We start from the raw sequence: 115343 nt of genomic DNA on the forward strand, positions 1-115343 counted from the left end.
CGCCGGTTTCCTTCTCATACTCTTCGGCCAGCGCATTGATCTGTTCCGCAATTTCAACCTTGAACTGGAACACTTTGATCGTTACGTCTTTTTTGGGCGCTTCCGATGCAGCCGGAGCCGCGGTCTCTGAGGTGCCGCTGTTGGTGCTCTGAGCGGAGGAATTGTTATTTCCGCCATTGCCGCAGCCTGCAACAATCAGGATGCAAACGATTGCGATCAGAAATGCGAATCGTCTCTTCATTTTAGTGCCTCCCTGTGTTTTGTAAGTGTTTACATTATGATCGTAAATCAATGTAACCGTAACCAACACTTAATATTTTGTCCGAAAAGGTGGATATTGTTGTCGGCATGTCAGCCTTTAACGGAACCTGCGGTTACTCCTTCTACGATATACCTTTGCAGAATGAGGAAGAACAGCAGAATCGGGGTGATGGCCATCACCAGACCTGCCAGGGCAAGATCCCACTTCTTAGTATACTGCCCGAAAAATTTCGTGACGGCAAGCGGCAGCGTCGTCAAATCCTTGTTGCCCCCGATAATCAGAACGGGCAGGAGGTAGTCGTTCCAGATCCACAGCGTGTTCAGGATAACAACCGTGACCATAATAGGCATCAGCAGCGGAAAGACGATCCGGAAAAAGACGCCGTACGGATTGGAGCCGTCCACCCGGGCCGCTTCTTCCAGTTCGAGCGGCACAGTCTTGATAAAGCCGTGGAACAGGAAGACCGACAGCGGCATGCCGAAACCGAGATAGCAGGCGACAATCCCGTACAGTTCTCCGCGGAGCTCAAGCATACTGGTAACCCTTACAAGTTGAAGCATCAGCGATTGAAAAGGAATGATCATGGCCGAAACCAGCAGCAGGAAGACAAACGAGTTGAATTTCGTAGGTTTTCTAACTATCTGGTAGGCGGCCATCGAGCTGAACAGAACGATGAGTAAGACGCTAAGCAGCGAAATTTGCAGAGAATTCCAGAAGGCCTGCGGGAAATCGATCATTTTCCAAACGCTCGTATAGTTGCTCCAGTGAAAAAGCTGGGGAAACGAGGCGGCGTCCAGCAGAATTTCCTTTAACGTTTTTACCGAGTTCGTCAGCACCAGGTAGAAGGGCGCCAGAAACAGGAAAGCAAGCAGGATGGCAAGAACTTCGAGAACAAAGGTTTTGGTCTTGTACTGGCTGACTTTCATTATGCGGATACCTCCTTGCGCTTCGTAATCAGTACCTGGGTGATCGTAATCAGCGATACGGCGGCGAAGAACAGCAGCGCCTTGGCAGTGCCCAGGCCGTAGCGGTTATTGATCAAGGCTTCCGAGTAGATGTTATACGCCAGCGACTGTGTCGAGGTTCCCGGTCCGCCTTTGGTCAGCGACAGGTTGAGGTCGAACATTTTGAACGCGTTGGAGATCGTCAGGAACAGGCAGATTGTGATAGCCGGCATGATCAGCGGCACGTAAACGCTTGTAAAAAGCTGATAGGGACGCGCACCGTCAATTTTGGCGGCTTCGATCAAATCCTTCGGGATGCCGGCGAGCGACGCGATATAAATGATCATCATATATCCCGCGGTCTGCCAGACGAATACGATGACGAGTCCCCAGAAGCCGGTGTTCGGCGTTCCAAGCCACGGAAGCTTGAAGAAGGCAATGTTCGTCAGGTCGCCGATTGTGGCGAAGCCTTTAGTAAAGATGAACTGCCAAATGTAGCCGAGCAGAATGCCGCCGATGACATTGGGCATGAAGAAGACGGTCCGGAGCACATTTTTGGTCTTGAGCGAAGCCATCAGCAGGAAGGCCAGCACCAGCGCCAAAATATTGGCGATCACTACGGAAATGACGGTAAACCGGAGTGTGAAAAATAACGATTTCCAGAAATTATCGTCATGCAGAATGCGGCTCCAGTTGGCCGAGCCTGTCCACACCGCTTTATCCAAATCAAGCCCGTTCCAGTCGGTGGAAGAGTAATAAAAGCCGAGAATGAAGGGGGTTATCACAATGGTCAGAAAGAACAGCAGGCAGGGTCCCAAAAATACGATTTGCTGGCTCCAGCCTTTACGTGCACCGAAAGCTCTTTTCACAGCGGTTCTCCTATTTACGGACTGTTCCCAGCCCTCTTGAATGCCGAGCGCTTTTCTCATGGCGGATCTCCTTTTTACGTAGTATCATTGCCTTACACCTTCATTATAGGTAGGCCGGAGAGCGGTCAACACTCAATTTGATGACATTTAAGGTGGATTATATTGCTGCAGGGCGGAAGACCAAGGAGGAATAGACACTTGTTCAAACACAGTATACGTAATCGGCTGATGGCTCTTGTGCTGCTGGCAGCCGTTATTCCGGCCGGCGTCTCGGTCATGTTCTCGTACCTGTATACGAAGCAGTCGGTTACCGAGCAGGCCGTGGGACAGAACCGCAAGCTGCTGACGCTGGGAGCGGCCAATCTGGACAATTATTTTCAGGGAATCAACCAACGCGCGCTGAGCATATACAGCGGAATAAACATACAGAGTTCATTCTATACCTCCATCCTGTCGGTCAAAGATCCGAACGGGCTTCCCAAAGGAACCATCCAGTCCGATAACCGGAATATCGTATCCTCGCAGCTGTACAATCTTTTTCTGGCGGACCGGAATATTTTTCAGATCCATCTTTATGTAAGGGCTAACAAAGAGTCAAATGCGCTACTGAAAGGGCTGTTCCGCAGGGAAATCAACAGCCGGTACACGCTGCTTTCCAACCCTGATGGTTCGAATCGCCCGTTTGTGGAAGCCACGCATATGGATCATCAATACGGCATGAGATCGGGATTTCCAAACTTCAAATCGGGAAAAACGCCGGTGTTCAGCGCTCATTTTCCGATCTATAGGACGCCAAGCGACGAAATCATCGCCGATCTGTCGATCGACTTCCGGCTGACCGAGCTGGAGGGGATTGCCAAATCCATGTACAATTCGGATATCGAGCGTCTCTATATTATGGATGAGCAGGGAAATGTTCTGTACGCTTCGGGCGGCGACTGGATCGGCAAGCCGATTGAAGCGGGCTGGAGCAAGCTTCCGCCGGGAAAGGAGAGCGGTCATTTTTCATGGAATAATAAGGAGTTTAAGGGTATTATTATGTATAAACATATCGACTCGAACATCTTTAAAGGCAACATCATTAAACTGGTGCCCTATGAGGACCTGTATAGCGACGCAAGGACCATTAGCCGCATCAATACCGGAATCGGTGTGATTTTTCTGATTATCGCGGGTATTGCGGGCGTTTTGATCTCCATCGGCTTTACAAGACCGATCAAGAAGCTGATTTCCTATACGCAGAAGGTACAGATCGGACAGCTGGACGCTTCCGTCGATTCGGTGAGCGAGGATGAGTTCGGGCTGCTGGCCCGCAAAATTACCGATATGACCCGGACGATCAACGATTTGATCCTGCAGGAATACCGGCTGGAAATCGCCAATAAGACCAATCAGTTGAAGGTTCTTCAGGCCCAGGTCAACCCGCATTTTCTGTATAACGCGCTGCAGTCCATCGCCACCTTGTCTCTGCGGTACAACGCTCCCAAAATCTATGATCTCATTTATTCGCTGGGCAGCATGATGCGGTATTCCATGACGACGGACGGGAATCAGGTGACGCTTCAGAACGAGATCGAGCATGTGGAGAATTACGTCATTCTGCAAAGGGAGCGCTTCGGCGAGGAGAACTTGCGGATGGATGTTGATATCGGGGAAAGCGCCCGCGCCGTGATCGTGCCCAAAATGATTCTGCAGCCGCTCGTCGAGAACATATTCAAGCACGGTTTCCGGGACGGCGTCAAGGACGGCATAATTTCAATCGCCGGCAAGCTGGATGAGGAAGGTCGGCTGGTCATCACGGTCCGGGATAACGGCATGGGCATTGCGGGCGAACGCCTGGACGAAGTGAGAAACTGCCTTAAGCGGGTGGAGTCCGGCGGGTTCTGCGGAATCGGACTCCGCAATGTACTCGCAAGACTTCGGCTTCAGATCAGTGAGAGATCACAGCTTCTGCTGCAAGGCGGCGAAGGCGGAGCGGAAGTCGTCTTGATTATCCCTCTTGATGATACAGGCAACAGGAAGGAGAAAGGAACGGAATGAAGGTACTGATTGTAGACGACGAAAAACATGTACGGGAAGCCATCCGCTACTTTGTTCCTTGGGAAAAATACGACGTTCGCGATATATACGAAGCCACGAATGGCCAGGAAGCGATGGAGATCATTCTGGAGCAGCAGCCGGCGGTCGTGTTTACGGATATGCGCATGCCGCTCATGGACGGCGCCGAGCTGCTGGAATGGCTTCACCGCTACTCACCGTATACAAAGACGATTGTAATCAGCGGATACCAGGATTTCAGCTATGTGAAGCCGGCTATCGTATACGGGGGAATCGACTATCTGCTTAAGCCGCTGAACAGCAAGCAACTGATATCCGCAGCCGAGCGCGCCTTTCAGAAATGGAAGGAGGAGAAGCAGGAGCGGGAGCGGACCTTCCGCCAAAATATTCAACTGAACATCCTTCGTCCGCTGTATTGGGACAAGAAGCTGTCGGAGCTGGCGGGCGGCACGGTTTCCTTTCAGGAGCTGGAGGAAGCGCTGATTGAGGAGCTGGGGCTTCCGAGGAACGCGAAGCGCTGCCGGATCGCTGTCATTTCACTCCAGTCTTCGGGCCTGCTGCTGAAAAAGTTTCGCGGCGATATCCAGCTGACTTCTTTCGTTCTGGCCAATGTCTGCAATGAGACGGTCAGCTTGCGGAAGCAGGGCTTTGCCTTCCGCTACTGGCATGAAGGCGCGGATGTGGTCGTTCTGTTCTGGGACGGCGTGGAAGAGGCGGAAGACCGGCTGCTGGAAATTAATGAATCGCTCAAGCAAGCGTACGGCATTTCGCTTGATATCGGGCTGAGCCGGATTCTCCCCTTTCCGGAGGGTGTCAGCGACGCTTTCACGCAGGCAAGACAGAGCCTTGCGGAGCGTAACCTTTTGCTATTAGGTAAACGTATACATGAGTACCGCGAGGATTCCTCGGAAGCTGAACGGACAGGCGGGGCGAAGGCCGCGGCTCTTCTGGAGAAGCTTGGACTTTCACTTTTGTCGGGCGATATCGATAAATTTATCCGGAGCTTTGAAGAGTGGGCGAATTCCATTGCCGGGACGGGCGTGCTGACCGTGAGCGGACTGCGGGATTGGGAGGAGCGGCTGCGGAATGTGCTGACCAAGTGGAGGCAGGAGTGGGCCGAAGGCGAGGAAGCGTCAAGGGCGGAATCGGCCTTCCCGGCCGGAATGGATGAAAGCAGCAATTTCTCTTTTGAACGCTGGAGAGAAGGCCTGAAGGCATATATTTTGAAAATGTTCAGTGAAAGCAAGCTTTCCCGTACCTCGGACAGCCGGATTGTGCGGGAAATCAGGGATTACCTGGACAAGAATTATCAGCAGGAAATTACGCTTCAGCATATCGCGGACCGCTTCTTCCTCAGCCGGGAGAACGTCTCGCGCAAGTTCAAGCAGGTTACAGGCGAGAATCTGTCCGATTATTTGACGAATTTACGGATCGACAAGGCGAAGGAGCTGCTCCAAAATTCGGATATGCGTCTGTCGCGGATTTCCGAGCTGATCGGTTACGAAGACGAGAAGTATTTCAGCCGCGTGTTCAAGAAAGCTACGGGACAGACGCCGCGGGAATACCGGAAACGGGAAGAAGAGTCGTGAAGTTTATTATGAGTCAGGTTTTAGGCCGTTGTAATGCAGAGGGGATATTGGGTAAATCGGTCTTTTTAACTTTTGTTATTGGAGTGATTTTCATTGAAAATAATTGAAGAAAAATACAATCGTTATGGTGAAAAGGATTATGATATCAGCTATATCGATTGGGGATTTGATGAACTCGAAACCCAAATCATGATGGCAGAGAAAATGCAGAAGCTGTTTCCTTCCGGCGCCAGGGCCATCTTGGATATCGCTTGCGGAATATCAAGATATCATCAAGTCTGGCTGAAATCGGGTTATACGGTGACGGGGATAGATCTGTCTGAAACATTCATAGAATACTCCCGAAACTATAACCGGGCTTTTGAGAAGGCCAATTATTTTGTATGCGATTGCAATCATTTGGATTTTGATAATCAGTATGATATTGCGGTTTGGACAGATCCGGTTGAATTAACCGGGTTGTCTGTGAATAGGATTATCAAAGCACTGAAGTCTGGCGGCGTATTCATCTATGAAATGTGGAATGACAACTATTACAAATATCAAACGGATGAACGGCATAATGATCGTCAAACATGGACTTGTAAAGATGGGGTTTATCATCTGGTTCGCCATAGATATAATAAAGCAACTTGTGATTCTGAACATGAAGAAATCATATTTGATGTTCCCAATGACACTATGATTCATAAAACAGGACTTGCTGCCAAGAATGTAAGCAGCCATTGTAGTATTCAAATCCTGGAGGCGGCTGGGTTTAAAAATATACGATTCGTCGATTACGAGGGACAACCTTTTTGTACAGAGAATCAACAAGTAAAGCGATTTTTCATGATCGGTGAAAAATGACCCTGCATAAAGGGAAACGATAATATATTTAACGGCCATGTACCCGCCGCAGCCCTGAGACTGCCGCAGGTACATGGCCGTTCTGTTGTGCCCGCTATTTGGGCTAAGCTATCCGCGCAGTATGTCCTCAATCTTCGCCAGTTCTTCCGCGCTTAGATCAGGCGCAGCCAGAGCGCCGACGGCGTCCTCGATCTGGCTGATCTTGCTTGCGCCGATCAGCGCCGACGTTACCTTGCCGCCGCGCAGCACCCAGGACAAGGCGAGCTGGGACATTTTCTGTCCGCGCACCGCGGCAACTTCGTTCAGGCGGCGGACCTTGCCCAGAACCTCTTCCGTGAGTTCATTCTCGGACAGGAATACGCTCGGTCCGGCCGCGCGGGAATCCGGTGCGATGCCGTTCAGGTAACGGTCGGTCAGGATGCCCTTCTGAAGCGGCGAGAAGGCAATCGTGCCCACGCCCTCTTCTTCAAGCACATCCTGAAGTCCATCCTCGATCCAGCGTGACAGCATGGAGTAATTCGGCTGGTGAATCAGACAAGGGGTGCCGAGCCGCCGCAGAATGCGTATCGCTTCCCGGGCTTCTTCAGCGCGATAATTGGAAATGCCGACGTAGAGCGCCTTGCCTTGGCGGACGATCAGGTCCAGCGCGGCCATCGTTTCTTCAAGCGGCGTATCGGGATCGGGACGGTGATGATAGAAAATATCGACATAATCCAGGCCCATCCGTTTCAGGCTTTGATCGAGACTTGAGACGAGATATTTCTTCGAGCCCCATTCTCCGTACGGTCCCGGCCACATATAAAAACCGGCCTTGCTGGAGATGATCATCTCATCCCGGTAAGGAAGGAAATCCTTTTTCAAAATGGTTCCGAAATTCTCCTCGGCGGAGCCTGGAGGCGGCCCGTAATTATTGGCCAGGTCGAAATGCGTAATTCCCAGATCGAATGCTCTGCGGATCATGGCTCTGCCGTTCTCCAGCACGTTGATCCCGCCGAAGTTGTGCCAAAGGCCGAGCGAAATCGCCGGCAGGCGCAGGCCGCTGCGTCCGCAGCGGTTATAAGTCATGCTCTCGTATCTGTCCGTTTGTGCGGTGTACATATTATCTGTCCTCCTGCAATGAAATGGCGTCCGCCCCTAGCGGGCGGTCGGTTATTGCTGCGCTTTCATTGTAGCGGAAATGAAGAGGCGAACGAATGTCAGCAAGGGAGGAATTTATGTCATAATGTCAGATTTACATGCCTTTCCCGGTAACTCTTGGGAGAGCAGCCCTGGACTTTCTTGAACATCCGCGAGAACAGGAGAGCGTCCTCATAACCGATGGAACGGGCGATTTCTCCGATGGTGCAGTCGGTTCGGGTGAGCAGCTCGCATGCTTTGGCCATGCGGAAACCGAGCAAATATTGGCGCGGGGGCATGCCCACAACCTGTTTAAAGAGCGCGGACACATACTTGCGGTCAAGCTGCAGTATCTCAGACATCATTTCTATTGTAATATTCTCGCAGTAGTGGGACTGCAGGAAATGCAGGCACTTCTCCACATGCTGGTTCTTGCGTCCGTGAAGGGCGGGAGCTGCGGCTGCCGCAGGAACGGTGCGAAGAAGCGCCGCCATAAACTCATACAGAACCGCTGTTAACTCCAGATCGAGAGCGCCGGTAGTTTGGGCCGCCTCCGTTAACCGGTCATAAACCCCGTTCATCACCTCGCCAACCATAGGAAATACGGGGTTTTCCGGCGATAGAGTTGTTCTGGACAGGAGATGCTTCGCTCGCTCTCCCGAAAAAGCAATCCAGGAGTAGTTCCACGGATCGCTCTCGTCCGCGGCGTAGGCGGACACGATCTTGGGATAGGTCAAAAAAGCTTGTCCGGCCGTCAATGCATAGGAATGCCCGCCCGCCAAGACCTTTCCGGCCCCTTTATGGACAAAGTGAATTTTATAGTGGTCTCTGACACCGGGACCGAAGGAATGTCCGGGAGCGCATTGCTCGCGGCCCCAGAACATCAGATGAAGATCCGGGGAGTCCCTGAAGGGCTGTTCCGCGTTGTAATGAAAAATAGCCATGTTCTTCAGACCCCTTTCTAAAGGTTGAAGTATAGCGCCAAGCGCTTTTTCATTATACTTCAAGAGTCGCAGCAGGTCTGTACACGCAAAAATAAAACCGGCTTTCCAAAAGGAGCCGGCGAACGATTTATGAGACCTAATTTTGTATTCGGGTGCGGAAGCTTAGGCTTCCATTTTTAGCATGACCAGCTCGTCTACAGGATTACCCTCGACCAGGTGCTCCTTAACGATACGCTGAACATCGTCAGTGGTCACATTGTAGTACCATACTCCGTCCGGATAGACAATGAGAAACGGGCCGTTGCCGCAAAGGCCAAGACAGCTGGTCTTGTTGATCTTAACCGTCTTGTTGATTCCCTGCTCGACAAGCTCTTCCTTGAAAGCCTGCATAACGTCTTCCACATCCTGATTGTTGCAGTGCTCGCTGCAGCAAAACAGCAAATGCTTCTTTAGAACCTTGAGCCGCATGTTCATGGTTTGTGTTTTCCTCCTTGGTTTGCGTTGCTTTTATTTACATCTTTAGCATGAAGTATAGTCCTTTTGCTCGTGTTTGTAAGGGAAAAGAGAAGAGTGTTCCGAAAGATTTAATAAATCGTAAATTACATAACTTATCGCGTTAGATATAGCGACATAACTATGACTCGCGGTAGATTTTGTGACAATTTTTTATTGGAATCACCGTGTATTTCCTGTTTGAGATTTATATATGAGGATTCACTGTCCGGAACTGCAATTCTCAGTTTATGCCGGATTGATTTGGTTAAGTAAGCAATGAGCACAACAATCTAAATTTTTAAATTAAATTAGGAGGTAATCGATATGAATAAGAGGATTGTGGGCGTCTTTACGAATGAGCACGAGGCTTCTCAGGCGATCGGCGATTTAAAGAGTCATGGTTTTCGGACAGAGGATATCTCCGTTATTGCGAGAAATAAAGACGATATGAATGCAATCAGCGACGAGACGGGGACGAAGGCTCCCGAAGGAATGGCTTCCGGAGCGGCGACGGGCGGTCTGCTCGGCGGAGTAACCGGACTTCTTGCCGGCATCGGAGCGCTGGCGATTCCGGGTATTGGGCCGATCATTGCGGCCGGTCCTATTGCGGCGACATTGGCAGGAGCGGCGGTGGGCGCCGGGACCGGAGGTCTTGTCGGAGGCCTGATCGGCCTCGGCATACCGGAAGACGAAGCGGAAACGTATGACCGTTATGTGGATGAAGGCCGTATTTTGGTCATGGTTGATGCGGACACATCCCAGGAAAGCGACGTGTATGAAACGTTCCGGACGCACCACTCACTCAATAGCCACTATTATGGGGCGAACGATACGCTGCCCGGCGAAACGGTGACTGACGCCTCGTTGAGCGATGATCCGTCAGCCGTTGATCCGACGTACAACAGAGCCGACAGATCGGTCGGAGATTCGGTGGATGCTGTATTCAATGGTTCTGGCCTGGAAGGCAAGCATGATACCGGACTGGATACGATCAATTCGAATCCGGTGAGTGCGACTTCGGCCGATATGGCTTACAATGCGCCGGGAGCGCTTTCCGTTCCTGACAATGTGACCACGCCGGATTATACGCGGGATGCTTCAGGTGAGCTTTCTGCCGATACCGATATGGACGAGGACCGCAAGCTGCGTCTGCGCGAGGAGCAGCTTAATGTCTCCAAGGATAAGGTTCAGACAGGCGAAGTTTCGATTCATAAAGAAGTCGTCGAGGAGCAAAAAACAATCAATGTGCCGGTAACGCATGAAGAAGTCGTGATTCAACGGCATGCCGTGCATGACGGCTCGACAGCCGAACCGATCGGCAAGGATGAAACGATCCGCATCCCGGTCAGCGAAGAGCGCGTGGAAGTGAACAAGAACACGGTTGTCACCGGCGAAGTAGGGATCGGGAAACGTGAAGTTCAAGGAACCGAGCGGGTTCAGGACACGGTCCGCCGGGAGGAAGCCCGGGTGGATAAGACGGGCGATGCGAAGGTCACCGGCGACAAAACCGCCGATGTGAAGAGCCGGATGGAAGAAGACGAATCCATGTATAACAAGCGTTAAATAGACGTATGCGACAAAAAGAGCGGAGATAGATAGGCTTTTACCAGCGAAGAGCGGCCTCTCCAGCCCGAAAGGGCTCAGAGGCCGCTCTTTGCTGCGGCTGGCGACTTCTTGAATCGAGGCCCGCTTATTTAAAAACAGAAAATGAGCGGGCTAAGGCCCTGTATCTCCAGGAGGGATTCGAGCAGGTCGAATCCGCCGTATGCTACAAATACGATTTAAACGTGTAGCCATGGGATTTCCGTCCTTTGGCTGTGGTGCGGGCAGGAGGACTGACGGAGGGAAAGGTGCATGCAAAAAAATCCAACAAGACCCTGCCCCTCATGCCGGCGGGCAGGGTCTTGTTGGATGCGGAAAAGCGATTATAAGGAAGCGACTTTTCTTCCAGGCGAAACTTGCGGTATTTCCTTGCCCGGGAGGAAGTGGATGCTGCGGATATAGCGGATCGTCCGGCTTTGCGCCCGCATGATGACGGAATGCGTCTCGGCGCGTTCTTTGCCGATAAAGCGGACGCCGTTTAGAAATTCGCCGGAGGTTACCCCGGTGGCGGCAAAAATAACGTCGCCCGTGCCGACCATATCGTCCATGTACAGCACGCGCGTCGGATTAGCTATGCCCATCCGCATGCAGCGCTGCAGCTCGAACGGCCCTTGCGGCAGCAGTTGGCCCTGCATTTCGCCGCCGAGGCATTTTAGCGCCGCCGCGGCCAGCACGCCTTCCGGAGCGCCGCCGGAGCCGAGGTACAGGTCCACGTCGCTGTCCGGCAGAGCGGCCGCGATCGCTCCGGCCACATCGCCGTGGCTGAGCAGCTGGATGCGCACTCCCGCTTGGCGGAGGGTGTTAATCAGCTCCTTGTGCCGCTCGCGGTCCAGCACCATGACGGTCATCTCGGACAGCGATTTGCCAAGATGGTGGGAGGCTTTGGTCAGCGTGATTTCAACCGGGTCCTCAAGGCTGAGCTTGCCGGCAAGCTCGGGACCGCAGGCCAGCTTCTGCATGTAGATGTCCGGCGCGTGCAGCAGGCTGCCCTTGTCGGCGATGGCGATAACCGATTGGGCGTTCTGCAGCCCGGCGGCGACAACCTCGGTTCCTTCCAGCGGATCGACAGCCACATCGACGAGCGGGCCGCTTTTGTTGCCGACTTTCTCGCCGATGTACAGCATGGGGGCGTCGTCCATTTCGCCTTCCCCGATCACAACGGTCCCGTCAATGGAGACGGAATCGAACATGGAGCGAATGGCCGTTGTCGCCGCATCATCGGCGGCATCCTTATCTCCCCGGCCGATCCAGCCGGCCGAAGCCAAAGCACCCAGTTCCGTCACCCGTACAATCTCAAGAGCCAATTCGCGTTCCATAGTTAATTCCCTCCAGTCCATTATTTGTATTTCTATAAAAGCGGGCCCGCAAAGTACTCGGAAATCTCATCGAAGCCTTAACTTCACTTTGTGGGGCTATAATTCATTGGGGTCCCCATAAAGTACCAGGAATTCTCTCCAGAGCCTGGACTTCACTTTATGGGGTTATGATCCCTAGGGGTCCCCGCAAAGTATTCGGAATTATCGTCAGAGCCATAACTTCACTTTGTGGGGCATGTATTAGATGTAGCCCATAATAAGTCCGGCCGTTTCTTCAATCGCCTTGTCGGTAATGTCAATTACGGGGCAGCCCAGCCGCTTGAACAGCGCTTCGCCGTATTCGATCTCTTCCTTGATGCGTTCCAGGCTGGCATACTGGGAATCGACCGGCAGTCCCAGCACCTTAAGACGCTCCGACCGGATCTTGAGCATATGCTCCGGCTCCATAGTGAGTCCGATCATCCGCTGAGGCGGAAGCTTGAACAGCTGGCCCGGGGGGCTGATCTCCGGCACGATCGGATAATTGACCACCTTCTTGCCGCGGTGGGCAAGAAAGATGCTGAGCGGCGTCTTCGAGGTGCGCGACATGCCCAGCAGCACGATGTCCGCTTTCAGCATGGCTCCGAGATCGCGTCCGTCGTCGGAGGCGACGGTAAATTCGATCGCTTCGATCCGCCGGAAGTAATTCTCGTCCAGCTGATGCAGCAGGCCCGGTCTCTGCCGGGGCGCATCGTCGAACGTATCGATGAACGCCTGCATCATCGGCCCCATAATGTCCACGATCCGCAGATCCAGCCGGACCGCTTCCTCGCGAATCGTCTCGCGCAGCTCCGGCTGCACCAGCGTATAAGCGACAAAGCCGTTATGTTTGGCGGCTTCCTCCATCACTTTGCGCAGCTCGTCCTCATGTCTTACATTGCCGTACCGTTTGATCGTGACACGCTGATTCTCGAATTGGTGTAAGACGGCCTGAACGACTGCTTCCGCCGTATCCCCTAAAGAATCCGAGCATATCGTAATGAAATGTGAAGGCTCATCCATGCTCTCTCGATTCCTCCCGTTATCCATTGGCTTCGGTATCGAGGAGAAGTTTTACGATGGAAGTTTTGGTCAGCCGCCCTACCACGTCCAGCTTTCCGACGGCTCCTTCTCCTTCGCAGGGGACAACCACCGGCAAACTGTCTACCTCGTGAAAAATCATTTTATGCGCGGCGTCAAGCACCGGGTCGTCAGGCCCAATCGTAATCACCTTGGGCTGGCGCGTCATCACCATGCTGACTGGCATGGATGCGGCGCCGGGATTGCCAAGGGTGACTTTCAAGAAATCTTTGCGCGAGGCGACCCCGGTCAGCTTGCCGTCCCCGTCGCAAATGATGAGTGTGCCGACATCCTGAAGGAACAGCGTCACGACCGCATCGTGAATCGTCGTCGTCTCCCGGATAATAATGGGCACGCTTTGAATATCCTTGACCTTCGTTTCCTGAAGCAGATAGCCGCTGTCAAGGCCCCGGGAAGATTTCCCGCCAGGGAAATATCCGACCTTCGGCTTGGCGTCGATATAGTCGAGCATGACCAGAAGCGAGAGGTCCGCTCGGATGGTCGGGCGGCTGAGCCGCAGGGCTTCGGCAATCATTTCGCCAGTGATTGGAGCGTTCTTTTTTACAATGTCGATAATTTGTAGTTGCCGGGACGTAAGTTCGATTGCAAATCCCTCCACTTTCCTGATGCAAGAAAGCGATCCTCCGTTAGAAAAGGGCCGCCGTATTTGACTCCCCCTTCCCTTAATGCGTCATGCTTAGGAAGATTAATCCCTTTCGTTGCTTATATAATACGCAATATTAATCAATATTGCAACTATTAGTACGTACTATTTCCGATTTTTTTGAAAAATGAGCTATACAACGGTAATTAATCCTCATTGTTAACCTTTTGGTGCATACGGAAACCTTGCCCTATAACAGCACTCCCGGCAAAACGTCTCTTTATAGAAGGACTGGTAATCAACTTGGCGAGCAGCTGCTTTAAGGCTCCCGCGTTGACAAGCATGGTTCCGCCGATAATCGTTATTACACCCAGCAGCGTTATCCATGAAACCGTCTCGCCATAAAAAAGGATTCCCACACCAACCGCGATTGGCGGCGAGACGTAGAGCCAGGTGGACGGGAAGACAGGGTCCGTCTTAGCAATGAGCCAGTAGTACAAGCTGTGGCCGACCATGGAACCGATGACGGTGAGATAGAGAAAGGAACCGGCTGCCGGCCAGGAGAGCAGGAAGCCGGCGCTCGGACGCTCCGTGAATACGGAGAGAAGAAGCATCAGCGCACCGCCGCAAATCATTTGCGCTGCATTCAGCGCGATAGGATGAACATCGGGATGACGGGCGGTTACGGTCCGGGTATACAGCGTGCCCGAGGCGTAGGCGCATTCCCCGATCAGTACAACGGCGCACCCGGCGAACCAGAGCGGGGAAACATCAAGCGACAGACTGGGCAGGACCAGCAGCAGCACGCCCGTAAAGCCGATGAGACAGCCGGCCAGAGACAGGGAAGAGGCCTTTTGCCGAAGAAGGAACGTCTGCAGTAGCAGGATCATCATCGGCCCAGTGGCGGAGAGGACGGCGGCAAGACCCGACGAAACATACTGCTCGGCCCAATACAGCGCGGCGAATGTGCCGAAGGTCAGCGCAAGTCCGGTAAGCGCAGTCTCCTTGCGCAGCAGCAGGGAGAAGGAAGCCTTGCGTTTCCAGCACATCCACAGCAGCAGCACCGCTCCCGCGGCAAAAAACCGCAGTCCGGCGGAGAAAAAGGGAGGGGCTCCGGCGTCAACGCCGATTTTAATCGCCAAAAAGGTGGTGCCGAAGATCAGACATACGAGGCTGTAAGCCAAAATAATCATGTTCATTGCTCCTTTGCTTATGCGCATTTTCTTTTTGTCCATCATATCCGCCTAGGAATAGAACAGATGAAACAGGGCAGAACAGATGAACGTAAAATGAGGTACAATGGATGACAACAACGAATACGGAAAAGAGGCCTCGCAATGAACGAGTTATCCGGCAACGGGCGGCATCCGCTGTTCCGGCAGGTATATGAATATTTGACCGTCCGGATCGACCGCGGCGAGTGGCTGGCGCATGACAAGCTGCCGTCGGTTCGGCTGCTGGCGGAGGAGCTGCGGATTCACCGGCTGACCGTGTTTAAAGCCTACCGGCGGCTGAAAGAGGACGGCAGGGTGTACGTGAAGGATAAATCCGGCTATTTTGTGGCTCCCGCGGCTGCGCCCGGAGGGGCGCCGTCTTCTGAGAGGAGCGCGAAAGCGGTGCCGGGATACGGCTGTCCGAGCCCTATGCCGGCTCTCTCGGACATTCAGCGCATGCCGGTCAAATACCAGTTCTCCCAGGCGCTGATCGATCCCAATCTGCTGCCGAATCTGTATTTGTCCGACTATGTCAAAGAGGTGTTCGACCGGTACCCGAAAGTGATGGGCACGTACTCCGGCGTGGAGGGCGACGATGAGCTGCGCGAATTCTTAAGCGGACATTTCCGCGTAAGCCGGCTGCTTCAGGCCGAAGCCGCAGAACTGCTGATTACTTCGGGCGCCCAGCAGGCGATTAATCTGATTGCAAGCATCATGCTCACGCCGATGGACTGTGTGCTCGTGGAACGGCCGACCTACGGCGTGGCGCTGGATATTTTTCGTCAGAGGGGCGCCCGTCTGCTCTCCGTCGACATTACGCCGGGAGGCTATGATCTGGACGAAATCGGCAGGCTGATGGAGCAATACCGGCCACGGCTGTTCTATATCAATCCCACGCATCATAATCCGACCGGATATACCGTTCCGGTATGGCAGCGCAAACGGCTTGTCGAGCTGGCCGAGCGTTACCGCTGCCTGATCGTCGAGGACGATCCTTTTCGCGATATGTATTTCGCCGCCGAACCGCCGCCGCCGATCTTTTCCTATGACACGGAGGGCTGGGTCGTGTATCTTGGCAGCTTCAGCAAATATGTGGCGCCGGGCCTGCGCATTTGCGCCGTAATCTGCCGGTTTCCCCTTATGGACAAGCTGATCGCGGCGAAGTTCATGGCGGATAACGGGACTCCGCTGCTGAATCAGAAGATCTTTCTGCACTACTTTACCTCGCCTCGGCTTCAAGGGCATTTGGCCAAGCTCCGTATCGCGCTGCAGGTGCATAAGGAAATCGCGGAACGGGAGCTTGCGGGAACCGGATGCAGCTGGACCCCTCCGCAGGGCGGGCTGAACCTGTGGGTGAAGCTGCCGGAGCATATTCCGGCCAAAATGCTGTTCCGCAAAAGCAGGGAGCAGTCGATTGCGTTCGTCCCCGGTGAAATCTGCGATCCTCAGGGAGAATTGAAGTCATGGATACGCCTCAGCTATTCGTTCGCTCCGGAAGATGTCCTGCGCGAAGGGATGAGGAGGCTTGCGGAAATCGCTCGGAGTCTTTAAGCGGTCATACATGTCTGTATACAGCAGGTGTTCAGGAGAATTTTCTCTCGTGGATGCCTGTTTTTGTTTGAGTTGGGTCGAATAAATGTGACATAAATAAATTTAATAGTTAAATAGTACGTCATATATATTGCCAAAAACCGGTATTCATGCTACAACCTTAATTAAGCGTTACTCCTATTCTCAGTCTGGCGGGCAGTTTTGTACCATACTTCATTTACGGAGGGATTGTTCAAATGCTGAAACGCGTGTACCGGTTTGAAGAAGGAAATGCGGAGATGAAGAATCTGCTGGGCGGAAAAGGGGCGAATCTCGCGGAAATGACGGCTCTCGGCCTTCCGATTCCCCCGGGATTTACGGTAACCACGGAAGCTTGTCAGGCTTATTACACTGCCGGAGGAAAGATGCCCGAAGGGCTGATGCAGGAGATTCATCACGCGCTGCGCGGTCTGGAGGAGGCAAAATCCGCGGAATTCGGAGGCTTAAGCCGGCCGCTGCTCGTATCCGTGCGTTCGGGATCGGTAACCTCCATGCCGGGCATGATGGACACGATTCTGAACCTCGGCCTCAATGACGATACGGTCAAAGGGCTTGCGGAGCAGACAGGCAACGAAAGATTCGCCTATGATTGCTACCGGAGATTTATCCAGATGTTCGGAGATGTTGTGCTGGGTATTCACTCGATTTATTTTGAACGGCTGATAGAAAAATCCAGAAAGGAAAATGGGAGATCCTGCGATCAGGAGATCAGCGCCGGCGAGTGGAAGGAACTTATCGCCAAATACAAATGGATTGTGGAAGACCGGACCGGGCAGCCGTTTCCGCAGGATGTGCGCGTTCAATTGAAGCTGGCGGTGGAGGCCGTATTCCGCAGCTGGAACAACATGAGAGCCAAGGTATACCGGAAAGCGTACGGGATTCCGGATGAGCAGGGAACGGCGGTCAATATCCAGGCGATGGTATTCGGCAATCTCGGTTCCGGGAGCGGAACCGGCGTATTGTTTACCCGCAATCCCTCCACCGGGGAAAGAGAATTGTACGGCGAATATTTGGCGGACGCCCAGGGCGAGGACGTTGTAGCCGGAGTGCGCACGCCTAAGCCCGTCAGCGAGCTGTGCAGCGAACTGCCGCTTGTCTATGAACAGCTCTCGGCTGCCGCCGGGCTTCTGGAAATGCATTACCGGGATATGCAGGATATCGAGTTCACCGTCGAGAACGGCATCCTGTACCTGCTGCAGACCCGGAGCGGCAAACGGACGGCCCAGGCCTCCGTCAAGATCGCCGTGGATTTGACGAAGGAGGGTATCCTCTCCAAGGAGGAAGCCGTCAGCCGGATCGAGCCTGGACATCTGGATCAGCTGCTGCACCGCTCCATCGCAATCCCGCCGGAGCTTGCGCCGATTGCCAAAGGTCTGCCGGCCTCCCCGGGAGCGGCTGTCGGCTTGATTGCGCTGGATGCGGATACCGCCGAGCGGTGGGCCAAGGACGGCCGCAAGGTTGTGCTGGTCAGTACGGAGACCTCGCCGGACGATATTCACGGTATTTTGGCGGCGGAAGGCGTGCTGACGAGCCGGGGCGGCATGACCAGCCATGCTGCGGTCGTGGCGAGGGGCATGGGCAAGCCGTGCATTTGCGGCTGCGAGGCGTTGAGCATCGACCATGCAGACCGCAGCGTACGCATAGGAGAGCTTACACTGGCAGAAGGCGAAGAAATTTCGCTGGATGCTTCCGGCGGGGAGGTGTTCCGGGGAGGGCTGTCGCTCAGCGATCCGGAGATAACGCCGGAGCTGCTTACGCTGCTGGACTATGCGGACGAGATCCGCAAGCTTCGCATCTATGCGAACGCAGATACGCCGCATGACGCCCGGAAGGCGCGGGAATTTGGCGCGGAGGGGATCGGGCTGTGCCGGACGGAGCATATGTTTTTCTCGGGCAGCCGCCTTCCCATCGTCCAGTCGATGATTCTCGCAGGCGGCAGAGAGGAACGGATGCTCTATCTGGACCGGCTGCTGCCGATGCAGCAGGCAGATTTTGAAGACATGTTCCTGGCGATGGACGGCCTGCCGGTGACGGTCCGGCTGCTGGACCCGCCGCTGCATGAGTTCTTGCCAAACCCGGATCAGCTGCGGGAGCAATGCCGCAAGCTGGAGGAGACTGGGGAGGACGGAGAAGAAGTCCGGAAGCTGAAGATTATGATCTCCAAAGTGAACGACCTGCGGGAGGTCAATCCGATGCTCGGTCTCCGAGGGGTCAGACTTGGCATTTTGTTTCCGGAAATTTACGAAATGCAAATCGAGGCGATCTTTAAGGCCGCTCAATCGGCGCTCCGCAGGGGAGTGGACGTGCGTCCGGAAATCATGATTCCGCTTGTCGGGCATCCGGATGAGCTTAAACGCATGAGGGCGCTGGTAGACGACATCGCAGGCCAGGTGCTCAGCGAGGAGTTCAGAGGGCTCGTCTACCGGGTGGGGACGATGATTGAAGTGCCCAGAGCCGCGCTGCTGGCGGATGCCATTGCGCAGCATGCCGACTTTTTCTCCTTCGGCACCAATGATTTGACCCAGATGACTTTCGGGTACAGCCGCGACGATGCGGAAGGGAAATTCCTGAATTCCTATCTGGACGGGAATATCCTCAAGGCCAATCCGTTCCAGGTGCTGGACCAGGACGGCGTCGGCCAACTGATACAGTGGGCCGTAACCCGGGGCAAGGCGGTGAAGTCGTTCCTGAAGACGGGCATATGCGGCGAGCATGGCGGCGACCGGGAATCGATTTCGTTCTGCCACCGCACGGGGCTTGAATATGTCAGCTGCTCCCCGTACCGCATTCCGTTCGCGCGCATAGCGGCGGCGCAGGCCGCTCTCCTTGACAGAGCGGAGAGACCGCAGAGTCCGGCCGAGAAGCAGGTCGTTTAAGCGGGGCGCAGGGCCGTCCGGAAGAGGGGATCGAAATGGAAAATCAAAGCAGCCGGATTATGACAGATACCGAAGGGGAAGGGGGGGAACACGGCCGCTGGATCGTCATCTGCTCGGACGCTGTAGGTGAAACGGCCGAAGCCGTTGTAAGCGCGGCCTTGCGCCAGTTCGAGGCCCGAACCGCCCGGATCAAACGCTTCAGCCATATTTCCGGCGGGAGGGAAATCCGCGAGGCGGTGCGGGAAGCCGCCGAGCGGCGGACGTTTGTCGCCTATACCTTTGCGCAGCCGGAGCTGACCGAAATGATGATCGGCGAAGCCGCCGCTCACGGCGTAAGGGCCGTGGATATCATGGGTCCTGTCATTTCGGCGATCTCGGACACCTTCCACAACCCGCCCCTTGCCCGGCCCGGGCTGGAAGGCCGAATGAATGAAGCCTATTTTCGCCGGGTCGAGGCCATGGAGTTTGCGGTCAAATATGACGACGGCCGGGATCCGCGGGGAATCGGCCTGGCCGAAATCGTACTGATCGGCGTCTCCCGCACCTCGAAGACCCCGCTAAGCATTTACTTGGCCCATAAGGGCTACAAGGTAGCGAACTATCCCTTGACACCGGAGGTTCAGGCTCCGCAGGAGCTGTTTCAGATTCCGAGCGGCCGCATTTTCGGGCTGACGATGGACCTGGAGGCCATTCTCAAGATCCGTACCGAACGGCTGAGATCGCTTGGGCTGCACGCGGACGCGGACTACGCGGCAGCCCACCGCGTAGTGGAGGAGTTCACTTACTCCGAGGAATTGATGAGGCGGATCGGCTGCAGGGTGATCGACGTGTCCGATAAATCCATCGAGGAAACCGCGGGTTTGATTATCGACTGCATACAATAGCAACGAATAGCCACGGATAGCAACGGACCAAGGGCCGTTTCCCAGCTGCGGATGATGCGCAGGGGAGACGGCCCTTGGCGTGTCTTGAGGCTGTGCTTTCTGGAAAAGAGGATTCCTGCCGCCCTACACCTACACCCAGCCGAAGGCGTACGCCGCCTGCGCCACCGCGTAGGTGACGGCAATGGCGATGCCCAGCGGGATGACGGCCGACAGGACGGCCCATTTCACGCTTTTTGTTTCCTTATAGATGTTAACAAGCGTCGTGCCGCACGGATAATGCAGCAGCGAGAACAGCATCATATTAAGCGCAGTCAGCCACGTCCAGCCGTGCTGGAGAAAGATATCCTTAATATTTCCGAGACTGTCGACATCGACCATGGCTCCCGATGACATGTAGCCCATCATCAGGATCGGCAGCACAATTTCGTTCGCGGGCAGGCCGAGGATGAACGCCATGATAATATAACCATCCAGTCCGAGCAAATGCGCAAAGGGATCGAAGAAAGACGCCATATGATTTAGAATGCTGTCTCCGCCGACGGCAATATTACCCAGTATCCAGGTGGCGATTCCAGCCGGCGCGGCAATCACGATGGCCCGCGTCAGTACGTTCAGGGACTTATCCTTCGAAGAAACCAGGATCGTCTTCCAAATCTGCGGCTTGCGATACGGAGGCAGCTCCAGGGTGTAATGCGTCGGCACGCCGCGCAGCGCCGTCTTGGACATGATCCAGGAGACGGTCAGCGTGACGACGATGCCCATCAGCACAAGCCCCATGAGGATGCCCGCGGTAGTCAGGGATTTCAGCGCTCCGGTCGTTGCGGCTCCCGCCATGAACAGGGATGCCAGCAGGATCAGCGTCGGCCATCGGCCGTTGCAGGGCACGAAATTATTGGTCAGAATCGCCAGCATTCGTTCGCGCGGCGACTCAATGATTCGCGTGGAGAGGATGGCGGCAGCGTTGCAGCCGAAGCCCATAGACATGGTCAGGGCCTGCTTGCCGTGTCCGCCCGACTTCTTGAACAGGCGGTCCATGTTGAAGGCGACGCGCGGGAGATAGCCAAAGTTCTCGAGCAGGGCGAAGACGGGGAAGAAGATCGCCATCGGCGGCAGCATGACGCTGATGACCCAGGACGTTCCCCGGTATAACCCGAGCACGAGCACGCCGTGCAGCCAGGCCGGGGCACCCACCGCCTGGAATCCGGCGGTCAGATAGCCTTCGATGTAGCCGAACAGGGAGGCCAGCCAGCCGGAAGGATAGTTCGCCCCGGCAATCGTAATCCAGAATACGGCGCCGAGTATGGCGAGCATGATCGGGAAGCCCCAAATTTTCGAGGTGACCACTTGATCGAGCTTATGGGTGCTTTTCAATTTTCCGCGGTCGCGGTAGGTGACAGCCTCCCGGCAGATGCTTGCGGAGACGCCGTAGATGCCGCCGACAATATCGTCGCGGATGCCGCCGCTCGTCAGCTTTTCGGCGGAGGCGATCAGGGAATCCAGCGCGCTGTTTCCTTTAATGGCAGACTGTTGCTCCATGGCCGGACACCTCCTTCGAAATTGTGCTCTTAATCCCCAGGCTCGCCTTGCGCAGGGAATCCAGCAGGCTCTCATCGCCGTCCAGCAGCCTTAGGGAAATCCAGCGGGCCGGGTAATCGGCGCCAAGGGACTGCTCCACGAGAGGTAGGAGCTCGGCGATGCCTCGCTCAATTTCCTCGCTGTATTGAATCCGCAAGGGCTCTGCGGCGAATGCGCCGGAGGCGACGCGTTCCACCTGATTCAGCAGCTCTTTTATTCCGGTGTTGTTTCTGGCGGATATGGCGGTCACCGGTACGCCCAGCCGCGCGGATATAGCCTTCAGGTCGATGTCGATACCAAGCCTGCGCGCCTCGTCGATTAGGTTGATGCAGATTACAGTCCGGCCGGTAATCTCCAGCACCTGCAAGGCGAGGTTCAGATTCCGTTCCAGCGAAGTGGCATCCAGTACAACAAGTGTCACGTCCGGTTTCTCAAAAATGATATAATCGCGGGCCGCCTCTTCATCGGCTGAGTTGGAGTACAGGGAGTAGGTGCCCGGAAGATCGACGGCGCGGTATTCCTTGCCGTTATGCGTAAACGTTCCTTCGGCGGTAATGACCGTCTTGCCGGCCCAGTTTCCGGTGTGCTGCCGCATTCCGGTCAGCAGATTGAACAGTGTGCTTTTTCCCGTATTCGGGTTGCCCGCAAAGGCCACGGTGTAAGGCTTCATTCCGCATTCCCTCCTATTTGTTTACCAAAAATAAGAGAACTTTCTTCGCTGCGCAGCGCAATCGTCGTATTGCTTACACGAAATGCGGTGGGGTCCCCGAGAGGGCTGCGGCGCAGCACTTCAACCGTATTGCCGGGAACAAAACCAAGATCCAGCAGTCTTCTTCTCATGACACCCTGCACGCTCATGCCGCTGATTTCAAGTACGCTTCCTTTGGCGGCTTCGGATAACGGAATAACGGTTGCGGTCATAACAATCATCCTTTCTTCTAGCCTATACACCCGACTGTTGAGCTGTTCCATGATATTAGTATACGCGACCAAATTTGTCCTAGCAACAAAAAAGTTTCCCTGAGGAAACTTAAATTTTAATAAAACACCCTCTTGAAAAAGAATCGCTTCTTCTACGCGAGGGTATTAGTGAGCGTCGGATGCGCTGGACGCATCGAGGCAGCTCGGCGAAAAGGAAGATGTACAGTCCCCGTAATTCCCGCAATTACCGAATCTCTGCCGGCGTTCACGCCGACGAGCGGGAGGACTGCAAGCGCAGCGCGGCTGCCACAGCCAGGATTAGCGGAATGGCTATTTGAAAAATGGTATCGATGCGGGTGCTGGGCCCAAGGCCGACGGCAATATGCTGGGTATAGTTCCTTTCGATGAAAGATGCAGCATAAATAAGGGCCCCGAGCGGGAAAACCCACCATTTTGCAGATGTTCTTGTCAGGCTTGCCGCAATCTCCACCGCACAGTAGTACCAAATCACTATTTTGATAAACAATCCGATAAAAATCATTAAGGTGACCAGAATATCAAGCCGTTCGATAAACCTCAAACTGGACAGTGTTCTGACCGATTCGAGAAAAGGGAGATAAAAGCTTCCGGCCAGAACCGGACCAAGAATGGCCAAATTCAGCGCATTCATGAATATCAGAAACACACTGACCCCGACATAAGCCCAGACCGTATTTTTTACGGGAACGCCGGGTTTCTCCCAAAGCGGCCACAGCAGCAGAAAGACGATCATTTGGCCGAAAGGAAAAGAGAGGATTTCGGGCAGCGCCGCCTGCAGAATCGGCCAAAGCCCGTTCTCGGCTACAGGCGTCAGCCGCTTGATATCGGCGTTCCCCATCAGAATGAACAGGATGATCAGCAGGAAGTAACAAAACAGCAGCCCCGGAAGCAAAATCTCCGGAAGCCGAAAGATGATCTCCGCTCCCTTCCAAATCGCATAGGCCGCAATCAGTATAAAAACCAGCATGGTGATGGACATGGGGGTCGATTGCAGAATGGTCAGCGCGGTCAGTTCGCCAAAATCACGTACATTGCGCATGGATTGATAGGCAAAATAGCAGCTATATACTATGCCAAAGAAGGTGCCGGCGATGCGGCCGAAGCCGAAACGGAGCATTTCGGGCAGTTCCATTTCCGGCAGGCGCTGCTGAAGCCACAAGAAGAGGAGAAGAAGCGCGAACCCGGCCGCGGCCCCGGCGCTCATCGCCAGCCAGGAATCCTGCTTGGCGTCGGCGCCCAGAAGAAACAGGGGGGTGCTGCCAATTTCAAACAGGATCACCATAAACGAGATTTGCAGGCCCGTGACCCGCTTTTTTATCCGTGACAATGCTCTAACCTCCTAACCATCCGATAATCGCTCTGCCGACAGGCTGGAAAAACACAATATAGACCGAAGAGATGCTGAGATGGGGAACCATGGCTATGCCGGCAAGGTTAATGTAAGCGGCCCATCCGAGCAAACCGCCGAGTAACAGCCGGTTTAGACCGCTTCCTTTTCCCCGCAGCTGCCGCCATCCCCAGAAGAAGACGGCGGCGTAGAACGCGATGACTGCAGCCACCTTCATAACATCAGCCTCATTTCAGTTCGAGTGATTTATAGGATCTACCGCTAAGGCCGATCCGCTCGATTTTCACTTTCACGTGCGGCCGGATTTCAACCTTCTGAAATACGGTATCCCAACTGCCTTCCTGTTTAATTCGCTTCCACTGCTTCGGATGATTGCGGTGAATGGAAACGGCAAATCCGGTCACATCGGCATTCAGTTTTTTGACTGCATGCCAGGAGTTATCTATGATTTCAAGAATGTTGTTTTCGATGGAGCGCTCCATTTGGCGCATGGAGGAGGCTTTTTCCAGATCCAGTTCGCTTCCAATTTCGGTCAATATAGCGCCTGCTTTAATATCGATATCCATGACGTAATGATCGTTCTCCCAGATCGGATGGACAGAGGTTGAGGAATGCAGCAGCGTAACGGAAGCATCGTCCCTGTCGCTTTTTTCCGGTATGGAGGGAAAAGAGATGTTCGCCGCTTTAATCTTGTCCGTCATAAATGACAATCCGAACGCCTCCCGCTGGGACAGCCATCCGACAAAACGGTCTTCTTTGAGCACGCCCAATCTCCCGAAGGCGATCCGTGAAGGAAGATCGGTCTGGGCTGTGTCGTCCGTCCGGTCCATCACTCGATTGCCGGTCAGCTTGATTTCCGGTACCGTCGTGCTTCCCGAGTCGGAGGTCATCTGCATCGCAAGCTCATACATCTGTATTCCGGGAAAATAGGATGTCAATTTGGCCTCCTGCTCAATCATGAGCTGGATGCCCGCGCCTTGATTTTTGGTAAGCTGCATCAGCTGATCCAGAATCCGGCCCGCTTCTCCTTCGGTTATGAATACGTAGACCGTCTCACGGGCGTCGGGTCTTCGCAAAAACAGATCGACCAACTGGCTGATTCCTTGTTTCGCCAACGATTCGCCGATCACTGTAACCCGGGAGTGGGAGAAGAACAGCTCGCGTGTGCTGGTGAGATTGGTACGCTCGACGGCTTGTATAATGGTAGACCCCTTTACTGTATAGGTCAAAAAAGGAGGTGAACTTGTGCTGCCTCCGCCGCTGCCCCCCATGCTGCTGGAACCGGAAGAAGGGTTGATTACCTGATAGGTCGCCTTCCATTGGTCATCCTCCCAGTCATAGGCGGAACCCGAAACGATGCCCAGCTCATTCAGCTCCCTGTCATCCCAGCAGCCACCAACCAGGAGCGACAGGAGGGAAAGAACCAGTAAGAAGCTTCGCCCTTTATGGTGGATTTTACGACGTATTCGTTTCTTCTCGCTCATGTCTTGTACTCCTTTCTTTTGATAACCGGTTCTTTAATCCGGGTCCATAACAGAATTCCCATCGGCAGCAGAATATTGAAGAGTAAAAAAACTATAATTCTGCCTTCTTCGTTAAAAATGTTCAACTTCTCCGGTTCCCGCCAGGTATACAGGCATTCCGTGATGACAACTATCGAAAGCGCCACGGTATAGGGTTTGTCGTTTCGGATGCGGAAGGTCTGCTTAAAGCACTGTACGGTAGCAAACATAAAAATGGCGATCTTCATATAGACGGACATCGTCCAGTAAGAAATGAACAAAACATCCAGATTCTCGATAAACCGACCGACCTGAATGATACTGATTGTCGAAAATATCGGATAAGCGATGTTCTTCATGTACTGAGGCCCAAAAACCAGCAAAGTCATTATAATCTCCACAAACATAGCCAGCGTCACGAGGCATATGCCGATCACGCCGATAAATGTGCTTTTTCGCGGAAACTTCAAATAAGGGGCGATAAAAAGCAGTACGGAGACTTCCGACATCCATCCGATCGGCGTAAGGGAGGCAAGCGTTAGGGAAGCCGCTGAATGATCGAATATAGGCAGCAGCCGATGCAGGTTAATATGCTTCGTCAATCCCCAGATATACAGCGGAAAGACCATGAGAAGCATAAGGTTCACAATGCTGTTTATCCGGGAAATGGCTTCAATGCCCCTGTTGATCATATACAAGGTGACAAGCATAATAATAACGGCCGTTATAACCGTGGGTGTGTTCAGCAGCACGTTCTCCTTGATGAAGTTTACATACACACGCAAAACGTTCGTCGTCAGGTCCAGATAATACTGAAGCAGAAAAATGCCGATCAAGACAGCGAAGACGGGGGAGATTTTATTGCCTACCCATTCCAAAAAAGGCGCATCGCCCGTGGCCTTGATTAAGCTTCCGATAAGCCAGGCTATGCCAAGTCCGACCAGCCCCGAAAATATGACCGCAAGCGGCGAATCCTGTTCGAGGTATTTCCCTATAATGACGGGAAGCACCACGATAGCCGTGGGGAAAATGGCGCTGACGATGAGCAGGACTGCCTGGTAGGTGCTGATTTTTTCTTTCAAGAGTTCTCACTTCCCTGCGGGCCGGATTGCTTTGCGGACACCTGCTGCTCTTTCGCAGGCAGATTCTGTCTTGGCGCTTCTTGGCTTCCGTAAGTGCTCGGGCGTATCTTCATTTTCCACATCGGCATGCGAAGAATAATATCTTTCAGATAACGCGGCTTCATCGGAGCCACAGGAGATAAATACGGAATGCCGAACGATTGAAGCCCGGCCATGTGGATAAGTAGCACCATCAAAAAGGACATAATACCGAACAGGCCCATGGTACCGGCGATCAGCATCATCAGGAATCGGATGAGCCGAATGGAGTTGGCGATGGCCAGCGACGGGATGACAAAATTTGAAATCGCCGTGAAGGACACCACGATAACCATGGCTGCCGACACAAGACCCGCCTGAACGGCGGCCTGCCCCAGCACAAGCGCGCCCACGATGGAGATTGCCGGTCCGATCGCCCGCGGCATCCGCACACCGGCTTCGCGCAGAACGTCGAAGGTCAGTTCCATGATGAGCGCTTCGATCAGCGCGGGGAATGGAATGCCTTCGCGCTGGGAGGCCAAGCTGATCAGCAGCGTGGTCGGAAGCATCTCCTGATGGAAGGTTGTGATGGCGATATAGAGCGCAGGCAGAAGCAGTGACACGAAAAAGGCGGTAAAGCGAATGATCCGCAGGAAAGAGGAAATGTCATACCGCTGGTAGTAGTCCTCGCTGGATTGAAAAAAGCTGAAGAAAGTCGCCGGAGCCAGGAGGGCGAAAGGCGTTCCGTCAATAATGATGCCAACCTGTCCCTCCAGAATGCCTCCCGCCATGGCATCGGGGCGTTCCGTATTCAGAATGGTCGGAAAAGGCGTCATTCCTCCGTCCTCAATCAGTTCCTCGATGTAATTGCTCTCCAGAATGCTGTCCGTGTCAATGGCATCCAGCCTTTTTCGAATCTCGGCAAGCACCTGCTCATTTGCGATGCCATACAGATAGACCAGGGCAATGCCGGTCTGGGTCCGCCGGCCGATTTTATATTCTTCGACCCGCAGATCGGCGTTCTTCAGTCTCCGTCGCAGCATGGAGGTGCCTGTCCGAAGGCTTTCGGTGAAGCCTTCCTTGGGACCCCGGATCACTCCCTGCGAGGTCGGTTCATTGATGCTCCGCGTCTCCCAGCCGGAAGTATTGGCGGCCAGCGCAGTATTGGCTCCGTCAAGCAGGATAATCGTATTCCCTTCGAACAGCATGCTGAGCAGGATTTCCACCGTCTTGCACTCTTTGATTCCGCCGACGGGTAGAATTTGCTCCTTGATCAGAAGAAGGGCTTTCTCATTCTCCATGCCCTGTTCCTGCAAGTCCTGGCTGTCCGTCAGGGGCTGAATAACGGCTTGGGTGACCAGATCGGCATTGATCAGTCCGTCGATATAGATGAAAGTCAGGGAGGGGGAACCGGAGGCCGGATTGGATAACGACCGGAACACAACATCGGCGCTGTTGCCGATACGCCGTTTAATTTCCGCCACATTGGCGTCCATAGAGGATTCCAGCGGCCGGGATGAAGCTGTAACGGTTTCCGGTTTGGATGCGGCTTTATGGTTTGACAGAAATTTCAGCTTCATGGCAGCTCCCTCCAGGGCACAGCTTTTGACTATTCTGCTGTATTATGCCCAGGAAGGGATTCCTTATTCTGGCTTTGGAAAAGCCGTAAATACGAAAAGTCCGGTCGCCCATTAAGGGAACCGGACTTTCTTTCAATTTATCTGCCTTTGCGCGCAAGCAGCCCGGCAAGGACATCGGGCACGTCCGTGATGATGCCGGCCACGCCCGCGTCGATCAGGAACTCCATCCGTTTCGGATCGTTCACCGTAAACGGATGGTAGACGACGCCGTTCTGCGCCGCATCCCGCACGAATTCCGGCAGCACCGCCAGATGATTGGCGTGCAGCGCCTCCGCTCCCACGGTGGCGGCATAGTTCCAGGGGCGGTACAGGCCTTCCATATACAGAATGCCCGTCTCGATGTCTGGAGCCAGCGTCTTGAAGTGAACGAGCGAATAATGATTGAAGCTGGAGATGACGACCCGGCTGCTCATGCCGTAAGCCCTGACGGCGGCAATCACTTTTTCCTCCATACCCGGGTACGGGAAGATACCGTTCTTAAGCTCGATGTTGAGTACCGTGTCCCTTTGGAGCAGCAGCTCCAGCAGCTCCTCCAGCCGCGGAATTTTCTCTCCCGCGAAGCTGCCATCCCCGAACCATGCGCCCGCGTCGAGCGCCCGCAGCTCTTCCAGCGTCTTGTCCTTCACATAACCGCTGCCGTTTGTAGTCCGGCTAAGCTCCTCATCATGGATGAGCACAAGCTGTCCGTCCCGGGTCAACTGCACATCGGTTTCGATGCCCGTCGCGCCAAGATCAAGGCTTCGGCGGAATGCCGCCATCGTATTTTCCGGGCATACCGCCGAAGCGCCCCGGTGCGCGAAATTCAATATTTTTGCCACCTGCTCATTCCTCCGTCTTCTTATTTGCTGCCTATATTATAGATCAACATTGATTCGGGAGAATTAGCGGAGAGTAAAAAAAAAGCCCTTTTTTCCATTGACCGATTAAATTTGCCTATGCTATCATACAACTCAGATCGTTATTACGATTAATCCGATGAGTTAACTTTTATTTAACTTATTTTGGTAGTTGATGGCGATAGGTGATAGGGTCTATTTATTTTATTTATTAGAGAAAAGGGGATTAATTAGAAATGAAACTTAGAAAAGTAGCGGCTGTCGTATTGATCGGAATGTCTTTGGCACTGGGGGCCTGCGGAACCAAAACGGCGTCCGACGCGGACAAAAAGGATATTGTCGTGGGCTTCGGCGTCGGCACCTATGAGGATCAGTTTCGCAAGGGGGTTCTGCCGATTCTGGAAAAGGAAGGCTATAAGGTGGACATCAAGACGTTCTCCCAGAATATGCAGGTCAACCCCGCAATGAAGGAAGGATCTATTGATGCGAGCGTGTTTCAAAGTACGGCTTATATGGAAGGGATCAACAAGGAGCTGAGCACGGAAATGGCCGCTCTTACCTTTGCGCCGAGCGCTCCGCAGGGGCTGTATTCGGAGAAGCATACCTCGCTGGACGAAGTGAAAGACGGTTCCATTATCGCGGTGCCCAATGATCCGGTCAATCAGGAACGCGCCGTCCGGATTCTTGAAAGTCTGGGATGGGTAAAGGTTAAACCGAATGCCGGAACAACCGACTTTAACCTCGAAAGTGTGGAGCCGGGTAAATACACTCTCAAGCTGGAGGCGCTGGATTCGGCCCAGATTCTCGTTTCTTTGAAGGATGTGGACTTCGGTGTGGTCAACGGCAATTATATCGCCAATGCGAAACGCAAAATTACCGAGGCGCTCAAAATCGAGGAAACGCCGGAGCAGCATCGCATTATTGTATCGATTAATAAAGCGGATCAGGATGCGCAGTGGGCGAAGGATCTGAAAGCGGCCTATGAATCGAAGGAATTCGAGGATTATATCAAATCCCAGGGCAAGTACGACGGTTTCATCGAGCCGGTAGCCTGGAGCAGCAACTAAGAAGCCATAGGAAGGGGAAGCGGAATACGTCTTTGAATGATTTCGAGACGGCTGAATGAACGATGGATTGAAAAATGAAGGGAGCTGTCCCGAGTCATTTTTGGTGACTTTGGGACAGCTCCCTTCCGCTTAAAGCGGCTTAAACCGTAAATTTATAGACTCTGGCTTCATAAGGACGAAGCTCCAGGGTGCGGACATCCGCGGTCCGATCGACATCATAATTGCTGATGAGCAGCTCCGTTTCGCGGGCTTCAACCTCCGCCGGAAGTTCGAATTTTGCAGGCTCGCCGAAGAAATTGAGGACCACTAGCAGTCTTTCACTGCCGAGTGTGCGCAGGTATGCGAATATCTGCTCATTCTCTTCCGCTAATATCGTGTAGTCTCCGTACACGATAATATGATGCTCTTTGCGCAGCTCGATGAGCCGTTTGTAATAATGGAAGATGGAGTCGGGATTGGCCAAAGCCTGCTCCACATTGATCTCCGTATAATTCGGATTTACCGCCAGCCAAGGCGTGCCGGTCGTGAACCCGGCCTGCGGCTCGCTGTTCCACTGCATCGGCGTGCGGCCGTTGTCGCGGCCCTTGATGTATATCGAGTTCATGATGGCTTCTTCTGTATGGCCCGCGTCCAAGTATTCCTTATGCATATTGATGATTTCAATATCTTTATAGTGGCTGATCGAATCGAACTTCACATTCGTCATGCCGATTTCCTCACCCTGGTAAATATAAGGCGTGCCTTGCAGCGTATGCAGCAGGGTGGCGAGCATTTTGCCCGATTCTTTATGATAGACCGTATCATTGCCGAATCTGGAGAGCATCCGCGGCTGGTCGTGATTGTTCAAATACAGACTGTTCCAGCCCTTGCCGCTCAGGGAAGTCTGCCATTTGGAGATAATGTCTTTAATATCTTTCAGAATCCAGGGCTTGCAGTCCCATTTGCCGCCCGGGCCCGAATCGACGCCCATAAGCTCGAAGTGGAATACCATGTTCAGTTCATTACGGTCTTCGCCGACATATAAAGACGCGTCTTCCGGCGTAACGTCGACCGCTTCTCCGACGGTCATAATGTCGTACTTGGACAATACTTCCCGGTTCATTTCCTGTAAGTATTCGTGCACACGCGGACCGTTGACGAAATAGTCGCCACCGAAATGATACGGCGGTCCCTCGCCGGTTTCGTCCGGCACGCTGGGCAGCCCGGGAACTTTGGAAATCAGATTGATGACATCCATGCGGAACCCGTCGATGCCTTTATCCAGCCACCAGGTCATCATGTCGTAGACCTCCCGGCGAACCTTCTCATTATCCCAGTTCAGATCAGGCTGCTTCTTGGAGAACAGGTGGAGGAAGTATTCGCCTGTCGCTTCATCATGCTGCCAGGCCGAGCCGCTGAAGAATGAGCCCCAGTTGTTCGGTTCCCGCCCGTCCTTGCCCGGACGCCAAATGTAATAATCGCGGTACGGATTGTCCTTCGATTTGCGGGATTCCGCGAACCAGGCGTGCTCGTCGGAGGAATGGTTCACGACAAGGTCCATAATCAGCTTCATCCCCCGGTCGTGCAGGCCCTGAAGCAGGATTTCCCAATCGGCGATCGTTCCGAAGTCATCCATGATATCCTGATAGTTGCTGATATCGTATCCGTTGTCGTCATTGGGAGACTTGTACACGGGACACAGCCACACTACGTCCACGCCCAGCGTCTTCAGATAATCCAGCTTGGAGATGATGCCCTGCAGATCCCCGATTCCGTCGCCGTTGCTGTCCTTGAAGCTTCGCGGATAGATTTGATAAACTACGCTTTCTTTCCACCATTTTCTCTCCATTGCCATTCTCCTTTTCCTGAATAATTAGGCAAGAGTCCGCACCGTCTGTCTTTCCACAATCGAATGGGAGACGATCCGGCTGTTGACGTTCTCATGTGTGTCGATCATGCAGATCAGCTTTTCGCAGGCGATTTTTCCCATCCCATAGAGAGGCTGGCTGATCGTAGTCAAGGGAGGTACGACCATTTGGGCAAGCCTGAGATCATCGTATCCCATAATGGATAGGTCACCCGGAATCTTCAAACCGTGCTTCGCGGCGACCGTCAGGGCGGCAATCGCCATCTCATCGCTGGCCGCGAATACGGCTGTACAATCCGAAGCTGTCTTTAATAGCGCTTCCATCGCATTGCAGCCGCTGAGAAAACCAAAATCTCCGTAGGCCAGATAGCTTGGTTTAAAAGGAATGCCGTGCTCTTCAAGCGCCTTCTTATATCCTTCTACCCGGGGGATTCCGGCGATCGTATCATTTTTGGTCCCGCTGATCATGGCAATTTTTCGATGCCCTTTTAGAATCAAATATTCGACAGCATCGAATGCGGCCTGATAATCATCGACCTTTACATACGGAACCTTGCTAAACCGGGATTCGGAAGAAATAAGCACAACCGGAATTTGCATTCTCTCCAGCACGGCGTAGTACTCCTTTTTCAATACCTCACTGGAAAAAATAAGCCCGTCAATCTGCTTCTCCCGCAGCACCTGCAAATACTTCATTGTACGTTTTCCGTCCGAATCGGTATTGCATACGACGACGCTGTAATTATGATCATGGGCGAATTCTTCGATCCCCTGGAGAATATCCGAAGAAAAAGCGCTGGAAACGCTGGGAAACATCACGCCGATTGTGTGGGTCCGCTTGTTGATGAGCCCCCGGGCGATGGCATTGGGCTGGTATCCGATCTCCTCAATGGCTTGATACACTTTTTGCTTCGTTTTGTCCGAGTATCCCGGCAGATTGTTCAGGACTCTGGAGACAGTGGCAATGGAGACATCCGCCTTCCGGGCCACATCTTTAATCGTTGGATTCATAGTGAAATCAAGTCCCACTCGATTTAGATTAAACGTTTACGTAAACGCTTACCTCGATAGTAATTGTAACGGTTATATTTGTCAACTCGAAAAAATAAAGGCTGAATTTAAAGCGGGAATCATCCGTTGACAAAAGAAATTTCAAGCGCTATATTCGGGGTGAGCGTTTACGCCAAGAGACAGGCATAATGAAAAGTCCGGGAAAAGAGACGATTTATGGAATTTTACGTAAACGTTTACATTCCAGATAGCGGAAATTGGGGAGGTTTTAAATGATAGAATAGACGAAGTACAGCGAATTGAAGTAAACGTTTACGTTAGTTGAAGTCATTCTATACAACATACATTAGTCAATCGACAAGGAGGAAAGCTAATGAAACACAAAAAGGCGATTGCGTATTTCTGTCTGCTGCTGCTCCTGGTTCAGACCGGCACGCTCGGTTACGGCCGTTTTGGAACGGCTGCCGCCGCGGGAGAGGACAAGCCTGCAGAACATAAAATCGTGAAGATGGTTCCTTCCAAGGCGCGGTTTGCTCCGGGTGAAAAGGCCGGACTCATTCTTACGCTGAATCAATCCGCCGACTGGAGCGGCAAGCTTCATATGCAAATTTTTCAATTAAACACTTTGGTGGCGGAAGGCGCCAAGGACCTGACCGTACTGAAAGACGGCGGCGCCGAGCTGAAGGTGGATTGGACTCCGCCTGCGGACGATTTTACAGGCTATATCGCCAAGGCATGGATAGAGGGCGCGGGGGCAGACGATTATGTTACCGCAGCCGTGGACGTTTCCAGCGATTGGGCGCATTTCCCGAGATACGGCTATGTTGCCGATTTTCCGAAGGAGACGGATGCGGAGAGCGATGCCAAACTCAAGCAGCTATCCCAGGAGTATTATATCAACGGCTACCAGTTCTATGACTGGATGTGGCGCCATGACGTATCCGTCTACTCGAAGACGGACGAGAACGGAAAGCCGGTGAAGGATGAGAAGGGCAACTTTATTACGGAGCCTGTAAACGCGGATTCAAGCTATACCGATCTGCTCGGACGGCTGCTGTTTCCGCTGACCATCAAGCAGTCCGTGTCGGCGGCGCAGAAATACGGCTCTGCTGCCATGGCTTACGAAATGAACTATGCCGCGCGCGAGCATTATCAGGATTTCGGCGTCAAGCCGGAGTGGGGGCTGTATAACAAGACATCCACCGCCCTAAGAACGCCGGAGAAGGATCAGGTCGGCTTTTATTTCGACGGCGTGAAGCCGAATCCGACGGCGCTTTATCTGCAGGACCCCGGCAATCCGGAGTGGCGGTCCTATATTACAAAGGAATATGTCCGGGCGGTCAACGATTTCGGCTTTGACGGCATCCATCTGGACCAGTGGGGAGCTAACGACAAAGATTATTTGCTGGGCTACGATGGAACCCCGCGTTACTACTCATTGGATTTCGATAAAATCATCAATTCGACCAAGGACGCTCTTGTGGCAAACAATTCGGACAAAAGTCATGTAGCCTTCAACATGGTCGGCGGTAATCAGGGCTACAGCGCAGTACCGAATCCGGATACGAAGACCGATTTCGACTACAGCGAAATTTGGCAGGATAAGGACAAGTACAAGGATCTACAGGAGGTCGTGAATCAGACCCGTGAAGCCGACGGAGGCAAAGCGATGGTCATCGCCGGCTATATGAACTACAAGCAGGCGACGGGTGTTCATTATGACGGCTCCGAGGCGAAAGATGTTCCGAATACAGTCGTGTTCCAATCTCGGATCGGCAAGGCGGCGGGCTGGGTAGGGGACTTTGGCAAAAAGGATGAAGACCAGATCATATTTACAGTCGATGCTCCCGAAGACGGCAATTATAATTTGACTTTTAATTACGGGCACGGAAACGGCGGCGGCAACCCTGAAGGGTATTTGACTGTCAATAGCGAGGCTGCGGCTGATCATATCCTGTTCGATCAGAAGACCGGCTGGGGCCATCCGACGGCCCAGGCGAAACTGACCGGCATCAAGCTGAATAAAGGCGAGAACAAGGTCAAGCTTCAGCTGTCTTCCAACGACCTGTGGCTGAATGTGGCAAGCCTGGTTGTCGACAGCGGCAGCGGCTTCAACAAGCAGTACGAAGCCGTATTCGCGGAATTAATCAGCTGCAAGGCCGACCAATACGGCAATGTTTACTATTTTGAAACGGATGGAGATTATGTAACCTTCCATGTCAACGTCCCCGCAACCGGTGATTATCCGCTGGGAATGAGCTACGGCGTTGACAGTTCGGCAGTAAGCAGGGAGCTGTACGTAAACGGAGTGAAGTCGTCCGATGTGAGCTTCCCGGCGACGGGCGGATGGGACAGCTTCAAAGAAATTCCCGCCGGTCTCGTTCCTCTGAAGGCGGGCGACAATACGATCACGCTGAAAGCAGCCGTTAACGATCCAGGCATGAAGCTGCAGTATCTGAATCTGGACGGACAGCGGTATATGGCCGAGCACGCCGATATCGGCTGGCAGCCGACGAAAGATACCCAAATCGAGAAGGTCTCGGCATCGGATACGGAAACCGGTTATATTCAAAACTTCAAGCAGCAGGGGGACTACCTCAGCTTCGGGTTCCCGGCGGTTCAGGCGAACAGCTATCCGGTTGCCGTAACGTACAAAAACAGCGGAACAGATACGGCGGAGCGGACACTGTATGTCAACGGAAAGAAAGCCGGATTATTCCAATTCCCATCTACCGGAGAGGTTTGGGAGACGGTAACGGAGAACGTCTACCTGAATGCAGGCGCTGAAAATCAGGCAATGCTCAAGAAGGATAGCGATACATTGGAACAAGACGGCATCGCTATCGATAATATCACTCCGAACGGTACGAAGATTGAAGCGGAAAACGCGGAAACCGGCTGGTCTCCAGTCATTCCCCGTACGGGAAGTCTCGATACTTCGTTTGGAAAGACGGACGACTTTGGACAGCAGGGTCAATCTGTAACCTTTACGGTTAACCCCGATCAGGCCGTTTCCGACTTCTCCATTGTTTATCGAAGCGGAAATGACAGTGTGGTTTCGGTAAGTGTTGACGGTAACGTAGTAGACGATAATTTCGCCCTACCGACTACGCAAGCCGATTGGGGCGGTCCTATGAAAGCCAAGACGGTTAAAGCCCCATTGACTCCGGGCATCCATGAGATCAAAGTGGAAATGCAATCAAGCGGCCAGTACACCAACCTTAGCAGTCTGCTGGTCGATGATGTTAACTATGCGGTTGCGGGCACTGTGGCGGCTGGCGGAGTAAAAACATCCGTCGGTTATGTAAGTGATTTTGCCGAAGACGGAGACTTTGTGGCCTTCAATGTGAAAGCTCCCGCGGACGGAACTTACAATCTGAATTGGAACTATAAAAATACCGATGCGGATGTTAAAAGAGATGTCAGCTTAAACGGAGCCGGGAACCAAGAAGTGGCATTCCCGAAAACAGAGGGTGATGGTTGGGCGGCTGTCGCCCAGAATGGAGTCCACCTGAATCAGGGACTTAATTCCATCAAGATTGCCGTCAGTCAACTGGACGACCGGGGAATTTTGCTGGATAGACTGAATATCGCTTCAGATAATCAGGATTTCTCCAGAACGATTGAAGCGGAAAATGCGGACTTCCTGGCCCCTATGGTGCTGTATAAGGATACCGTATTAAATTTCGGCCATCCGAATGACGCCGTATCGTTCGATGTGGATGTTCCGCAATCAGGGGAAACCTCCTTGATCTACACGTACTCCAACGCAGGGACGGGAACCAGCCGCGCCGTGTATATTGACGGAGTACGGGTGAGTGATCTGGGCGGAAATCCCGGACGAATCTACTTTGACCCGACCAGCGACATAAATTCCTACAGTCAGGACGGATATTTCATCGTTCCGCATCTTGATGCAGGGAAGCATACGGTAACGCTCAAAGTGGATGAGGAAAGTGGAAAGGGCTCCGTCAATATTAAAGGGCTGACGCTGGGCTATTTCAATGAGTCTTCGCTGCGCCTGATGGACGCCGGACTTGCTGCTCTGGGAGCAACGCATATCGAGATCGGCACCGCCGAGAATTTTGAAGACGGTCCAAGCATGCTAGCCCATGAGTACTATCCGAACAAAAGTAAAAAAATGCTGGAGTCCACCAAGGAAGCCATGAAGGAGTACTACAAATTTAATGCTGCATACGAGAATCTGCTGTTTGACAGCAAGGCTGATCCGAATGCGGCGATATCGGTGGAGACAAACGGAAGCAGTCTGGCAACCAGCATCAGCGGAACCCAGGATACCATCTGGACGACCGTGCGGAAGAACGCATCGAACGCAGGCTTTGAACGATACGATGTGCTGCACCTTATCAATCTGCTGAGCAATGATGATAACTGGAGAAACGCCGCCAATGAGCCGGCACAGCAGAGCAATCTTAAAGTAACCTATGACATCGGAGTTTCACAAGAAGAAGCTCCGGGCCTGAAAGTGTATGCGGCCAGCCCGGACAATGATCACGGCTTGACGCAGGAGCTGAAATACACCTGGGATGGAGATAAGCTTATCATCGAGCTTCCTTCGCTGAAGTACTGGACGATGATTTACATCGACAAAGCGCCGAAATCCGTGAACGTACAGCCGCTCTTCGGCACAGAGCCGGGCCAGGCTCCAAGTACGGCGCCAAGTCCAAGCGCTGCACCAAGCCAGTCACCGTCGATGAGCCAGACTCCGACTCCTGCGGCAACGCCGGCACCGGTTGGCGCCGCTGCTCCATCACCGTCGCCGTCACCATCCGCCACTCCGGCTGCTGTGGAGCTGAAGAAGGAGGATCTGGAAAAGGCGGTTAACGGCAAGGTTGCGATTGCGCTGGATGAAGATAAGTACAACCAAATCGCAATTCCCGTTTCCCTCGCGGACGGATTGAAGGATAAGAGCCTGGTTGTTCAGGGCAAGGGTTTTGCCTTGACGGTGGATTACGATACTATTGCGCAGCTTTTGGAAGACAACAAAGGAAAATTGGCAGCCGATGCGCATATTGAACTCTCGTTCCATAAGGTGAAGGCAGCGGATGCGGCTCTGCCGGGCGTTAAACCTTGGGCCGCGGCAGGCCCCGTGTACGATCTGCAGCTGGGTGTTACGACAGCAGGCGGGGAACTTGCGAAGCTCTCATCTTTCAGAGTTCCTTTACAGCTCTCCCTGAACGTTGACGGACAGGGATATCCCGCCGAGCTGCTCGGAATCTACTATTATAACGAAACCCTGAAGCAGTGGCAGTATATCGGCGGCAAGGCGGACGGCGCAGGCAATACGGTAAGCGCAGACTTAAGCCATTTGAGCCGGTATACCGTATTCGCTTACGACAAGTCCTATACGGATGTTACTGCAAGCCATTGGGCTTACAACCCAATCCGCTCTTTGACAGCGAAGCATATAATTAACGGAATGACGGACAGCACCTATGCTCCGTCGGCCAAGGTTACACGCGCCCAGTTCGCCACGCTGGTGGCCAAAGCGCTCCATTTACAGAGCACCGGGCAGGCTCCATTCCGTGACGTAGCGGCAGGAGCATGGTACTCGTCCGACGTCGCCGCAGCTTATGAAGCCGGAATCGTTAACGGACGCAGCGCCGATGAGTTTGCGCCTAACGATGATATTACCCGTCAGGAAATGGCGGTAATGCTGGCCAAAGCGTTCAAGCGGGCGGGCGGAAGCGGGACCGCGAACGGACAGAGCCTGACGTTCCCGGATCGCGAACAGATTGCGGCATGGGCGCTCCCGGCTGTGCAACCCGTGGGCAGCGCCGGGCTTATGACCGGACATGCGGATGGACGCTTTGCTCCTGTACAGATGGTTACACGAGCGGAAGCGGCTAAGACCATCGACAATTTGTTGAACAAGACGGATAACTGAATCGATAGCGACAGATAAGTTCTAACAGGGCCGATTCCCGCCAAGGGAATCGGTTTCTTTTTGCGGTCATACGCATATGGATGAGAAAGCAGGTCCGTAGCCCGGAGCTACTATTTTTTTAGAAAGGGGTGATGCCTATAATTGATAACGCTTTCCTTTGAGTGCCATGGGTCAAATAAACTGAAAAATGAGGTGTTTTATGAAGGGTAAGGTTTATACGATGAAGTTCCTCGGAAGACGAATGATAGTAGTCGCGGTGATGATGGCGCTCATGCTGTCTGCCGTCTCTGCTGCAATCAGTCAGGTCAAGGCCTTCGCTTTCTCGGCCGGCAGTGTGATTGCGGAATTGAGTACGGATTTGCCCCGGTACAATCCTGGCCAGTCGGTGACAATTACGGCCAAGTTAACCAATAGTACGGGAGGATCGCTGAGCAATGCGACCGTTACGTTGTATTACAAGCATCTGGAGCAGGACGTTGGCACGGAAGCCAAAACCTTCTCGCTTGGCAGCGGCGCAACAGGGACGCTGACATTTTCCTGGCAGCCGCCAAGCACGGATTATCAGGGTTATCTGATTGAAGCGTGGGTCAGGGACTCGTCCGGTAATATACTCGACAATCTGAATACGGCGGCGGACGTGTCTTCCTCCTGGACCAAGTTCCCGCGTTACGGTTATCTGTCCGTCTTTAATTCCCAAAGCTCCGCCGCTTCGTCGGATACGATCCAAAAGCTGGCCAAATATCATATTAACGCACTGCAATTTTACGATTGGCATTGGAAGCATCATGTTCCGCTCTCGGGGACGGTTTCAAATCCAAGCACGACTTGGAACGATGTGGCGAACCGAACCATCTTCAAGCAAACCCTAATCGATTACATTAGCTTCGCGCACAGCAGCAATATGTCGGCTATGGCTTACAATCTGCTCTACGGCGCTTTTGACGGTTATGACACGGACGGATCGGGGGCGCAGCCATCATGGGGGATCTATACCGATACGAATCATTCCACGCAATGGGGCTTCCCGCTGCCGGGCGGTTGGGCCACTTCTCAGATCCATTTCATGAACCCCGCCAATACGAGCTGGCAAAATTACATCATCAATAGACAAAAGGATGTCTTCAGCGCCTTCTCCTTCGACGGCTGGCACGTGGATCAGATCGGGGAATTTCCGGGTACAAGCAAGTACGATTATAACGGAAATCCGATCAATCAGTCCTCGGGTTTTGCCTCGCTGCTGAACAACGCCAAGTCGCAGATGCCGGACAAGACGATTATTTTCAATAACGTGAATACCTACGGATACGCCGATACGGCAAATGCGAATGTGGACCTTATGTATACGGAACTGTGGGACGACAGGGATCTGTCCAATATCAAGGATTTTCTGGATACGCAGACCTCACTTAGCGGAAAAGCCTCCGTATTTCCGTTATATATGAACTATAATTACCAGGATCAATTTCAGGATTCGAGTCCCGGTTATTTCAATACGCCCGCAGTGCTGCTGGCCGATGCCGGAATATTCGCCATGGGCGCCCAGCATCTGGAGCTTGGCGACAACCTTAATATGCTCGATCACGAATATTTCCCCAACAAGCACCTGATCATGTCGGATGAATTGAAGAAAAAACTGCTGGCGCAGTACGACTTTGCCGTCGCTTATGAGAATCTGCTGCGCGACGGTCTGGCGAATACCTCTAATCGGGTGGAATTGCCCGGCATTGCTTCCAGTACCCGCTCCGATGCTGACAAGGTATGGACCTTTACCAAATCGGGCAAGGGCTACGAAGTGATCCAAATGATCAATCAGCTCGGAATTAACGATACCGCCGTCCGGGACAAAAATGCGGTCAAACCCGCACCGACTCCCCAAACCAACGTTACGGTTAAATATTATTATTCGAACGGTCCGGTAGGACAGGTGAATTATGCTTCGCCGGACTATGATAATGGGAAGACCTATCAGCTTCCATTCACCGCCGGTTCCGACGGAAACGGCAATTATGTTCAGTTTACCGTCCCGACCCTGCAATATTGGGATATAATTTATATTACGCCGAAGCCGAATCTGCTGGTTAATGGAGGCTTTGAGAGCGGTGATCTGACCGGGTGGACCGAGTGGCATCCAAGCGGTCAAGCGGCAGCGTACGGAATTGACGGGAGTGATGTTCACGAAGGCGACAAGAAGCTGTATTTCTGGAATGTAAACGCTTACGAACAGAGTGTTCATCAGATCAAAACGGGACTAAGCGGCGGAAGCTATACGGTTATGGCCTGGTTAAAAGCGACAGCGTACGGCTCACAGCCTTCCGCCGCCCGGCTCGAAGTTAACGGTGCCTACACCAACTTTACGGTGGACGGCACCTGGCGCGAGTATACAGCTAACGTGACGGTGAGCGGCGGGCAGATCGATGTAGGCTTCTATGTGAACTCTCCGGGATCGACGTCTATACAAATCGATGACGTGAAACTGGTTAAAAATTAACCGAAGCAGCACAAAACCCTCCCTGTATTTTGGCTAACGGGAGGGTTTTCTTCATATCGCAGCAGCAAGACTTAGGCAAGCGTCCTTACCGTCTGTCTTTCTACAATTGAATGGGGGACGATTGTTCCTGTGGCCGCTTGGCCGGTTTCAATCATTTGAATCAGAATTTCCGAAGCCATTTGGCCCATTTCAACCAGCGGCTGTCTGACCGTTGTCAAAGGCGGGACCACCATGCTGGACAGCGGCAGCCCGTCCAATCCGATGACCGAAATATCGCCCGGAACCGTGAGCCCATGCTTGTAGGCGGCGGACAGCACCCCAATCGCCATTTCGTCGCTGGCCGCAAAGACGGCGGTGAGATCGGGAACGGTGCGAAGCAAGTTCTCAAATTCCCTGCTCCCGCTCTCAAACCGGAAATCCCCGTATACGAGATACCGTTCGTCGAAGGGAATCCCATGCTTCTGAAGCGCTCTCAAATATCCTTGTACGCGCGGGCTGCCGGTTAAGATATCATCCTTGCCGCCGCTGATCATCGCAATTTTGCGATGTCCCTTGGCAACGAGGTAATCCACCGCGTCGTATGCCGCCAGGGAATCGTCGATTTTCACGTAGGGAATGGCGGAATCATTGCTCTGCGAAGAGATAAGCACAACCGGAATTTTCATATTCCCGATAGCTTCCCGGTACTCGTCCTTTAACTCGCTGCTGGAAAAAATAATGCCGTCCACCTGCTTCTCCCGTAAAAGCTGCAAATACTTCATCGTCCGCTTCCCGTCATCATCCGTGTTGCAGACTACGATACTGTAGTTGCGGCCGTGGGCGAAATCTTCAACTCCCTGCAAAATATCGGAGGAGAAGGAGCTGGACACACTCGGAAACAGCACGCCGATCGTCTGCGTCCGCTTATTGATCAGACCGCGTGCGATCGCATTCGGCTGATAACCGATTTCTTTAATGACCTCGTTAACCCGCTGTCTGGTCTTGTCGGTGTAACCTCCCAAATTGTTCAGCACCCGGGAAACCGTGGCGATGGAAACGTTAGCCCTTTTTGCGACATCTTTAATCGTGGGATTCATTCAGGTTCCTCCAAAAATGCGGCTGACAGCAGCCTGCTAAGCGATTCCGGCTCAAGTTGTTTAGGCCTGGAACCGGCTGTCTTATATCGAAACGGAAATTAACGTAAACGCTTTACAAAAATATAAACCCGGCTACTGGCGCTGTCAACGGATGGAGCAAAAATTCAGGATGAACGGGGAGAATAAACGGAAGAAAGTCGCCTCTCTTTTGGAAGGGCGATTTCTTTTTATCCAAACAAATCAATCCTTACTCTGTAAGGATATGCTTTTAATATGCCCGGCTGCTATAAAACGATTCATAACCTCCACCCGGAAAAATAAAAAGTGGAAACGATTCAAACTAAGTATTGAAACGTTTCCAAAACCATGTTATGATAGCGCTATCATAGATGTTAAGGCGGAGGAAGACACATGGCCAGTATCAAAGATGTAGCCAATTTAGCAGGAGTCGCGGTGGGCACGGTTTCCAGAGTCATTAACAATGCCGGAGCAGTTAAACCGGCAACGCGAGACAAGGTCAAGGCGGCTATTGAGCAATTAAATTACGTGCCGGATGAGGTGGCCCGCAATTTCAAAATGCAGAAATCCAAGATGATTGCGCTGCTCCTGCCGAGCATCTGGCATCCGTTTTTTTCCGAGCTTGCCTATTATATTGAAGATGAGCTTGACCGGGAGGGCTACAAGCTGATGCTCTGCAACAGCGGAGGCAAGCCCGAGAAGGAATTGTATTACTTCGATATGCTGAAGCAGAACAAGGTGGCGGGGGTTGTCGGGATCACCTATAACGATATTGAGAACAGCGTAAGCACGGATATCCCGATGATCAGTATCGACCGGCATTTCAACAAGAAGATCACCTGTGTGACCTCGGACAATTTCGAGGGAGGACGAATCGCGCTCAGAGAACTGGTCAAGGCCGGCGCGAAGAAACCTGCTTTCCTCGGCAATGTGCCTTTCGTATATAGCGAGACTATGCTTCGGAAGGAAGGTTTCGTGCATGAAGCCAAAATCCTTGGCGTGCCTTATGAAGTGTACGAAGAACCCGATCCGCTCCGGGATGAGGATAAGTATTACAGCACGTTTCTGAACCGTTACCAGGACATCGACGGCGTATTCGCCATTACGGATATGGCCGCGGCCAAATATATCGAGAAAGCCAAAGAGGCCGGCATTCGAGTTCCGGACGATGTGAAGGTCATCGGTTATGACGGCATACAGGACCATCCTTTTTTCCATCCTCTGCTCTCCACGATTCGCCAGCCTGTGGAGGAGATGGCGAGAACGGCCGTGAGGCTGCTGCTGAAGAAAACGGAAGGAGAAACCCTGGACCGTGAAGTCTACCAAATCCCTGTGACGTATCGGGCGGGGGAGACAACCTGATTTTTTATAACGTTGATTGGAAACGTTTCAAAAAATATAAGGGGGGAACAGGCACAATGGAACATAAATCGAAAATATCAATGGAGGCCTCAAACAGAAATTCGATGTCTGCGTTGGTTAGCGCGCTTCCAAATATAACGGCACGGCGTGCCGCAACAAGATGGGAGTCGAATATGAGAAAGCTGAAAGCCGCCCGGAAAAACTGGGAACTGTATTTGCTGCTTATTCTGCCAGTTGCGTACTTTATTATTTTCCGGTACATCCCGATGTACGGCGTGCAGATCGCTTTTAAGGATTTTACGCCGCGCGCCGGAATCTGGGGAAGTCCCTGGGTGGGATTTCAGTATTTCAAGGAGTTTTTTGAATCATATAACTTCTGGACGATCATCAAGAACACGGTTCTGCTCAGTCTCTTGAACCTGCTGATCTCATTCCCCATTCCCGTAATCATCGCCATTCTGCTGAATCAATTGGCCCGGGAGAAGCTGAAGAAGTTCGTACAAACCGTGATTTACGCTCCTTATTTCATCTCTACCGTAGTGCTTGCCGGTATGATTCTTGTGTTCCTTTCGCCGAACAGCGGGCTGGTCAATCATATCATCGGAGCGTTTGGCGGGGAACCGGTGCTGTTCATGTCCGAAGCCGGCTGGTTCCGCCCGATTTATATCATGAGCTCGGTTTGGCAGGAGACCGGGTTCGCCACGATAATTTATTTGGCCGCGCTGGCCGGCATCGACCCGCATCTTCATGAGGCCGCCGTCGTGGACGGCGCGAACAAATGGCAGCGAATCCGCCATATCGACTTGACCGGCATTCTTCCCACCATTACCGTGCTGTTTATTCTGGCGGTCGGCAACTTGATGAACGTTGGTTTTGAAAAAGCCTTTCTGCTGCAAACTGACCTGAATATCGACGCGTCGGAGATCATTTCGACCTATGTGTACAAAATCGGCATTCAGCGCGCGCAGTACAGCTTCTCGGCGGCGATCGGTCTGTTCAACGCGGCCATCAATCTGGTGCTTCTGCTCATCGTAAACCGGACAGCCAAAAAAATAAGCGGGAACGGATTATTTTAGAAAGGGGGAGTCAAACATGTTTCGAATGAAAAATAAGCTGAAAAGCGATATTGCTTTCGATGTGGTCAACTTCATCGTGCTGGGCGGGTTTACGCTGATGATTTTGTATCCGCTTTATTTTATTGTAATCGCTTCCATTAGTGATCCGAATCAAATTTACGCGGGCAATGTATGGCTGTGGCCCAAGGCGATTACCTTTGACGGATATCAGCGCATTTTCAGCGACAACACGATTTGGACCGGTTACCGGAACTCCTTGTTTTACGCCACTCTCACGGCTGTCATCAGTTCGGTTCTGACCGTCATGGCGGCTTACCCGCTGTCGCGCAAAGACCTTTACGGCCGGAACGCCATCATGATGATTTTTGTCGTCACTCTCTTTTTTAACGGGGGAATTATCCCAACCTATCTGCTTGTCAAAAATCTCCACATGATCAATACCATTTGGGCGGTTGTGCTTCCCGGAGCGGTTGACGCGTTCGCCATCATTATCGCACGGACGTTCTTCCAGAGCTTGCCCGATGAACTCCGGGAGGCCGCTTCCATCGACGGGTGCACCAATCTGCGCTACATCTGGAGCGTTGTTGTGCCGCTATCCAAGCCCATCATCGCTGTGCTTGTGCTGCTGGCCGTTGTCCGGCAGTGGAACGGATTCTTTGACGCCCTGATCTATGTGAACGACTCTCACCTGTATCCGCTGCAGCTGATTCTAAGAAATATCCTGATCCAGAACCAGCCATCCGGGGATATGCTTGCGGACATTACGACACTGGTAGCCCAGCAAAAGGTGACCGAGCTGATAAAGTTCGGTGTGATTATTGTGGCGGCTCTCCCTTTGCTTATGCTCTATCCATTGCTCCAACGCTATTTCGTCAAGGGAGTCATGATCGGTTCGGTCAAGGGATGACCATTCGGCTTAAACCGTTCGATTATGAGCTGTATGGGGGGTGAGACCCGGAGAATGTAAAGGTGGCAAGCGTCTTTAATAGGGCAAGTCATCACTAAAGGGAGGTTTGATTGTCAATGAATAGAAAAATGTCCATAGTTCTTACTGCGCTCCTGAGCGCTTCCGTCGTAATGACGGCATGCAGCGGCAATAATGCCGCAAACAATGCTCCGGCGGCATCGAAAGCCCCGTCGGCATCGAATGCGGCGGGTGATACAGGCGGAGACACCGCGGGTTTCCCGCTTAAGGAGAAATTGACGCTGAAAGCGGTGGCGAAGCGTCCGGCGCTAGCGCCAAGCGATTTCAACGATTTCGAACTGGCGAAGAGGCTGGAGTCGGATACCAATGTCCATGTGGACTGGACGACGATCGTCGATACGGATTATGACCAGAAGAAAAACCTGCTGCTGGCAAGCGGCGATTTGCCGGATATGTTCTTCGGAGCCGGCTTTACGGACACCGAGCTGCTGCATTACGGCCAGGACGGCACCATTATTCCGCTTAACGATCTGATCGACAAGAATATGCCCAACCTCAAGGCCCTTTTTGACAAACGCCCAGATATCAAAGCGCTCGTCACGGCCCCCGACGGCAACATTTATTCTCTGCCGGTGGGCGAGGAGCTGGGAAGCGGGCAGGAGGATATCGGCGCGAATCCGGACTTCCTGTACATCAACTCCGATTGGCTGAAGAATCTTGGACTTGAGATGCCGAAGACTTTGGAAGATTACCACAACGTTTTGAAAGCGTTTAAAGATAAAGACCCGAACAAGAACGGCAAGAAAGACGAAATTCCGCTCTCCTTCATCAACGCTTATTGGACCGGGGATATCGGCTATCTGTTCGGCACGTTCGGCGAACCCGACAAAACGTATCAGCCGGGCAACAACACCTTCTCCGAGCATCTGAACGTCAAAGACGGCAAGGTATACTATGCCGCTCTGCAGCCGGGGTACAAAGAGGCGGTAAAATACTTCCACACCTGGTTTGAAGAAGGTCTAGTCGATATCGAATCCTTCACCCATAACGACGCGCAGTATTTGGCAAAAGGCAAGACGGAAAATGAAACGCTGGGTTCGTTCCTATGGTGGGACCATACCGACGTAGTGGGCGGGGAGCGGGATGCCCATTATCCGATCGTGCCGCCGTTTAAAGACATGGTGGTGAAATGGAATAACGGTTCGGCGATCAACAGAGGCGGCACCGTAATCACGGAAGCGAACAAGAATCCGGAAGTAACCGCTGAGTGGCTCGACAGATTATACGAACCGGTTACGGCCGCTGAAGTTCACTGGGGACCGATCGGCACTTGGTTTGAGAAAGACGCTAACGGACTGCTTGTTCAGAAGAAAGATATCGAGAACCCGGGCGAATTCCGGCGGACGGTCGCTTTGGGAGGAGCCGGCGTCATTACGGGAGAAGATTTCGAGAAGGTAGTCGCTCCGGAACCGCGGGCGAAACAGCGGATGGACGACATCAAAAATATTTTCGTTCCGCAAATGGAAAAAGAGCATTTTCCGCTTATCTTCTTCACGGATCAAGAACTGCAGACGATTGACCGCCTGAAACCGGAAATTCAGACTTACACCAACAAAATGCGCGCCCAATTCCTGATGGACGGCGGCGTGGATGAAGGCTGGGATAAATACACCGCCGATCTGAAAAAAATGGGCATCGAGGATCTGATGAAGGTGTATCAGGACGGCTACGACCGCTACATGAAAGCTCAGAAATAACAGCTGCTTGAGCAAACCGCATCTTACGGGGCAAGCCGGAACGTCAGAACGCTCTGGCTTGTCTCTTCTTAAAAACGCGGGAAGAATGGAGAGAACAAGTTGAACAAGCCGATCGCATACTGGACTTTTGACGAAGGCCAGGGAAATCAAGCTGCGGACTCCGTATCCGGCCAAGCCGATACCATACAATTCGCACTCAGCAAAGGGCGTTTTCAGGCTCCGAGAGACCCGGTCTGGGCTGAGGGGATAAAGGGGAAGGCACTATCTTTTGACGGCTACTCCACGTTCATCCGCCGCTTGGCCCCCCAAACCGTGGAGCCGGCCGAGAATCTTACCGTAACGGCGTGGATTGCCCCCAGAACGTATGATTACGGAGCGGAGAAACGGCTTGCGGCCATTGTGAACCAGCATAACCGGGAGAAGAAGGAAGGCTATATTCTGGGCCTGTTCAAGCACGGGGCCTGGTCGTTTCAGGCGGGAGCGGACGGGGAGTGGTATGAGATCTGGTCTTCCGAGCCGATTCCTTTGCACAGATGGTCCTTTGTGAGCGCCGTCTTCGAAGGAAGCGATGGGCGGATATCGCTTTATCTCAACGGGCGCAAAACGGCGGAGACCGTTCTCAATCAACCTTTGAAAATAACGCCCTGCAGCGCCGATCTGCTCATCGGGCGCAACAATAACGGCGTAGTCCTGGCCGAATCCTTCATTATGAACCATTTTGACGGCTGGATGGACGAGCTTGTCATCTATGACTCGGCGCTGACGGATGCCGATATTCATCGGCAGTATGAACAGGATCTCCTGCCCTATGACGGCGTTATCCCGTCCATAGAACGGGAGGCTATGGAAATCCCGCGTCCGTATTTCGCCGCTGACCGGCATCGGCCGCAGTTTCATATGAATCCACCCGGACACTGGATGAATGAGCCTCACGCGCCGCTTTATTTCGGCGGCCAGTATCATCTGTTCTACCAGCAGAATCCCAATGGCCCGTTCTACCACCATATTCACTGGGGACACGCGGTTAGCCCGGACCTCGTTCACTGGCGGGATTTGCCGACCGCGCTCAGCCCGGAGGAAGGGCTGGACCCGGACGGAATCTGGTCGGGCAGCGCCGCCTATGATCCGCATGGCATGCCGGTACTGTTCTATACCATTGGAAACAATGGGGAAACCCCGAATCAGTCCATCGGTCTTGCTCAAAGCGCCTATCCTGCCGATGGCGATAACGATTTGATAACCTGGATCAAGCATCCTTCCCCGATTGTCAGACAGGAGCGGGGAGCCGGATTGTTCGGGGAATTCCGCGATCCTTTTGTCTGGAGGGAAGAAGGAATCTATTATATGCTTGTCGGCACGGGTGCGGGCGGAGAAGAAGAGGGTGGGACGGCTCTCGTCTATGTCTCCTCCGACATGCTCGACTGGGAGTGCCGCGGGCCTCTATATATCAGCGATTACGCCAAATATCCGTATCTCGGCAAGGCCTGGGAGCTTCCCGTTCTGCTTCCGCTTCCGCTAGAAGGACAAGAAGCGGCCAGTTCGGGCAAGCACGTCCTGCTTATCAGTCCCTGGGGAGAAGGCGCCAAGGTTGAGGTCAACTACTGGATCGGAGTCTGGAACCCCGAAACGTGCAGATTTACACCGGATGATGAGGAGCCGGGATTAATTGACGTCGGCGATTTTCACTTCACGGGACCGAGCGGGATGGTTGATCCGCGGACCGGACGCTCGCTCGTCTTTACGATTGCCCAAGGCGAACGGACGCCGGAAATCGATTATGATTGTGGCTGGGCGCACGGCGCGGGCATGCCGGTATCGCTGTTTCTGCGGGCCGACGGGCGGCTTGGCGTAGAGCCGGTGGAAGAGACCGCGCTGCTCCGGGGAAGACGGCTGTTATCCGCGGCCGGAAGCAGTCTGGAAGGGATCAACCGGCAATTGGCCGAGATCAGCGGAGACATGTTGGAAATTATACTGAGCTTTAATTCGTGCCAGGCTGAGCAGGTCGGCGTTTCCCTTCGCCGTTCGCCGGACGGAGCGGAAGAGACTGTGATTCGGTTTAGCCGTCCGGAGCAGCGGCTTGAGGTTGACCGGACCAAGACGACGCTCGATGAGAGAGAGCGGACGCGGGGGATACAGGGAGGCCATCTTCCCATTGGAGAGGAAACCTTACGGCTGCATATTTTTGTGGACCGGTCACTGATCGAATGCTATGCCAACGGGCTGAAGAGTCTGACTACCCGAGCTTATCCGTCCAGGCTGGATGCGCTTGGCCTGCTGCTGCGGGCAGACGGCCCGGTGGAGCAAGTCGATATGGAAGTTTGGGAAATGACCCCGGCCTATTCATACTAAAGAGAAAAGGAGATGAAGCTGTGCTTACAAAATCATACTGTGAAAATTTTCGCCCGCAATTTCATTATTCGCCGGAGGCGAACTGGCTGAACGATCCCAACGGCATGGTTTGGTACGAGGGTGAATATCACCTGTTCTATCAATGTCATCCTCACAGTGCGGTATGGGGTCCCATGCACTGGGGGCATGCGGTCAGCAAGGACCTTGTCTTCTGGGAGGAGCTTCCCATCGCGCTGCGGCCCGATCATAACGGGGCGATCTTCTCGGGCAGCGCGGTAGTGGACCGGCATGATACTACGGGCTTTTTTAACGGAGGCTCCGGTCTGGTGGCGGTATTTACCCATCACGATGTGAATCCGGAAAGCGGAGGGCCGCGCCAGAGACAGAGCCTTGCTTTCAGCACTGACAAGGGACGGACCTGGACGATGTATGAAGGTAATCCGGTTCTGGAGGATGAGCGGCACATTGATTACCGCGATCCCAAAGTGTTCTGGGACGGTGAGCGGGAACGATGGGCGATGGTGCTCGCCGCAGGACAGCGCGTGTTGTTCTACCACTCTCCCGACCTCATTCATTGGTCTTTCGGCAGCGAATTTGGTACTTCGGAAGGCTCGCACGACGGTGTCTGGGAATGCCCCGATCTGTTCAAGCTACCCGTCGAGGGCCGCGGCGATGAATCCAAATGGGTGCTTATCGTGAGCATCGGCCCGAATGAAGCGCTGGCGGAAGGCTCGCGGACCCAGTATTTTATAGGGGGATTCGACGGTGTGTCCTTTACCAGCGACAATCCGCCGGATACGGTGCTGTGGCTGGATCACGGCAGGGATAACTATGCAGGAGTGAGCTGGTCTGACGTTCCCGCTCAGGATGGGCGCAGGCTGTTCATCGGCTGGATGAACAACTGGAAATACGCCAATCTGCTGCCGACGGAAGCATGGAGAGGAGCGATGACGCTGCCGAGGGAGCTTGGACTTGCGGTCTTCGAAGACGGGATTCGGCTCCGCCAGCTGCCGGTCAGAGAGCTGGAGACGCTCAGAGAACCGAAGCTTCTGATGGAGGATTTGACGATCCAAGCCGGGGACGGCAATCTTTTGCAGGAGATTCACGGCAGTACGCTGGAAATTGTAGCGGAAATTAAAATAGCGGGCTCCTCATCGTTCGGCTTCCGAATTCATGGCTCCGGCGGCCAGGGAACGGTTATCGGCTTTGACGCCGAACGCAGCTATATGTTCATCGACCGCAGAAATGCCGGCATATCGGACTTTCATCCCGATTTCTCCTGCGAGCACGGAGCGGACCTGAAGCCCGCAGATGGAATCATCAAGCTCCGGATATTCGCCGATCATTCCTCCGTTGAAGTGTTCGCAAATGACGGAAGTGTCGTGCTGACGGATCAGGTTTTTCCGGACCCTAATAATCAGGAGCTGGAGCTTTACGTCCAGGAAGGAAGCATTGAAATCATCTCTTTGCATATATACACCTTGAAATCCATCTGGTGAAACTTCGTTGAACACTCCCCTCCCTTAAGGCGTCAAACTAAAAGGAGCCTATTCCCCGGTAGGAATAAGGCTCCTTTAAGATGCATTGATCTCAGTTTGAATCGAATTAGCTGTTTTTTTTCCATTTAACTTTCTGTTTCTCCGCAGAGACATAACGGTGTTAGAAGCTTATTGGTTCAACCCTGCCGCGGCAATCAATTCCTTCAGTTCGCCATGGTTAAATCCCTTGACCGCTCTGCCGCCCGCCACGGTAACCGGAATGCCCATGAAGCCAAGACGTTCCACTTCCTGCTGGTAGGCCTCGCTTGTCATGATATCCCTGACCTCGAACGGGATGCCTTCGCTCTGAAGCATTCGCTTCACCCGGCTGCAGTCTCCGCAGCCCTCGGTGGAGTAGACGATGACCTGGTCGCTCATTGGCTTACAGCCTCTTTGATGCTCGACTGCGTGATTTTCCAGTGGGACGTATTCCAGCGCACTTCGCTGTCTTCCAGCAGGAAGATTTGCGGAGACTCATGCTTGATGCCGAAATCTTCGGCAATTTTGTTGGAAACCGGACGGTCCTCGATCACGAGCACGACGGCGGCGTCGGTATCACTGTCTTTCAGATAGGTTTGAAACTCCTCGAACGCCTTTGCGCTGATCGGGCAGGTAGTGCTGTGCTTGAACAGCAGCTTCTTTCCGGGCTTGGCAATATACTGCTCCAGCTCATCGGCGGAGTGTAAATTCTGAATGGACATGGTATCACCTTCCTTAATATAGTTGCTAATTAACGGTAATTGTAACTTTGATTGTAACAATGTTTCAAAATTAAAGCAATCCGTATTATAGCCTATGTGAGCTTCTTATAATAAAATACCGTCTCATGCAGTTCTCCGTTTGCCGACCGCGCATAGTCCGGAATTCTGCCGGCTTCCGCGAAGCCGAGCGATTGGTACAGAAGGTTGGAGGGATCGCCTCCGCGGGTATCGAATACAAGCAAGGTTCTGCCCTCGGAAGCCGCGCAGGCTTCGGCCGTTTCCATCAGCATACGCGCAATGCCCTGGCGGCGGTGCTCCGGATGGACCATCAGCTTGGCGATTTCCGCCCGGTGGAGCCCGTTAGGCTTCAGGGCAAGATGGAGCTGAACGCTTCCCGCAACCTCTCCGTTTTCCAGAGCAACCCACAATATAACCCCCTCGCCGGGTACACCGCGCCAATAATCCACAGCTTCCTCTTCGGAAAGCGGCGGCAAAAAACCGACGGATGCTCCGTCGTCGACGACCCGAACGAGCAGATCGCCCAGCTGCCGCTCCAGATCCTCTTCTAATCCGTTGATTTTTTCAATGGTAACTCCGATTGTCATGCGTGATGTCTCCTCTCCGTTGGTCGTCAGCTGAAAATCATCAGTATACGCTACCCATTATACCGGAGAGAAGGAAGGCTCACCCAGTCTATTTTTGCAAGCGACGACTTGCGCTGCCCTTTGAAAGATCGAAATAAGAGCGCTGAAATATTCCAGTTACAAAATAGGGACTGTCCTGGCTCTTTACAGCCGAGTGGACAGTCCCTGCCTTAGTTTAACCGGACCTTAGAGCCGGCTCCCGTTTTATTGCTGGAAGCTGCGGCCCGGCATCGAAGAAAACTGCCCAGGAGTGTGCAAAGAGCCGGCGCCGAAGGAAGAAGATCCGGTAAACGAAGATCCGATCGAAGAACCGATCGGAGAAGAACCGATCGAAGAACCGATCGAAGAGGAACCGATCTGAGAAGACCCTATCGGAGAACCGAAGGATGAAGAACCGTAGGACATGCCGGACGGGATTGCCGGATTGTGGAACACCGGCTGGCTGTAGGACGAGCCTATTGCTCCGGTTTGGACCGATTGCTGCTCCACCTGACGGAGAACTTGGGAGATCTGCTGCAGCTGCTGAATGGCTGTTTGGTGGCCTTGCAGAGCCGTCTGGATCGTTTGGGACGCTCTACGCTCGCGGTTTGCCAGGTCCTCCAGCTGTCTTGCATTTTGCTCCTCCTGCTGAAGCAGTTGTTGATACAGTTGGCTGGCTTGCTGTGTTTCGTTGATAAGCCGTTGAACGAGCTGCTCACCTTGGTTTACTTGATTGGAAATGTTCGTATTCAATGTTGTATCCTCCTAGTGAAATGAATTGAAAACCGAAGTTTATTATGCTTGAGCTTCATGTGAATTATTCATGCTCTTGATATTTTCGGTCCCTTCCGTTTCGGATACGGTGAAGCGGCGCCGGAAGCTGTTGGTCCAATTCGATTCTATGAATTCGGTGGCAGCGGCGAAATCCTCCTCTTTTAGCGCGCCGATGATTTTCTTATGTTCTTCCACCGATTGTTCCGCTCCCAAAAAGCCTTTAAAATACGTAACCTCATAACGCCGGAGCTTTTTCTTTAGCCCATCCAACACACTGATAAGCTCTTCATTGGCAGACAAATCGATGATTACCTGATGGAACAGGGCGTCGTATTGCTGGGCTTCCAGCGCATTTTCCTGTTTAAGAGCGCGTTCCAGTTCTTCGTTGATTGTATCCAACTGCCGGATATGCTCCGGCTTGATATTTGCTTTGGCAAAAGAAACGGCCAGCTTCTCAAGTGACTGGATGACCGGATACAAACGGTGTGCCTGATAAATATCAACAGGAGCCACCTGTGTCCAGCTATTGGCCTTGGTCTGCACCATTCCTTCTTCTTCCAGTCTTAATAAAGCTTCGCGGATAGGGGTGCGGCTTGTGCCCATCGCGTCCGCCAATTGCTGATCCTTCAGCTTGTCGCCCGGCTTTAATTCTCCGCTGATAATCCATTCTTGTATTTGAAGGTACACTTGCTCACGAATCGATGTGCGTTTGACTTTGGTTGTAGATTTTGGCAGCAATAGGGCGCCTCCTCAATTCTTTTGTATGTAATATATCATGTGCAATTTAGCAGTATCAAATCTCGCTTTGCTTCAGCGTGGAAAGACTTGATTGACAGCAAAATAAATGGAATGTAACATGTGATATATTACATTACAATGGTTGCAGAAAGATTATGAAAAGAAAGGGGTCTGATGATGGATACTGCGGATTTTCAGTATATTGCGAACGAACGGGCGCGTAAGGCGAATGGCGATAGAACGCCGGTGCGGTTCATTGACCGTGAAGCGGCTGCAAAAGTGAGAAACTTTCACAGCAAATTTGATGAATATGAGCCAACGCCCCTGTACAGCCTGAAAGCTTTATCACGCAAGCTTGGCGTGGGCGGCATATGGATCAAGGATGAATCGTACAGATTCGGACTGAACGCTTTTAAAGTGCTGGGCGGCTCTTATGCTGTCGGCAAGTATTTGGCGGAGCGGCTAAATCTGGATATCTCGGAGCTTGATTTTGAGAAACTGCAATCCGGAGAGATCAAAGAGCGGCTGGGAGAACTAACTTTTGTTACGGCGACAGACGGAAATCACGGCAGAGGGATTGCCTGGGCGGCCAATCAGCTGGGACAGAAATCAGTGGTATTCATGCCCAAAGGCTCATCAGCAGCCAGACTAAATAATATAAGAAAGGAAGGCGCGGAAGCCTCCATTACGGAGCTGAATTATGATGACACGGTAAAAATGGCCGCCCGGTACGCCGCCGATCATCACGGAGTTCTGGTTCAGGACAGCGCGTGGGAGGGCTATGAGGAGATCCCAACCTGGATTATGCAGGGATACTGCACTCTGATTCATGAAGTAATGGAGCAAATGAAGGGGGACGGAAAAGGCTGTCCAACCCATGTATTTCTTCAGGCGGGTGTCGGTTCCTTCGCGGCAAGCGTGCTGGGCTATTTCGTGGCGGAATTCGGCGACGAACGTCCGATAACGATCATTGTCGAGCCGAATGAAGCAGCGTGCATCTATAAATCCGCCGTGAAAAATGACAGGAAGCCCCATGCGGTAACCGGCGATCTGCCGACGATTATGGCGGGATTGGCCTGCGGGGAGCCCAGCACGGTGGCTTGGGAGCTTTTAAGGGATTATGCGGATATGTACATTTCTTGCTCCGATGCGGTGTCGGCCAAAGCCATGCGAATGCTCGGCAATCCTTTGCCCGGCGATCCGCGGGTCGTTTCCGGAGAATCCGGCGCTGTGGGATTGGGAGTTCTGAGCCTGATCCAGGAGGAACAAGCGCTACGGCGGGAAGTGGGGGAACGGCTTCAATTGAACGAGAAATCGAGAGTTCTCATCATTAGCACGGAAGGCGATACGGACCCGGAGGGGTACAGGGACATCGTATGGAACGGCAAGTATCCTGCTTTTTAACCGGAGGACCGGACTTGTCTCGTTCATCTCTACATTTTGGGAAGGAAGGGAAGCACGTGGATAATTCAAGCTTCGAACAGCAGCTCATCGAATGGAGACATGATCTACACATGTTTCCTGAAACGGCTTTTGAAGAAAAAATGACGTCCGAATATATCACCAAGGCTTTAACCGGGATGGGGCTGGAGGTTCATACCGGCATTGGCGGCACGGGAGTCGTTGCGAGCCTCAAAATCGGAAGCGGCACGGGGATTATCGGAATCCGGGCGGATATGGACGCGCTTAACTTTACAGAGGAAGCGGAGCGCCCCCATGCCTCCCGAAATACGGGAAAAATGCATGCCTGCGGTCATGATGGACATATGGCCATAGTGCTGGGCGCAGCTAAATTGTTGACCGAGAGAAAAAATTTCAATGGCACTGTCCGATTCGTTTTTCAACCGGCCGAGGAGCCGGGCAAAGGCGCGCTTGCCATGATCAATGATGGGCTGCTGGAGCGGTTTCCAATGGATGAAATTTACGGGATGCATAATATGCCAGGCATGCCGGAAGGTACGTTTGCAACTCGTGCGGGCGGAATTATGGCCGGTGAGGATAACTTTATCATTCGGATCAAAGGGCAAGGCGCCCATGCCGCCCGTCCGCATATGAGCATAGATCCCCTCGTGATCGCCGCCGAGATTATTCTCGCGCTGCAGACGATTGTGTCCCGCAATTTAGACCCGAATATTCCGGCTGTAATTTCATGTACTGAGATCCACACGGACGGCATCCGGAATGCAATTCCGACTCATGTAGAGATCAAAGGGGATACCCGCAGCTACACGCCGGAGGTACAAAATATGCTGGAAGAACGAATGCGGGCCATAGTCGAGGGAATATGCGGCATGCATGGCGCGGGATGCCAATTTGAATACACGCATGAATTTGCTCCTACGGTGAACTGGGAGGAGTGCGTGGATATCTCCGTAAAGGCGGCTTTGAATGTGCTTGGGGAAACCAAGGTCAACGCCAACGTACAGCAAGTGATGGTTTCAGAAGATTTTTCAGCGTTTTTGCAAAATATTCCCGGATGCTTCGTTTTTATTGGGAACGGTGACGCATCGGACGGTAAGGGCAATATCCCGCTCCATAACCCGCTCTATGATTTCAATGACAATATTTTGAAAATTGGAGCTGAGTATTTCGCAGAATTAATAAGAATTCGGCTGCCCCGGTAGCATTCATATGGTAATGTTAAAGAAGCGGCCGAGGTCGCTTAAGACGAGATGAGCAGAGAAAGGAAGAGACGAGATGAGCTTAGAAGAGAACCGATTGGATTTAAGCCGCATTATTTTTATCGGAAGAACCTTTGAGGAGTACATGGCGATGTTCGGCCTGTCCGAAGAGGAGCTTCAAGGGCGGACCGTTCTGGATTGTCCGGGCGGCGCATGCGCGTTTACGGCTCGGGCGAATGCGCTCGGAGTTCAGGTGGTGTCAGCCGACATTGCCTACGGGTATCCTATCCGGGCCCTTAAAGAGAAAGGGCTGGAGGATATCCGGCATGCGATGGACCAAATGGAAAAAGCCCGGACCGGTTTCAATTGGGAGTATTTCTCCTCCGTGGAGGAGCTTCGGGAGCATCGGGAACGCGCTCTGCAGGAATGTACGGCCGATATGGCCCGTTACCCGGAGCGGTATGTCCCGGCGGTTCTGCCGGTTCTGCCGTTCGATGACGGCCGGTTCGATCTGACGCTGTCCGCGCATTTTTTGTTCATGTACGGCGACCGGCTCGATTATGACTTTCATCTGAAGACGCTGCGGGAGCTGCTGCGTGTGACCCGAAAGGAGCTGCGCATTTATCCGCTGGTCGGCCTGTCGGGCGAACGGTACGCGCAGATGGACGACCTGCTGAATCACATTCGGGAAGAAGGCTGCACGGCCGAGGAAGTACAAGTCCCCTATGAATTTCAAAAAGGTACGGGCCGCATGCTGAGAATTCTCAAGGGCTGATGTATAGATAACGGGTAATCCGGTCTCCGGTGGGGGGCCGGAATTTTTTTGCGCAAAAGTGGCAACATTTCCCTCCGCAATCCGTTAATAAGATAAAGAGATACAAAATTAGCAGTATTAGGCTGGAGGGGAAACATGAATGAAATTAAACAGGGGAGAGAATCACGGAGGAACCGGCATGCGCAGAGCGCTCGGTCTGATGCTTGCGCTTGTGCTGCTGTGTACCGGCATCTTCGCGGGAGAGGCGAATGCGGCTGGGACTCAAATGCTCGTGATAAACAAAAAGGTCAACAAGCTGGCCTTTTTCGATGGCGGCAAGCTGGTTAAGGTATTCCCGGTCGCGACGGGCAAGGAGAAGAGTTTGACCCCGGAAGGCAGCTTCAAGATTTTCAATAAAATTAAAAACCGGCCTTATTACAAAGATCATATTCCCGGCGGCGATCCCGCCAATCCGCTTGGCGACCGTTGGCTCGGGCTGGATGCGTACGGCACAAGAGGAACGACCTACGCTATTCACGGCAACAACAGAGAGTCCTCGATCGGCAAGTATGTCAGCGCGGGCTGCATCCGTATGCATAATGACGACATCCACTGGCTGTTTCCGCAGGTGCAGAAAAATACGACGGTGGTCATCACTTCCACAATGCTCGATATGGAGAGCATCGCGCGAAAATACGGCTATGTACTGGAGCAAAAGACGGTAGATGGTACGATTGTCATTAACAACGGAACGGCGATTAAGCTGAGCAGTCCTTTTCTGGTGAAAGACTCCCGCGTGTATGTTCCGCTTAGAGAGACCGCATCCGTGCTCGGTGCTAAGCTGGGGCTGGACTCCGAAGGGGCGCTGACGATCACGGCTGGCGGCCGGACGGCATCGCACAAGCCGCTGACCGACTACGCCACCGTAAACGGGACGAAGGTATCCATGCTTGCTTCGCGTAATGAGAGCGGGACTCTGATGATTCCGCTAAGCAGCGTCCCGCTGTTGTTCGGTGTTCAGATTCAGTGGACCGGATCGAGCAGCACCGTTACGATTTTATAGGCATAAGAAAAAAGCTAATCCGGCATTTGGGATTAGCTTTTTTTAAATCTAAGTATTTAGAAGCCGTAACATTGGCAACAGCCATCGAAGCTTGTTCTGTGATACTCTATCTCCGAACATTTTATTCCAGGCACGTCAAAGGAGCGTTTTTATGGACGAAAAGAATGCAGGCTTTTGGATTAGACTGGGCGCCCAAGTGTTGGACGGTCTCTGCTTCGGGCTCCCGGCGGCGATCATTTACTTTCTCATCACTGGCGGAGACACAGAGGGAAGACTTTCAAGAGATATTCTGTCCACCGCCTATATGGTGCTTGTGCCGGTATTCTGGAACGGCCGCACAATCGGCAAAAGAATATGCGGAATCCGTATTCAAAAGCTCGATGGAACTTCACCCGGTATCGGATCGATGCTGCTGCGTAACGGGCTATGCTGGCTGTTGTACAGCTACACTTACGGGATTGCCTTTATTATCAGCATCGTGATGGTGATTGTCCGGAAGGACCGGAGGGCGATTCACGATTTCGCTGGCGGAACGGAAGTCATCTATGACAACCCTGGACTATAAAGAATCAGGCCTGAATCGCTTTTTGCAGCGAATGCTTTAAGCTCTCAACGAACCTTTGACGGATGTCCGGCGTTAACTCCAGCAGGGAGAGATAGGGATTCAAATCTTCAAGTTCGACCAGCAGAAGCTCTCCTTGTTTCGTCCGGCATGCATCCACCCGCTGTATTCCCCAATCCAGATTGTTCCACTCATTGAACACTCCCCCACTTAGCTAACACTTGAGGTGGGGGATTCTTGGGTAATCCCTTCTACTGAAGCGAATTCATATCGATATTTTCTCACGAAAAATCGTATACCAAGCGATCCCTGCGGTTCCCGCAGTTTTCCAAAGGGAAATCTGTACCGATCTTCCCGGAGTTTTTAGGTTTTGCCTTAGCAAAATATTTAAAGGAAAGGTGGTCTTGATGTTTAAACAGCAAGGCTTTTGATGTTATGTGCGGCATTTTCATCTCGATCATGAAGGGTATGGCACGATGGACATTCCCATTGCCGCACAGACAATTTCTTTACTTCGGAATGGATATAGCCGCATACATGACACCTTTGGCTCGTTGGGGCGAACGTGTCGGCAACCTTCACCGTACGTCCATACCATTCCGCTTTATACGAAAGCTGACGTTCAAATTCACTCCAGGACGCATCGGCGATGGATTTGGCCAGCCGGTGATTTTTGAGCATGTTCGCCACTCTCAGATTTTCGATGCTGATCGTTTGGTTTTCACGAATCAGCTTCGTGGTGAGTTGATGCAAAAAATCATGGCGGCCGTTGACGATCTTTTCATGGATTTGGGCAACCTTCTGTTTGGCTTTCTGCCAATTGGAGCCCCCTTTGTTACGGCGAGCCATGCGGCGTTGCCAAAATGCAAGTTTTTGTTCATTTTTGCGAAACACTTTGGGATTGGGAACCCGCACCTCATCAGAGCAGACCGCAAATTCCTTGAGTCCAAGGTCAATGCCAATCTCCTTATCGGTCTGCGGCAGAGGTTTCATTTCCACTTCGCAGAGGATGGATACAAAATACTTGCCTGCCGCATTTCGCCGCAGGGTAGCAGAAAGAATGCGACCTTCACACGCTCTGGAGTTGGCAAAGCGAAGCCACCTAAGCTTCGGAAGTTTAAGTCGGTTTCCGTCGATAGCAATGTTGTCATTGGTGTATTTGGTGGTGTAGCTTTGCATAGGATGCTTTCGGCTTTTGAAGCGTGGAGCCTGATTTTGTTTCTTGAAGAAACGTTCAAAGCTGTCTGCCACGTTTCGCACCGCCGATTGCAAAGCAATGCTATCTACCGATTTCAACCATTCAAATTGCTGTTTGAGTGCAGGAAGCTGTGTGGCACAGGTGTTATAGGACAACCCTTTGCCTGTTGCCTCATAGGTTTCGTTCCATTTGACTAAGAAATGATTGAAGACAAAGCGGCAACAGCCAAACATTTGATGGATGAGTTTCCGTTGTTCCGGATTTGGATAGATGCGATATTTGTAAGCTTTATGCACCAACAAGCCACACAACCTCCTTTCGTGTAAGACATTTCCATTATAGCACATGTGTTCGCTTTGGAGCAAAAAAAACCGCCGATTCATCTCCTCCCTATAGAAGAAGGAGTCTTCTCGGCTTTTAAGATAGGCTCTGTTAGACTAAATTGTTGATATGGTAAAAAATAAATGGAAGAGATTTCTCTTCCATTTATTTCATGGGTTATTTTAACATAGTTCGTACAATACTAATATGTCGAACTTCGTATTATGCTCATTAGGCGTGGCTGGTAATCCATTCTAAAATATAGTCAAAGCGTTCTTGTGTCAATTGATGACCACCGTTATATTGTTTTATCTGCAAATTCCTTTCTGCATTTCTTGAGATATAGTGTTTTCTTACAATTTCATAAATTTGCGGTGCATCCTTTGAATACTTATCTTCATCAGAACAAATAATTAAGAAATCTCTCGGTGCTATTTCTTTTATTACATCAACAATTTCAAATTCTTTGAGAAATCCAGGTATAATACTAGACATTTCTATTCCTATTGAGTTATCCATACGATGTTTATAACTGACAACGCTTCCGCTTGACATGGCATAGCTTATTCTTTTGTCAAAAGCAGTTGCGAAATATGTAGTGTTCCCACCATAAGAATGTCCTAAGCAACCAATTTTTGTTTTGTCCACAATATCCAAACCATTAAGAACACTTACTGCACCTATAGCATCTTCTATGGAAATTTTCGCCAATGTTTCCCCTGTCAAAATACCATGACATAGTGCAAGGAAATGATTCCATTCATCTTCTGTGTGGTTTTCTTCAGTGCCTCTCGCATTTACTCTTCGTTCCTCGAAACATATTGCATCTGGCGCAATTACTACAAAACCTGCACAAGCAAGCTTGCTTCCAAAATCTTGTAATGGGTCACCAACCAATCCGCAAACTTCACTTTTGCCCCAATTTCGTTGACTATGGTGTTGATGATTAACCAAAACTGCTGGGAACGGTGCTTCACCTTTTGGAATAAGCAGGAAGGCAGGTATGATACGACCGTTTACTTCATATTCAATTTTATTTCTTATATAAGCATCACAATCAATAACTGAATTGAAAATAAATTCCATTCTATCCGTTATTTGCGCAAGGTCGATAATTTCGGATATTCTACCAATTGCACTCATTTTTTCGCCCTTTCTGTTATATAAATAATCTCCACTACAAATTCCTATTTATTGCTGACTATTGAATGCTATAATACCATTGTGATTTACTTGATATATATTATAACTTATTTTCGAATAAATGGAGTATTTTGCATGTTAAATGAAAACAGCCTCTCTCCCATGATAACTACAAATTCGAGTATCAACAAAAGGAACTACACTATGAATTAGCATATTTTTAGTCCTTATAAGTTCTTTTTCATCATTAAAACTCTGGAGCCACTTGTACCAAGCCATATAATTCGAAAGGAATTTAGTTGCAACACCTTTAAATCTGTACATCCAAACCTTTAAGTTGCTATGCAAACTATTAACATGGTTTATGTGATAGATTCCATTTTTATAACGACCTCTCATAATTCTTTTATGGTCTAGTTCAAGGTCTTTGGCAAACTGTATATAGGATTTGTGGCTATCTGTGCAGATAATACATTCTGAATCTACATGCTCTTTATAAAGTGCTTCAAGGGCATCAGAAGTTACCCTACCTTTACAGATAGGTTCAAGGATTATGTTATTATTTCTGTCTATAGCTGTAACAATACAAATCTGTTCATTACTTATACCACGTTTCTTAACTTGTTTTCCTCTTTTCCTAGAAGGTCTAGGCATTACAAAACCACTCTTTTTATGGTTCCCCTTATAACTTTCGGGTATAAAGCATTCATCCATTTCAACAACGCCATCAACAAATCCAGTACCCATAAATACTCTGATACAATCAAGGATTTTGTGACGCATATAAAATGAGGTCTTTACGCATACCCCAATTTTTTCAGCATTTTCCCTTATAGATAAGCCTAAAATCATACCTTGAGCATAAGTTAGCCATGCATCTATCGGTAATTTAGTGCAAGATAAAGCAGATTTAGTTAGGTCATTAAATGACTTCTTACAATCACGACAAAGATATCTTTGTTTGCCGTTTAGGTTGCCGTTTTTAACAACATAAGTAGATTGACAATGAGGGCATACTTCCCCCTTTGAAAATCTTGATTCTCTAAAATCTTTATTAAGATTAGCTCTAAACGAACTTACAGTTAACATCTCTCCTATGTAGTTAAACAATTGTTCCAACTGAGAGTTATTAAGATTGGCTATCTCTGCTTTTAAACTTCTTACGCTTACTCTATCGCTCATAATGCACCTCGAAACCTTATTATAATATGATTTCGAGGTTTATATACTATATCAACATTATTGTCTAACACAGCCTTAAGATAAAATAAAACGAGACCTCATATTCGAAATCAATGAACGGTTGAATCAGAACACTCCGTTCGCCGGCATTAAGTTTGGATGATAAATCATTGAAGGATACAATCTCAAGACCTATGGAGTCGGCCCCGTCCTTTGGCTTGGAAATGTAGCTCGGAACTTGCGGCAAATCGTCAATCCGCTCAATATCATCAATGGTCGGGATGACGGGATATCCTGCCTTGGTAAGCTCCAATAGATATTCCTTCCCGTTCATATCGCCTTTGCCGTTAAACGAATTATACGTTTTATATGTATTCGCAGCCGCTCTTTCGCGAAACGACCAATACTTGTCCTTGAAATGGGCGACGGGCCCGGCATTTCGGATAACGATGAGATCATAATTTTTCTCAAAAGCATGAATGTCCTGCGGATGGCAAATCGTGAGCGCGAACGACTCTCTGAGCCTGGAAGTCAGAAACAAATCTTCCTCATAGTAAGTGCGCCCTTTGGCTTCGTAATACAAATCCGTGACAAATAACAGGGTGTTCATATGCGTTCGCATCCTTCCAAGGGGATAGTCGGGTCTAACTGTTTTTCAACCAAGTATAATGGCTGTTCCAAGCGGAGGCATCAATTTTTTGTGGATTGGTACAATTCCTGTACGAATGGAAACGGTGTAAAATGTAATGGAACAAAAATAGAACTTGCGAAAGTTCCAGTACCACACGCGGAAAGGAAAGGATAAAGAATGGAGCAGAAAACGTACAGTCTTGTCATTGTAGGGTTCGGGGGAATGGGCAGCTACCATGTGCAGTTAATTGAGCCGTCCGAGCATCTGGCGGTAACCGGCGTCTATGATCTGGTCGACTACCGGATGGAACTGGCTGCGGCCAAGGGCTTTAAGACTTATGACAGTTTGGAAGCGGTCTTATCTGATGAAACCGTCGATGTCGTGCTGATTGCGACCCCTAACGATGTCCACAAGACCATCGCCATTCAGGCGCTGAAATCAGGAAAGCATGTGATTTGTGAAAAACCGGTGACTATAAACAGTGCCGATCTGCTTGATATTATCGCTGTAGCCAAGGAAGAGGACCGCATCTTCATGGTGCACCAGAACCGGCGCTGGGACGAAGATTTTCTCATTATTCAGGATATCATCCAGAAGAAAAAGATCGGCGAGGTGTTTCATCTGGAGTCCCGCGTTCAGGGAGCCAACGGCATTCCCGGCGACTGGCGCCAGCTCAAGGCGTACGGCGGCGGTATGCTGCTGGATTGGGGCGTCCATCTGCTTGATCAGCTTCTGCTGCTCACCGGCAGCAAAATCGACAGCGTCAGCTCCGAATTAAGCACCATTCTCGGCACCGAGGTGGATGACGGGTTCACCGGCTTTATCCGCTTCAAAGACGGCCTGACCGCCGTGATCGAGGTTGGAACGACCAACTTCATCAAGCTGCCGCGCTGGTATGTCAAGGGCACGGAAGGAACCGCCATTATCCGCGACTGGGATCTCAGCGGGGAGATCGTGGTCAATAATCCGGATGTAGTCAAGGTCGAGCCGAAGCCGATTCAGGCGGGACAAGGGCTCACGAAGACGATGGCGCCTCCTTCGGAGGAATCGACTTTGCGCTTGCCGATCGAGAACCCTGAGAGCACGAAGCAGAGCTTCTATGAAAACTTTGTCTCGGTGATCGAAGGAAAGAGCAAGCCGCTGGTCAAGAACGAGGAGGTCCACCGTGTGCTGCGGTTGATTGAAACGATTTTTGAAGCGGCGGAGAAGCAGGTCATCCTTAAAGGTCTGGAGCTGTAAATCATCGTTCCGAAGCTCGCCGCCCTTGCCAGCCGGGAACGGGACGGTTTATAATGGGAATAATTCAAATTCGGACAATTGACGGAGGATCTCCCCTACGATGAAGAACTAATGCGTTTCCTGAGAAGACCAGCCAACTTGTGATTAGCATATGCACAAGCCGCGGTGCGCCCATGAGGGCGGATGGTCAGGGATACGTATGTCTTCGGGAGATTCAAGGGATCGCTAATCGTTTCGTTTAAAAAGGCTAAGGAACAGTTGCCGCGGATCGCCCCGGCAATGATCCTGTTCATGGCTGTTGCCGTTTGGCAGAAGGCTTGCCATTGGTTGAACGTTGAACGAACCGTGCCATCTGTCTTCCTTTCATACGATATTTTTGACCGCAGCGGCAGCTGCGGTTTTTTATTTGAATTCGGAGGGATGATAGATGCCGGTACTGAGTGTGAAAGAGGTAAGCAAGGAATGGAACGGGAACGTCCTGTTTCAGAATTTGTCGTTTGAACTGGCCGAAGGAGAACGCATGGCGCTCTTCGGTCGCAACGGGGCGGGGAAGACTACGCTGCTGAAGGGACTGATGGGCAGTGTGCCTTTGGAATCAGGCTCGGTGTACCGCGGTCTGCCAATACAGGAATGGGGGCTGCTGGATCAGCAGCTTGAGCCCCGGGAAGGAATGACCGCCCGCCGGCTTGTCCTGGAAGGGAACGCCGAAGCGGCGCGGCTGAAAGCCCGGCTGGAACAGCTCGGCGGCAGACTCCAAAGCGGCGGAGGAGCAGAGGAGGCCATGCTGGCCGAATACGGCGAGGCCTACGAGGACTATCTGCGAGTGGACGGCTACGGTTGGGAGGCGAAGGCGGAAAAAGCGCTGCGGCAGCTGAATCTTCCGCAGGAAATCTGGGATCTGCCCTACCGGTCCTTGAGCGGCGGGCAGAAGACGCGGGTGCAGCTTGCCCAGCTGCTGGCCCGTCAGCCGAAACTGCTGATGCTGGATGAGCCAACCAATCATCTTGACGCGGAAACGATGGAATGGCTGGAAGGGTGGGTATCCGGCTATTCCGGCACTGTGCTGTACGTCTCGCATGACCGCCGCTTTATCGACCGCACGGCGACCTCCGTGCTGGAGCTGAGGCCGGACGGCGGCAGACGTTACTCCGGAGGGTATACGCAGTACCGTGAACAGAAGGCCGTGGAGGCCAGGGAACAGGAAGCGCGGTACAGGAAACAAGAGTTGGAGAAGAAAAAGCTCGAGGAAGCCATCCGGCGGTATGCGGAATGGTTTCAGCAGGCGCACCGCTCCGCCGGGCAGAACGATTTTCTGCGGGCGAAGTCGAAGAAGAACGTGTCCCGCCTGCATGCGAAGGAAGCGGCGCTGGAGCGGCTGAACCGGGACCGCACGGCAGAGCCGCGGGAAAGCGCCAAGCTGAACATGCGGCTCACAGGAGGGGAATTCACCGCCGGAACGCTGCTGAGGACGGAACATGCGGAATTTGCGTATCCGGGCGAAGGTCCTTTGCTGAAGGACTTCAGCTTTACGGTCCGCCGGGGGGACCGGATCGGCTTGATCGGACCGAACGGGTCCGGCAAGTCGACCCTGCTGAAGCTTCTGGCGGGATTATACACGCCGACCGGCGGGACGGTCGCTCTGCATCCGCAGACGACGGTCGGTTATTTTGCCCAAGAGCTGGAGCAGCTTGATTCCTCCTCTACCCTTCTGGACAGCCTGCTTGGGCTCCCCGAAATGACGGTGACGGAGGCAAGGACGATTTTGGGCTGCTTCTTATTTTCACGGGAAGACGCCTTCAAGCTTATCGGCAATTTAAGCCTGGGGGAGAAATGCCGCGTTGCCTTCCTGCGTCTATATTTCGGCAGGGCCAATCTCCTGGTGCTGGACGAACCGACCAATTATCTCGACATTGAGACAAGAGAGGTCATTGAGGAGGCTTTACAGTCCTATCCGGGCGCGCTGCTGCTCGTCACGCATGACCGGTATTTACTGTCGAATATCGCCAACCGGCTGGCGGTGCTGGAGCGCGGACGCTTCCCGATGCAGTTTCCCGGAACCTATGAAGAGTATCTGTCCAAAGACCGGGAGCATATGATGACGGAACGGGAACGGGCCGCAGAGGATGAGCTTGGCGTCCTGCAGCTTAGGCTTACACAGCTCATTCAGGCCGAAACGCCGGAGAGTGACGATGAGAACGCGGCGCTGCTGGAGGAGATTAAGCGGCTGCGCCGGAGGATCGGGGAGCTTATGAAGGAGGGCTAAACTAGGTTGCTGTTGATAAAAAGAAGCTGCCCCGCCGTTAATAGGCTGAGGGCAGCTTCTTTTGTTCGGAGGCGTACAGGTCGTCTTGGCGGAAGGGAATTTGAGAAGATTATTTCTCGCCTTGAACAAGCGCGATCTCTACCGCCTTTTTCAAAACCTTGCTGGAATTGCTCGCGCCGCTGACGGCATCCACCTCCAGCGTCTGTTTGGCGACGATTTCTTTAAGAATAGCTTCGGCGGGAGCACCATGCCCGTTCTTATGTTTCAGCAGGTCGATCTTGGTCACTTTGCCGTTCTGCACGCTAACCTGAACTTTGGCGTCGATAAAACGCACATCGTATTCTCCGACATAAGTGCCATCGGCCAGACGGGAGAAAGGGACATCGGATATGGTGAGATTCTTAATCTTGTTTTGATAGCTGCGCACCTGATACAGATAAGTAAGCCCCGAACCAATCCCTACGAGCAGAATAAGACCAACGACTATCAGCAGTTTCTTCTTCACAGAGTAACCTCCTAAATGAAATGCTATATTGGATTAAAAAAAGCTTTGAATACGCGAAGCCAGCTTGGCTGGAACCTCCGTCAGCTTCTTGGCGCCCGGACAGACGATCTTTCCTCGGCAGGTCATACCTGAGATATGGAAAAACTCGTTCATGGCGGCGAGGCAGGCCGAGCTCTGACGGAGAACCAGGTTGAGCGGGTACGGCGTGTTGCACGCGGTCATCAGCAGGTACTGCTGGCTTTTGGACAGAGTAGGCCTTGGAGCAATGCCCCCGCCGCTGCGGTCCATCGCCTTACCCGCCAGCCTGTCGAACATGAGCTTGACCTGTCCAGGCACATTGGCGTAATAGGTGGGCGCGGACAATATAACCAGATCGCTGGAAGCCAGCCGCTCCCACAGCCCGGCAAGCTCGCCGCCGGGAGGGCAGATTCCGGTTGCCCGGCAGTCCGGGCAGCCTTTGCAGGCGTTAATGTTCACCTTATACAAGTCGCAGATGTCCGTCTCCCAGCCCGCCGTCTTCGCCGTCTGGACGGCAATTTGCAGCATCTTCGCCGTGATTCCGTCCGGTCTGGGGCCACCCTTAATGGCCAGCAGCCGTTTTGTCGCCATGTTCCTCCTCCTTCACAAGCATACGCAGCAGCAGATTGCAGCCGTATTCCAGCAGCCCTTTCGGCGTCGTGCCCATTGTCTCGGAAATATAGCTGCTTTTGCGGTTAGCCAAAATTATGAGCGAGGACAAGCTGCTCCAATAGATCAGAATAGTTTCCTTGATTCGCGTACACGGCATCACTGCGCCTTCCGCGATTCCCCTCCAGACCATCTCCCCCAGCGCGGCGTTAATCTCCTCTCCGACACTGAAAATATCCTTCTTCACCTGCGGCAAATCCGGGCTGTCCAGCGGCTGGGTCTGAAAATCGACAATCCGAGCGAAGAGAAAGGGAGATGCCTCATAGAAAGCCATCAGGCTGGTGCAAAGGGCGCGATATTTGAGCAAAAAGCCCTCATGGCCGTCAACGCTTCGCAGAAGATGCTCCTTGAGCTGCAAGAACCCTTTTAAGACGATCCGGTCGTGTATTTCCTCCTTGCTCGGGAACTGAAGGTACACCGTGCGCTTGCTGTATTCGGCACTCTTGGCAATATCGTCCATCGTCGTGGCCGCAATGCCTTTTTCCGCGAACAACTGCTCCGCGGCATGCAAAATATTCTCTTGATGAAGAGCCGAGATGGTCTCTTTGCGTGTGGCCCGATCCATTCGTACACCCCCGGTTCTAAAAGTAAACTGTTAGTTTACCTGAATCGTATCATCTTTTTGGAAAGGTGTAAATCCATTTTTTCACATTTAATTTTCGTTTTACATTTCACATCCGTTTTGACAGGAGCTGGGCAAAGGAGATGCTCGAAGGTAGGGTTCCGAAGATGGTATTAACATGACGAACGGGAATTCTTCCGCCTTATTTGCTCTACTTTCACTTCTGTGGGCCAAAATGGCAAAATAAGCTGGAGAAATTCCGCTATATCGGGCTGGAAGTTGCTGAAACGGGAGGATGAGCAGGAGATTTTCCGGTTCATGGGGGAGCGTGCGTGTCTGAACAGTGAAAGGGACGATCCGAAAGCGAAGGAAGAAGAGACTATCCGCAGGAAATGCAGCCGCACCGCCGAATGTAGTAAACGGAATACTTTGGAAAAAATAACCGGACGCCAAAAGGAGTTATCAGAAATGCATACCCGTATTTATATGATCAGACATGCCGTTTCGCCGTATCTGCCCGGGCAGGAGCGGAACCGTGGCCTTTCGCAGCAAGGGGCCGCCGATGCGGGCAGAGTGAAGGAGATGTTGAAGAACGAGGATATTGCGCATTTTGTATCCAGCCCCTATGCGAGGGCGGTCGCTACCATGCAGCCTTTGGCGGAAGAGGCGGGTAAGGAGATTGAGCTGTGCGAGGAACTGAGGGAAAGAGCATTTGGAACGTTGGACAGGGAATTTGGGGATGAAGAATTGCTGGTTGCGATCCGCCGTTCTTATGAAGACAGGCATTTCAAGCTTGACGGCGGAGAGAGCCACAAGGAAGCCGAGGAACGAGCCGTGCCGATTATGGAGCGGCTGCTTCGGGAGTATGCAGAGAGCAACATTGCAATTGGAACCCACGGCAATATCATGGCGATTATCATGCACTATTACGATAAAGCGTACGGATTTGATTTCTTGTTGTCGACGACCAAGCCGGATATTTATAAGCTGGAGTTCGATGGGACGCGGCTTGTGAAGGTGGAGCGGTTATGGGAGCCGCAGCCAGGCTTAAAATAAAAGCCATCCCGCAAGGGACGGCGTTAGGCAGCATTTTTTCAGGATAAGTCCGGATTTAAGCGTTCAGACGCTTGTGGTTCTGATGCGCCAGCGTGAGCAGAGTGACGTAGATCGGCTGGACGTTGAATTTTTTGCCGAACTCGAATTTGTAGGAGCCGATTTGTACGTTGTTGGTTTTAAAAAGAATAAATAGTATTTATATCGTCCTTGTGATTCTACATAGTTCTACAGTAAGGGTGGTTTTTCCTGCATTTTACGGCGCAGATTAAGGCCTTACGTGCTTGGCGCTCCCAATGCTGCAACCTTTCCGTATGTGTTCCGTCTGTTAAGGATAGGAATAGATCCAAGACTGTAAAGATCAGCTGGGAGATGACACATATGAAAAAGTATATCAAAATGATAGCGGCAAGCATCATGCTCACGGGAATGCTGGGCGTTGCCGCATGCAGTTCCGGAGACGGCGGAGTAGCTTCCCCGCCGCCATCCGCGACTGCCTTGCCGTCTGTACCGCCTTCGGCTGCCGCAGCGTCCGCTCCGGCAACTGCAACAGCCTCTCCGGCAGCCAGCGATGCTGCCCCATCGGGCAGTCCGGGCGTTTCCGCCGCACCGACATCGGCATCATCGCCTGCCCCCGGCGGCGATGCGAATACGGCTGCGCTGCTCCAAGAGCTGCTTGAGCTTGCCAAGCAGGGCAAAGCGCCGGGCATTCCGTTCGCCGCGCATACGGATCTCATCGACGATGTGAAGAAGACTTGGGGCGAGCCGGACAAGGAAGAGGGGGCGGGCAAAGGCATCTACGCCACGTACAGCGTGAGGCATGCGGTGATCGGGTTCAACAAAGGCAGTCTGATCTTTGATGTCCGTTCCAGCGCCGCCGATTTGCAGCAGTTGACACTGCAGCAGATTGAAGGCGCGCTCGGCAGGCCGGACGACACGAAGACCAGCGGGAACGACAGTATCTATATTTACAAGGCGGGTACCCAGTACCAATTGAAATTCGTGATTCCGAAATCTACCGGTAAAGTCGACCACATTTCCGTCTTTTCCGAACAGGATTCGATTAACAATATGGCCGGATAATAAAAGGTGCGGCATGACCGATTAATTCGGCCTTTTAAGAGCAGTCAGGCGGGACTTTCCGCCTGGCTGTTTTTTTGACACTGGTGATCGCTTGCCATTAGTCGAGTTGAAACGCAGCGTACGTAAAGTTTTTTCTCATATTGTTGTTGACAATAACGGATTCACGTCGTATATTTATCTTAAATAAAAGACATTTGGATTAAAGAAGTTTTTAATCAAGATATTTGAGTCAAAGATATATGCAGGAGGTGATTCAATGCCCAATCAATTGGACGACGCTCAAGCGACTTCCCTTAAGCTGTTTGTTGTTCTATCCAAGGCTTACAAAGCGATTTCGGATCAAGCTATAAAGGATGTCAGGCAGTACGGATTGTCACCTTCCGAATTTGCGATTCTCGAAGTGCTGTATGCCAAGGGGAAAATTCCCATGCAGCAGATTGGAGAAAAGATTTTAATCACAAGCGGAAGTATAACCTACAATATCGACAAGCTGGAGAAGAAAAATCTGCTAAGACGCGTGCCATCCCATGAAGACCGGAGAGTGATCTATGCTGAAATTACAGACGCCGGAAATGATTTGTTTAATCGGATCTTTCCCGAACATGCCGCTAAAATCCATTCTCTAATGAAGGGGATTTCCCAAGATGAACAGCAAGAAGCGATTGTACTGCTCAAAAAACTGGGGAAACAGGCGAAAGATTTAGGCTAACCGCTGCTACAGTTTAAAAATCCAATTAGGAGGCTGTGCATTATGCAAACCATGGTGTATACCCCTGCTATGCAGGGAAAAGGCGAATTTGACGGCGGGAAAATCAAAGAACAAAAGCCGATTGGCTTTTCGGGCGAAGGATCGGTGATCAGACGGGTGGGTCCCTTATTCTATTGGGCATGGGCCACTTCAAGCACCGAAGCCAAGATCGGTCTGCACCCCCATCAAGGCTTTGAGATTTTGACTTATGTGGTGGAGGGCAATGCCTTTCACGGGGATACCTTGGGTACGGACAGCGCCGTAGGTGCAGGCGGGGCCCAGGTCATGCAAACAGGCTCAGGCGTAAGTCATCAAGAAAGGCTGAGTGCCGATTCGGAGCTTTTTCAAATATGGTTCGAGCCGGATTTGACGGAAGCGTTTCGGAGAAAGCCAACTTACCGGCAGTATGCACATGAAGATTTTCCGCAGGAAACGAGCGAAGCCGGATTTACCGTAAAGACGGTTATTGGTCCCGGCGCTCCCGTTCAATTGGTCACAGACAGCGAAATGTGGGATGTTGAAATAGGCGGCGGTGCCCGATATGTACAAAAAGTGCCAGCCGGCTATACTTTAACGGCTTTAGCCATTCGCGGGCAAGGAACATGGGGAGAGTCAGGAGCATCGAAGGAGCCCGTACCTTTTCGGCACAAAGATTTCATCATTAAAGCCGTGGAAGCCGATACGGAGATGGAAATAATGAACTCGTCTGATCAAGACACGCTGCGCCTGATCTTCATCAAGGTTCCTTCCAAGGTGAATTATCCTCTTTACCCTAAAAGATAAGAGATTTCTATCGATTTTTGTCAAATATCTTTAAATAAAGATTATTAAACCCAAAATAATAGGAGATGATTTAGATGGTAGCATTGGGATTACTGTTGGTTCGTTTGGTAGTGGGGCTGTTGTTCATCGGGCATGGCGCTCAAAAGCTGTTTGGCTGGTTCGGCGGTTATGGCCCGAAAGGAACGGGAGGCTGGATGGATTCGGTCGGGATTAAACCGGGCGTATTCATGGCAGTGCTGGCGGGACTGCTCGAGCTGCTCGGAGGTGTTCTTTTTGCTCTCGGACTATTTACTCCGCTTGCCGCCTTGTTCATTACGCTGACCATGCTCGGCGCCATCGTTAAAGTGCATGGCAAGAACGGATTGTGGGTAACGGCCAACGGCTATGAATATAACGCTGTCTTGATCGTGGTAGCCATCGGAATCGCTTTGATCGGTGCAGGGGCATATTCGCTGGATGCGGTATTGAATCTGTAATTGAGAATGATCTCGAATCGGTGAGTACAAATCTACTATAAGAAAGAGGTTGTTATTATGACGACAAATCCATTCATGAAAGCAGCGAGATTTCATCAATATGGAGGAGCGGATGTTATCCGGTATGAAGATGCACCCGTTCCGGAAGTAACCGAGGATGAAGTGCTGATTAAAGTTGCCGCCACCTCATTTAATCCGTTTGATGCAAAATTGCGTTCGGGGGCATTCAAGCAATTCTTGCCGATCGAACTTCCCTTTACACCATCTGTGAATGTATCGGGCACCGTTGTGAAAGCGGGCGACTCCGTTACAACGTTTCGGGAAGGAGACAATGTTTTCGCTTATCTTGATGTGACAAGGAATGGTGCCGCTGCAGAGTACGTCGTCAGCAAAGCTGTTCATATCGCTCATGCACCCAAGACATTTGACTTGCACGAATCGGCCGCCGTACCAAGCGTAGCGTTAACTGCCTGGCAAGCCTTATTCGATTACGGCCGTCTGAAGTCCGGTCAGCGTGTGCTTATTACGGCCGCAGCAGGGGGAGTGGGAACGTTAGCCGTGCAATTGGCAAAATGGAAGGGTGCCTACGTCATTGGTACGGCGTCTGAAAAAAGCTTTTCCATGCTTGAACAGCTGGGCATCGATGAAATCATTGATTATAAAAAACAGTCCGTTGTTGAAGCATTGAAGAACAAGGTGGATGTAATCTTTAATCTCTCACCTGCCGGCAAAGATGAAATAAGTAACCTTCTGCAGCTGCTAAACGAAGGTGGAACGTTCATATCCGCCGTATCTCCCGCAGATGAAACTATAGCGAAAGAACTGGGAGTAAAAGCCGTTCGATTAAACTCTCACCCCGATGCGGAGCAATTAACACAAATCGCTGAATTACTCGATGCGGGGGTACTGAAGCCTGTTATTACGGAAAGAACAAAGCTTAGCGAACTGGCAGCCGTCCATCAAAAATTTGATGACGGAAAAGTTAGCGGAAGAGTATTAATCATCGTTGACGGAGTAAATTAATTTTTTCCAAGGAGGATTCAGACATGACAACTTTACGGGATTTTGAGAACAAAGTAGTGCTCATTACAGGAGCCGCAACGGGAATCGGCCGCGCCGCGGCGCTTGCATTCGCGAAACGCGGGGCGGCGATAGCCATCGGCGATGTAGATGAAAGAAGCAGCGAAACGGTTAAGCTGATTGAAGAAGCGGGAGGAGAGGCTGTTTTTTACAAAACAGATGTATCGGATAAGGAGCAAGCCGCGGCTTTGGTTGAACAAACGGTTAACCGGTTCGGCCGCCTGGATCATGCATTTAATAATGCCGGCGTCCTGCCGCCTTCCAAACCTTTTATTGAGATGGATGAGAATGATTTTGACAGAACGATTGCAGTCGATCTTAAAGGTGTATTTCTGATGATGAAATATGAGATTGAAATGATGCTGAAGTCCGGCGGCGGTACGATTGTAAATACGGCGTCTATCGCGGGACTCATCGCAGATCCGTTCATGGCTCCTTACGTGGCGGCGAAACATGGCGTGGTAGGCCTGACCAAAGCGGCGGGCATCGAGTATGCTTCGCAAGGGATTCGGGTAAATGGGGTAGCGCCAGGACTCACTGAAACCCCTATGATTAAGGAGTGGCTGGATGATCCGGAAACCCGAAAAGTTGTATTGGCAAATGTTCCTGCTGCGCGAATGGCCCAACCTGAAGAGATTGCGGAAATGGTCGTTTTCTTATCCTCTTCCGGAGCAAGCTTTGCGGCGGGGCAAACCTTCCCGGTGGATGGCGGTCAAACCGCCCGCTGATTAATATATTTTTAAAAAATACATTCATATTCTGAGGAGGAACTCTAATGTCAAAGTTAAATATCGGAATTATTCTGGGAAGTACGCGTCAGGGCCGTTTAAGTCCGCAAGTAGGCGAATGGGTAAAACGTATCGCCGACCAGCGCGGCGATGCCAATTATGAAATTGTAGATATCGCTGATTACAAGCTTCCATTGCTTGGAGAAGCCGATGCTGCCGTACAAGCGGCTGCCTGGAATGAAAAGCTGGGTTCCCTGGACGGCTTCGTGTTTATCGTTCAGGAGTACAATCACAGCATTACGGGCGCGCTCAAGAACGCCCTCGATTATGCACGAGAGGCATGGAACAACAAAGCGGCGGGGATTGTAAGCTACGGCTCTGTAGGCGGTGCCCGTGCGGCTGAGCATCTTCGCGGAATTCTGGGTGAACTGTCCGTAGCGGACGTTCGAATCCATGCAGCTTTATCCCTCTTCACCGATTTCGAAAACGGGCAGGTATTCAAGCCTAGCGATTTTCACCTGACGAACGTAAACGGCATGCTGGATCAAGTGCTTGCTTGGAGCGGCGCGCTGAAGACGCTGCGCTAATATGAACATCCCTCACTTCCAGGCTTGAACTGTGACCCCCAAGGTGGCTCCTGAATTCTTCAGGAGTTGTCTTTTTGTTCAAAATTTCTACGTGAAACTACTTGCGTCCTTCAAGGACGCCGTTAGGCTTTCTTCTTGGCTGGAGCCTCACGGCAGGGGCCTGTTATAATAGCGGGAAGAGAGTCTCGGCAGGAAAGTGGGTGGATCGGCATGATTCTGGAATTGAAAGAAAACGGGTATACGGTATCCGCCGGGGGAATATCGGTTGAATTATTCGCCAAGGAGTTTGCCCTGCTGCGGTTCCTGTACCGCAATCGGGGGCGCGCGTTCAGCCGGGAGCAGCTTCTGGACAGCGTATGGCCGCTCGAATATCCGGTGGAACGCACTGTGGACGACCACATTTACCGATTGCGCAAGAAGCTCGGCCCCATTGAGGGTATTTCGATCCGCACGGTCCGGGGGTTCGGATACTGCCTGACCGTGCGGGAGCCGGCCGCGAGCGTCGATGTCAGCCCATCCGCGCATGACGCGGAGCTGCGGGAAAAGATGCGGGAGGTCTTCGCCAAATACCATCAATACGGGCAGGGGAAATCGATGCTGGCGCTTGCCCGTCAGCAGGATGTTTTGGGCTATGAGATGGACCCGTTTTACTCCGTTTACTTGCGTTTTGTGCAAGGCGATCTGGAGTGGCTACTCAGCGGCGGGAAAATACCGGGTCCCGAGCGGGTATACTGGCTGCTGCTGTTCTATATGTTCGCGGGGGAGCCCGAGGACAGTTTGAATTATTGCGAGCGGGTGCTTGAGGCGAAACGGCTGCCTTCATCCCAGCAGCGCGAAATGGAAATTCTCAATATTCTCGATCTGTACGCGCTGGTGGGGAAGCCGGAGAAGGCGCTGGAGCGGTTGAAGCTGACCCGAAGGGTCATTGCGGAACCGGGCTATGAAAACTTCGACACGCCCGCTGCCAACGTTGAGTTTTACATCCACCTGATGATGGGAACTCCGGACGGGGAGATGCAAAGAATGGCGGAAGCGGTTGAGGGCCTTCTCAAGAAGAAGCCTTTCTTGCGGGAAATCGGCGTCTTTACCATTCTCAAAGGGCTTTGGATGCTGCGGAAGAATGAACGGCGCGCCGGCGAAGCGCTGCTTGATGAGGGACTGGGGGTGCTGGATCTTTCCGGATTCGTGCCTATACGGCTGTTTGGGCTTTACCGGATCGCGCATTTCTCCCGGAAGTTTGCGTTCGCAGGCAGGGATGAGATATTGGGGAAGTACGGGGCAGTGTTCGCGGAAGAGCAGGCGCGCTGCGGGCTGCCCGGAAATATGGTCCGGATCGAAGCGGTGCTGGACAACTTTTTTAAGATGTGATGCCGAAGCGGAATGTCCGGACGGCATGTTGCGCAGCCAGGCAGAGGGGGGGCCCGTCTTCTGATATTTCTCTGACAAACCGGCGGTATACTCGGCGTATTGAAAGGCGGGTACAGCCGGATGGAGGAATATTACAATGAGTATCGAAGCCCCTTTAACCAAAATGGAGACGCGGGCTGGTCGCGGCCTGCTTGGTAACAAAATCTTTATGCGCTTATATACGGCATATGCGGCGGCAGAATTTGGCAGCTGGTTCGACAGTCTGGCGATTCAGGTGCTGGTCGCCTATCGCTGGCAGGCCGGTCCGCTGCTGCTGGCGCTCATTCCCGTCAGCCTGGCGCTGCCGGGAATCGTGCTGGGCTCAGTGGCTGGAGTAGTCGCCGACCGGCTGAACAAGCTGAAGCTGATGCGCCTGTGCGATCTGCTTACCGCCGTGCTCACCGCCGCGGTGCTGCTCGCTCCCGGCATATTCTGGCTGCTGCCGCTGCTTGCGCTGCGGTCGGCCGTCTCGGCGCTGAATGTGCCGGCCCAGCAGTCGCTCACCCGAAGAATTGTCCGGGAGGATCAGCTGCTTCAGGCCGCATCCCTCAATGGTTTCGTCACACAGGGCTCCAAAATCGCCGGTCCCTTGCTCGGCGGAGTCGCCCTGGCTGCCCTTTCGCCCGCCTGGTGCATTGCGCTGAATGCCTGCATGCGGCTGTTTTCGTATGTGCTGCTGCTGTCCATAAAGAACGCTGATGCAAATGAGAGCACAGGTGCGTATATTGATGAACGGATGAAAGCAGGGGACCAAGCTACCATGGACGCAGAGGAGCAAGCTCCCGGCGGGAAGCCGCTTTCGGCGCGGGCAATGTGGAAGGAAGGCTGGAGCTTTATTTTCGGCAGCAGGCTGCTGCGCAATACGATGCTGTTCGGTCTGCTGGGCGCCTTGTCGATCCAGATGGTTGATTTTCAGTTCGCCAGTCTGTTCCGCACTCTTGCCCCGGATAAGGAATATCTGCTCGGCTGGCTGGTGTCGGCGGCGGGGGCGGGAGCGGTGCTGACGATCGCCGCCATGAACAAGATCGGGCGCGGCGCAGGCTATGGGTCCAGACTGGGCGGAGGCTATGCGCTGATCGGCGCGGCCATCGGAGGGCTGGGCCTGCTTCCGATTGGCGCCTCCCCGCTTCCCGTGCTGCTGCTGGGACTGCTTATGGGCGCCGGAAACGGGATGTTCATGATCGCCTTCAATTACTGCCTGCAAAAAGAAACACCTCCACATATGACGGGCAGGGTATTCGGAATTCAGAGCATGGTGCTGAGTGTCGTAATGATTGTCGCTCCGCTGCTGGGCGGTGCGCTGGTCGATCTGGCGGGACCTCGGCGGATTTTCGCTGGCTTCGGCCTCGTGATCGCGCTGATCGGTGCGGCGGGAATGCTTCTCGGGCGCTTGCTGTGGCCGGCAAAGAAGATGGAAAACAGGGCAACAGCTGCAAGCTTTAATGCCAGTTCACAGAATGATTATAAATAAATCGGGCAACTCTTGGGGAATAGTCCAAACCAGTTTCTGGGTTTTACATACACTTAAAGGGTCAAATGCATCATGTGACTATGCAAAAACATACTTTAAGGGCAGGTGAATCCGGAAAAATGATTGAGCTGGTTTTGACTATCAACGATAGGGACGGAAGATACGCAGAGCATGCGGGTGTTGTTCTTGCATCCATCTTTTCCAATACCCAGCAGACGATCAATGTCCACATTGTCCATGATGATTCACTAAGCGATGAGAACAAGTTAAGGCTCACTCAGCTCGTCGATGCGTTTCATCACAACATCTTTTTTTATCGTGTTACAATTCCCGGAGATTTTCTTGAAGTTGCGGCCGGCGTGAATAAAATTGACTATTGGACAATAGCCAGTATGTACCGTCTGCTGCTCCCGCAGATTATTCAGGCCGACAGGGTTATTTATCTGGACTGCGACATTCTGGTCAATATGGATATTAACGAATTGTGGAGTGTTGATCTGGGAGGACAGTATTTAGGCGCAGTGCGGGATCAGGGCGAAAATTTGATGGAGTACTTTGTTTCGCTTGGGCTTAACGCGGAGCTGTATTTTAACTCGGGAGTCATTCTGTTTCATTTGAACAATATCCGCAGCAGAGAGACCTGGTATCAAGAAATGCTCGGTTTCATGCGCACTTTTCCGTCGATAACGATGCCTGACCAGGATATTCTGAATGCCCTGTACAGCTTAAACTATGTGCAGCTAGATCTGCGGTTTAATACGTTCGCTCACCCCGAGCTCGATTTGGAGAATAAAATAGTACATTTCGCCGGGGATGGAAAATGGTGGAATGAAGATTCGCCCGCTGCGCCGCTCTACCAAAAATTTCTTGCCATGACTCCCTGGGCCCCGGGATTTATACCAGTACCTGCTTCTGTCCCGGAATCAATCATCCCGTTAGACCCGCCGCCCCCGCCGCAGGAAGAACAGGCGATTGCGCCGCCTGAGCCACCCGCTCCGGAAATTCCGATTCCCGATCCGCCGGTTCTTGAAATCCCCGCCCCGCAAGTGGAAGTACCGGAGGTGGCTCCCGTAAAGCCGCACGGACGGAAACGCCGCAGATTGATTCGGTTGCTGAGAAGATTGAGACTGAGAAGGAAGCTGCGGCTGCGGCGAAGATTAAGACTGAGAAAGCTCAGATTAATCCGCGCGAAATATCGTTCCCGTAAGCGGGTAAAACTGCTCAAGCGCCAGCGCGCAGCGAAGAACAAAGTCCTGAAACCGGCCAAAAAGAAGCTGCAGCGGGTCAGAACCATTCACACATCCCGTTCGAAGCGTCCATTGAAACGCACCTCATAATCGGTTTATTGTACATTCGCCCAGCTCTCGGCCTGACGCCAGGATGAAGAAATATGTAAGCGGAAGGTTTCCGCCGATAAGGCCCGACTGCTCCCTTTAGCTTAGAGGAGCAGTCGGTGCATTCAGGACTGAATATTCAGAGCGGTCTGAATGTTTTGCAGATCCAGTTGAACTTGATCTTTAAGATTGTATGGGTGATACAAGCCTCGCCGCACCGTATAATCGGCAATCAATTCATACAGGTCTATGGCTTCTTCAAGCTGCTTGATCAGAACGGATTTGAATTCAGGCGTGGCGCATTCGGTGACGGCCATGGCGTAGTTTCGGACTCCGCTTTTGGCAGTGATCAGAAAATCCATGGCAATAACTTCATCGGTCAGGGTATTCATCCCTGTCATGCGTTCCAGGATCGGGTTCATCGTATCATCTCCCCTGCTGCGATTTGGATAAAAGTGTGCTTAGATCCTGAAGGTGCTGCGTGGATACTTGAACGTCATGCTTCAGGATTTGCTGCAGTTCCGGGTCGGACACCAGAACCTGCATCGTTTTGGATTTCGTCAGGCAGACGGTCTTGAACGCCGCTATTTCATGGACCTCGAGCGTTTCGTGTAAAGCGTATGATGGATTCATTTTTGATTACTCACCCCTTGTCGGATCAGTCATTACGGTTTTAGAATCACTTTAATGCAATCGTCCGTCTTCGTGTCGAAGACCTCATAGCCGCGCTTCGCATCGCTAAGCGGAATGACGTGCGTAATAATGTCTCCCGGGTCCACTTTACCGGAGGTTACCAGCTCGTACATATAGGGCATATAATGAATAACAGGAGCCTGTCCGGAGCGGATGTTGATGTTGCGCTGCATGATATCGCCAAGCGGAAACCCGTTATAGCGCCCGCCATATACTCCTGTTATTTGGATCGTTCCGCCTTTGCGTACCGCTTGAGACGCGATGACCAGAGGACTCAATGTTCCGCCTTGCAGCTTGAGGCCGCTTGCGAGGAATTCCAGATCGCTCATTTTCCCGTCCATTCCGACGGCGTCAATCACGACATCGGCTCCGCCTTTGGTAAGCTCCTTGAGGTGGTTGCCGATATTTTGCTGCTCCTCGAAATTTACAATTTCTACTTTATTCGTAAGCTTTGCATGCCGCAGGCGGTAATCGACGTAGTCGACGGCTATGACCCTTTTTGCGCCTTTCAGCCAGGCAAACTTCTGGGCAAGAAGTCCCACTGGGCCGCAGCCCAGTACGATCACGGTATCTCCATCCTTCACACCGGCGTTGTCGATGCTCCAGAACGCGGTCGTCATCGCATCGGCTATCAGGCAGAGCTTTTCATCCGATTCTTCGCAGCTTTCGGGGATTTTGAAGTGGGTAAAGTTCGCGAAAGGAACGCGTAAATACTCGGCTTGTCCGCCAGGATACCCGCCGGCAGATCCGGAGTAGCCGAAATAAGCGCCGACTTCCCCGTTTTCGTTGGAATGGTCGCATTGGCTTTCCAGGTGGTTTTTGCAGTAAAAACACTCTCCGCAGGCGATGTTGAACGGAATAATCACCCGGTCGCCTTTCTTCAGCTTGGTTACTCCGGAGCCAACCTCTTCCACAATTCCCATAGGCTCATGCCCGATGACATAATCCTCCTGAAGATTGGGAATCATCCCGTGGATCAGGTGGAGGTCGGAGCCGCAGATGGCCGTGCTGGTCAATCTGACAATCATGTCGTCAGGCTTCTCTATTTTAGGGTCCGGGACCTCTTTTACGGCGATATTTTTAATGCCTTGATACGTTACGGCCTTCATGCCTGATTTCCTCGAATGTGTTCATCTGGCGTCCGGTCGAACAAGCCTTTGCGTCGTGTATCCTCCGGGAACAAATTCATTTGCCCGATCATGACCGTGTTGTTTGCCGAAAGCTGGTCCAGCTGGTATTGCTCATTGAGCTCATAAGGATGGAACCATTTCTTGCGCATCATGAGGTCGGAAATCTCCTGGTGCATTGCGATTCCTTGTCTCAGCTGATTGCGCAGCAGCGCTCTGGCATCCGGAGAAGCCGTTTCAGTGAGGGCAATCGCCGTATTTCTTACTCCTTCTTTGGCACGAATAAGGAAGTCCGTGGCAAAGGTCGTATCCGCCATTTCCGGCATATTTAACGCGTTTATCGGGTCTAAATAATCCGGGTTCATTGGGTTTCCTCCTCTAGTTTAGAATGGGCGTGGGACGATTGGTGGGGACGGGCGCCTGGAAAGGAGCTCTGGCATAGACGGCCTGCAGCTCCGCAATTGCCTGGATGGACTGCTCGACATCTTTTTGCATCAAGTCTTTGAGCTCCTGATCAAACACGATTCCCTGCATAAGCTTGGATTTGGCCAAGCATAGCGTTTTAAAATTAAGCGCTTCGTGAAGTTCCATCGATTCATGCGGCGCCAGAATTTGTGCAGTCATATGTGAAATAATCCCCTCCTTATTGGTTTTCTGGGATAGCATTTCCCGGACCTACGGAATTATGCTTAAAAATAAGAAACCGGCGTGGGGGGCTCCGGTCGTAGCCCCGTAGATTCTAATCATCCACTCCTTGTGTGAACCGATGATCGTTGTAATCACATTTTTTCATTCTGAATGAACCTTTTTGGCAAAAAGAGCCAATATCCGTTGTAAGACCCGAATGGAGGCCGGCCCTATGAAGGAGTTAGACTTGAACCCGTGGCTTATCCGGATGAGCCAGGGTGATGAACAAGCGTTCCAAGTTGTTTACGAATCAACGCGCGATCATGCTTACAGATTGATCAGCTATCTCGCTCCCGCAAAGCAGGATATTGGAGATATTATGAGCGAAGTGTATTTCGAACTGTACAGAAGCTTGAGTAAGTATGATCCGGAGCAAAATTTCGCATCATGGTTTAACGGTTTGATTGTCAGACAAGTACGAAATTGGAAGCGGAAAGAGTGGCGGCTTTTTCGCATCGCGGAAAAGCTGAGACTCAGCACCTCCAAATCATCCGACCCCGCGGCGGAGTTACGGTTGACGGCTCTGAGCGACCGGTTGGACTTGCTTCCGATCCTGCAGACGCTATCGCTCAAATTCAAGGAGGTTATCGTCCTCCGCTACTATCAGGATTGCTCTCTGGAGGAAATTGCCGAATTGTTGAAGATTCCGTTAGGCACAGTAAAATCCAGGCATCATCATGCGCTTAAACATTTACGCCGCCGGTTGGATCAACAGGGTTTGCGAAAGGAGGGGGATGGCTTTGTCTATTGAGCGGCAGCTGATCGAAGAGTTCGAACGAGATTCCCGGAAGTGTCCTTCTGACCTGGATACCCGAATTGCGGCGGAATACAAGCACCGGGTGATGCAACAAAGGGGAATACCGTTCATGTTCAGAAAAAGAAGAATGCCGAAAGTCGTCTTGATCGCCGTCATCTTTATAGTCATTTGCGGATTCGGTTATGCGGGGAACAAGCTCCTTTTTGAGGATCAGAAGGAGAAGTTGTCCATAAGCTATCAAACCGAGCAGCAGCTGCATTTTGAAAAGGGCGATGTGGGGAAGATTCGCAGTTCGTTCCAGGAAGTTAAAGCACAATTAAAACCCGGAGATACGGCAGTTGTATATCTTCAAGATTATGACATTCAGGTTCAGGGAACGCCGATTGTCTTCGGCATAAATAAACCGGTTTCTATCCCGTTAGAGGCATGGAAAGCGACATTGCAGCAGCGCAGCATCAAGGAGAAGCTTCCCGAATCCATTCTGGGAACATACAAGTTCGTGGAAGGCATGGAAACTTCGCCATACCAATTTAATTACGGCCCGGATGCTTATCGGCTTATTGATGAAATGAAAGCTGAAAGCAAGGAAACGGGAAGCAAGGTATTATGGCGTATAACAAATCTATCCGAAGCTGATCCTGTTGCCCCCTATACTTCCGTATACCGTAATTCAGCCAATGACACGATCTATTTGACTTGGCAAATTGCAGGCGGTGACACCAGTGTTAAGATGTTTCAAGCAGCTCCGCTGGGCACAGCATACGAGGAGATCGATATAGGCGGCCTAACGGCACATTATATGAAGGACGATCATTCGCTGTACGGACAGAGCACTATTCATCAGGACGTGATGTGGCTCAAAGAAAGCGGAGGCAAGACGATCGTCTATCATGTACAGACCGATTCCCAGAACATGACCAAAGAACAATTAGTAGAAGCGGCAAAGAGCTTGTTATAAGCTAAGCATTCAAAATAAAAACGGCTGATTCCATGAATAATGGCGTCAGCCGTTCTTATTCAAATCATCAAGATCTCGCGAAGCTCTTGTTCGGTAAGCGTGGGCATCGCCTCCTGACCCGGCCTCATCACTTCGTCGATCAGGTGTTTCTTTTTGTGCTGGAGCTCGTACATTTTTTCCTCCATCGTGCCTTGGGTGATGAGACGGATGACTTGGACGACATTTTTTTGGCCCATACGATGGGCGCGGTCGGCGGCCTGCTGCTCCACTGCAGGGTTCCACCACAGATCATACAGGACAACGGTATCCGCTCCGGTCAAATTCAGACCAGTTCCTCCTGCCTTCAAGGAAATGAGGAAGACGTCCATTTCGCCATCGTTAAACCGGTCGCACAGCTCGACCCGCTCGCGGGCCCTTGTAGATCCGTCCAAATAAAAAAATGGAATGCCTTGATCGCTCAGCGCGTGGCCGATGAGGCCGAGCATCTCCGTGAATTGAGAGAAGATCAGCATGCGTTTCCGATTGGCCAGGCACTCATCCACGATCTCCATCAGCTGCGTAAGCTTCGCGGAGCCACCTTTATACCCTTCGATAAAAAGGGCGGGGTGACAGCAAATTTGCCGAAGCCGGGTGAGACCGGCCAAGATTTTGATACGGCTCTTGTGATAACCATCTACGCTTAGATGCTTTAAAGTTTCCTGCTGCAGCTTGGCCAAATAAGCGGCATACAATTTCTTCTGTTCCGGCAGAAGCTCGGTAGGCTTGATCGACTCCATTTTGTCCGGCAGGTCTTGAAGCACCTCGCTCTTCCATCTGCGCAGCATAAAAGGCCGCGCCCGTTTGGACACCTCTTTGCGCGTTAAGTTTCCGAACGCCTTCCGGTCCTGGAACAAGGCCGGGAAGACGACGCTAAAGATCGACCACAGCTCTTCGATCCGGTTCTCGACAGGCGTTCCGGTCAAGGCGAACCGGTAACCGGCCTGGATCGATTTGACCGCCTGAGCCGTCTGCGTCGCATGGTTTTTAAAGGCTTGCGCCTCGTCCAGGATAAGGGTGTGGAACGGCTGCTTGGCATAGAGTTCCACATCTCGCAGCAAGAGCGGGTATGACGTGATGACGACGTCGGCCTCCGCCAGCCTTTGCATTTTCTCCGCCCGCTCGCTTTGGCTGCCGTCCGCAATCAGCACGCGAATGTCCGGCGCGAACTTCCGCAGCTCATTTCGCCAATTGTAGACCAGCGACCCCGGCGAGATGACGAGTGCGGGGATGCGCTGCTGCCGAATCTCCGGCAGAACGGAAACGATAAAAGCGATGCTCTGCAGGGTCTTTCCGAGCCCCATGTCATCCGCCAAAATGCCGCCGAACCCGTAATGGGCGAGCGTCTTTAGCCATTGGTAGCCTATTTTTTGATAATCCCGCAGCACATCCGCGAGAGGAGCGGGGACCTCGAAGTCGAGATTGTCCGGATTTCGCAGGTTATCGAGGAGCCGGCGGACCGGCCTGTCGAGCTTCAAGGCATTGAAGTCTTGATCGATCAAATGAATGCCGCGTGCGATGGGGACACGGATCTTCGTTCCCGCTATATCCGAATAGAGAAGCCCCGTGTCCTTCAGGAACTTCGATAGCTCCTGAAGCTCGGCGCTGTCCAGCGGGAGTAAGGAACCGTTCGGCAGGCGGTAATATCGCCGTTTTTCCTCCAAGGATTTCACAAGACTGCGGATTTCCGTTTCCGGAATCCAGCCCATGTCCAAGCGGAATTCGAGCCAATTCATTTGCTCGGCTGCGGATACCTGCACACTGACCTTCGGCAGTGTATCCAATTTGTGCAGCCGGAGCTTCACCGCCGTCGTTGCGTACACCTTCATCAGCTTCTCCAGTTGCGGAACAACCGTATACAGGAAGTCGAACTCGGCTTCTTCGTCGCTCATAAAGTATCCGGTCTCCGTCTTCGTAAAGGGACATTGTTCGATCACTTCGATGATCTGCCGCTCACGCTCAAGGTCCCGGACGAGAATACGAGGGGAGTCCTGCTGCTTCCGGCTATCCTCCAGGGGATTAATGACGACCTCATTATATTGAAATTCCACGGCAGCCAGAAGACGATCCTTCACCCGGTCCAGATACAGCTTGGCTAGAAGCGGGGATTGCGTGACCCGCTCAGCAATGGCCGGAGCGATGCTGACGCTGCCAAGCTTCTTGAAGCCGGGTATGGCTTTTTCAATAAAAGACTCCATTTGACCGCTACGTATCGGAATGACATCCGTACCCGATTCTTCGAGAATCGCCTTTAGTTCTGCAAGCCGTCTGCCTTGTTTCGCCGGAAGCGTAAGCAGCTTCCCATGAAGGAAGGCCGCTCCATAGGGCTCCATAACCGTCAATTGCTCAAAGCCGTGAACCCGTAAAGAGCAGTCCCCTGAACTCGTTTCATCGAACTCAAAGCGAAGAGGCAGGGGTTCATCAGATAAGCAAATGCCGTCATATTTGAGGTTCCCATCCATAAGAGTTACCTTCGGCGCCTGTGTCAGCAGGGGAAGCAGGCCTGCCCATGCCTGCGGCGGAATCAGCAGCATGCGGTCGCTTCTGCCTGAGACATAAACGGCGTGCAAACGGTCCGTTTCGCGATAGGCGGCCCGATCTCGTACCGTTTCGATTAAAGCTCGAAGGACGGCCTCGTTTTCTTTTGCAAAGCTGTGGAGCTCGGGATCGTAGCTGAACCTCTGTGAGAAAGGGTAGCGTTCCCCCCGTACAAGCTGATCCAGGAAGGAGGCGATATTTTGCACGATATATAAGGCTTTGGGGCCAACTTTAAGCTCGATGCCGAACAGGGCGGTGCTTTTGTTATAGGCCAAGAGCTTAAGAATGAACTCTACATCAAGAGGCGTTCTCGTTTCCACGAGCGTTCGATTGTGGATAGGGCGTATGGGCTTATCGTCGAACAGTCCGAGAATACGCTCGGCGAGGTGGACATTTTCCATATAATCGGGAGTATCTCCGGGCTGCTCATCGGCAGCAATCGGTGGAGCGGCTGAATCGCCGGTTAGCTGCAGCTCATATATACGGATCAGAACAGCGGCAATATGGTGGCAAAAGGGTTCGAATGAACCAAGGTCTGGGCAGGTGCACCGCGCATTCGGCTTGCCGTTCCAGTCAAACGCAAGCTGAATCTCATGATGGCTGGAGCCCTTCACTTCGGCCGTATATTCATTCGTATCGGGAGCGAAGCGTGTAAAATGGATCTTATTCGCGCGGCATAACCGCTCGCCTTTTTGATAAGCATATGGGCCGCACCATTGTTTGATCGATTTTTTGGTTAACGTTACACTCATTTAAACGGCACCTTCCTGAAATTATAGAACGGATGTTTGTATGTCCATTGTAGCATAAATCCCTCCCGCATCTATAATTGCACTACCTACAAGGTCTGACCGCTGTCCACCGTGATGATCTGACCGGTCATCGCTTCCTGTTCCAAGGCTGCACAGATCATGGATGCGATATCTTCGGGTGTCGAAATGCGCTGTAATAAAAGATTGGGGGCAAGCCGGTTCATTTGTTCTTCCTTTCCGGCCCACCATCTTGTCGCGACGGCTCCCGGCACGACACAGTTGACCCGAATATCGGGAGCCAGGGCCCGTGCCAACGATTTCGTTAAACCGTGAACGGCTGCTTTCGATACGGCGTAGGGAAGCGAGGATCCGAGTCCAGTTTGTCCGGCGATGCTGCCTATGTTGACGATCGCTCCCTGTTTATTTTTCTTCATGTAGGGGGCAACAGCCCGCGCGCAGTAAAACATACCTTTTACATTCACATCGAACAATTCATCCCATATTTCCCCGGTTGCCGCCTCCAGATTGTCCATCGGAATGTGCTTGGTGATGCTGGCATTATTGACGAGCAAATCCACTGTCCCGAATTGCTGAACGATGGTTTCGATCATGTTCCGGACTTCGTTGTCTTGGGATACATCGGCTTGTATGGCTGCAGCCCTCCCGCCCTGATTGATGATCCATTGCACGGTTTCTTCCGCATCGGACTGAGAACGTGAATAATTCACGATAACGGTTGCCCCCCGTTTGGCCAGCGCGAAACTGGTTGCTCTGCCAATTCCCGTACCGCCGCCTGTAACAAGAACCACTTGGTTATTTAATTCCATAATACATTCACTCCCTATGCCGTGTTTAATCGTTATCCTTGTAGATATTGTAAATTACCTTGTTCGATTTGTATAATTGAACTAGTTGAAGCTTTTGTTCAAAAATTTTGAACTGGTGAGGGAGCGCAGGGTGGATCTTAAAACTTTAAAAACGTTCCAAATGATCGTGAAATACAGCAGCTTTGTCCGTGCGGCCAAAGAAATGAACTATGTGCAGTCCACCGTCACGATGCAAATCCAAAAGCTTGAATCCGAGTTGGGCGTTCAATTGATCGAGCGTGGAAATGGAAAAGAGTTTCGGTTGACGGAAGCCGGAAGACTATTTCACGACCAAAGCTTGCAGATTGTAAAGAATATGGAGCAAATCCAAACGAACTTGTCTAATTTGCAGTTGGGTGAAACGGGGCATATTCGGATAGGGGTCACCGAGCCAACCGCGAGTTATCGTTTGCCGGGTATTCTGAAAGGATTTATGTCCAGATATCCGAATATCCGCATTTCCATGGAGTTCGCGAACACTCCGATGCTGAGCGAGCGCATTCTCAGAGGTGATCTTGACTTTTCGCTTTGCTCGGCTCCGGACCTGGGGACCGACTTTTATTTTGAACCCCTATTTAAGGAAGAGTTCGTGGCGTTAATGCCTGAGAACCATCCGCTTGCGCTTAAAGCGGTTCTCTCGCCGGAAGATTTTCGGGGTCATCGTCTGCTTATCACATCGGGAACCTGTCCGTACCGGAGAAAGCTGGAGATGGTTATGCAGGAAACGGGGAACCTGACGCTCGACACGATGGAGATTGGGAGCATGACGGCCTTGAAATTTTTCGTCGAAAGCGGGCTCGGCATCGCTCTTGTCCCGAAGATTATAGCGGAACCCGTTTCTGCGGGAACCACAATACGGACCATCCACGGAAGCCTTATACATATGACTTTCGGGCTCCTGTGCAAAGCATCGGCATACCCGCCGCAATTGGCCGGTCACAAGCTTTATCTATATCTCAAGCAGCATCTGAAAGAACAATCCTTTTGATATGCAAAATAACGCAGACTGCGCCGCTGTCAGGCCATTTCCTTTCCTTGGTATTGCTAATAATGTCTAGGTATACAGTTACATGAAGTCGAAAAAATAACGGATCACATGGAAAAAGACCGGCGAGGTGTAGGTCAGGCTATCGACCCGGCTTAAGTAGCTTTTTTTCAAAGCATCGAACTTATCGTCATCGCCGATTAACAAATCCCGCTTTAGTACGGAAACCGTTAAGCTGCCGAAGAAACCGCTCAAGCTGATCAGCATGCCGGAAACGATACCGAAAGTCAGGTTAAGCGGCGTCAGGTAGGGGTAGATCAGATACGAAGTCCCTGTCGTTACGAGAAAAGCGCATGCGAAGCCTTCCCAAGTCAAATTCGGATTGGCGGTCGGGACCACCTTCCGCTTGCCGAAATAGATCGATGCCAGATAGTGTACGACATCACCAAGCTGCGTCAACACCACTAGAAAAAGCACAAGTCCCCCTCCGTACTGCGGCGTAGCAAATTGGAAATAGGCCAGGTGACTAAGTCCGAAAACCATCAGCATAAGTCCCCATTGGACCCGGCTGACGCTGCGCAGAAATCCGACCGTTCCTTTGTTGATCAATCGCGGGAGCGGCAGGAACAAGAATACATAGATAGGGATGAAGACAATAAACATCCCGTACCACCCGATATAAATCCAATAGAACTGTACGGGAATCGACAAATACGCCCATAGAAACAGTCTGCGGTCGGCTTTTTTCGATCTAATCATGGAGAAATATTCTTTCAGCGCGAAGAAGGCGAGCACCATGAGGGAAAGGAGCGAAACGACCGGGTTGAAAAGGGTAGCCAAGCAAAAAATGAGGAGCATGCCCCACCAGGTCTTGATGCGGAATCCAATGCCCGTATAGTCTTTGTCCGGCTGTATTCTGCCCATCACATAATACAGCAGATGGATGACGGATAAGACTGCAAAAATAAGGACTATCGTTAATAGCGAGCTGTTCATTGCCAATCACCAACTTGCCTGCAGGGTAAGATTCCATTAAAGAGATCTTATGTTATTATGAAGGAAACGTTCTAACTTGATAAGGGGAAAATTTGTAAATGGAAGCTGATCGATCGGTTTTTATCTTGCTTACGAATACTGGAACGCTTTTTACCAAGCTCATTCAAGGCTACACAAAAGCGCCATACAATCACGCCTCGATTTCCTTCAATCGGGAACTTTCGGAGTTGTACAGCTTCGGGAGAAAGCATCCGAGCAACCCCCTGAATGGCGGATTCGTGAAGGAGGATCTGAGGACAGGCACATTCAGCAAGTATCCGAATACGACGTGCGTCATCTACGAGCTTCAGGTAACAGGCCGCGAAGTTGAGAAAATGAAGCGGGTTCTGCAAATCTTTATCCGAAGCCGCCAAAAGTATCTCTATAACATTCTGGGCGTGATCGGCATCGCGCTAAAAGAACCGATCGAATTCAGCAACTCTTACTTTTGTTCGCAATTTGTCGCTGAAATTCTGGAGCGGTCCGGTATTAAGCTGTGGAATAAGCTGCCTGCGCTCGTTACACCGGATGATTTTCGGCAAAACGACAGGCTGTATTTGATCTATGCAGGGAAATTAAGCGAGTACAAGCCGGAGCTCTGAGGGCGAGTGCGGCGAGTCCCCACTCTTGTGTTGAAAGGGGAGAAAAAATGGTTCATGCGAAGGATGTCCTTAGCAATCAATTATTAGCCAATGCTAATGACCCGAGCTGGCATATCCCGTTCATGCAGGCGGCCCGGGAAATCACGGAGGAAGAAGCCTTTTGGAAGCCTGATCAGGACAGCAGCAGTATCGCAGAGCTTACACAGCATTTGCTGTATTGGAATGAAACTTGGCAGACCAGATACCGACAGCGCCGGATGGATGCTATGCCCCCTGTAGGAGATAACAACAACAGCTTTCTCATACCGGAGAACACCACATTTCATGACCTGAGTGCAGAACTTCTGGAGGTGCTTTTAGGGTGGCAGGAGCTGCTGTCCGAAGAAAGCCTCGAAGCCGAGGTGATAGGGTTTCCGGCGCCAGCTAAATGGTGGGAGATCATCAGTAACGCGGCAACCCACAATGCCTATCATATCGGCCAAATCGTTTATATCCGCAAGCTGTGGATGGCGACTAGGTGGGAATAGTGCGCCCGAGTTAAAGATCCCGAACAGTATAACCTGCTTGGCCGGATCGGGGGACGGACCAAAGAAAACGCAGATCCAGCCTCGTTTGAACTTTTCAGGCTGGATCTGCGTTTTTAAACTACTCCTTCGAATGTGCCGCTTCGTCCTTTACTTCTTCCCGAAAGCCTTTAATGCTTTCTTGACGGCGCTCATTTTTATCTTCGATTTGTTTACGTTCCTCGCTGCTGATCTCAGAGGAAAATTCATTTAAATAGTCTTCAGCTTCATGAAGATTTCTCTGTGTATTCTGAATACTTTGCTGTAAATGCTCAACATTATCCGCCCGATTATCCGGTTTTGCCATTAGTTTATCGCCTCCTGGAATTTGAAGCGCTCACTGGAGCACTAACAAGTAGCTTGATCTCTATTGGGCGATTTTATGCAGAATTGTATGTATAAAAATACATATTTGTTAGAAAATGAGAAGAATCGAGAGGTTAAATATATGATAATTGGTTCTTTACAAATGAATGTAGAAAAAAATGATAAGATAAAAAACTTAAAAACCATTGAAAAGTTAATCAATCATTCGGTTGATTTGATTGTTTTGCCGGAGCTTTTCGCAACAGGTTATTTTTTTGATTCAACAAATGAATTGAAGGAAATCGCAGAAGAAATTCCTAACGGGTACACAACAAACAGGCTCAGTGAAATTGCTAAAAGTTCAAATTGTCATTTCGTTGGAGCTATTGTAGAAAAAGAAAACGGTCATCTTTATATTACGGCAATAGTAGTAGGACCATCAGGATATATTGGAAAGCAAAGGAAACGGCATCTTACAGATCATGAATCAAAAATTTTTTCTTGTGGAACAAGCTCAGATGTCTTTGATATCAATGGGTGTAAGGTAGGAGTTGTTATATGTTTTGAAGGGTGGTTCCCGGAAAGCTCAAGAGAATTAATGCTAAAAGGGGCACAAATCATTTGTCATTCTGCATTAACCTGTCAGGAAAGAACCCTTGATATCATGAGAATCCGGGCTATTGAAAACAAAGTGTATTTAATTTTAGCAAATAGTATAAGCACAGAGTACCATAATAATGAGTCAATCACCTTTAGAGGAGACAGCAGGGTAATAGATTATGATGGAAATATTTTAGTCAATGCAGGACAAGGAGAAAAACTAATTACAGTAGAAGTTAATGAAGAAAATACGATTCGTAAAGATTTGGATGATTGTAAGGATTTGATTTCGGAGGTTAAAAAACATACATACTTTTAATAAGAATTTAGGAGGGGATCCATCTGGTCTATGTAAATCCATCTCAATATCCCGTACCCGAGCTGCAGCCTTACGTGACCCGCAACAAGAGCGAACTTTACTATCGATACTATCCTAGCGCCGCTAAAACGGCGACGGCGATTATTCTTCTTCATGGAATATCTGAAGACAGCAAATACTTATTCCCGTACTCTCAAAAGGTCTCATCAACAGGGCTCGCCCATGTTTTCACGCCTGACCTTCGGGGCTATGGACCAAAAGCCGCCAACCTCGGCGACATTGACTATATCGGCCAGCTAGAGGATGATCTTGCGGATCTGATTCAGTACATTAAAGACAAGTTCCCTCACGTCAAGCAAATCGTGATGGCTGGTCACTCAGCAGGTGGCGGAACGGCCATACGTTTCGCCGGGAGCCGATATGCCGACTGCGTAGATTCGTACCTGCTGCTCGCGCCATACCTAGGTCCGGGGAACCCGACTGAGCGCCCAGCGGATGGGCATCGCAAGCTACATATGGGAAAAGTGATCATCCTCAGCTTGCTGGATTCGATAGGGATCAAAGGCTGGCACGGGCTCCCCGCCATGGAGTTTTACAAGCGGCCCGAGGAGTTGCACGACGGAATGGCTACAAAGCTCAGTTTTCGACTTTTGCTGTCTCGCTCGCCGATGAAGTACAAACGCGATTTGACGAAGCTGACGAAGCTGACGAAGCCGACTCTTGTACTTGTCGGAGCGGAGGACGAGGTCTTTTATGCAGATCGCTATGAGGAGTTGCTTAGTGCGTATACCAAAGCACATGTTCACATCGTCCCTGGAGCGAACCATGACGGACTGCTAGCAAGCCCGGTTGCTTATATACATACTGCCAATTGGCTGAAATCAGAGTGAAGACGATAGTTCATACAAAAAAGGGTCATCCCGCAAAGGCTGGCCCTAAAACTTGCCGTTACAGACTTTGTATTTGAATAATTTAACTCCGTAATTCAGGCATTTACCAAGCGATACATGATCCGGCAGGCTGTAGATCTTTACGTTTTTATATAATTTTGCCACATGAATATACTCGTTCCTCTTCAGGTTGTTATGATTTAGTATGACGATAAGCTCTTTATTCCGATACTTCTCTGTCTGCTGTAGTTATGAAAAAGGGTGTCCATACATTGCCGCCGTTTGGTGCAAGTAATGATGGAGACCGCATTCTGAGCACGAGAAATATCCGGTCCCGCCATTAGTGAACGCCCTTTGGCTTTCTTTGTGCAAATCGCTTGTAATTCTTAACATTAGGGATTGTTCTATGGTGAGCTATTAGCTTTTTATCGCTGATGATTCAGGTATGGTTGGATGAATTTTTACTTTCTCAACTAATGCTCCTCCGTTTTGTTCAGTCAACCGTTTTAACTCAGTCATTCTTGCCCCCATACAATCAGAGCAGGCATCTATATTATTTGTGAAGCAGGCATTAGTGTAGACTAGCTGTAGGACGTACAATAATCTCACTAACGTCTACTTCAGCAGGCTGCTCGATGGCATACATGATTGCCCGCGCAATAGCGTTTGATGAAATGGAGATTCGACGAAATTCCTTCATTTCCTCCCGGCCTTTTTCATCAGAAATACTCTCTGCTAGCTCTGATTCCGTAACTCCCGGCGATACAAGCGTCACGCGGATATCACTGCCCACCTCTTGCCGTAATCCTTCAGTGATGGCTCTCACAGCAAACTTAGTTGCACAATAAACTGCTGCAGTTGGAGATACGGTGTATGCACCTATAGAGGCAATATTAATAAATTGACCAAATCCTTGCTTTTTCATAAGCGGAAGGCCTGCGGCGATGCCGTAAAGAACACCACGAATGTTAACGTCAATCATACGATTCCACTCATCAATCATCAATGCTTCCAACGGTGAAAGAGGCATTACGCCAGCGTTATTCAAAATGACATCGACACGGCCAAATATATTATGTGCAAGATCAATGAATGTTTGGACCTGTTTCTGATTCGTCACATCCAAGGTCTGGTACTCAACTGATCCACCTTCTGAACGAATTGCTGCTGCAAGAGTTGCTAATCTCTCCGTACGTCTAGCTCCTATTACGACATTAGCGCCATTTTGAGCGAGTAGACGTGCCGTTGCCTCCCCGATTCCACTGCTTGCACCTGTAATTACAACAACTTTCCCTTTAATATTGGACATGTCTTTTTTCTCCTTCAAACGTATTATTTGAAATTCTAATTCGAAGATTTTCACCCTAGAGATGACGCCCCTACTGGATTTGCTAAAGATCAGAGCCATGTCGGCTCTGATCTTCTTTCACATTCACTTACCCCACTCAGGACCCCCATCAGTTGCTGTTTGACCACCATCTACAGGAAGGGGGATGCCATTGAAATAGCTTCCTTTGTCGCTAGCGAGGAATAAAATAGCATCATTATAATGCTCTTTCCAGAATCTCTTGGCTTATGTCCAATGTAAGATCATGAGTTTCCGAAAGTGCTGTCATCCCATGAGTCTTTAACTGTTCGATGACAGCCGGTATTTTATCCGCACCAATGTTGTAGTCGGACAGCCGTGTCTTTGCTCCCAGGCTTTCAAAGAATTCCCTCGTTTTTTGTATGGCTGAATTAATCCGATCATTTTCGCTTCCTTCAGTTATGCGCCAGACCCGTTCGGCATACTGCAAGAGCTTCGCGCGCTTTTGCTCGCGGCGAACCTCCAGTAACGGAGGCAGTACAACAGCCAATGTTTGCCCATGGTCAATGCCGTATAAGGCGGTAAGTTCATGTCCGATCATATGGGCCGCCCAGTCCTGGGGGACTCCTACGCAGATTAATCCGTTCAGCGCCAGTGTAGCACTCCAGACCAGATTTGCACGTGCATCGTAATTTTCCGGTTCGGCGATTGTAGTTTCACCTATTTCAATCAATGTTTGCAGAATGCCCTCTGCTATGCGATCCTGTATTCTTCCTTCCACGGGATACGTGAGATATTGCTCTGTTGTGTGCACGAATGCGTCAATCACTCCGTTGGCTATTTGAATTTTGGGCAGCGTGTAAGTAAGAGTCGGGTCTAATATCGAAAATGTAGGAAATGCTAATTCACTGAAAACGGGGTATTTCCCTTGTCCATAGCTGATTACACCACCGCTGTTCATTTCTGAACCGGTAGCAGGTAAAGTCAGCACGGTACCGAAAGGAATCGCGTGTCCTATGATGTCCAAGCCAATGGGCGAAAAACCGTATTGCAGAAGATCGAGCGCATCCCCATCATAGGAGGCAGCAAGCGAAATGAATTTAGTTCCGTCAATTACAGAACCGCCGCCGATGGCAAGCAAAAAATCAATATGTTCACGGCGCACAATTTCTGCGGCTTTTACCAAGGTCTCATAATGAGGATTTGGCTCTATTCCACCAAATTCATGAACTTTTCTGTTACCCAGTGCGCTTCTTACCTTGTCGACAGTACCGTATTTTTTGGCACTTCCACCTCCATAGGTGATTAGAACATTTGCATTGGCTGGAACAAGCTGATCAATGCTGCTAAGTCTGTCCTTACCAAATAAAATGCGTGTTGGATTGTAAAAATCAAAATTAAACATGGTAACATCTCCTTTTCAGATTTATTCCTGTCAACGCTGGATATAGGATGACCATCTCACCATTTTATCCCTGAGATCCATGGTCTCGCCGTCAACCGTAAAGGTTCCGTTTCCGTTGTGATGGATTAGCCGGCATTCCTCTCGATCTGGATTAATCCAGGCTTTTACCACTTCCAGAATGATCAGATTGTATTTGTCAATCAAACCATCGTCGGCGATACGGCATTCCAGGTTCACCAGGCACTCAGCGACAAGCGGAGCTTTTACTTTTTCGGCAGTTACCGATGTCAGACCGAAGCTTTTAAACTTGTCTGTGTCTGTACCGGAACAGTTGCCGATTCCAACAACCTTAGAAGCAAGATCTACCGTTGGAACGGCAAGCACACATTCCCCTGTACTGAGCAGAGTTTTGAAGCTTTGATCCCATGGACCGAGCATGCAGCCGATAAGCGGCTTATCGCCATCTGCTATCACCATGTGATAGCTCATTGCCATCAGGTTGGGCTGCCCGTGATCGGAGGTTGCTACCAATATGACCGGGCCTGGTTCAATGAATTGGTATGCTTTGGATAATGGGAGTTCTTTCATTAACAATCAGCTCGCTTTCTCAAAATTTTACCCAGACGACTGAGAACAGCATCCTTCTTCTATCCCAAGCACACATCATTCTTCTCGATAAAGAATCATCCCGGCATGGTAGAGGATCCCGTCCCGAAAATCACCGTCGGCTGTGAACCCGGTATCATCCACATACTCGATATGGTCGCCTTACCCTCATGCCAACATACGGGTGATGATTCGTGTTGTTGGTTTGTACCATTTCACGTCCTCCTTGGCTCTATTGCTGTTGGGGTCTTCTTCATTATGAAATAAATGAAAGAATAGCCGGTAGCCGGAATCAGGCGGATTCTTGCCTAATTCTCCATTTCCCAATAAAATTAAATGACCATATGATTTATGGAGGTTGGAGATATGAGGTTGGACGAGAAGGAAGTAACGCTGCAACAGGAACTGGCGGCGCAAATCGAACGATATACTGGGATAGACGGAACTTTCTCAACGAATATTCCCTCGCTGCATTTCATTAGGGCATCCAATGAAACTGATCCGATCCATACCCTCTATGAACCTTCGTTATGCATCGTCGCTCAAGGAACAAAGCTCGTTATACTGGGCAAAGAGAGTTATGTGTACGATCCATCCTGTTATCTAGTCGCTTCGGTGCAATTGCCCGTTTCCGGACAGGTGATCCAAGCTACGCCGGAATGCCCTTACCTGTGCCTGCGACTGGATTTCGATTCGAGTCAAATCATCGACTTGATCCGGGAAGTTGATATATCGCAGAATGTTCCATCAAGTACGAAACGGGCTCTTTATGTCAGCCAAACAACCACATCTCTTCTCGAAGCAACTGTCAGACTCGTTAACCTATTAGACACGCCACAAGACATTCCCGTGCTTGCGCCAATGATCATCCGAGAAATTCTTTACCGAATTCTTTTGGGGGAACAAGGTCATTCGATCAAACAATTTGCCATGACGGGTAGTCACGCGGATTGCATTGCTAAAGTCATTGAAATGATTGAACGGGATTTTGCCAAGCCACTGCGAGTGGAAACACTTGCCGCCGCTGTGAACATGAGCACCTCCTCGTTGCATTATCATTTCAAAGAGGTAACGGCAATGAGTCCATTACAATTTCAGAAAAAAATCCGTCTGCAAGAGGCTCGACGGATACTGTTCTCCGGGGTGACGGAAGCCGCAAATGCGGCATTTCTAGTCGGATATGAAAGTCCCTCTCAGTTTAGCCGGGAATACGCCAGAATGTTCGGTCTTCCCCCAATTAGTGATATAAAACAATTTCGCAGTACACTGCGCGCCGCTTCGAATTGAGGCAGAACAACCCCTTCCGGTCAATTGTCGGAAGGGGTTGTCACAATACTGTTCGAGCGCTACGGTCAAACCTCTATTTTTAAGTGTAATTGTTGCGGAGGACCCGGAGTCCATGTTGCGAATGACCACAGGATCAACAACATGTCTCTTCCATTCCTTTCCTATTCGTTTAATCTTCCCGATATAAAATCATGCCTGCGTGGTAGAGGACGCCATTCCGAAAATCCCCGTCAGCTGTAAATCCGGTATCATCTACATAGTCAATATGATCACCATTAAGCATGTAGCGGCCTTGATAGGCGCTTTTCCGATTGCCGCGCGCCTCGTCGTAACGTCCGTTTGGCAAAAGCTCATGTCGGATGTATCCATCCTGGGTTACCCACATGCCTACATAAGATGTTTGTCCTGCCTTGTTTCTTTTCTCCATTTTGGTTTTCTCCTTTTACGATTGATTGTGAAGGCCTCGTCTTGAACCAAGTATGGAGCATATCGGGGCTGATACGGTAGACGATTCGTGTGGAGTTATTGCGTAATCCTCCAAATTGGTGCATTAAATACGAATACAGCTCGACTGTTCAAAGTTAAAGAGGAACAGCGTTTTTTGCTCGTTTTCAATCAGAGAACGTAATGAGAATGTTAAGATCGCCTGTGACTCGTGACACGGCTCAATTCGTTCTTGACCGGAATAGACTTCACGAAAACACTATTACTTTAGGTGGCCCATTTATTGATGACTTAGGGATTTACAGTACTAGAGAAACGATAACCGTCATACGCTGAGGAGTATGCAAAACATTTAAAATCTTGAAAAGCAGAGTAGAGACTCCGGATATTTTCTTTCACTTAACAGCAAAGAACGCGGTAAAATTTAGTCTGAACAACGGAAAAAGATATCGATTAACTTATAATCAAATAACAAACAGACTTGTAATTGGAAAGCAAGTGAGATAATCCTTATAACAAATGACCGAATAAGCATCTACTTGTCCGGTCATTTTTATTATTATTGGATTATAATCATCCGTAAGCCTGGCTCCTTGACGACGAATGCGGGTTAAAAAAGTTACCCCAAGCTCGGACTTAAGCGCGCGGACGGCAAGGCTTACTGCTTGCAGAGTATATTTAACTCTTGTCCTGCATTCGTGAAACTCCCCGTATCGGAGATCTTAACGATTAGTTGCAATCATGTTTTTATCATAACAATTTTGGTATGATACCTATTATATATATTCATTTTACTTATGTATAAGCCTGTTGTATCATCTGATTATGGCAAGCGACAAGTCGATCAAGCAAAGCCAATCAAATTTGAATAAAGGGGGAAATATTGTGAAATATAAGGCTTGGATTTTACTAATATTAGCCAATCTATTTTGGTCTGGTAATATGATTTTCGGAAAATTCAGTTCAACTGAATTTCCTGCAGTATGGACAGCTTTTCTAAGATGGGTTGTTGCATTGATTCTCCTTATTCCCATTGCCCAATTCATCGAGAAACCTTCATGGTTTCAAATATGGAAAAAAAACCGGGGGATTATCACTTTGTTAGCTGCTTTAGCAATTGTCGTCTACAGCTATCTCATGTATGCTTCACTAGAGTTCACATCTGCAGCGAATGGCGCTCTAATTAACACTCTCACTCCAGCCTTGATTATGCTCTTTTCGTTGATATTCCTGAGAGAAAAAGTAAGTACCTTTCAATTCATTGGATTAATCACTTCACTTATTGGTGTCCTGATTGTTTTGACTAAAGGAAACCTGCTTCAATTGTTTTTTACCCACTATAACAAGGGCGATGCGCTCATGTTTTTGGCCGTGTTATGCTGGACTGCCTATTCATTGGTTGTAAAAAAAGCAAAGGGCATCCCGCCCATTACATTGGTAGCGATGATAGCGATTGTTGGCACTATTCTGTTGATTCCTTTTTTATTCATGCAACCACTTCAGTATAAGGAAGTAACTTCTTTCGGTATTATGGGGATTATTTATTTGGGTGTGTTCCCGGCAGTCGGCTCGTTTATCTTTTGGAATCAAGGCATTAAGATGTTAGGAGCGGGTAAAGCTGGCATAACCATGAATTTGTTGCCTGTCTTTACAGCTATAATTGCGGTTATCTTGGGTCAGGGGCTGGTGATTTCACAAATTGTCGGGGGACTCCTTACGATTGCCGGAATGATATTAACTTCAATAAAACGGAAACAAGTTTCTCCCGAAAAGAGTATGACACCTCAGTTGAATCCATAAAAACAATAAGGAAGGACTGTGGGGCCAATACTAATTCTGTCATGTCTATACTTAGCTGGCGAGCAATCAACAAAATGACCGAACAAGCATCTACTTGTCCGGTCATTTTTATGTGAGCATTAGGCGGGAGACCTGTCAAAATCAACGTCCTCTATAAACTCGATCACTTCACCGTTGGGACTATAAACCAAGGCGTTTTTTACCACAAGCGGCGGTTCGCCAAGAGACATCTGACTCGGCTCTACACAGGCCTTTGCTCCGTAAGCAATGGCTTTTTGATATATATCGTCTACATCACTCACATAGAAGGCCAAATGCAATAACGCTCCGTAAGCCACCTCCTCGTCTGACGAGGCTTTTTTGCCCTGGGCTGGAATGACGGCTTCATTATCAAAAATTTCAATGCAAGTCCTTCGATCAGGTGAAACAAGCATAGAAGCTTCTTTGATATTAAAAGAAGGCAGACTCCAATAATGACCTACCTTAAATCCTAATACCTCAGTATAAAATGCAATAGTCCCTTTATAATCTTTGGCCTGGATCGCCACATGAGAAAGACCTTTTACGCTCATTTAATCTCGCTCCTTATCTGTAAGTTGTTAATAGTATAGAAATTTTAATGCGTTAAATATATAGGATAAATAAGAGCATATTGATAAAATAGTTATGAAATATAAGTTAATTCGATGGATATGGCTTAATTTATCTACATGATTGAATCTGGGAGGGCGTACGGATATGGACCAACCAATCGATGATATTGATAAAAAGATTTTGCAGCTGCTTCAGCACAATGCGCGACTGTCCATTTCTCAAATCAGTAAAGAGATCAGTATGTCCCAGCCATCGGTTAAAGAAAGGATTTTGAAGCTGGAAGACAAAAAGATCATTTCCGGGTATTCCACAGCATTTAATTTAAGCAATCTGAATCGGGGCACGACTACTTTTATCCTGTTAAAAACTGAACGTTGCCAGGAGCTCGTTGATTTTTGCAGCAAGGCCAAGGAAGTAACCGATTTATATCGAATCAGCGGGGAATATAATTATCTGATTAAAGTACAAACCGCATCGATTGAAGAGCTTGCCGAATTCCAAGACTCTCTTGCTAAACTCGGACCTTCCAAGTCTCATATCAGTATGAAAAATATATTGGAAAACAGAGTTCTACTCTAAATCAGCTAGTATATCCGTGCGGATTGTCCTGCTGGGGCTTCTTTTATATGGATAGAAAGGGTCGTCTTTCCATGCTATACTGAACACATTCATTGGATTTATATGGAAGGTGAACCATGAGGAAAAAGATTCTGCTGATTCAGCCGGAGAACGAGAAGATCAATCGGTTCAGAAGGAAGCAGTTTAACAACTTCGTCCAGATTACGATGCCGTATTTGGCGGGGTTCATCGATGAGAGCAAGTATCAGATCACGCTTGTGGATGAGTACCGGCAAAGAATCCCTTTCCGTCAGTCTTTTGATCTGGTAGCCATCACTGTGAATACGCCGAACGCCTACCACTGCTACCAAATTGCGGAGAAGTTCCGGGCACAAGGAGCTAAGGTGGTCATGGGCGGGCCGCATGTCACGCTGCTTCCGGAGGAGGCTTCCCGGCATTGCGACAGTATTCTGATCGGGGAAGCAGAGGAGACCTGGCCGGAGTTTTTGGAAGATTTTCATTTAGGAAAGGAACGGGCTGTATACCGGTCGGAGGGCATTCCAGACCTGAAGAATCTCCCTCTGCCGAGATGGGATCTTTTAAAGAGAAACGGACTGATGAAAGGTGCCGTGTTTGCGACACGGGGCTGCCCTTACCGCTGTGCTTACTGCAATCTGAAGCAGATTTACCACGACCGCTTCCGCGTCCGTCCGATTCCGGAAGTTATCCGCGAAATCTCGCTGATGAAATCGAAGTTTTTCGTGTTTTGGGATGATAATTTCTTCGCGGATAAGGCCCATGCCAACGAATTGATGGAGAGTCTAAAGCCCTTGGGCAAAAAATGGGCGGCGCAGGTGACCCTCGCCGATTGCAATGACGAGGAACTGCTGAAGCGGGCAAGGGAAGCGGGCTGTCTGTATCTGTTTGTCGGGCTGGAGTCCTTTTCGCCGTCAGCGCTGCGGGGCGTCAACAAAGGGATCAACAGGGTCCATTCGTACCGTGATATCATCCGAAAGCTGCACAAGCACAAGATCATGATTCAGGCCGGCATTGTGTTCGGCTTTGACGAGGATACTCCGGCAACCTTCGGGCATACGCTGGAGGCCTGCGAGGAGCTGGGGATAGACGGGGTTACCGTCAGCCTGCTTACGCCGCTCCCCCGGACACCCGTGTATGCCGGAATGAAGGAACAGCGGCGGCTGCTGAATGAAGACTGGAGCATGTACAACGGCAAGACGGACGTCGTGTTTAAACCGCGAAATATGACTTCGGAGCAGCTGTTCGAGGGCTATCTGAATTTCCGCCGCAGGTTCTATTCGCTGCCTTCTTTTATCAGACGGATGAAGGTCTCCAGGACGCATCTCTTCTATAATTTTATTATAAATCTGGGATACCGATTGGCCCTCAAGCGTTAGGCGGGAAGTCCGCAGGCTGGGGGCTTTTTTGCGTTGATTTTAATGATCGTTACGCCTGTAAGGAGAAGTGCTTGGATTGTGGGCTAACTTGAGAGCTGAGCGGGAAAAAGCGGAGCTTATCAGAGCCAAAACCGGGTATCCACGCGAATAAAAGGGATTTTCCCCCTCTTAATAGGAGCAATTCCTTGGAATAGGCCCTTTTCTCAGAAATAAGATGGAGCTTTTCCCGTTTGTTTCTCTGAATACGTCCCCGAGGGGAGGAGAAACCGGAGATTTTCCAGTTCAATTTCTAAAAAAAGCGAACGAAATCGCCGGGGCTCTCCAATATAGAGTGTAAGACCGAAGGGGGAATGGCGGATGAACCATCCGAACGAAGATTCGCAGCTCGCAGCGCTTGTGCTTGCCGGCAGCCGTGAAGCGTACAGCCAGCTGTATGAGAGAACGATAACCGAGGTGTACCGAACCGTCCGTTTCCTCATTGGCGGGTCATCCGATACGGATGATGTCGTCCAGGAGATTTATATCCAGATGTACCGGTCTCTTGGGCAGTATGACGCGGCCCGGCCTTTCCGTCCGTGGCTTATGGGGGTGGCTATGCGGCAGATCCGGGCTTACCGGAGAAAGAGGTGGAATTATATCCGCCTGATTAAAAAAGCGCAGCAGAGCGGGAGTGCCGCCGATCATGATTTTTCCGGGGAAGTGGCAGACAAAGTATCGTACCGCCCCCTGATCGAGAGCGTGGAGCGCCTGCCGTACAAGCTGAAGCAGGTCGTGATTTTGCACTATTTGAATGAATATTCTCAAGAAGAAATTGCGGATGCGCTCGGCATCCCTCTCGGAACGGTAAAGTCCCGAATTCACGCCGCTTTAAAGAAGCTGCGCAGCAAGCGAAGCAGCGAGATTTTGCTTAGAGGAAAGGTGGAGGACTTGCATGAAGCTTGAGGAAGAGCTGCGGGAGGCACTGCGGGAAGAAACCAGAGGCTGGGCCGCTCCGCCGGAACTGAAGGACAGATTATTCAATCACAAATCAATGAAACCGGAGGGAAGAAGAATGAAAAAATGGATTGCGGCAGGCATTCTGGCCGCCGTGCTGCTCGTTCCTACGGGAGCCTATGCCGGATATCATTATCTGGCGGACTCCATTTACGGCTCGCAAGAGCAGATGGAGCAAAAAGGCGGCACCCAAGTGCAGTATGACCATCTCGAGGAGAAGCTGCAAGCAGCCAAACAGAGCTTTGAGCCGCAGGAGTTCGCGAAGCTGATGGCCCTGTTAAAAGAATTGGGCGACTATAATCTCAAGATAGCCGATGACAAGGGAGCGCTGCATCCCGAGCGGCTAAGCTCCGGAGATCAGGAAGCCTATAAGAAGCTGCTCGCGGAGCTGGAGCCTTATTTTGCGAAGCTGAATGCGGGGGGAGACGCGAAGGGGGGCGTGAAGGAAACCGGGCAACAGGCGGAGAACGCTGCGTTATGGAAAAAGGCGCTGGCCCGCGGGGAGCAAAACCTCAGCAGTCAGGATTTTGCCAAAGTGAAAGAAGTCATCAGCGAAATTCAAAAGCTGCAAGCTCAAGCGGCCCGGCCAGACGGCAGCGATCGAGCGTTTACGGCCCAAGAAGCCGAGCATCTTAAAGAATTGATCCGGCAGTTGGAGCCCTACCAGAACCAATTGGGAATTATGTTGAAGCCGGCCTCCTGACTCCCGTCCGCGTTTTGTTCTTATCCATAAACGTCGCCCATGCAGCCTGCAATCCGTCAGGCACATGGGCTTTTTAATGTTCGGTTTGGCGTGATTTAATCCCCTCAAACGCATAGGTTATTAAATTTCTTATATTCGTCTCTTCCAGATTATCGCCGGTTACCAATAATCTATAAAATAGGGGTCCATACATGAGATCAATACTTAATGGGATATCCAGGCTTTCTTTCAGTTCACCCCGCTGGGCCCCACGTTCCAGAAGCTGCCTTGCCTCAAGCCGGCGGGGACGGAAAAATTCCGCCCGGTAAGCTTCAGCCAGCCCCGAATCAAATTGTCCCTCGCCGATTAGCTCGGTAATGACTTTGCCTTCTCTGCTTGTCAGAAACTTGGCTAAATTAGTGGCATGAATGAGAATATCACTGAATACCGACCCGGTATCGGGTATAGGCAGCCTTGCGGAAGCGGCAAATAGGAAGCCGGCCATAACAACAGCGGCCTTATTGGGCCACCACTTATAAATTGTGGCTTTGCTGACCTTGGCCCGTTCCGCAATTTTTTCAACTGTTACAGCACCGAAGCCTGTTTCAAGCAGCAAGTCATAGGAGGCGTTGAGAATAGCCTTCTCGGCTTCGATATTACGTGGTCGTCCTCTTTTTGTAGTCATGGGAATTCCTCCTCATTAAAAGTTCCATCAAGCATTGCCCAGGATATACTGTACGTATATTATACAAAATATTTACGGGTTGGAAAAACTATTTACAAAACTGAACGTACAGTATATTATATAGATACGGATTAAGAAACTGTCTAACCAATAAGGAGGAATTAGAATGAATCATTCAAAGTCGGAAGTCAAACGTGTGCCGAACTGGATTACACTTCTGCTGGCCATCTCCTGTGGCCTTATCGTTGCCAATCTTTATTATGCTCAACCATTGGTGGGACCCATCAGCGAAGCTACGGGTTTGTCACCGGGCGCGGCGGGATTAATTGTGACGCTGACGCAAATCGGTTATGTATTGGGATTGCTGTTCATCGTTCCGCTTAGTGATCTTATCGAAAATCGGCGTTTGGCGGTAGCCTCGTTGATTGTCGTCGTTTGTGGTCTGATTGCAGCGGCGCTGGCGACGAATGCAGCGATTTTTCTAGCCGCATCTCTGTTTATCGGACTTGGATCAGTGACGGCGCAAATCCTCGTTCCTTATGCCGCTTATCTGGCATCGGAAGAGCAGCGGGGCCGCGTCGTAGGCAATGTAATGAGCGGTCTGCTGCTTGGCATTATGTTTGCTCGTCCGGCTGCAAGCTTTCTGGCCGACCTCTTTGGATGGAAAATTGTATTTGGGCTGTCAGCGGTAATCATAGCTTTATTGACCCTTCTTCTGTCTCGCGCACTTCCTGAACGCAAGCCATCGCCAACCCTGAAGTATATGGAATTGATCGGCTCATTGGGTGCTCTATGGAGAGGAACGCCTGTTTTGCGCCGCAGAGCCTTTTATCAAGCTTGTTTATTTGGCTCTTTCAGCCTTTTTTGGACCGTTATCCCGCTGCGGTTATCCGGATATTTTCATTTGTCGCAGCAAGGAATTGCCTTATTTGCCCTGGCCGGTGTTGCTGGAGCTGTGGCTGCGCCAATCGCCGGAAGACTGGCTGATCGGGGCTGGACCCACATGCTGACCGGTCTGGCGATTACGATTGCCGCTGCATCTCTTTTATTGGCGTATCTGGTCCGTGGCAATTCCGCCGCGTCTCTGGCGATGCTGGTCATTGCAGCAATCACGCTGGACATGGGAGTTTCCGGAAATCTCGTGCTGGGGCAGCGTGCGATCTATTCCTTAGGCAGCGAGTCGAGAGGGCGTCTGAATGGCCTGTTTATGGCTGTATTCTTTGTCGGAGGGGCTCTCGGTTCTTTCTTGGGAGGCTGGTCCTATGCTTACGGCGGCTGGACCGCGGCGGCCCTGTTAGGCTTCATTATGCCGGTTCTGGCCCTGCTGTACTTTTTTACTGAAAAAAAGGAGTCGGCAGGCGCGCTGATTGACCATGGACGAGGAACAGTATCTGAGAAATAAATGCTTTTAGAACCAAGCCCCACGCTTGTCACGCCCGTCTGCATATTGCGGTCAAGTCCCTCATAGACATGTACTAGTCAATGCATTCAAAACAGGTTAAGGGGATGATGTCATGCGCCGGATTGCATGGGTACTCGCGGTCATTATGAGCGTTACCCTGATAATGACGGGGTGCGGAAAGAAGGACTCCGCTTCCGTAGTCAAGGATTTGAACGACGTGGCCGACAAGCTGGAGAGCAAGACGGGAGCTTATCAGGGGGCGGGCACGATGACCCTGTATACCGGAGAGCAGCCTCAGGAGTACAAGGTTGAGGTATGGTATAAAAATCCGTCGTACTACCGGATCAGCCTGGCCAACGTGCAGAAGAACATTACGCAGATCGTGCTTCGAAACGATGAAGGCGTGTTCGTGCTGACGCCGAGCCTCGGCAAGAGCTTCCGGTTCCAGAGCGATTGGCCGGACAATCAGGGGCAGGTCTACCTGTACCAGACGCTGGTTAAAGGCATCGTCGCCGACGACAACCGCCAGTTTGTGGCTGACAAGGACAGCTACATATTCGACGTTGCGGCCAATTATCAGAGCAGCGCCTTGGTGCGCCAGAAGATTTGGTTGAACAAAAAGACATATGAGCCCAAAGAGGTACAGGTTTCGGACTCCGAAGCCAAGGTCGTGGTAGATGTGAAGTTCGACAAGTTCACCTTCAATCCCGAGTTTGCCGCCGATTCTTTTGATATGCAAAAGAATATGGCTTCCCAGGGCGCTTCGGAAAATACGGTGGCCCAGGTCGATGAGAACGGCAATCCGCTGCCGGCAGCAGAAACCCAAGAGGGAGCGCAGGCCCAGGCGAGCGCGCAGCTTGGCGACTTCGGCATCATCGAGCCGGGCTACACTCCGGAGGGTGTGAAGTTCAAGGATTCCAATAAAGTCGAGGACAGCGACGACCATGCCGTGCTTCTGCGGTACGACGGAATATACCAGTACACCATCATGGAATCGCGTCCGCTGGATCAAGCCGTGTCGCTCGCGCCGGGAACGGGCGTTGATCTTGGCTTTACACTCGGCCTTTTGACCGGGGATGAGCAGCAGACTCTGACCTGGATGAGCGACGGACTGCAGTACCGGATTACAAGCGCGAACCTTCCTCTTAGTGAAATGATGGAAATCGCCGCGTCTATGCAGGATCAAGCGGGTAAATAATTAGTTGTAGGCGGATACTGCTTATTGTGGGATGATTTCCTCTACAATGTAGTATCCGTTTTGCTTTCATTCGGTGAACGTCAAACCCTTGCTTACATTGACAGTCCCTTCCGTTAGCATTACCATTACGAATAAGAAAGAGATCAATGCAATCCATGACAGACTGCTTATCACAAACGAGAAGGTGACTGGAAGTGCAAGAAAGCTATCGACCGACCGTAGCCGAGATTGATTTGGACGCTTTACGTGCCAATTACGAGAGCTTCCGGCGGCATTTGCCGGCGGGAGTGAAGTTTATGGCATGCGTCAAAGGAAATGCTTACGGTCATGGGGCAGTGGAAGTGACGCGGGAACTGGAACGTCTGGGCGCGGATTATGTCAGTGTGGCTTTTCTGGACGAGGCGATTGAGCTGCGTCAGGCGGGAATACTCCTGCCGATTCTGGTGCTCGGCTATACGCCCCCGGAAGCCATTGCCGCCGCCTGGGAGAACGACGTAACCGTGACGCTTTTTACCCCGGAAGTGCTGGAGGCGGTATCGAAGCTTCCTTTGAAGGACAGCCGGAAGCTGAAGGCGCACATCAAGATCGACAGCGGCATGGGCCGACTCGGACTTCTTCCGGTCGAAGCGCCGCCGTTCATTGAAGAGGCGCAGCGCGTCCGGCAGTTGGAATTGGAGGGGATGTTTACCCATTTTGCCAAAGCGGATGAAGCAGACAAAAGCTATACACTGGAGCAGTACCGACGGTTCATGAGCGTGACGGAAGCGCTTCGGGAAAGACAGATCCATATCCCGATCATACATACGGGCAATAGCGCTACGGCCATTGATACCCCGCATTTATCTCCGAACATGGTTCGTGTGGGCGTCAGCATATACGGATTCTACCCGTCGACCGAGGTTAACCGGCAGCAGGTCAAGCTGCAACCGGTCATGACGCTGAAGACGAAGGTTGTCTATGTAAAAAGCCTGCCGGAGAGCTGGGGCATCAGCTACGGCACCCGCTACCGCGCCGAAAGCGACGAATATATCGCCACGCTGCCCATAGGGTACGCAGACGGATATTCCCGCATGCTGAGCGGTAAGGCAGAGGTGTTAATACGCGGCCGCCGCGTTCCTGTCGTCGGAACCATCTGCATGGACCAGTGTATGGTATCGCTCAAATCTTTCGCCAATGAGGCGGAACAAATCAAAGCCGGCGAAGAGGTTGTACTCATCGGCCGCCAGGCTGGCGTCTCCATTACGGCAGACGAGCTGGCTCTCCAACTTGGAACGATACACTACGAGGTGACCTGCATGCTGGCCCATCGGGTGCCGCGCGTCTACATTCGCGAAGGCTCGGCTCCCCGCCTGGTAAATGCCTTACTGCAAACCGGAAGCCCCAATCCTGTAGGTTAAGCAGGAAATATCAAGGAATATGAATTCGTGGACAATGATATGACTTATGGTCTATACGAACTGCCGTTTCTGGTTTATAATTGGATGCAGCATACTTGATATACTGACGGCATATATTCCTTGTATAAAATTCCTTGCATAATGCTACACTGGAATACAAGGGCAGAAGGTTTGTGGGGGTGGAAGAGAAGTTGGCCAATTTGCAAAACACCAAAAGAATCATGATCAGCTTGCCCGATCATCTCTTGCAGGAGGTGGACGGAATTGTCCAGATGGAGAATTCCAACCGCAGTGAATTGATCCGGCAGGCCATGAAGCTGTATCTCAGCGAACGGAGGAAGCGTTCCATACGGGAGTCCATGCAGCGTGGATACATGGAAATGGCCAAGATCAACTTGACCATGGCATGCGAAGCGTTCTTAGCCGAGGAAGATGCAGACAGCACTCTAGGCCGCTTAGTAAGCGGGGTGTAAATATTGATCGTAAAACGCGGCGACGTTTTTTTTGCCGACCTTTCGCCAGTAGTGGGTTCGGAGCAGGGCGGAGTAAGGCCCGTTCTTGTCATTCAGAACGATATTGGCAATCGCTTCAGTCCTACGGTAATTGTCGCGGCAATTACCGCACAAATTCAAAAGGCCAAGCTGCCTACCCATGTAGAGATTGAAGCGGCGTCCCATGGCTTTGACCGGGATTCCGTCATTTTGCTGGAGCAGGTTCGGACGATCGACAAGCAGCGCTTAACGGATAAGATCACCCACCTGGATGACGAAACGATGAAAAAGGTGGATGACTCGCTGCAGATCAGCTTGGGTCTGATTGATTTTTAAGCTGAATAGGCATAGCCATTTCATAGAAAATGTTAGAAAGGCTCACCGTGGTTTGCGGTGAGCCTTTTTGGCGGTCTGCCCGGCCGTTTGGAGCTGGTTAGACATATTCAAGCTCCCGGCTTACCCAAGGGGAGACCGGCTGGAACGAATTCGGGCAAATATGATACTATTTGATTTAACGGATTTAAGATTTGAGGAGGAAGCTCATTGATCGAACAGGATATGAATACCGTTTCGGAGGAAACGGCGCGCCGGGAGCGGCAAATGATGATCGGCCAGATTGCCAAGGAGCTCGGCCTGTCGGAGAAGCAGGTAGGGACAACGGCGGGACTGCTGGACGAGGGCAATACGATTCCGTTCATCGCCCGGTACCGCAAGGAGATGACCGGAGAGCTGGACGAGAACGCGCTTCGGGATATCGAGGAACGGCTCGGCTATTTACGCTCTCTCGGCGAACGCAAACGCGAAGTCATCCGCATCATCGAGGAGCAGGGCAAGCTGACGGAGGAGCTGCGGGAGCAAGTAACGAAAGCGGTCAAGCTTCAGGAAGTGGAAGACTTGTACCGGCCGTACCGCCAGAAGCGCAAGACCCGGGCGAGCGTTGCGAAGGAGAAGGGGCTTGAGCCGCTGGCCGACTGGATCATGGAGCAGCGGCGCGGCGGAAACCCGGAAGCGGAGGCGGGCAAATATATCGACGCCGCCAAAGGCGTGGAGTCGGCCGAACAGGCCCTTCAGGGCGCGCAGGACATTATTGCCGAAGCGATAGCCGACGACGCGGCGGTCCGTTCCTGGGTGCGCCAGTTTACGGCCTCGCAGGGCATTCTCGTCTCCGATGCGAAAGACAAGGAGCAGGAATCCGTATACGAGAATTATTACAGCTACCGCGAGCCGGTTCACAAAATGCCGCCGCATCGCATTCTCGCCATTAACCGCGGGGAACGGGAGAACGTGCTGAAGGTGGGCATCGAGGTGGATGCTGCGCGTATTCATGCGCATATCACGCGCAAGCTCGTCAAGGGCCCGTCACCGGTCAAGGACCTGCTGGAAGCCGTGGCCGAGGATGCCTATAAGCGGCTGATCGCTCCCTCGGTAGAGCGCGAAGTGCGCGGGGAGATGACCGAGAAAGGCGAGAATCAGGCCATTTCGATCTTCTCCGGCAACCTGCGGAGCCTGCTGCTCCAGCCGCCGGTCAAGGGACGCCGCGTGCTCGGCGTCGACCCAGCCTACCGCACCGGCTGCAAGCTGGCGGTCGTCGATGAGACCGGCAAGCTGCTGGAAGTGGCGGTAACCTACCCGACGCCGCCGCATAACAAGAAGCGCGAGGCGGCGGAGAAGTTCAAGGAGCTGATCGCGAGGTACGGCATTCAGCTCATCGTTATCGGCAACGGCACCGGCTCGCGGGAGACGGAGCAGTTCACCGCCGAGGTCATTGCCGACATCGGCGACTCGGGGCTGGCCTACCTCATCGTCAATGAGGCCGGGGCCAGCGTGTACTCCGCCTCCAAGCTGGCGCAGGAGGAGTTCCCGGATCTGGATGTGGCTGAGCGCAGCGCCGCATCCATTGCCCGCCGCGTGCAGGACCCGCTCGCGGAGCTGGTCAAGATCGAGCCGAAGGCGATCGGTGTCGGGCAGTACCAGCATGATGTGTCGCAGAAGCATCTGGACGAGAGCCTTAAGGCGGTGGTGGAATCGGCGGTTAACCATGTCGGTGTCGACGTGAATACCGCTTCACCGTCGCTGCTCTCCTACGTTGCAGGCATCAACTCGACCATCGCCAAGAATATCGTCAAATACCGCGAAGAGAACGGCAGTTTCAAGAACCGCAAACAGCTGCAAAAGGTGCCGCGTCTCGGCGCAAAATCCTACGAGCAGTGCATCGGCTTCCTGCGTATTCCCGAAGGCGAGAATACGCTCGACCGCACGCCGATTCACCCCGAGTCGTATGCCGTGGTCAGCCGCCTGTTTCAGGAGCTGGGACTTACGCTGTCGCAAATCGGCAGCAAAGAGCTGACGCCGGTGCTCGCGGCTCAGAACCCAGAGGAGTTGGGAGCCCGGCTGGACGTCGGCGTGCCCACGCTGCGCGACATCCTCGAAAGTCTTCAGCGTCCCGGGCGAGATCCCCGCGAGGAGCTGCCGCCGCCGATCTTCCGCACCGATGTGCTGAAGATTGAGGATTTGGCGCCTGGCATGGAACTGCAGGGCACGGTGCGCAACGTCATCGACTTCGGCGCCTTCGTCGACATCGGCATCAAGAACGACGGGCTGGTGCATATCTCCCAGCTCAGCTCAAGCTTCGTCAAGCATCCGATGGACGTTGTGTCCGTCGGCGACAATGTGACCGTCTGGGTGCTCAGCGTTGATCTGAAGAAAGGCCGGGTCAGCCTGACCATGCGCCCGCCGCGCGGCGAATAAAAAACCTCCAAACGCTCCCGGTCGAACCTGAAAGCAGGTTCGGACCGGGAAGCGGTCTGGAGGTTTTTTTGAAATATAAGACTTTATAAGCTTCACGCCTATCGTTTGGTCTTATATTTTTACGAGAAACGTACCTGCGTCTTAAAAAGACGCCGTCAGGTGTTTCTTCTTAGTTTTCTGCCGGGATAGTCCCGTCCCGGAAGAGGGGCCGCGGCTGCTTCCCGCGAACTTGGCGCGGACCCTCAGTACTGGGGAGAGTCCGGCTCTGGCGGCGTATACGAACCGGGGAGCGGCTTCGCGCTTGCCGTATAGCCTTCCGGCAGATAAGCGACAGCTGTCGCTTTGGATATAACCTGCGGATACATGCCCGGCCCCGGCTTGGTGATTTCATAGTAAATGACGGCCTTTTTCCCATCGCCAAAGTCGATTCTCGCAATCGTCAGGCCGTAGCCCGGATTTGGCAGATTGCCGACTGTAACCGATACTTTGTTCACGCCGTCTGCCGCTTTTTCCACTTTGATGTCAGCGCCCTGGCTTGTACTTGAGGAATCGTCTCCATCGACCGTTCCCAGCATGCGCTGGACGTAGGCTCTTGCATCATGCACCCAAGCGGCCGCCTCCGAGCGGGTAACGGCATCATTCGGGCGGAACTTGCCCCCCGTTTCCAGCGAAAGGATACGCATATTAAGGAGCGTCTGGAGACTGCTGCCCACCTCAGCGCTCAGTTTGCCGCCGTCGGCGATATTGAAATACATCTTCGTCACCGGAAAATCGCCCTTGGCTTTCAGCGCTTCATCCAGAAGCTGTGCGAAATTGGCGCGGGTAACAGCGGTGTTCGGGTCAGTGGCCTTATCCAGCGAGAGGCCGTTCTGAACCGCTATCAGAAAAGATGAGGCATACCAGGACTTGTCGTCGATCTTGGCAAAATAATCGCTTGCCTTGGAAGGACTGCCTGCCGCCGGATTTTGTTCAAGCGCAAGCCCGTGGACTAGAAGCTGGATGGCTTGGCCGTATGTCATTTTGGACTTGGGAGCAAAAAGTTGACTGGTCACTCCATTGATCACCCCGGCTTCATGCAGTGCGTTGATTTTGGTCTCCGCCGGATCTCCTTTAAGGTCGGAAAAAGCGAACGCCGACGCTCCGAAGGATACCGAGGCGGCCAAAATGCCGCATGCTATGGTCATTTTTTTGGCGCTGTGCATAAATGTCTGTCTGTTCATAATTATCACCTCTTAACCTTCTAGATGCCCGATTGCTTCAAAAAGTTGCAGGCAGAAGAAGGTTTGTCCCAAAAAAGCCCCCGGCGTCCCGCCGTAAATCGCGGAATGCCGAGGGCCTGAACGGACCGCACAGGGCTGACAGAACTAACCTGCGCATCCGGTGTGACTGACGGTGTTATCCGCCGCAACACTGCTGGCTGCAGTCCCCGCCGAGTGCTCGGCTGTGCGCAACCGGTGTGACCGGCCGAATTATCCGCGCAGCAGCGATTCTGCGCCGTCGACGAAAATTTCGGTTCCGGTCACATGGAACGATTCGTCGGAAGCGAGGAACAGCACCAGATTGGCGACCTGCTCCGGTTTGCCGGGCCCTTTTTCCAGCGGCTGATCGCCTTCTGGAAACTCCATCGGAATTTGAACCTGCTTCAGCTCTTCCGAAGGGTAAGTGTTATCGTTGATCTTCGTTTCGATCGCTCCCGGGCAGACCGCATTCACGCGGATGCCGTAACGGGCAAGCTCCAGCGCCGCCATTTTCATAAAAGCGACCTGTCCCGCCTTGGACGAAGAATACGCGGAGGCCCCGATATTGGAAAATACGCGATTGCCGTTGATGGAGCTGGTAATAATGATGCTGCCGCCGTTTTCCTTCATATGGGGGATGGCGTATTTGACCGTGGCGAACGTGCCGCGCAGATTGATGTCGATCGTCCGATCCCAATCTTCGATTTCCATCTTCTCGATCGGCGCCTGCGTGCCGTTGATGCCCGCGTTGGCGTAGACGATATCGACTTGCCCTTCTTTTTCCGCGATTTGCGCAAATGCCTGCTTCACCAGTTCGGGCTTCGAAACGTCGCATTCGATCACTTCGGCCGATCCCCCGGTGGATTCGATTTCGTTCACGGTCTCTTCCGCTTCTTCCGGAGTTCGGTCCAATAAGTAGACCTTGGCGCCGTGCTGGGCCAGCCGTATCGCGCTTGCCTTGCCGATCCCGGACCCGCCTCCCGTAACCGCCGCGATTTTGTCCTGTACACGCTGATCTGCCATTTGAATTCCTCCTTCTGGTATGCGTTCCGCGTTAATGCAATTGACCACCTTTACTTAATACCCCGTCAATTCAAGATGAATCCGGGAGGGAGGGGAGGGACACGGAAAGAAAACCAACTGGAAATCTTTGCAACGAAGCGATAAGATAGAATCGTTGAAAATCAATGAATTGGGGGCGTTTCATAAATGAAGATTGCGGTTGCATGCGATCATGCAGGTTTGTCCTTAAAAGAAGAAGTAAAGGCTTATCTGACCAGTCAAGGGCATGAGGTTCTCGATTTCGGAACGAACAATGAGGAAGCTTGCGATTTGCCCGATTATATCTATCCTGCGTCTTTGGCGGTGGCT

The 115343-nt window shown here is 51.5% G+C and carries 107 protein-coding genes and 1 pseudogene (2 of these 108 running past the window's edge); 55 read left to right on the forward strand and 53 right to left on the reverse strand.

Features of this window, described 5'->3' with window-relative positions; genetic code table 11:
- The 3 genes from EH198_RS09415 to EH198_RS09425 all read right to left on the reverse strand — a co-directional run.
- Window positions 1–241 carry the start of an ABC transporter substrate-binding protein gene (locus EH198_RS09415; protein WP_124695296.1) on the reverse strand. 1064 nt of this gene lie to the left of the window's left edge, so the window shows 241 of its 1305 coding nt (coding positions 1–241); the start codon lies at window positions 239–241; its stop codon lies off the left edge, out of view.
- A 110-nt stretch (window positions 242–351) separates the two neighbouring features.
- Window positions 352–1188, reverse strand: a complete 837-nt coding sequence (locus tag EH198_RS09420) for a carbohydrate ABC transporter permease (protein WP_124695297.1) — start codon at window positions 1186–1188, stop codon at window positions 352–354.
- Window positions 1188–2135: a carbohydrate ABC transporter permease gene (locus EH198_RS09425; protein WP_124695298.1), complete on the reverse strand. Its 948-nt coding sequence runs from the start codon at window positions 2133–2135 to the stop codon at window positions 1188–1190. The genes EH198_RS09420 and EH198_RS09425 overlap by 1 nt, the downstream gene beginning before the upstream one ends.
- Window positions 2136–2273: 138 nt before the next feature.
- On the opposite strand from EH198_RS09425, the gene EH198_RS09430 reads away from it, so the two are divergent.
- The 3 genes from EH198_RS09430 to EH198_RS09440 all read left to right on the forward strand — a co-directional run bounded on the left by EH198_RS09430 (window position 2274) and on the right by EH198_RS09440 (window position 6571).
- A complete protein-coding gene (locus tag EH198_RS09430; protein ID WP_124695299.1) occupies window positions 2274–4115 on the forward strand; it encodes a sensor histidine kinase in 1842 nt (613 codons plus the stop codon).
- Window positions 4112–5722 carry a response regulator gene (locus EH198_RS09435; protein ID WP_124695300.1) on the forward strand — a complete coding sequence of 537 codons (1611 nt, stop codon included), beginning with the start codon at window positions 4112–4114 and terminating at the stop codon, window positions 5720–5722. The genes EH198_RS09430 and EH198_RS09435 overlap by 4 nt, the downstream gene beginning before the upstream one ends.
- A gap of 93 nt (window positions 5723–5815) precedes the next feature.
- Complete coding sequence (locus tag EH198_RS09440) at window positions 5816–6571, forward strand: class I SAM-dependent methyltransferase (RefSeq protein ID WP_124695301.1); 756 nt, start codon at window positions 5816–5818, stop codon at window positions 6569–6571.
- Window positions 6572–6679: 108 nt separating this feature from the next.
- Here the strand turns inward: EH198_RS09440 and EH198_RS09445 are convergent, their stop codons facing one another.
- From EH198_RS09445 to EH198_RS09455, 3 genes are all read right to left on the reverse strand, one after another.
- Window positions 6680–7669, reverse strand: a complete 990-nt coding sequence (locus EH198_RS09445) for an aldo/keto reductase (RefSeq protein ID WP_124695302.1) — start codon at window positions 7667–7669, stop codon at window positions 6680–6682.
- Between the two features lie 119 nt (window positions 7670–7788).
- On the reverse strand, window positions 7789–8631 hold the full coding sequence (locus tag EH198_RS09450) for an AraC family transcriptional regulator (protein ID WP_124695303.1): 843 nt from the start codon (window positions 8629–8631) through the stop codon (window positions 7789–7791).
- 162 nt (window positions 8632–8793) lie between these two features.
- Complete coding sequence (locus tag EH198_RS09455) at window positions 8794–9105, reverse strand: (2Fe-2S) ferredoxin domain-containing protein (protein WP_124695304.1); 312 nt, start codon at window positions 9103–9105, stop codon at window positions 8794–8796.
- A 345-nt stretch (window positions 9106–9450) separates the two neighbouring features.
- Between EH198_RS09455 and EH198_RS09460 the strand changes: the two genes are divergently transcribed.
- Complete coding sequence (locus EH198_RS09460) at window positions 9451–10689, forward strand: YsnF/AvaK domain-containing protein (protein WP_124695305.1); 1239 nt, start codon at window positions 9451–9453, stop codon at window positions 10687–10689.
- Window positions 10690–11051: 362 nt separating this feature from the next.
- Here EH198_RS09460 and glpX read toward each other — a convergent pair whose 3' ends face one another.
- From glpX to EH198_RS09480, 4 genes are all read right to left on the reverse strand, one after another.
- Window positions 11052–12044 (reverse strand): class II fructose-bisphosphatase, encoded by a 993-nt coding sequence (glpX, locus tag EH198_RS09465; protein ID WP_124695306.1) that lies wholly within the window; start codon window positions 12042–12044, stop codon window positions 11052–11054.
- A gap of 240 nt (window positions 12045–12284) precedes the next feature.
- Window positions 12285–13085, reverse strand: coding sequence for a pyruvate, water dikinase regulatory protein (locus tag EH198_RS09470; protein ID WP_124695307.1), 801 nt, complete (start codon window positions 13083–13085; stop codon window positions 12285–12287).
- A gap of 19 nt (window positions 13086–13104) precedes the next feature.
- Window positions 13105–13761 carry a helix-turn-helix transcriptional regulator gene (locus tag EH198_RS09475; RefSeq protein ID WP_124695308.1) on the reverse strand — a complete coding sequence of 219 codons (657 nt, stop codon included), beginning with the start codon at window positions 13759–13761 and terminating at the stop codon, window positions 13105–13107.
- Window positions 13762–13952: 191 nt separating this feature from the next.
- Window positions 13953–14939 (reverse strand): DMT family transporter, encoded by a 987-nt coding sequence (locus EH198_RS09480; protein WP_124695309.1) that lies wholly within the window; start codon window positions 14937–14939, stop codon window positions 13953–13955.
- Window positions 14940–15083: 144 nt separating this feature from the next.
- Here EH198_RS09480 and EH198_RS09485 point away from each other — a divergent pair, with 144 nt between their 5' ends.
- From EH198_RS09485 to EH198_RS09495, 3 genes are all read left to right on the forward strand, one after another.
- Window positions 15084–16511 carry an aminotransferase-like domain-containing protein gene (locus tag EH198_RS09485; protein ID WP_124695310.1) on the forward strand — a complete coding sequence of 476 codons (1428 nt, stop codon included), beginning with the start codon at window positions 15084–15086 and terminating at the stop codon, window positions 16509–16511.
- 236 nt (window positions 16512–16747) lie between these two features.
- Window positions 16748–19426: a pyruvate, phosphate dikinase gene (ppdK, locus tag EH198_RS09490; RefSeq protein WP_124695311.1), complete on the forward strand. Its 2679-nt coding sequence runs from the start codon at window positions 16748–16750 to the stop codon at window positions 19424–19426.
- Between the two features lie 59 nt (window positions 19427–19485).
- Entirely contained in the window at window positions 19486–20310 is an 825-nt protein-coding gene (locus EH198_RS09495; protein ID WP_124695535.1) for a pyruvate, water dikinase regulatory protein, read from the forward strand.
- A 129-nt stretch (window positions 20311–20439) separates the two neighbouring features.
- Here the strand turns inward: EH198_RS09495 and EH198_RS09500 are convergent, their stop codons facing one another.
- The 9 genes from EH198_RS09500 to EH198_RS09540 all read right to left on the reverse strand — a co-directional run bounded on the left by EH198_RS09500 (window position 20440) and on the right by EH198_RS09540 (window position 29253).
- Complete coding sequence (locus EH198_RS09500) at window positions 20440–21846, reverse strand: nucleoside recognition domain-containing protein (RefSeq protein WP_124695312.1); 1407 nt, start codon at window positions 21844–21846, stop codon at window positions 20440–20442.
- Window positions 21824–22555: a FeoB small GTPase domain-containing protein gene (locus EH198_RS09505; RefSeq protein ID WP_124695313.1), complete on the reverse strand. Its 732-nt coding sequence runs from the start codon at window positions 22553–22555 to the stop codon at window positions 21824–21826. The genes EH198_RS09500 and EH198_RS09505 overlap by 23 nt, the downstream gene beginning before the upstream one ends.
- Window positions 22552–22806 carry a FeoA family protein gene (locus tag EH198_RS09510; protein WP_124695314.1) on the reverse strand — a complete coding sequence of 85 codons (255 nt, stop codon included), beginning with the start codon at window positions 22804–22806 and terminating at the stop codon, window positions 22552–22554. The genes EH198_RS09505 and EH198_RS09510 overlap by 4 nt, the downstream gene beginning before the upstream one ends.
- Window positions 22807–23071: 265 nt before the next feature.
- Window positions 23072–24172, reverse strand: coding sequence for a GerAB/ArcD/ProY family transporter (locus EH198_RS09515; protein WP_246014166.1), 1101 nt, complete (start codon window positions 24170–24172; stop codon window positions 23072–23074).
- Between the two features lie 4 nt (window positions 24173–24176).
- Window positions 24177–24410, reverse strand: coding sequence for a hypothetical protein (locus tag EH198_RS09520; RefSeq protein WP_124695315.1), 234 nt, complete (start codon window positions 24408–24410; stop codon window positions 24177–24179).
- Between the two features lie 10 nt (window positions 24411–24420).
- On the reverse strand, window positions 24421–25677 hold the full coding sequence (locus EH198_RS09525) for a Ger(x)C family spore germination protein (RefSeq protein WP_124695316.1): 1257 nt from the start codon (window positions 25675–25677) through the stop codon (window positions 24421–24423).
- A complete protein-coding gene (locus tag EH198_RS09530; protein WP_124695317.1) occupies window positions 25674–26777 on the reverse strand; it encodes a GerAB/ArcD/ProY family transporter in 1104 nt (367 codons plus the stop codon). Before EH198_RS09530 ends, EH198_RS09525 begins: the two co-directional genes overlap by 4 nt.
- Window positions 26774–28375, reverse strand: coding sequence for a spore germination protein (locus tag EH198_RS09535; RefSeq protein WP_124695318.1), 1602 nt, complete (start codon window positions 28373–28375; stop codon window positions 26774–26776). Before EH198_RS09535 ends, EH198_RS09530 begins: the two co-directional genes overlap by 4 nt.
- A gap of 137 nt (window positions 28376–28512) precedes the next feature.
- Complete coding sequence (locus EH198_RS09540; protein WP_124695319.1) at window positions 28513–29253, reverse strand: glycerophosphodiester phosphodiesterase; 741 nt, start codon at window positions 29251–29253, stop codon at window positions 28513–28515.
- A 254-nt stretch (window positions 29254–29507) separates the two neighbouring features.
- On the opposite strand from EH198_RS09540, the gene EH198_RS09545 reads away from it, so the two are divergent.
- Window positions 29508–30338 (forward strand): MetQ/NlpA family ABC transporter substrate-binding protein, encoded by an 831-nt coding sequence (locus EH198_RS09545; protein WP_124695320.1) that lies wholly within the window; start codon window positions 29508–29510, stop codon window positions 30336–30338.
- A gap of 139 nt (window positions 30339–30477) precedes the next feature.
- Here the strand turns inward: EH198_RS09545 and EH198_RS09550 are convergent, their stop codons facing one another.
- The gene (locus EH198_RS09550) at window positions 30478–32166 is read right to left on the reverse strand and encodes a glycoside hydrolase family 13 protein (protein ID WP_124695321.1); all 1689 of its coding nucleotides are present in this window, start codon (window positions 32164–32166) and stop codon (window positions 30478–30480) included.
- A 24-nt stretch (window positions 32167–32190) separates the two neighbouring features.
- Complete coding sequence (locus EH198_RS09555; protein ID WP_124695322.1) at window positions 32191–33195, reverse strand: LacI family DNA-binding transcriptional regulator; 1005 nt, start codon at window positions 33193–33195, stop codon at window positions 32191–32193.
- A 373-nt stretch (window positions 33196–33568) separates the two neighbouring features.
- Between EH198_RS09555 and EH198_RS09560 the strand changes: the two genes are divergently transcribed.
- Complete coding sequence (locus tag EH198_RS09560) at window positions 33569–39103, forward strand: glycoside hydrolase family 66 protein (protein WP_124695323.1); 5535 nt, start codon at window positions 33569–33571, stop codon at window positions 39101–39103.
- A 199-nt stretch (window positions 39104–39302) separates the two neighbouring features.
- Window positions 39303–41591: a glycoside hydrolase family 66 protein gene (locus tag EH198_RS09565; RefSeq protein ID WP_124695324.1), complete on the forward strand. Its 2289-nt coding sequence runs from the start codon at window positions 39303–39305 to the stop codon at window positions 41589–41591.
- A 71-nt stretch (window positions 41592–41662) separates the two neighbouring features.
- Here the strand turns inward: EH198_RS09565 and EH198_RS09570 are convergent, their stop codons facing one another.
- Window positions 41663–42667 (reverse strand): LacI family DNA-binding transcriptional regulator, encoded by a 1005-nt coding sequence (locus EH198_RS09570; RefSeq protein WP_124695325.1) that lies wholly within the window; start codon window positions 42665–42667, stop codon window positions 41663–41665.
- Window positions 42668–43078: 411 nt separating this feature from the next.
- Between EH198_RS09570 and EH198_RS09575 the strand changes: the two genes are divergently transcribed.
- The 6 genes from EH198_RS09575 to EH198_RS09600 all read left to right on the forward strand — a co-directional run bounded on the left by EH198_RS09575 (window position 43079) and on the right by EH198_RS09600 (window position 51653).
- Window positions 43079–44047, forward strand: a complete 969-nt coding sequence (locus EH198_RS09575) for a LacI family DNA-binding transcriptional regulator (protein WP_124695326.1) — start codon at window positions 43079–43081, stop codon at window positions 44045–44047.
- A 173-nt stretch (window positions 44048–44220) separates the two neighbouring features.
- Window positions 44221–45123 carry an ABC transporter permease gene (locus EH198_RS09580; RefSeq protein ID WP_246014167.1) on the forward strand — a complete coding sequence of 301 codons (903 nt, stop codon included), beginning with the start codon at window positions 44221–44223 and terminating at the stop codon, window positions 45121–45123.
- Window positions 45124–45139: 16 nt separating this feature from the next.
- Entirely contained in the window at window positions 45140–46030 is an 891-nt protein-coding gene (locus EH198_RS09585) for a carbohydrate ABC transporter permease (protein ID WP_124695327.1), read from the forward strand.
- 116 nt (window positions 46031–46146) lie between these two features.
- Window positions 46147–47805, forward strand: a complete 1659-nt coding sequence (locus EH198_RS09590) for a type 2 periplasmic-binding domain-containing protein (protein ID WP_124695328.1) — start codon at window positions 46147–46149, stop codon at window positions 47803–47805.
- A 99-nt stretch (window positions 47806–47904) separates the two neighbouring features.
- Window positions 47905–50154: a GH32 C-terminal domain-containing protein gene (locus tag EH198_RS09595; protein WP_124695329.1), complete on the forward strand. Its 2250-nt coding sequence runs from the start codon at window positions 47905–47907 to the stop codon at window positions 50152–50154.
- Window positions 50155–50174: 20 nt separating this feature from the next.
- Window positions 50175–51653 (forward strand): glycoside hydrolase family 32 protein, encoded by a 1479-nt coding sequence (locus EH198_RS09600; RefSeq protein ID WP_246014168.1) that lies wholly within the window; start codon window positions 50175–50177, stop codon window positions 51651–51653.
- Window positions 51654–51821: 168 nt separating this feature from the next.
- On the opposite strand, the gene EH198_RS09605 is transcribed toward EH198_RS09600, so the two are convergent.
- The 5 genes from EH198_RS09605 to EH198_RS09625 form a co-directional block, all read right to left on the reverse strand.
- Window positions 51822–52070, reverse strand: coding sequence for a glutaredoxin family protein (locus EH198_RS09605; RefSeq protein WP_124695330.1), 249 nt, complete (start codon window positions 52068–52070; stop codon window positions 51822–51824).
- Window positions 52067–52393, reverse strand: coding sequence for a bacillithiol system redox-active protein YtxJ (gene ytxJ / locus EH198_RS09610; RefSeq protein ID WP_124695331.1), 327 nt, complete (start codon window positions 52391–52393; stop codon window positions 52067–52069). Before ytxJ ends, EH198_RS09605 begins: the two co-directional genes overlap by 4 nt.
- 92 nt (window positions 52394–52485) lie before the next feature.
- Window positions 52486–52998, reverse strand: coding sequence for a GNAT family N-acetyltransferase (locus EH198_RS09615; protein ID WP_124695332.1), 513 nt, complete (start codon window positions 52996–52998; stop codon window positions 52486–52488).
- A gap of 243 nt (window positions 52999–53241) precedes the next feature.
- Window positions 53242–53769, reverse strand: coding sequence for a hypothetical protein (locus EH198_RS25420; RefSeq protein ID WP_342772032.1), 528 nt, complete (start codon window positions 53767–53769; stop codon window positions 53242–53244).
- A gap of 42 nt (window positions 53770–53811) precedes the next feature.
- The gene (locus tag EH198_RS09625; protein ID WP_124695333.1) at window positions 53812–54528 is read right to left on the reverse strand and encodes a GntR family transcriptional regulator; all 717 of its coding nucleotides are present in this window, start codon (window positions 54526–54528) and stop codon (window positions 53812–53814) included.
- Between the two features lie 177 nt (window positions 54529–54705).
- On the opposite strand from EH198_RS09625, the gene dpaL reads away from it, so the two are divergent.
- The 5 genes from dpaL to EH198_RS09650 all read left to right on the forward strand — a co-directional run bounded on the left by dpaL (window position 54706) and on the right by EH198_RS09650 (window position 59531).
- Window positions 54706–55932 (forward strand): diaminopropionate ammonia-lyase, encoded by a 1227-nt coding sequence (gene dpaL, locus EH198_RS09630; RefSeq protein WP_124695334.1) that lies wholly within the window; start codon window positions 54706–54708, stop codon window positions 55930–55932.
- Between the two features lie 56 nt (window positions 55933–55988).
- Entirely contained in the window at window positions 55989–57152 is a 1164-nt protein-coding gene (locus EH198_RS09635; protein WP_221621505.1) for a M20 aminoacylase family protein, read from the forward strand.
- Between the two features lie 73 nt (window positions 57153–57225).
- Complete coding sequence (locus EH198_RS09640) at window positions 57226–57924, forward strand: class I SAM-dependent methyltransferase (RefSeq protein WP_124695336.1); 699 nt, start codon at window positions 57226–57228, stop codon at window positions 57922–57924.
- A 139-nt stretch (window positions 57925–58063) separates the two neighbouring features.
- A complete protein-coding gene (locus EH198_RS09645; protein WP_246014169.1) occupies window positions 58064–58966 on the forward strand; it encodes a L,D-transpeptidase family protein in 903 nt (300 codons plus the stop codon).
- A 151-nt stretch (window positions 58967–59117) separates the two neighbouring features.
- The gene (locus tag EH198_RS09650) at window positions 59118–59531 is read left to right on the forward strand and encodes an RDD family protein (RefSeq protein WP_124695337.1); all 414 of its coding nucleotides are present in this window, start codon (window positions 59118–59120) and stop codon (window positions 59529–59531) included.
- Between the two features lie 4 nt (window positions 59532–59535).
- Here the strand turns inward: EH198_RS09650 and EH198_RS09655 are convergent, their stop codons facing one another.
- The 5 genes from EH198_RS09655 to EH198_RS09675 form a co-directional block, all read right to left on the reverse strand.
- Window positions 59536–59730, reverse strand: a complete 195-nt coding sequence (locus EH198_RS09655; RefSeq protein ID WP_246014170.1) for a hypothetical protein — start codon at window positions 59728–59730, stop codon at window positions 59536–59538.
- A gap of 209 nt (window positions 59731–59939) precedes the next feature.
- Entirely contained in the window at window positions 59940–61028 is a 1089-nt protein-coding gene (gene tnpB, locus EH198_RS09660; protein WP_185702829.1) for an IS200/IS605 family element RNA-guided endonuclease TnpB, read from the reverse strand.
- Window positions 61029–61278: 250 nt separating this feature from the next.
- Window positions 61279–62190, reverse strand: coding sequence for a prolyl oligopeptidase family serine peptidase (locus EH198_RS09665; RefSeq protein WP_124695338.1), 912 nt, complete (start codon window positions 62188–62190; stop codon window positions 61279–61281).
- A 138-nt stretch (window positions 62191–62328) separates the two neighbouring features.
- On the reverse strand, window positions 62329–63372 hold the full coding sequence (locus EH198_RS09670; protein ID WP_124695339.1) for an IS1595 family transposase: 1044 nt from the start codon (window positions 63370–63372) through the stop codon (window positions 62329–62331).
- A 64-nt stretch (window positions 63373–63436) separates the two neighbouring features.
- The gene (locus EH198_RS09675) at window positions 63437–63982 is read right to left on the reverse strand and encodes an ATP-grasp domain-containing protein (protein WP_124695340.1); all 546 of its coding nucleotides are present in this window, start codon (window positions 63980–63982) and stop codon (window positions 63437–63439) included.
- Between the two features lie 198 nt (window positions 63983–64180).
- Here EH198_RS09675 and EH198_RS09680 point away from each other — a divergent pair, with 198 nt between their 5' ends.
- From EH198_RS09680 to abc-f, 3 genes are all read left to right on the forward strand, one after another.
- Window positions 64181–65242: a Gfo/Idh/MocA family protein gene (locus tag EH198_RS09680; protein WP_124695341.1), complete on the forward strand. Its 1062-nt coding sequence runs from the start codon at window positions 64181–64183 to the stop codon at window positions 65240–65242.
- A gap of 183 nt (window positions 65243–65425) precedes the next feature.
- The gene (locus EH198_RS09685) at window positions 65426–65743 is read left to right on the forward strand and encodes a hypothetical protein (RefSeq protein WP_124695342.1); all 318 of its coding nucleotides are present in this window, start codon (window positions 65426–65428) and stop codon (window positions 65741–65743) included.
- Window positions 65670–67505 carry a ribosomal protection-like ABC-F family protein gene (gene abc-f / locus EH198_RS09690; protein WP_124695343.1) on the forward strand — a complete coding sequence of 612 codons (1836 nt, stop codon included), beginning with the start codon at window positions 65670–65672 and terminating at the stop codon, window positions 67503–67505. Before EH198_RS09685 ends, abc-f begins: the two co-directional genes overlap by 74 nt.
- Before the next feature lie 109 nt (window positions 67506–67614).
- On the opposite strand, the gene EH198_RS09695 is transcribed toward abc-f, so the two are convergent.
- From EH198_RS09695 to EH198_RS09705, 3 genes are read right to left on the reverse strand one after another with little or no spacing between them, the layout of a single operon-like run.
- A complete protein-coding gene (locus EH198_RS09695; protein WP_221621506.1) occupies window positions 67615–68010 on the reverse strand; it encodes an FMN-binding protein in 396 nt (131 codons plus the stop codon).
- Between the two features lie 33 nt (window positions 68011–68043).
- A complete protein-coding gene (locus EH198_RS09700) occupies window positions 68044–68619 on the reverse strand; it encodes a flavodoxin family protein (RefSeq protein ID WP_124695345.1) in 576 nt (191 codons plus the stop codon).
- A complete protein-coding gene (locus tag EH198_RS09705) occupies window positions 68591–69262 on the reverse strand; it encodes a TetR/AcrR family transcriptional regulator (RefSeq protein ID WP_124695346.1) in 672 nt (223 codons plus the stop codon). The genes EH198_RS09700 and EH198_RS09705 overlap by 29 nt, the downstream gene beginning before the upstream one ends.
- Before the next feature lie 465 nt (window positions 69263–69727).
- Between EH198_RS09705 and EH198_RS09710 the strand changes: the two genes are divergently transcribed.
- The 11 genes from EH198_RS09710 to EH198_RS09760 all read left to right on the forward strand — a co-directional run bounded on the left by EH198_RS09710 (window position 69728) and on the right by EH198_RS09760 (window position 80012).
- The gene (locus EH198_RS09710; protein WP_124695347.1) at window positions 69728–70315 is read left to right on the forward strand and encodes a histidine phosphatase family protein; all 588 of its coding nucleotides are present in this window, start codon (window positions 69728–69730) and stop codon (window positions 70313–70315) included.
- A 378-nt stretch (window positions 70316–70693) separates the two neighbouring features.
- Window positions 70694–71395 carry a YjgB family protein gene (locus tag EH198_RS09715; RefSeq protein WP_124695348.1) on the forward strand — a complete coding sequence of 234 codons (702 nt, stop codon included), beginning with the start codon at window positions 70694–70696 and terminating at the stop codon, window positions 71393–71395.
- Window positions 71396–71651: 256 nt separating this feature from the next.
- Entirely contained in the window at window positions 71652–72104 is a 453-nt protein-coding gene (locus tag EH198_RS09720; protein ID WP_124695349.1) for a MarR family winged helix-turn-helix transcriptional regulator, read from the forward strand.
- A gap of 42 nt (window positions 72105–72146) precedes the next feature.
- Window positions 72147–72926: a pirin family protein gene (locus tag EH198_RS09725; protein ID WP_124695350.1), complete on the forward strand. Its 780-nt coding sequence runs from the start codon at window positions 72147–72149 to the stop codon at window positions 72924–72926.
- A gap of 74 nt (window positions 72927–73000) precedes the next feature.
- Window positions 73001–73402 carry a DoxX family protein gene (locus EH198_RS09730; protein ID WP_124695351.1) on the forward strand — a complete coding sequence of 134 codons (402 nt, stop codon included), beginning with the start codon at window positions 73001–73003 and terminating at the stop codon, window positions 73400–73402.
- Between the two features lie 75 nt (window positions 73403–73477).
- Window positions 73478–74425: an NADP-dependent oxidoreductase gene (locus EH198_RS09735; protein ID WP_185702830.1), complete on the forward strand. Its 948-nt coding sequence runs from the start codon at window positions 73478–73480 to the stop codon at window positions 74423–74425.
- A 23-nt stretch (window positions 74426–74448) separates the two neighbouring features.
- Window positions 74449–75210 (forward strand): SDR family NAD(P)-dependent oxidoreductase, encoded by a 762-nt coding sequence (locus EH198_RS09740; protein WP_124695353.1) that lies wholly within the window; start codon window positions 74449–74451, stop codon window positions 75208–75210.
- Between the two features lie 47 nt (window positions 75211–75257).
- Window positions 75258–75797, forward strand: coding sequence for an NADPH-dependent FMN reductase (locus tag EH198_RS09745; protein ID WP_124695354.1), 540 nt, complete (start codon window positions 75258–75260; stop codon window positions 75795–75797).
- Window positions 75798–76007: 210 nt separating this feature from the next.
- Window positions 76008–77165 (forward strand): winged helix-turn-helix domain-containing protein, encoded by a 1158-nt coding sequence (locus EH198_RS25335; protein WP_124695355.1) that lies wholly within the window; start codon window positions 76008–76010, stop codon window positions 77163–77165.
- 136 nt (window positions 77166–77301) lie between these two features.
- On the forward strand, window positions 77302–78675 hold the full coding sequence (locus EH198_RS09755; RefSeq protein ID WP_246014171.1) for an MFS transporter: 1374 nt from the start codon (window positions 77302–77304) through the stop codon (window positions 78673–78675).
- A gap of 119 nt (window positions 78676–78794) precedes the next feature.
- Complete coding sequence (locus tag EH198_RS09760) at window positions 78795–80012, forward strand: glycosyltransferase family 8 protein (protein WP_185702831.1); 1218 nt, start codon at window positions 78795–78797, stop codon at window positions 80010–80012.
- 122 nt (window positions 80013–80134) lie between these two features.
- Here EH198_RS09760 and EH198_RS09765 read toward each other — a convergent pair whose 3' ends face one another.
- From EH198_RS09765 to EH198_RS09785, 5 genes are read right to left on the reverse strand one after another with little or no spacing between them, the layout of a single operon-like run.
- Window positions 80135–80431: a spore coat protein gene (locus EH198_RS09765; RefSeq protein ID WP_124695357.1), complete on the reverse strand. Its 297-nt coding sequence runs from the start codon at window positions 80429–80431 to the stop codon at window positions 80135–80137.
- Window positions 80432–80435: 4 nt separating this feature from the next.
- Entirely contained in the window at window positions 80436–80642 is a 207-nt protein-coding gene (locus EH198_RS09770) for a hypothetical protein (protein WP_025333609.1), read from the reverse strand.
- Window positions 80643–80674: 32 nt separating this feature from the next.
- On the reverse strand, window positions 80675–81811 hold the full coding sequence (locus tag EH198_RS09775; RefSeq protein WP_124695358.1) for a zinc-dependent alcohol dehydrogenase: 1137 nt from the start codon (window positions 81809–81811) through the stop codon (window positions 80675–80677).
- Window positions 81808–82194 (reverse strand): spore coat protein, encoded by a 387-nt coding sequence (locus tag EH198_RS09780; protein WP_124695359.1) that lies wholly within the window; start codon window positions 82192–82194, stop codon window positions 81808–81810. Before EH198_RS09780 ends, EH198_RS09775 begins: the two co-directional genes overlap by 4 nt.
- A 13-nt stretch (window positions 82195–82207) precedes the next feature.
- The gene (locus EH198_RS09785; RefSeq protein ID WP_124695360.1) at window positions 82208–82453 is read right to left on the reverse strand and encodes a spore gernimation protein GerQ; all 246 of its coding nucleotides are present in this window, start codon (window positions 82451–82453) and stop codon (window positions 82208–82210) included.
- 235 nt (window positions 82454–82688) lie between these two features.
- Between EH198_RS09785 and EH198_RS09790 the strand changes: the two genes are divergently transcribed.
- Window positions 82689–83267 (forward strand): sigma-70 family RNA polymerase sigma factor, encoded by a 579-nt coding sequence (locus EH198_RS09790; protein ID WP_124695361.1) that lies wholly within the window; start codon window positions 82689–82691, stop codon window positions 83265–83267.
- Window positions 83257–84231, forward strand: a complete 975-nt coding sequence (locus tag EH198_RS09795) for a hypothetical protein (protein WP_124695362.1) — start codon at window positions 83257–83259, stop codon at window positions 84229–84231. The genes EH198_RS09790 and EH198_RS09795 overlap by 11 nt, the downstream gene beginning before the upstream one ends.
- Before the next feature lie 59 nt (window positions 84232–84290).
- Here EH198_RS09795 and EH198_RS09800 read toward each other — a convergent pair whose 3' ends face one another.
- Complete coding sequence (locus tag EH198_RS09800; RefSeq protein ID WP_124695363.1) at window positions 84291–87557, reverse strand: DEAD/DEAH box helicase; 3267 nt, start codon at window positions 87555–87557, stop codon at window positions 84291–84293.
- A gap of 86 nt (window positions 87558–87643) precedes the next feature.
- The gene (locus EH198_RS09805) at window positions 87644–88384 is read right to left on the reverse strand and encodes an SDR family NAD(P)-dependent oxidoreductase (RefSeq protein ID WP_124695364.1); all 741 of its coding nucleotides are present in this window, start codon (window positions 88382–88384) and stop codon (window positions 87644–87646) included.
- Window positions 88385–88514: 130 nt separating this feature from the next.
- On the opposite strand from EH198_RS09805, the gene EH198_RS09810 reads away from it, so the two are divergent.
- Complete coding sequence (locus EH198_RS09810) at window positions 88515–89411, forward strand: LysR family transcriptional regulator (protein WP_124695365.1); 897 nt, start codon at window positions 88515–88517, stop codon at window positions 89409–89411.
- 78 nt (window positions 89412–89489) lie between these two features.
- On the opposite strand, the gene EH198_RS09815 is transcribed toward EH198_RS09810, so the two are convergent.
- On the reverse strand, window positions 89490–90404 hold the full coding sequence (locus EH198_RS09815) for a phosphatidate cytidylyltransferase (protein WP_124695366.1): 915 nt from the start codon (window positions 90402–90404) through the stop codon (window positions 89490–89492).
- A gap of 98 nt (window positions 90405–90502) precedes the next feature.
- Here EH198_RS09815 and EH198_RS09820 point away from each other — a divergent pair, with 98 nt between their 5' ends.
- Both EH198_RS09820 and EH198_RS09825 read left to right on the forward strand, forming a co-directional pair.
- Window positions 90503–91045 carry a hypothetical protein gene (locus EH198_RS09820; RefSeq protein ID WP_124695367.1) on the forward strand — a complete coding sequence of 181 codons (543 nt, stop codon included), beginning with the start codon at window positions 90503–90505 and terminating at the stop codon, window positions 91043–91045.
- 47 nt (window positions 91046–91092) lie between these two features.
- Window positions 91093–91572, forward strand: coding sequence for a DinB family protein (locus EH198_RS09825; RefSeq protein WP_124695368.1), 480 nt, complete (start codon window positions 91093–91095; stop codon window positions 91570–91572).
- 118 nt (window positions 91573–91690) lie between these two features.
- Here EH198_RS09825 and tlp read toward each other — a convergent pair whose 3' ends face one another.
- Window positions 91691–91915, reverse strand: coding sequence for a small acid-soluble spore protein Tlp (gene tlp / locus EH198_RS09830; protein ID WP_124695369.1), 225 nt, complete (start codon window positions 91913–91915; stop codon window positions 91691–91693).
- Between the two features lie 87 nt (window positions 91916–92002).
- Between tlp and EH198_RS09835 the strand changes: the two genes are divergently transcribed.
- A complete protein-coding gene (locus EH198_RS09835) occupies window positions 92003–92833 on the forward strand; it encodes a nitrilase-related carbon-nitrogen hydrolase (protein WP_221621507.1) in 831 nt (276 codons plus the stop codon).
- Window positions 92834–92907: 74 nt separating this feature from the next.
- Entirely contained in the window at window positions 92908–93723 is an 816-nt protein-coding gene (locus EH198_RS09840; RefSeq protein WP_185702833.1) for an alpha/beta hydrolase, read from the forward strand.
- A gap of 571 nt (window positions 93724–94294) precedes the next feature.
- Here the strand turns inward: EH198_RS09840 and EH198_RS09850 are convergent.
- The 4 genes and pseudogenes from EH198_RS09850 to EH198_RS09870 form a co-directional block, all read right to left on the reverse strand.
- Window positions 94295–95032, reverse strand: a complete 738-nt coding sequence (locus EH198_RS09850; RefSeq protein WP_124695372.1) for an SDR family oxidoreductase — start codon at window positions 95030–95032, stop codon at window positions 94295–94297.
- 235 nt (window positions 95033–95267) lie between these two features.
- Window positions 95268–96434: an iron-containing alcohol dehydrogenase gene (locus EH198_RS09860; protein WP_124695373.1), complete on the reverse strand. Its 1167-nt coding sequence runs from the start codon at window positions 96432–96434 to the stop codon at window positions 95268–95270.
- Between the two features lie 30 nt (window positions 96435–96464).
- Complete coding sequence (locus EH198_RS09865) at window positions 96465–97022, reverse strand: flavin reductase family protein (RefSeq protein WP_124695374.1); 558 nt, start codon at window positions 97020–97022, stop codon at window positions 96465–96467.
- 75 nt (window positions 97023–97097) lie between these two features.
- Window positions 97098–97202 (reverse strand): annotated as a pseudogene (locus EH198_RS09870) (Atu4866 domain-containing protein); the annotation flags it as partial.
- 204 nt (window positions 97203–97406) lie between these two features.
- Here EH198_RS09870 and EH198_RS09875 point away from each other — a divergent pair.
- Complete coding sequence (locus EH198_RS09875) at window positions 97407–98327, forward strand: AraC family transcriptional regulator (protein WP_124695375.1); 921 nt, start codon at window positions 97407–97409, stop codon at window positions 98325–98327.
- Window positions 98328–98496: 169 nt separating this feature from the next.
- Here the strand turns inward: EH198_RS09875 and EH198_RS09880 are convergent, their stop codons facing one another.
- Window positions 98497–98754, reverse strand: coding sequence for an Atu4866 domain-containing protein (locus tag EH198_RS09880; protein WP_124695376.1), 258 nt, complete (start codon window positions 98752–98754; stop codon window positions 98497–98499).
- Window positions 98755–99596: 842 nt separating this feature from the next.
- Between EH198_RS09880 and EH198_RS09885 the strand changes: the two genes are divergently transcribed.
- A complete protein-coding gene (locus EH198_RS09885; RefSeq protein ID WP_246014172.1) occupies window positions 99597–100571 on the forward strand; it encodes a DMT family transporter in 975 nt (324 codons plus the stop codon).
- A gap of 119 nt (window positions 100572–100690) precedes the next feature.
- Here EH198_RS09885 and EH198_RS09890 read toward each other — a convergent pair whose 3' ends face one another.
- Window positions 100691–101143: a VOC family protein gene (locus EH198_RS09890; RefSeq protein ID WP_124695378.1), complete on the reverse strand. Its 453-nt coding sequence runs from the start codon at window positions 101141–101143 to the stop codon at window positions 100691–100693.
- A 166-nt stretch (window positions 101144–101309) separates the two neighbouring features.
- Here EH198_RS09890 and EH198_RS09895 point away from each other — a divergent pair, with 166 nt between their 5' ends.
- The 4 genes from EH198_RS09895 (at window position 101310) to EH198_RS09910 (ending at window position 104834) form a co-directional block, all read left to right on the forward strand.
- Complete coding sequence (locus EH198_RS09895; RefSeq protein ID WP_124695379.1) at window positions 101310–101744, forward strand: Lrp/AsnC family transcriptional regulator; 435 nt, start codon at window positions 101310–101312, stop codon at window positions 101742–101744.
- 116 nt (window positions 101745–101860) lie between these two features.
- The gene (locus EH198_RS09900; RefSeq protein WP_124695380.1) at window positions 101861–103138 is read left to right on the forward strand and encodes a B12-binding domain-containing radical SAM protein; all 1278 of its coding nucleotides are present in this window, start codon (window positions 101861–101863) and stop codon (window positions 103136–103138) included.
- 357 nt (window positions 103139–103495) lie between these two features.
- On the forward strand, window positions 103496–104080 hold the full coding sequence (locus EH198_RS09905; protein ID WP_124695381.1) for a sigma-70 family RNA polymerase sigma factor: 585 nt from the start codon (window positions 103496–103498) through the stop codon (window positions 104078–104080).
- Window positions 104070–104834 (forward strand): DUF3600 domain-containing protein, encoded by a 765-nt coding sequence (locus EH198_RS09910; RefSeq protein ID WP_124695382.1) that lies wholly within the window; start codon window positions 104070–104072, stop codon window positions 104832–104834. Before EH198_RS09905 ends, EH198_RS09910 begins: the two co-directional genes overlap by 11 nt.
- 73 nt (window positions 104835–104907) lie before the next feature.
- Here EH198_RS09910 and EH198_RS09915 read toward each other — a convergent pair whose 3' ends face one another.
- Window positions 104908–105498, reverse strand: a complete 591-nt coding sequence (locus EH198_RS09915) for a TetR/AcrR family transcriptional regulator (protein WP_124695383.1) — start codon at window positions 105496–105498, stop codon at window positions 104908–104910.
- Window positions 105499–105664: 166 nt separating this feature from the next.
- Between EH198_RS09915 and EH198_RS09920 the strand changes: the two genes are divergently transcribed.
- From EH198_RS09920 to EH198_RS09945, 6 genes are all read left to right on the forward strand, one after another.
- A complete protein-coding gene (locus tag EH198_RS09920) occupies window positions 105665–106900 on the forward strand; it encodes an MFS transporter (protein ID WP_124695384.1) in 1236 nt (411 codons plus the stop codon).
- Window positions 106901–107012: 112 nt separating this feature from the next.
- The gene (locus EH198_RS09925) at window positions 107013–108098 is read left to right on the forward strand and encodes an outer membrane lipoprotein-sorting protein (RefSeq protein ID WP_124695385.1); all 1086 of its coding nucleotides are present in this window, start codon (window positions 107013–107015) and stop codon (window positions 108096–108098) included.
- A gap of 194 nt (window positions 108099–108292) precedes the next feature.
- Window positions 108293–109495 (forward strand): alanine racemase, encoded by a 1203-nt coding sequence (alr, locus tag EH198_RS09930; protein WP_124695386.1) that lies wholly within the window; start codon window positions 108293–108295, stop codon window positions 109493–109495.
- A gap of 191 nt (window positions 109496–109686) precedes the next feature.
- Window positions 109687–109968: a CopG family ribbon-helix-helix protein gene (locus EH198_RS09935; RefSeq protein WP_025333624.1), complete on the forward strand. Its 282-nt coding sequence runs from the start codon at window positions 109687–109689 to the stop codon at window positions 109966–109968.
- Window positions 109969–109971: 3 nt separating this feature from the next.
- Window positions 109972–110322, forward strand: a complete 351-nt coding sequence (locus EH198_RS09940; RefSeq protein ID WP_025333625.1) for a type II toxin-antitoxin system PemK/MazF family toxin — start codon at window positions 109972–109974, stop codon at window positions 110320–110322.
- 222 nt (window positions 110323–110544) lie between these two features.
- On the forward strand, window positions 110545–112734 hold the full coding sequence (locus EH198_RS09945) for a Tex family protein (RefSeq protein WP_124695542.1): 2190 nt from the start codon (window positions 110545–110547) through the stop codon (window positions 112732–112734).
- A 242-nt stretch (window positions 112735–112976) separates the two neighbouring features.
- On the opposite strand, the gene EH198_RS09950 is transcribed toward EH198_RS09945, so the two are convergent.
- Both EH198_RS09950 and EH198_RS09955 read right to left on the reverse strand, forming a co-directional pair.
- Window positions 112977–113954: an S-layer homology domain-containing protein gene (locus tag EH198_RS09950; RefSeq protein ID WP_124695387.1), complete on the reverse strand. Its 978-nt coding sequence runs from the start codon at window positions 113952–113954 to the stop codon at window positions 112977–112979.
- Window positions 113955–114203: 249 nt separating this feature from the next.
- Window positions 114204–114995 carry an SDR family oxidoreductase gene (locus tag EH198_RS09955; RefSeq protein WP_124695388.1) on the reverse strand — a complete coding sequence of 264 codons (792 nt, stop codon included), beginning with the start codon at window positions 114993–114995 and terminating at the stop codon, window positions 114204–114206.
- A 186-nt stretch (window positions 114996–115181) separates the two neighbouring features.
- Between EH198_RS09955 and EH198_RS09960 the strand changes: the two genes are divergently transcribed.
- Window positions 115182–115343: the 5' end (the start) of an RpiB/LacA/LacB family sugar-phosphate isomerase gene (locus tag EH198_RS09960; RefSeq protein WP_124695389.1), read on the forward strand. It continues 309 nt past the right edge of the window; 162 of the gene's 471 nt are visible here — the first part of the coding sequence; the start codon lies at window positions 115182–115184; the stop codon falls past the right edge of the window.

Origin of the sequence: Paenibacillus rhizophilus (genome assembly GCF_003854965.1) — a bacterium.
Classification (GTDB): Bacteria; Bacillota; Bacilli; order Paenibacillales; family Paenibacillaceae; genus Paenibacillus_AQ; species Paenibacillus_AQ rhizophilus.

Coding starts and splice junctions, on each gene's coding strand:
- EH198_RS09790 (WP_124695361.1), top strand. CDS start 82,689: ATGAAGGAGTTAGACTTGAACCCGTGGCTTATCCGGATGAGCCAGGGT.
- EH198_RS09480 (WP_124695309.1), bottom strand. CDS start 14,939: ATGATTATTTTGGCTTACAGCCTCGTATGTCTGATCTTCGGCACCACC.
- dpaL (WP_124695334.1), top strand. CDS start 54,706: ATGGATACTGCGGATTTTCAGTATATTGCGAACGAACGGGCGCGTAAG.
- EH198_RS09900 (WP_124695380.1), top strand. CDS start 101,861: ATGAGGAAAAAGATTCTGCTGATTCAGCCGGAGAACGAGAAGATCAAT.
- EH198_RS09805 (WP_124695364.1), bottom strand. CDS start 88,384: ATGGAATTAAATAACCAAGTGGTTCTTGTTACAGGCGGCGGTACGGGA.
- EH198_RS09525 (WP_124695316.1), bottom strand. CDS start 25,677: ATGAGCGAGAAGAAACGAATACGTCGTAAAATCCACCATAAAGGGCGA.
- EH198_RS09615 (WP_124695332.1), bottom strand. CDS start 52,998: ATGACAATCGGAGTTACCATTGAAAAAATCAACGGATTAGAAGAGGAT.
- EH198_RS09725 (WP_124695350.1), top strand. CDS start 72,147: ATGCAAACCATGGTGTATACCCCTGCTATGCAGGGAAAAGGCGAATTT.
- glpX (WP_124695306.1), bottom strand. CDS start 12,044: ATGGAACGCGAATTGGCTCTTGAGATTGTACGGGTGACGGAACTGGGT.
- EH198_RS09730 (WP_124695351.1), top strand. CDS start 73,001: ATGGTAGCATTGGGATTACTGTTGGTTCGTTTGGTAGTGGGGCTGTTG.
- EH198_RS09715 (WP_124695348.1), top strand. CDS start 70,694: ATGAAAAAGTATATCAAAATGATAGCGGCAAGCATCATGCTCACGGGA.
- EH198_RS09945 (WP_124695542.1), top strand. CDS start 110,545: ATGAATACCGTTTCGGAGGAAACGGCGCGCCGGGAGCGGCAAATGATG.
- EH198_RS09420 (WP_124695297.1), bottom strand. CDS start 1,188: ATGAAAGTCAGCCAGTACAAGACCAAAACCTTTGTTCTCGAAGTTCTT.
- EH198_RS09585 (WP_124695327.1), top strand. CDS start 45,140: ATGTTTCGAATGAAAAATAAGCTGAAAAGCGATATTGCTTTCGATGTG.
- EH198_RS09670 (WP_124695339.1), bottom strand. CDS start 63,372: ATGAGCGATAGAGTAAGCGTAAGAAGTTTAAAAGCAGAGATAGCCAAT.
- EH198_RS09890 (WP_124695378.1), bottom strand. CDS start 101,143: ATGAGCGTAAAAGGTCTTTCTCATGTGGCGATCCAGGCCAAAGATTAT.
- EH198_RS09435 (WP_124695300.1), top strand. CDS start 4,112: ATGAAGGTACTGATTGTAGACGACGAAAAACATGTACGGGAAGCCATC.
- EH198_RS09925 (WP_124695385.1), top strand. CDS start 107,013: ATGCGCCGGATTGCATGGGTACTCGCGGTCATTATGAGCGTTACCCTG.
- EH198_RS09825 (WP_124695368.1), top strand. CDS start 91,093: ATGGTTCATGCGAAGGATGTCCTTAGCAATCAATTATTAGCCAATGCT.
- EH198_RS09455 (WP_124695304.1), bottom strand. CDS start 9,105: ATGAACATGCGGCTCAAGGTTCTAAAGAAGCATTTGCTGTTTTGCTGC.
- EH198_RS09580 (WP_246014167.1), top strand. CDS start 44,221: ATGAGAAAGCTGAAAGCCGCCCGGAAAAACTGGGAACTGTATTTGCTG.
- EH198_RS09895 (WP_124695379.1), top strand. CDS start 101,310: ATGGACCAACCAATCGATGATATTGATAAAAAGATTTTGCAGCTGCTT.
- EH198_RS09575 (WP_124695326.1), top strand. CDS start 43,079: ATGGCCAGTATCAAAGATGTAGCCAATTTAGCAGGAGTCGCGGTGGGC.
- EH198_RS09520 (WP_124695315.1), bottom strand. CDS start 24,410: ATGAAGGTGGCTGCAGTCATCGCGTTCTACGCCGCCGTCTTCTTCTGG.
- EH198_RS09735 (WP_185702830.1), top strand. CDS start 73,478: ATGAAAGCAGCGAGATTTCATCAATATGGAGGAGCGGATGTTATCCGG.
- EH198_RS09910 (WP_124695382.1), top strand. CDS start 104,070: ATGAAGCTTGAGGAAGAGCTGCGGGAGGCACTGCGGGAAGAAACCAGA.
- tlp (WP_124695369.1), bottom strand. CDS start 91,915: ATGGCAAAACCGGATAATCGGGCGGATAATGTTGAGCATTTACAGCAA.
- EH198_RS09590 (WP_124695328.1), top strand. CDS start 46,147: ATGAATAGAAAAATGTCCATAGTTCTTACTGCGCTCCTGAGCGCTTCC.
- EH198_RS09720 (WP_124695349.1), top strand. CDS start 71,652: ATGCCCAATCAATTGGACGACGCTCAAGCGACTTCCCTTAAGCTGTTT.
- EH198_RS09865 (WP_124695374.1), bottom strand. CDS start 97,022: ATGAAAGAACTCCCATTATCCAAAGCATACCAATTCATTGAACCAGGC.
- EH198_RS09740 (WP_124695353.1), top strand. CDS start 74,449: ATGACAACTTTACGGGATTTTGAGAACAAAGTAGTGCTCATTACAGGA.
- EH198_RS09570 (WP_124695325.1), bottom strand. CDS start 42,667: ATGAATCCCACGATTAAAGATGTCGCAAAAAGGGCTAACGTTTCCATC.
- EH198_RS09500 (WP_124695312.1), bottom strand. CDS start 21,846: ATGGAGCAACAGTCTGCCATTAAAGGAAACAGCGCGCTGGATTCCCTG.
- EH198_RS09505 (WP_124695313.1), bottom strand. CDS start 22,555: ATGAAGCCTTACACCGTGGCCTTTGCGGGCAACCCGAATACGGGAAAA.
- EH198_RS09425 (WP_124695298.1), bottom strand. CDS start 2,135: ATGAGAAAAGCGCTCGGCATTCAAGAGGGCTGGGAACAGTCCGTAAAT.
- EH198_RS09700 (WP_124695345.1), bottom strand. CDS start 68,619: ATGGCGACAAAACGGCTGCTGGCCATTAAGGGTGGCCCCAGACCGGAC.
- EH198_RS09915 (WP_124695383.1), bottom strand. CDS start 105,498: ATGACTACAAAAAGAGGACGACCACGTAATATCGAAGCCGAGAAGGCT.
- EH198_RS09885 (WP_246014172.1), top strand. CDS start 99,597: ATGGCAAGCGACAAGTCGATCAAGCAAAGCCAATCAAATTTGAATAAA.
- EH198_RS09510 (WP_124695314.1), bottom strand. CDS start 22,806: ATGACCGCAACCGTTATTCCGTTATCCGAAGCCGCCAAAGGAAGCGTA.
- EH198_RS09445 (WP_124695302.1), bottom strand. CDS start 7,669: ATGTACACCGCACAAACGGACAGATACGAGAGCATGACTTATAACCGC.
- EH198_RS09460 (WP_124695305.1), top strand. CDS start 9,451: ATGAATAAGAGGATTGTGGGCGTCTTTACGAATGAGCACGAGGCTTCT.
- EH198_RS09450 (WP_124695303.1), bottom strand. CDS start 8,631: ATGGCTATTTTTCATTACAACGCGGAACAGCCCTTCAGGGACTCCCCG.
- EH198_RS09710 (WP_124695347.1), top strand. CDS start 69,728: ATGCATACCCGTATTTATATGATCAGACATGCCGTTTCGCCGTATCTG.
- EH198_RS09550 (WP_124695321.1), bottom strand. CDS start 32,166: ATGGAGAGAAAATGGTGGAAAGAAAGCGTAGTTTATCAAATCTATCCG.
- EH198_RS09705 (WP_124695346.1), bottom strand. CDS start 69,262: ATGGATCGGGCCACACGCAAAGAGACCATCTCGGCTCTTCATCAAGAG.
- EH198_RS09755 (WP_246014171.1), top strand. CDS start 77,302: ATGAGTATCGAAGCCCCTTTAACCAAAATGGAGACGCGGGCTGGTCGC.
- EH198_RS09565 (WP_124695324.1), top strand. CDS start 39,303: ATGAAGGGTAAGGTTTATACGATGAAGTTCCTCGGAAGACGAATGATA.
- EH198_RS09820 (WP_124695367.1), top strand. CDS start 90,503: ATGGAAGCTGATCGATCGGTTTTTATCTTGCTTACGAATACTGGAACG.
- EH198_RS09555 (WP_124695322.1), bottom strand. CDS start 33,195: ATGAATCCAACGATTAAAGATGTGGCCCGGAAGGCGGATGTCTCCATT.
- EH198_RS09835 (WP_221621507.1), top strand. CDS start 92,003: ATGTATAAAAATACATATTTGTTAGAAAATGAGAAGAATCGAGAGGTT.
- ytxJ (WP_124695331.1), bottom strand. CDS start 52,393: ATGTCCATTCAGAATTTACACTCCGCCGATGAGCTGGAGCAGTATATT.
- EH198_RS09760 (WP_185702831.1), top strand. CDS start 78,795: ATGATTGAGCTGGTTTTGACTATCAACGATAGGGACGGAAGATACGCA.
- EH198_RS09950 (WP_124695387.1), bottom strand. CDS start 113,954: ATGAACAGACAGACATTTATGCACAGCGCCAAAAAAATGACCATAGCA.
- EH198_RS09875 (WP_124695375.1), top strand. CDS start 97,407: ATGAGGTTGGACGAGAAGGAAGTAACGCTGCAACAGGAACTGGCGGCG.
- ppdK (WP_124695311.1), top strand. CDS start 16,748: ATGCTGAAACGCGTGTACCGGTTTGAAGAAGGAAATGCGGAGATGAAG.
- EH198_RS09860 (WP_124695373.1), bottom strand. CDS start 96,434: ATGTTTAATTTTGATTTTTACAATCCAACACGCATTTTATTTGGTAAG.
- EH198_RS09675 (WP_124695340.1), bottom strand. CDS start 63,982: ATGAACACCCTGTTATTTGTCACGGATTTGTATTACGAAGCCAAAGGG.
- EH198_RS09680 (WP_124695341.1), top strand. CDS start 64,181: ATGGAGCAGAAAACGTACAGTCTTGTCATTGTAGGGTTCGGGGGAATG.
- EH198_RS09745 (WP_124695354.1), top strand. CDS start 75,258: ATGTCAAAGTTAAATATCGGAATTATTCTGGGAAGTACGCGTCAGGGC.
- EH198_RS09815 (WP_124695366.1), bottom strand. CDS start 90,404: ATGAACAGCTCGCTATTAACGATAGTCCTTATTTTTGCAGTCTTATCC.
- EH198_RS09920 (WP_124695384.1), top strand. CDS start 105,665: ATGAATCATTCAAAGTCGGAAGTCAAACGTGTGCCGAACTGGATTACA.
- abc-f (WP_124695343.1), top strand. CDS start 65,670: ATGCCGGTACTGAGTGTGAAAGAGGTAAGCAAGGAATGGAACGGGAAC.
- EH198_RS09800 (WP_124695363.1), bottom strand. CDS start 87,557: ATGAGTGTAACGTTAACCAAAAAATCGATCAAACAATGGTGCGGCCCA.
- EH198_RS09880 (WP_124695376.1), bottom strand. CDS start 98,754: ATGGAGAAAAGAAACAAGGCAGGACAAACATCTTATGTAGGCATGTGG.
- EH198_RS09780 (WP_124695359.1), bottom strand. CDS start 82,194: ATGAACCCGGATTATTTAGACCCGATAAACGCGTTAAATATGCCGGAA.
- EH198_RS09785 (WP_124695360.1), bottom strand. CDS start 82,453: ATGACTGCACAAATTCTGGCGCCGCATGAATCGATGGAACTTCACGAA.
- EH198_RS09470 (WP_124695307.1), bottom strand. CDS start 13,085: ATGGATGAGCCTTCACATTTCATTACGATATGCTCGGATTCTTTAGGG.
- EH198_RS09645 (WP_246014169.1), top strand. CDS start 58,064: ATGAAATTAAACAGGGGAGAGAATCACGGAGGAACCGGCATGCGCAGA.
- EH198_RS09955 (WP_124695388.1), bottom strand. CDS start 114,995: ATGGCAGATCAGCGTGTACAGGACAAAATCGCGGCGGTTACGGGAGGC.
- EH198_RS09605 (WP_124695330.1), bottom strand. CDS start 52,070: ATGAGCGACCAGGTCATCGTCTACTCCACCGAGGGCTGCGGAGACTGC.
- EH198_RS09850 (WP_124695372.1), bottom strand. CDS start 95,032: ATGTCCAATATTAAAGGGAAAGTTGTTGTAATTACAGGTGCAAGCAGT.
- EH198_RS09535 (WP_124695318.1), bottom strand. CDS start 28,375: ATGAAGCTGAAATTTCTGTCAAACCATAAAGCCGCATCCAAACCGGAA.
- EH198_RS09650 (WP_124695337.1), top strand. CDS start 59,118: ATGGACGAAAAGAATGCAGGCTTTTGGATTAGACTGGGCGCCCAAGTG.
- EH198_RS09770 (WP_025333609.1), bottom strand. CDS start 80,642: ATGAATCCATCATACGCTTTACACGAAACGCTCGAGGTCCATGAAATA.
- EH198_RS25335 (WP_124695355.1), top strand. CDS start 76,008: ATGATTCTGGAATTGAAAGAAAACGGGTATACGGTATCCGCCGGGGGA.
- EH198_RS09765 (WP_124695357.1), bottom strand. CDS start 80,431: ATGAACCCGATCCTGGAACGCATGACAGGGATGAATACCCTGACCGAT.
- EH198_RS09495 (WP_124695535.1), top strand. CDS start 19,486: ATGACAGATACCGAAGGGGAAGGGGGGGAACACGGCCGCTGGATCGTC.
- EH198_RS09665 (WP_124695338.1), bottom strand. CDS start 62,190: ATGAGTGCAATTGGTAGAATATCCGAAATTATCGACCTTGCGCAAATA.
- EH198_RS09905 (WP_124695381.1), top strand. CDS start 103,496: ATGAACCATCCGAACGAAGATTCGCAGCTCGCAGCGCTTGTGCTTGCC.
- EH198_RS09560 (WP_124695323.1), top strand. CDS start 33,569: ATGAAACACAAAAAGGCGATTGCGTATTTCTGTCTGCTGCTGCTCCTG.
- EH198_RS09685 (WP_124695342.1), top strand. CDS start 65,426: ATGGTCAGGGATACGTATGTCTTCGGGAGATTCAAGGGATCGCTAATC.
- EH198_RS09485 (WP_124695310.1), top strand. CDS start 15,084: ATGAACGAGTTATCCGGCAACGGGCGGCATCCGCTGTTCCGGCAGGTA.
- EH198_RS09640 (WP_124695336.1), top strand. CDS start 57,226: ATGAGCTTAGAAGAGAACCGATTGGATTTAAGCCGCATTATTTTTATC.
- EH198_RS09545 (WP_124695320.1), top strand. CDS start 29,508: ATGAAACTTAGAAAAGTAGCGGCTGTCGTATTGATCGGAATGTCTTTG.
- EH198_RS09775 (WP_124695358.1), bottom strand. CDS start 81,811: ATGAAGGCCGTAACGTATCAAGGCATTAAAAATATCGCCGTAAAAGAG.